The organism is Hyunsoonleella sp. 2307UL5-6, from assembly GCF_047345485.1.
Classification (GTDB): domain Bacteria; phylum Bacteroidota; class Bacteroidia; order Flavobacteriales; family Flavobacteriaceae; genus Jejuia.
Map to the genome: position 1 here is coordinate 413,186 of NZ_JBLFEN010000001.1, position 115,343 is coordinate 528,528.

104 protein-coding genes and 1 pseudogene (1 of these 105 cut by a window edge) are annotated in these 115,343 nt (G+C 31.9%); 67 read left to right on the forward strand and 38 right to left on the reverse strand.

The window, feature by feature from the left end; all coding sequences use genetic code 11:
• Nucleotides 1–590 (forward strand): gliding motility-associated C-terminal domain-containing protein (locus ACKGJY_RS01810; protein ID WP_413972132.1); only part of this gene is annotated, 590 nt, incomplete at its 5' end.
• 4 nt (nucleotides 591–594) lie between these two features.
• Nucleotides 595–1,527 carry a PorP/SprF family type IX secretion system membrane protein gene (locus ACKGJY_RS01815; RefSeq protein ID WP_413972133.1) on the forward strand — a complete coding sequence of 311 codons (933 nt, stop codon included), beginning with the start codon at nucleotides 595–597 and terminating at the stop codon, nucleotides 1,525–1,527.
• Nucleotides 1,528–1,769: 242 nt separating this feature from the next.
• Here ACKGJY_RS01815 and ACKGJY_RS01820 read toward each other — a convergent pair whose 3' ends face one another.
• The 6 genes from ACKGJY_RS01820 to ACKGJY_RS01845 form a co-directional block, all read right to left on the reverse strand.
• Nucleotides 1,770–4,034, reverse strand: coding sequence for an acyl-CoA dehydrogenase (locus tag ACKGJY_RS01820; protein WP_413972134.1), 2,265 nt, complete (start codon nucleotides 4,032–4,034; stop codon nucleotides 1,770–1,772).
• A 150-nt stretch (nucleotides 4,035–4,184) separates the two neighbouring features.
• Nucleotides 4,185–4,862, reverse strand: a complete 678-nt coding sequence (locus ACKGJY_RS01825; RefSeq protein WP_413972135.1) for a type 1 glutamine amidotransferase domain-containing protein — start codon at nucleotides 4,860–4,862, stop codon at nucleotides 4,185–4,187.
• A gap of 123 nt (nucleotides 4,863–4,985) precedes the next feature.
• Nucleotides 4,986–6,146 carry an iron-containing alcohol dehydrogenase gene (locus ACKGJY_RS01830; RefSeq protein ID WP_413972136.1) on the reverse strand — a complete coding sequence of 387 codons (1,161 nt, stop codon included), beginning with the start codon at nucleotides 6,144–6,146 and terminating at the stop codon, nucleotides 4,986–4,988.
• 35 nt (nucleotides 6,147–6,181) lie between these two features.
• A complete protein-coding gene (locus ACKGJY_RS01835; RefSeq protein WP_413972137.1) occupies nucleotides 6,182–6,814 on the reverse strand; it encodes a nitroreductase family protein in 633 nt (210 codons plus the stop codon).
• Between the two features lie 6 nt (nucleotides 6,815–6,820).
• Nucleotides 6,821–7,480 (reverse strand): NAD(P)H-binding protein, encoded by a 660-nt coding sequence (locus tag ACKGJY_RS01840; protein ID WP_413972138.1) that lies wholly within the window; start codon nucleotides 7,478–7,480, stop codon nucleotides 6,821–6,823.
• 2 nt (nucleotides 7,481–7,482) lie between these two features.
• Entirely contained in the window at nucleotides 7,483–8,061 is a 579-nt protein-coding gene (locus ACKGJY_RS01845; protein WP_413972139.1) for a TetR/AcrR family transcriptional regulator, read from the reverse strand.
• A 211-nt stretch (nucleotides 8,062–8,272) separates the two neighbouring features.
• On the opposite strand from ACKGJY_RS01845, the gene ACKGJY_RS01850 reads away from it, so the two are divergent.
• The 12 genes from ACKGJY_RS01850 to ACKGJY_RS01905 all read left to right on the forward strand — a co-directional run bounded on the left by ACKGJY_RS01850 (nucleotide 8,273) and on the right by ACKGJY_RS01905 (nucleotide 21,534).
• Entirely contained in the window at nucleotides 8,273–9,001 is a 729-nt protein-coding gene (locus ACKGJY_RS01850; RefSeq protein WP_413972140.1) for a DsbA family protein, read from the forward strand.
• A 179-nt stretch (nucleotides 9,002–9,180) separates the two neighbouring features.
• Complete coding sequence (locus ACKGJY_RS01855; RefSeq protein WP_413972141.1) at nucleotides 9,181–10,356, forward strand: BamA/TamA family outer membrane protein; 1,176 nt, start codon at nucleotides 9,181–9,183, stop codon at nucleotides 10,354–10,356.
• 499 nt (nucleotides 10,357–10,855) lie between these two features.
• Nucleotides 10,856–11,296, forward strand: coding sequence for a DM13 domain-containing protein (locus ACKGJY_RS01860; protein WP_413972142.1), 441 nt, complete (start codon nucleotides 10,856–10,858; stop codon nucleotides 11,294–11,296).
• Between the two features lie 654 nt (nucleotides 11,297–11,950).
• Entirely contained in the window at nucleotides 11,951–12,208 is a 258-nt protein-coding gene (locus tag ACKGJY_RS01865) for a type II toxin-antitoxin system ParD family antitoxin (RefSeq protein ID WP_413972143.1), read from the forward strand.
• The gene (locus ACKGJY_RS01870; RefSeq protein ID WP_413972144.1) at nucleotides 12,195–12,485 is read left to right on the forward strand and encodes a type II toxin-antitoxin system RelE/ParE family toxin; all 291 of its coding nucleotides are present in this window, start codon (nucleotides 12,195–12,197) and stop codon (nucleotides 12,483–12,485) included. The genes ACKGJY_RS01865 and ACKGJY_RS01870 overlap by 14 nt, the downstream gene beginning before the upstream one ends.
• Nucleotides 12,486–12,736: 251 nt before the next feature.
• Nucleotides 12,737–15,847 carry a metallophosphoesterase gene (locus ACKGJY_RS01875; protein WP_413972145.1) on the forward strand — a complete coding sequence of 1,037 codons (3,111 nt, stop codon included), beginning with the start codon at nucleotides 12,737–12,739 and terminating at the stop codon, nucleotides 15,845–15,847.
• A 985-nt stretch (nucleotides 15,848–16,832) separates the two neighbouring features.
• Nucleotides 16,833–17,189: a DUF2237 family protein gene (locus tag ACKGJY_RS01880; protein WP_413972146.1), complete on the forward strand. Its 357-nt coding sequence runs from the start codon at nucleotides 16,833–16,835 to the stop codon at nucleotides 17,187–17,189.
• Between the two features lie 272 nt (nucleotides 17,190–17,461).
• Complete coding sequence (gcvT, locus tag ACKGJY_RS01885) at nucleotides 17,462–18,544, forward strand: glycine cleavage system aminomethyltransferase GcvT (RefSeq protein ID WP_413972147.1); 1,083 nt, start codon at nucleotides 17,462–17,464, stop codon at nucleotides 18,542–18,544.
• Nucleotides 18,545–19,456, forward strand: a complete 912-nt coding sequence (locus tag ACKGJY_RS01890) for a glutaminase (protein ID WP_413972148.1) — start codon at nucleotides 18,545–18,547, stop codon at nucleotides 19,454–19,456.
• Nucleotides 19,457–19,482: 26 nt separating this feature from the next.
• A complete protein-coding gene (locus tag ACKGJY_RS01895) occupies nucleotides 19,483–20,316 on the forward strand; it encodes a sugar nucleotide-binding protein (protein ID WP_413972149.1) in 834 nt (277 codons plus the stop codon).
• A 58-nt stretch (nucleotides 20,317–20,374) separates the two neighbouring features.
• Complete coding sequence (locus ACKGJY_RS01900; protein ID WP_413972150.1) at nucleotides 20,375–20,668, forward strand: 4a-hydroxytetrahydrobiopterin dehydratase; 294 nt, start codon at nucleotides 20,375–20,377, stop codon at nucleotides 20,666–20,668.
• Between the two features lie 122 nt (nucleotides 20,669–20,790).
• Nucleotides 20,791–21,534, forward strand: coding sequence for a YebC/PmpR family DNA-binding transcriptional regulator (locus ACKGJY_RS01905; protein ID WP_413972151.1), 744 nt, complete (start codon nucleotides 20,791–20,793; stop codon nucleotides 21,532–21,534).
• A 54-nt stretch (nucleotides 21,535–21,588) separates the two neighbouring features.
• Here ACKGJY_RS01905 and ACKGJY_RS01910 read toward each other — a convergent pair whose 3' ends face one another.
• The 8 genes from ACKGJY_RS01910 to ACKGJY_RS01945 form a co-directional block, all read right to left on the reverse strand.
• Nucleotides 21,589–22,665, reverse strand: coding sequence for an AMP-binding protein (locus ACKGJY_RS01910; RefSeq protein WP_413972152.1), 1,077 nt, complete (start codon nucleotides 22,663–22,665; stop codon nucleotides 21,589–21,591).
• A gap of 12 nt (nucleotides 22,666–22,677) precedes the next feature.
• A complete protein-coding gene (locus tag ACKGJY_RS01915) occupies nucleotides 22,678–23,637 on the reverse strand; it encodes a lysostaphin resistance A-like protein (RefSeq protein WP_413972153.1) in 960 nt (319 codons plus the stop codon).
• Nucleotides 23,638–23,639: 2 nt separating this feature from the next.
• On the reverse strand, nucleotides 23,640–24,674 hold the full coding sequence (locus ACKGJY_RS01920) for an o-succinylbenzoate synthase (RefSeq protein WP_413972458.1): 1,035 nt from the start codon (nucleotides 24,672–24,674) through the stop codon (nucleotides 23,640–23,642).
• Between the two features lie 91 nt (nucleotides 24,675–24,765).
• On the reverse strand, nucleotides 24,766–25,527 hold the full coding sequence (locus ACKGJY_RS01925; RefSeq protein ID WP_413972154.1) for a carbonic anhydrase family protein: 762 nt from the start codon (nucleotides 25,525–25,527) through the stop codon (nucleotides 24,766–24,768).
• 24 nt (nucleotides 25,528–25,551) lie between these two features.
• The gene (locus ACKGJY_RS01930) at nucleotides 25,552–26,241 is read right to left on the reverse strand and encodes a DUF2490 domain-containing protein (RefSeq protein ID WP_413972155.1); all 690 of its coding nucleotides are present in this window, start codon (nucleotides 26,239–26,241) and stop codon (nucleotides 25,552–25,554) included.
• A 111-nt stretch (nucleotides 26,242–26,352) separates the two neighbouring features.
• The gene (locus tag ACKGJY_RS01935; RefSeq protein WP_413972156.1) at nucleotides 26,353–27,030 is read right to left on the reverse strand and encodes a metal-dependent hydrolase; all 678 of its coding nucleotides are present in this window, start codon (nucleotides 27,028–27,030) and stop codon (nucleotides 26,353–26,355) included.
• Nucleotides 27,031–27,070: 40 nt separating this feature from the next.
• Entirely contained in the window at nucleotides 27,071–27,973 is a 903-nt protein-coding gene (gene menA, locus ACKGJY_RS01940; protein WP_413972157.1) for a 1,4-dihydroxy-2-naphthoate octaprenyltransferase, read from the reverse strand.
• Nucleotides 27,973–28,812: a 1,4-dihydroxy-2-naphthoyl-CoA synthase gene (locus ACKGJY_RS01945; RefSeq protein WP_413972158.1), complete on the reverse strand. Its 840-nt coding sequence runs from the start codon at nucleotides 28,810–28,812 to the stop codon at nucleotides 27,973–27,975. The genes menA and ACKGJY_RS01945 overlap by 1 nt, the downstream gene beginning before the upstream one ends.
• A gap of 280 nt (nucleotides 28,813–29,092) precedes the next feature.
• Between ACKGJY_RS01945 and ACKGJY_RS01950 the strand changes: the two genes are divergently transcribed.
• Nucleotides 29,093–29,287 carry a hypothetical protein gene (locus ACKGJY_RS01950; RefSeq protein WP_413972159.1) on the forward strand — a complete coding sequence of 65 codons (195 nt, stop codon included), beginning with the start codon at nucleotides 29,093–29,095 and terminating at the stop codon, nucleotides 29,285–29,287.
• A gap of 6 nt (nucleotides 29,288–29,293) precedes the next feature.
• Here ACKGJY_RS01950 and ACKGJY_RS01955 read toward each other — a convergent pair whose 3' ends face one another.
• Together ACKGJY_RS01955 and holA are read right to left on the reverse strand one after the other, a co-directional pair.
• Entirely contained in the window at nucleotides 29,294–29,959 is a 666-nt protein-coding gene (locus ACKGJY_RS01955; protein WP_413972160.1) for a uracil-DNA glycosylase, read from the reverse strand.
• Nucleotides 29,959–30,963, reverse strand: coding sequence for a DNA polymerase III subunit delta (holA, locus tag ACKGJY_RS01960; protein WP_413972161.1), 1,005 nt, complete (start codon nucleotides 30,961–30,963; stop codon nucleotides 29,959–29,961). Before holA ends, ACKGJY_RS01955 begins: the two co-directional genes overlap by 1 nt.
• 62 nt (nucleotides 30,964–31,025) lie before the next feature.
• Here holA and ACKGJY_RS01965 point away from each other — a divergent pair, with 62 nt between their 5' ends.
• The 3 genes from ACKGJY_RS01965 to ACKGJY_RS01975 all read left to right on the forward strand — a co-directional run bounded on the left by ACKGJY_RS01965 (nucleotide 31,026) and on the right by ACKGJY_RS01975 (nucleotide 33,404).
• On the forward strand, nucleotides 31,026–31,472 hold the full coding sequence (locus tag ACKGJY_RS01965; RefSeq protein ID WP_413972162.1) for a type I restriction enzyme HsdR N-terminal domain-containing protein: 447 nt from the start codon (nucleotides 31,026–31,028) through the stop codon (nucleotides 31,470–31,472).
• Entirely contained in the window at nucleotides 31,469–32,458 is a 990-nt protein-coding gene (locus tag ACKGJY_RS01970; RefSeq protein WP_413972163.1) for a glycosyltransferase family 2 protein, read from the forward strand. Before ACKGJY_RS01965 ends, ACKGJY_RS01970 begins: the two co-directional genes overlap by 4 nt.
• A gap of 106 nt (nucleotides 32,459–32,564) precedes the next feature.
• A complete protein-coding gene (locus tag ACKGJY_RS01975; RefSeq protein ID WP_413972164.1) occupies nucleotides 32,565–33,404 on the forward strand; it encodes a flagellar motor protein MotB in 840 nt (279 codons plus the stop codon).
• A gap of 393 nt (nucleotides 33,405–33,797) precedes the next feature.
• Here ACKGJY_RS01975 and ACKGJY_RS01980 read toward each other — a convergent pair whose 3' ends face one another.
• Both ACKGJY_RS01980 and ACKGJY_RS01985 read right to left on the reverse strand, forming a co-directional pair.
• A complete protein-coding gene (locus ACKGJY_RS01980) occupies nucleotides 33,798–35,363 on the reverse strand; it encodes a hypothetical protein (RefSeq protein WP_413972165.1) in 1,566 nt (521 codons plus the stop codon).
• Between the two features lie 547 nt (nucleotides 35,364–35,910).
• Nucleotides 35,911–36,531 carry an L-threonylcarbamoyladenylate synthase gene (locus ACKGJY_RS01985; protein WP_413972166.1) on the reverse strand — a complete coding sequence of 207 codons (621 nt, stop codon included), beginning with the start codon at nucleotides 36,529–36,531 and terminating at the stop codon, nucleotides 35,911–35,913.
• 157 nt (nucleotides 36,532–36,688) lie between these two features.
• On the opposite strand from ACKGJY_RS01985, the gene ACKGJY_RS01990 reads away from it, so the two are divergent.
• Nucleotides 36,689–37,600 carry an alpha/beta hydrolase fold domain-containing protein gene (locus tag ACKGJY_RS01990; RefSeq protein ID WP_413972459.1) on the forward strand — a complete coding sequence of 304 codons (912 nt, stop codon included), beginning with the start codon at nucleotides 36,689–36,691 and terminating at the stop codon, nucleotides 37,598–37,600.
• Nucleotides 37,601–37,611: 11 nt separating this feature from the next.
• Here ACKGJY_RS01990 and ACKGJY_RS01995 read toward each other — a convergent pair whose 3' ends face one another.
• Nucleotides 37,612–39,963 (reverse strand): ATP-dependent helicase, encoded by a 2,352-nt coding sequence (locus ACKGJY_RS01995; protein WP_413972167.1) that lies wholly within the window; start codon nucleotides 39,961–39,963, stop codon nucleotides 37,612–37,614.
• 126 nt (nucleotides 39,964–40,089) lie between these two features.
• On the opposite strand from ACKGJY_RS01995, the gene ACKGJY_RS02000 reads away from it, so the two are divergent.
• The gene (locus ACKGJY_RS02000) at nucleotides 40,090–41,652 is read left to right on the forward strand and encodes an FMN-binding glutamate synthase family protein (protein ID WP_413972168.1); all 1,563 of its coding nucleotides are present in this window, start codon (nucleotides 40,090–40,092) and stop codon (nucleotides 41,650–41,652) included.
• A 25-nt stretch (nucleotides 41,653–41,677) separates the two neighbouring features.
• The gene (locus ACKGJY_RS02005; RefSeq protein WP_413972169.1) at nucleotides 41,678–42,199 is read left to right on the forward strand and encodes a hypothetical protein; all 522 of its coding nucleotides are present in this window, start codon (nucleotides 41,678–41,680) and stop codon (nucleotides 42,197–42,199) included.
• Nucleotides 42,200–42,201: 2 nt separating this feature from the next.
• Here ACKGJY_RS02005 and ACKGJY_RS02010 read toward each other — a convergent pair whose 3' ends face one another.
• From ACKGJY_RS02010 to ACKGJY_RS02020, 3 genes are all read right to left on the reverse strand, one after another.
• Nucleotides 42,202–43,119: a patatin-like phospholipase family protein gene (locus tag ACKGJY_RS02010; protein WP_413972170.1), complete on the reverse strand. Its 918-nt coding sequence runs from the start codon at nucleotides 43,117–43,119 to the stop codon at nucleotides 42,202–42,204.
• 133 nt (nucleotides 43,120–43,252) lie between these two features.
• On the reverse strand, nucleotides 43,253–45,205 hold the full coding sequence (locus ACKGJY_RS02015) for a M1 family metallopeptidase (protein ID WP_413972171.1): 1,953 nt from the start codon (nucleotides 45,203–45,205) through the stop codon (nucleotides 43,253–43,255).
• A gap of 98 nt (nucleotides 45,206–45,303) precedes the next feature.
• The gene (locus tag ACKGJY_RS02020) at nucleotides 45,304–46,992 is read right to left on the reverse strand and encodes a histidinol-phosphatase HisJ family protein (protein WP_413972172.1); all 1,689 of its coding nucleotides are present in this window, start codon (nucleotides 46,990–46,992) and stop codon (nucleotides 45,304–45,306) included.
• 339 nt (nucleotides 46,993–47,331) lie between these two features.
• Between ACKGJY_RS02020 and recG the strand changes: the two genes are divergently transcribed.
• On the forward strand, nucleotides 47,332–49,434 hold the full coding sequence (gene recG, locus ACKGJY_RS02025; protein ID WP_413972173.1) for an ATP-dependent DNA helicase RecG: 2,103 nt from the start codon (nucleotides 47,332–47,334) through the stop codon (nucleotides 49,432–49,434).
• A gap of 57 nt (nucleotides 49,435–49,491) precedes the next feature.
• The gene (locus ACKGJY_RS02030) at nucleotides 49,492–50,064 is read left to right on the forward strand and encodes a hypothetical protein (RefSeq protein ID WP_413972174.1); all 573 of its coding nucleotides are present in this window, start codon (nucleotides 49,492–49,494) and stop codon (nucleotides 50,062–50,064) included.
• Between the two features lie 322 nt (nucleotides 50,065–50,386).
• Here the strand turns inward: ACKGJY_RS02030 and ACKGJY_RS02035 are convergent, their stop codons facing one another.
• Together ACKGJY_RS02035 and ACKGJY_RS02040 are read right to left on the reverse strand one after the other, a co-directional pair.
• Nucleotides 50,387–50,995: a hypothetical protein gene (locus ACKGJY_RS02035; RefSeq protein WP_413972175.1), complete on the reverse strand. Its 609-nt coding sequence runs from the start codon at nucleotides 50,993–50,995 to the stop codon at nucleotides 50,387–50,389.
• A 4-nt stretch (nucleotides 50,996–50,999) separates the two neighbouring features.
• The gene (locus ACKGJY_RS02040) at nucleotides 51,000–51,485 is read right to left on the reverse strand and encodes an RNA polymerase sigma factor (protein ID WP_413972176.1); all 486 of its coding nucleotides are present in this window, start codon (nucleotides 51,483–51,485) and stop codon (nucleotides 51,000–51,002) included.
• A 640-nt stretch (nucleotides 51,486–52,125) separates the two neighbouring features.
• On the opposite strand from ACKGJY_RS02040, the gene ACKGJY_RS02045 reads away from it, so the two are divergent.
• Both ACKGJY_RS02045 and ACKGJY_RS02050 read left to right on the forward strand, forming a co-directional pair.
• Entirely contained in the window at nucleotides 52,126–53,079 is a 954-nt protein-coding gene (locus tag ACKGJY_RS02045) for a Fic family protein (protein ID WP_413972177.1), read from the forward strand.
• A gap of 779 nt (nucleotides 53,080–53,858) precedes the next feature.
• A complete protein-coding gene (locus tag ACKGJY_RS02050) occupies nucleotides 53,859–56,063 on the forward strand; it encodes a S41 family peptidase (RefSeq protein WP_413972178.1) in 2,205 nt (734 codons plus the stop codon).
• A 528-nt stretch (nucleotides 56,064–56,591) separates the two neighbouring features.
• On the opposite strand, the gene rpsA is transcribed toward ACKGJY_RS02050, so the two are convergent.
• Nucleotides 56,592–58,424: a 30S ribosomal protein S1 gene (rpsA, locus tag ACKGJY_RS02055; RefSeq protein ID WP_413972179.1), complete on the reverse strand. Its 1,833-nt coding sequence runs from the start codon at nucleotides 58,422–58,424 to the stop codon at nucleotides 56,592–56,594.
• 479 nt (nucleotides 58,425–58,903) lie between these two features.
• Between rpsA and ACKGJY_RS02060 the strand changes: the two genes are divergently transcribed.
• Nucleotides 58,904–59,281 (forward strand): LysM peptidoglycan-binding domain-containing protein, encoded by a 378-nt coding sequence (locus ACKGJY_RS02060; RefSeq protein ID WP_413972180.1) that lies wholly within the window; start codon nucleotides 58,904–58,906, stop codon nucleotides 59,279–59,281.
• A 56-nt stretch (nucleotides 59,282–59,337) separates the two neighbouring features.
• Here the strand turns inward: ACKGJY_RS02060 and cmk are convergent, their stop codons facing one another.
• From cmk to ACKGJY_RS02085, 5 genes are all read right to left on the reverse strand, one after another.
• Nucleotides 59,338–60,033: a (d)CMP kinase gene (cmk, locus tag ACKGJY_RS02065; protein WP_413972181.1), complete on the reverse strand. Its 696-nt coding sequence runs from the start codon at nucleotides 60,031–60,033 to the stop codon at nucleotides 59,338–59,340.
• A gap of 107 nt (nucleotides 60,034–60,140) precedes the next feature.
• Entirely contained in the window at nucleotides 60,141–61,160 is a 1,020-nt protein-coding gene (gene porQ, locus ACKGJY_RS02070) for a type IX secretion system protein PorQ (protein WP_413972182.1), read from the reverse strand.
• Between the two features lie 74 nt (nucleotides 61,161–61,234).
• Nucleotides 61,235–61,822, reverse strand: coding sequence for a LysM peptidoglycan-binding domain-containing protein (locus tag ACKGJY_RS02075; protein WP_413972183.1), 588 nt, complete (start codon nucleotides 61,820–61,822; stop codon nucleotides 61,235–61,237).
• On the reverse strand, nucleotides 61,806–64,256 hold the full coding sequence (gene lon, locus ACKGJY_RS02080) for an endopeptidase La (protein WP_413972184.1): 2,451 nt from the start codon (nucleotides 64,254–64,256) through the stop codon (nucleotides 61,806–61,808). Before lon ends, ACKGJY_RS02075 begins: the two co-directional genes overlap by 17 nt.
• Nucleotides 64,257–64,415: 159 nt before the next feature.
• The gene (locus tag ACKGJY_RS02085) at nucleotides 64,416–65,051 is read right to left on the reverse strand and encodes a rhomboid family intramembrane serine protease (RefSeq protein ID WP_413972185.1); all 636 of its coding nucleotides are present in this window, start codon (nucleotides 65,049–65,051) and stop codon (nucleotides 64,416–64,418) included.
• 63 nt (nucleotides 65,052–65,114) lie between these two features.
• Here ACKGJY_RS02085 and ACKGJY_RS02090 point away from each other — a divergent pair, with 63 nt between their 5' ends.
• Nucleotides 65,115–65,996, forward strand: a complete 882-nt coding sequence (locus ACKGJY_RS02090) for a lysophospholipid acyltransferase family protein (protein ID WP_413972186.1) — start codon at nucleotides 65,115–65,117, stop codon at nucleotides 65,994–65,996.
• A 220-nt stretch (nucleotides 65,997–66,216) separates the two neighbouring features.
• Here the strand turns inward: ACKGJY_RS02090 and glmM are convergent, their stop codons facing one another.
• On the reverse strand, nucleotides 66,217–67,605 hold the full coding sequence (gene glmM, locus ACKGJY_RS02095) for a phosphoglucosamine mutase (RefSeq protein WP_413972187.1): 1,389 nt from the start codon (nucleotides 67,603–67,605) through the stop codon (nucleotides 66,217–66,219).
• Between the two features lie 80 nt (nucleotides 67,606–67,685).
• Here glmM and ACKGJY_RS02100 point away from each other — a divergent pair, with 80 nt between their 5' ends.
• The 13 genes and pseudogenes from ACKGJY_RS02100 (at nucleotide 67,686) to ACKGJY_RS02160 (ending at nucleotide 88,697) form a co-directional block, all read left to right on the forward strand.
• On the forward strand, nucleotides 67,686–68,285 hold the full coding sequence (locus tag ACKGJY_RS02100) for an ACP phosphodiesterase (RefSeq protein ID WP_413972188.1): 600 nt from the start codon (nucleotides 67,686–67,688) through the stop codon (nucleotides 68,283–68,285).
• Nucleotides 68,282–69,976, forward strand: a pseudogene (gene ggt / locus ACKGJY_RS02105) (gamma-glutamyltransferase). Before ACKGJY_RS02100 ends, ggt begins: the two are co-directional and overlap by 4 nt.
• A 61-nt stretch (nucleotides 69,977–70,037) precedes the next feature.
• Complete coding sequence (locus ACKGJY_RS02110; protein ID WP_413972189.1) at nucleotides 70,038–70,736, forward strand: hypothetical protein; 699 nt, start codon at nucleotides 70,038–70,040, stop codon at nucleotides 70,734–70,736.
• 86 nt (nucleotides 70,737–70,822) lie between these two features.
• On the forward strand, nucleotides 70,823–73,654 hold the full coding sequence (uvrA, locus tag ACKGJY_RS02115) for an excinuclease ABC subunit UvrA (RefSeq protein ID WP_413972190.1): 2,832 nt from the start codon (nucleotides 70,823–70,825) through the stop codon (nucleotides 73,652–73,654).
• 39 nt (nucleotides 73,655–73,693) lie between these two features.
• On the forward strand, nucleotides 73,694–74,383 hold the full coding sequence (locus ACKGJY_RS02120; RefSeq protein ID WP_413972191.1) for a TIGR00730 family Rossman fold protein: 690 nt from the start codon (nucleotides 73,694–73,696) through the stop codon (nucleotides 74,381–74,383).
• Between the two features lie 93 nt (nucleotides 74,384–74,476).
• On the forward strand, nucleotides 74,477–77,308 hold the full coding sequence (locus ACKGJY_RS02125) for a metalloprotease (protein WP_413972192.1): 2,832 nt from the start codon (nucleotides 74,477–74,479) through the stop codon (nucleotides 77,306–77,308).
• A gap of 156 nt (nucleotides 77,309–77,464) precedes the next feature.
• Nucleotides 77,465–79,876: a thiamine pyrophosphate-dependent enzyme gene (locus ACKGJY_RS02130; RefSeq protein ID WP_413972193.1), complete on the forward strand. Its 2,412-nt coding sequence runs from the start codon at nucleotides 77,465–77,467 to the stop codon at nucleotides 79,874–79,876.
• A gap of 724 nt (nucleotides 79,877–80,600) precedes the next feature.
• Nucleotides 80,601–81,590, forward strand: coding sequence for a hypothetical protein (locus tag ACKGJY_RS02135; RefSeq protein WP_413972194.1), 990 nt, complete (start codon nucleotides 80,601–80,603; stop codon nucleotides 81,588–81,590).
• 135 nt (nucleotides 81,591–81,725) lie between these two features.
• Nucleotides 81,726–82,565, forward strand: a complete 840-nt coding sequence (locus tag ACKGJY_RS02140) for a hypothetical protein (protein WP_413972195.1) — start codon at nucleotides 81,726–81,728, stop codon at nucleotides 82,563–82,565.
• Nucleotides 82,566–82,729: 164 nt separating this feature from the next.
• On the forward strand, nucleotides 82,730–83,203 hold the full coding sequence (locus tag ACKGJY_RS02145; protein WP_413972196.1) for a hypothetical protein: 474 nt from the start codon (nucleotides 82,730–82,732) through the stop codon (nucleotides 83,201–83,203).
• A 175-nt stretch (nucleotides 83,204–83,378) separates the two neighbouring features.
• A complete protein-coding gene (locus ACKGJY_RS02150; RefSeq protein ID WP_413972197.1) occupies nucleotides 83,379–85,904 on the forward strand; it encodes a PIG-L family deacetylase in 2,526 nt (841 codons plus the stop codon).
• A 113-nt stretch (nucleotides 85,905–86,017) separates the two neighbouring features.
• Nucleotides 86,018–87,730 (forward strand): sodium:solute symporter, encoded by a 1,713-nt coding sequence (locus tag ACKGJY_RS02155; RefSeq protein WP_413972198.1) that lies wholly within the window; start codon nucleotides 86,018–86,020, stop codon nucleotides 87,728–87,730.
• Entirely contained in the window at nucleotides 87,708–88,697 is a 990-nt protein-coding gene (locus tag ACKGJY_RS02160) for a Gfo/Idh/MocA family protein (protein WP_413972199.1), read from the forward strand. Before ACKGJY_RS02155 ends, ACKGJY_RS02160 begins: the two co-directional genes overlap by 23 nt.
• Nucleotides 88,698–88,909: 212 nt before the next feature.
• On the opposite strand, the gene ACKGJY_RS02165 is transcribed toward ACKGJY_RS02160, so the two are convergent.
• Nucleotides 88,910–89,758, reverse strand: coding sequence for a DUF2911 domain-containing protein (locus ACKGJY_RS02165; RefSeq protein ID WP_413972200.1), 849 nt, complete (start codon nucleotides 89,756–89,758; stop codon nucleotides 88,910–88,912).
• Nucleotides 89,759–89,980: 222 nt separating this feature from the next.
• Between ACKGJY_RS02165 and ACKGJY_RS02170 the strand changes: the two genes are divergently transcribed.
• Nucleotides 89,981–90,637, forward strand: a complete 657-nt coding sequence (locus ACKGJY_RS02170; protein ID WP_413972201.1) for an MIP/aquaporin family protein — start codon at nucleotides 89,981–89,983, stop codon at nucleotides 90,635–90,637.
• A gap of 39 nt (nucleotides 90,638–90,676) precedes the next feature.
• On the opposite strand, the gene ACKGJY_RS02175 is transcribed toward ACKGJY_RS02170, so the two are convergent.
• A complete protein-coding gene (locus tag ACKGJY_RS02175) occupies nucleotides 90,677–92,122 on the reverse strand; it encodes a BLUF domain-containing protein (RefSeq protein ID WP_413972202.1) in 1,446 nt (481 codons plus the stop codon).
• Nucleotides 92,123–92,794: 672 nt separating this feature from the next.
• On the opposite strand from ACKGJY_RS02175, the gene ACKGJY_RS02180 reads away from it, so the two are divergent.
• The 22 genes from ACKGJY_RS02180 to ACKGJY_RS02285 all read left to right on the forward strand — a co-directional run bounded on the left by ACKGJY_RS02180 (nucleotide 92,795) and on the right by ACKGJY_RS02285 (nucleotide 109,186).
• The gene (locus ACKGJY_RS02180; protein WP_413972203.1) at nucleotides 92,795–93,451 is read left to right on the forward strand and encodes a TetR family transcriptional regulator C-terminal domain-containing protein; all 657 of its coding nucleotides are present in this window, start codon (nucleotides 92,795–92,797) and stop codon (nucleotides 93,449–93,451) included.
• Between the two features lie 3 nt (nucleotides 93,452–93,454).
• Nucleotides 93,455–94,768: an ABC1 kinase family protein gene (locus ACKGJY_RS02185; RefSeq protein ID WP_413972204.1), complete on the forward strand. Its 1,314-nt coding sequence runs from the start codon at nucleotides 93,455–93,457 to the stop codon at nucleotides 94,766–94,768.
• 1 nt (nucleotide 94,769) lies between these two features.
• Nucleotides 94,770–95,402 carry a flavin reductase family protein gene (locus ACKGJY_RS02190; protein ID WP_413972205.1) on the forward strand — a complete coding sequence of 211 codons (633 nt, stop codon included), beginning with the start codon at nucleotides 94,770–94,772 and terminating at the stop codon, nucleotides 95,400–95,402.
• On the forward strand, nucleotides 95,399–96,868 hold the full coding sequence (locus tag ACKGJY_RS02195) for an SDR family oxidoreductase (RefSeq protein WP_413972206.1): 1,470 nt from the start codon (nucleotides 95,399–95,401) through the stop codon (nucleotides 96,866–96,868). Before ACKGJY_RS02190 ends, ACKGJY_RS02195 begins: the two co-directional genes overlap by 4 nt.
• Nucleotides 96,819–96,965, forward strand: a complete 147-nt coding sequence (locus tag ACKGJY_RS02200) for a DUF2256 domain-containing protein (protein WP_413972207.1) — start codon at nucleotides 96,819–96,821, stop codon at nucleotides 96,963–96,965. The genes ACKGJY_RS02195 and ACKGJY_RS02200 overlap by 50 nt, the downstream gene beginning before the upstream one ends.
• A complete protein-coding gene (locus ACKGJY_RS02205; protein ID WP_413972208.1) occupies nucleotides 96,935–98,245 on the forward strand; it encodes a DASH family cryptochrome in 1,311 nt (436 codons plus the stop codon). Before ACKGJY_RS02200 ends, ACKGJY_RS02205 begins: the two co-directional genes overlap by 31 nt.
• 121 nt (nucleotides 98,246–98,366) lie before the next feature.
• Nucleotides 98,367–99,899 carry a cryptochrome/photolyase family protein gene (locus ACKGJY_RS02210; RefSeq protein ID WP_413972209.1) on the forward strand — a complete coding sequence of 511 codons (1,533 nt, stop codon included), beginning with the start codon at nucleotides 98,367–98,369 and terminating at the stop codon, nucleotides 99,897–99,899.
• A complete protein-coding gene (locus tag ACKGJY_RS02215) occupies nucleotides 99,889–101,370 on the forward strand; it encodes a deoxyribodipyrimidine photo-lyase/cryptochrome family protein (RefSeq protein WP_413972210.1) in 1,482 nt (493 codons plus the stop codon). Before ACKGJY_RS02210 ends, ACKGJY_RS02215 begins: the two co-directional genes overlap by 11 nt.
• 121 nt (nucleotides 101,371–101,491) lie before the next feature.
• The gene (locus ACKGJY_RS02220; RefSeq protein WP_413972211.1) at nucleotides 101,492–101,920 is read left to right on the forward strand and encodes a hypothetical protein; all 429 of its coding nucleotides are present in this window, start codon (nucleotides 101,492–101,494) and stop codon (nucleotides 101,918–101,920) included.
• Complete coding sequence (locus ACKGJY_RS02225; RefSeq protein ID WP_413972212.1) at nucleotides 101,917–102,189, forward strand: TIGR03643 family protein; 273 nt, start codon at nucleotides 101,917–101,919, stop codon at nucleotides 102,187–102,189. The genes ACKGJY_RS02220 and ACKGJY_RS02225 overlap by 4 nt, the downstream gene beginning before the upstream one ends.
• A 114-nt stretch (nucleotides 102,190–102,303) precedes the next feature.
• Nucleotides 102,304–102,993 (forward strand): GTP cyclohydrolase I FolE, encoded by a 690-nt coding sequence (gene folE, locus ACKGJY_RS02230; RefSeq protein ID WP_413972460.1) that lies wholly within the window; start codon nucleotides 102,304–102,306, stop codon nucleotides 102,991–102,993.
• A 10-nt stretch (nucleotides 102,994–103,003) separates the two neighbouring features.
• Nucleotides 103,004–103,222 carry a hypothetical protein gene (locus ACKGJY_RS02235; protein ID WP_413972461.1) on the forward strand — a complete coding sequence of 73 codons (219 nt, stop codon included), beginning with the start codon at nucleotides 103,004–103,006 and terminating at the stop codon, nucleotides 103,220–103,222.
• Between the two features lie 152 nt (nucleotides 103,223–103,374).
• Entirely contained in the window at nucleotides 103,375–103,590 is a 216-nt protein-coding gene (locus ACKGJY_RS02240; RefSeq protein ID WP_109353114.1) for a hypothetical protein, read from the forward strand.
• 19 nt (nucleotides 103,591–103,609) lie between these two features.
• A complete protein-coding gene (locus ACKGJY_RS02245; RefSeq protein ID WP_413972213.1) occupies nucleotides 103,610–104,293 on the forward strand; it encodes an SDR family NAD(P)-dependent oxidoreductase in 684 nt (227 codons plus the stop codon).
• 4 nt (nucleotides 104,294–104,297) lie between these two features.
• On the forward strand, nucleotides 104,298–104,834 hold the full coding sequence (locus ACKGJY_RS02250) for a glutathione peroxidase (RefSeq protein ID WP_413972214.1): 537 nt from the start codon (nucleotides 104,298–104,300) through the stop codon (nucleotides 104,832–104,834).
• A 6-nt stretch (nucleotides 104,835–104,840) separates the two neighbouring features.
• Nucleotides 104,841–105,017 carry a Lacal_2735 family protein gene (locus ACKGJY_RS02255; protein WP_413972215.1) on the forward strand — a complete coding sequence of 59 codons (177 nt, stop codon included), beginning with the start codon at nucleotides 104,841–104,843 and terminating at the stop codon, nucleotides 105,015–105,017.
• Entirely contained in the window at nucleotides 105,004–105,465 is a 462-nt protein-coding gene (locus tag ACKGJY_RS02260) for a TspO/MBR family protein (RefSeq protein ID WP_413972216.1), read from the forward strand. Before ACKGJY_RS02255 ends, ACKGJY_RS02260 begins: the two co-directional genes overlap by 14 nt.
• 15 nt (nucleotides 105,466–105,480) lie before the next feature.
• Nucleotides 105,481–105,948, forward strand: coding sequence for an SRPBCC family protein (locus ACKGJY_RS02265; RefSeq protein ID WP_413972217.1), 468 nt, complete (start codon nucleotides 105,481–105,483; stop codon nucleotides 105,946–105,948).
• A 73-nt stretch (nucleotides 105,949–106,021) separates the two neighbouring features.
• Nucleotides 106,022–107,326, forward strand: coding sequence for a cryptochrome/photolyase family protein (locus ACKGJY_RS02270; RefSeq protein WP_413972218.1), 1,305 nt, complete (start codon nucleotides 106,022–106,024; stop codon nucleotides 107,324–107,326).
• A 383-nt stretch (nucleotides 107,327–107,709) separates the two neighbouring features.
• Complete coding sequence (locus ACKGJY_RS02275; RefSeq protein WP_413972219.1) at nucleotides 107,710–108,276, forward strand: hypothetical protein; 567 nt, start codon at nucleotides 107,710–107,712, stop codon at nucleotides 108,274–108,276.
• A 1-nt stretch (nucleotide 108,277) separates the two neighbouring features.
• Nucleotides 108,278–108,745 (forward strand): helix-turn-helix domain-containing protein, encoded by a 468-nt coding sequence (locus ACKGJY_RS02280; protein ID WP_413972220.1) that lies wholly within the window; start codon nucleotides 108,278–108,280, stop codon nucleotides 108,743–108,745.
• A 6-nt stretch (nucleotides 108,746–108,751) separates the two neighbouring features.
• Nucleotides 108,752–109,186 (forward strand): hypothetical protein, encoded by a 435-nt coding sequence (locus tag ACKGJY_RS02285; RefSeq protein WP_413972221.1) that lies wholly within the window; start codon nucleotides 108,752–108,754, stop codon nucleotides 109,184–109,186.
• A 221-nt stretch (nucleotides 109,187–109,407) separates the two neighbouring features.
• Here ACKGJY_RS02285 and ACKGJY_RS02290 read toward each other — a convergent pair whose 3' ends face one another.
• Together ACKGJY_RS02290 and ACKGJY_RS02295 are read right to left on the reverse strand one after the other, a co-directional pair.
• The gene (locus ACKGJY_RS02290) at nucleotides 109,408–110,067 is read right to left on the reverse strand and encodes a DUF1684 domain-containing protein (protein ID WP_413972222.1); all 660 of its coding nucleotides are present in this window, start codon (nucleotides 110,065–110,067) and stop codon (nucleotides 109,408–109,410) included.
• A 107-nt stretch (nucleotides 110,068–110,174) separates the two neighbouring features.
• Nucleotides 110,175–110,696, reverse strand: coding sequence for a DUF4252 domain-containing protein (locus ACKGJY_RS02295; RefSeq protein ID WP_413972223.1), 522 nt, complete (start codon nucleotides 110,694–110,696; stop codon nucleotides 110,175–110,177).
• A gap of 360 nt (nucleotides 110,697–111,056) precedes the next feature.
• Here ACKGJY_RS02295 and ACKGJY_RS02300 point away from each other — a divergent pair, with 360 nt between their 5' ends.
• From ACKGJY_RS02300 to ACKGJY_RS02310, 3 genes are read left to right on the forward strand one after another with little or no spacing between them, the layout of a single operon-like run.
• A complete protein-coding gene (locus ACKGJY_RS02300; protein WP_413972224.1) occupies nucleotides 111,057–112,259 on the forward strand; it encodes an MDR family MFS transporter in 1,203 nt (400 codons plus the stop codon).
• An 11-nt stretch (nucleotides 112,260–112,270) separates the two neighbouring features.
• Nucleotides 112,271–113,236 carry a YpdA family putative bacillithiol disulfide reductase gene (locus tag ACKGJY_RS02305; RefSeq protein ID WP_413972225.1) on the forward strand — a complete coding sequence of 322 codons (966 nt, stop codon included), beginning with the start codon at nucleotides 112,271–112,273 and terminating at the stop codon, nucleotides 113,234–113,236.
• A gap of 3 nt (nucleotides 113,237–113,239) precedes the next feature.
• Nucleotides 113,240–113,614: a VOC family protein gene (locus ACKGJY_RS02310; RefSeq protein ID WP_413972226.1), complete on the forward strand. Its 375-nt coding sequence runs from the start codon at nucleotides 113,240–113,242 to the stop codon at nucleotides 113,612–113,614.
• A 6-nt stretch (nucleotides 113,615–113,620) separates the two neighbouring features.
• Here the strand turns inward: ACKGJY_RS02310 and ACKGJY_RS02315 are convergent, their stop codons facing one another.
• On the reverse strand, nucleotides 113,621–114,064 hold the full coding sequence (locus tag ACKGJY_RS02315) for an Lrp/AsnC family transcriptional regulator (protein WP_413972227.1): 444 nt from the start codon (nucleotides 114,062–114,064) through the stop codon (nucleotides 113,621–113,623).
• A gap of 125 nt (nucleotides 114,065–114,189) precedes the next feature.
• On the opposite strand from ACKGJY_RS02315, the gene ACKGJY_RS02320 reads away from it, so the two are divergent.
• Nucleotides 114,190–114,582: a hypothetical protein gene (locus ACKGJY_RS02320; protein ID WP_413972228.1), complete on the forward strand. Its 393-nt coding sequence runs from the start codon at nucleotides 114,190–114,192 to the stop codon at nucleotides 114,580–114,582.
• Here the strand turns inward: ACKGJY_RS02320 and ACKGJY_RS02325 are convergent.
• Entirely contained in the window at nucleotides 114,579–115,010 is a 432-nt protein-coding gene (locus ACKGJY_RS02325) for a hypothetical protein (protein WP_413972229.1), read from the reverse strand. The two genes, ACKGJY_RS02320 and ACKGJY_RS02325, sit on opposite strands and share 4 nt — an antisense overlap.
• 200 nt (nucleotides 115,011–115,210) lie before the next feature.
• A protein-coding gene (locus ACKGJY_RS02330) for a methylmalonyl-CoA mutase family protein (protein WP_413972230.1) crosses the window boundary here: on the reverse strand, nucleotides 115,211–115,343 show its 3' portion. Its footprint extends 3,305 nt past the window's final position; 133 of the gene's 3,438 nt are visible here — the last part of the coding sequence; the start codon falls outside the window, past its right edge; its stop codon occupies nucleotides 115,211–115,213.

The following is a 115,343-nucleotide window of genomic DNA, read 5'->3' on the forward strand; positions in this document are numbered from 1 at the left end:
GTACAGCATTAACATCACCACTGAACGGAAGTACAGATGTTTCCATTGCATCGGATTTAACTTGGACGGCCCTAACCAATGCAGATGGTTATTTTGTAACCGTAGGCACAACATCAGGAGGCAGTGATATTTTAGATAATGAAAATGTCACAGGAACAACATTTGATTTACCAACGGACTTACCTGAAAACACAGAAATATTCGTTACAATAATTCCATATAATGGCGTAGGTAATGCCACAGGATGTGCAGAAGAAAGTTTTACTACAGAAACCTTAGCGATAGCCTTAGCGCCTGATAATACTAAGTACGGCTTTTCACCAGACGGAGACGGTGTTAATGAATATTGGGAAATTGATACAATAGAAAATTATCCAGATAACACTGTAACTATCTATAACCGCTGGGGAGATATAGTGTTTACAATTAAAGGTTATAATAATTCTACTAATGTTTTTAGAGGTGAAGCAAATAAAAAAACAAAAATGGGAGCTGGCACCTTACCGTCTGGAACTTACTTTTTTGATATTCAGATAAACGGAAATCATAATTTAAAGAAAACGAAAGGCTTCGTTGTATTAAAGCGCTAATCCTATGACATTAAAATACCTACACAAAACTAGTGCATTACTCATACTATTTATTTGCTTTTTAACTTGCAACGTGGTGTATAGTCAACAATCTGCATTATTTCCAGAATATAATTATAACCCTTTAATTATAAATCCGGCATATGCGGGACTTTTATCAACAACAGAGGTTACATTATCCAACACGGGGTTTAGTAATTTTGAAGGTGCACCAAGAAACCTTAATCTAAGTTTTCATACCCCATTACAAGATGGCAAAATGGGGCTTGGAGCTGCCATTATTAGAGATCAAATAGGCGTAACAAATTCTACAAACGCTTTTTTAGCGTATTCTTATAAAATATTTTTTGATTTTAAAAGTGATCGTCCGTATTGGCAAGATTATCAAGCAGGGTCTTTATCTTTTGCTATAACAGCAGGAGTTCAGCAGTTTCAAGATAATCTATTAAACCTTGGCATTACTGATGATGTTAGATTTAGCGAAAATGTTAACGCCTCTATTCCTAATATAGGCGCAGGTATATTATTTAATCATGCTAGATTTTATGCGGGTATATCTGCACCAAATCTTATTGGCTTAAAATTAGCGTCAGAAGATAACGTTAATATAGAATTTCCAATATATGGATATTTAGGGTATCGCTTTTTTAGCAATCGCTTTGAAGATATTATGGTAAAACCAAGTATATTATTGAGACATGAAAAAGGTGCGCCACTTCTAGCAGATTTAAATGTTTCTATTAGTTATAGAAATAAGTTTGAGTTAGGTGCTGGTTATAGATCAACATCATCTGTAAACCTATTAGCAGGTGTTTATTTAGCAGATACTTTTAGAATTATTTATCATTATAATATGGAAACAAATAATTCTCCACTAGGTAATACACATGGTATAATACTTAGTTTTAGATTTAATAACGGGTACCAAGCGAATTAATAAGTATTTTAGTAATATCTTTGTTTTGGCATATAATAACTTCATTTATGGTAATATGACAACTAAAGATTATATCTTTTATGCACTTGTTTTTTTAAATGTCGCATTCGTAGTTTTTGTATTTGTAAGCCGATATTTAACGAGACATAATCAACACCACCACGAGGATGTAGATGATACAGACAATGACACATAAAACCTCCTGAAATTTGAAAATTAATGACTGTATTTCACGTGTAATATCATTTCGCAATAGGCGCAGCCATACAATGGTCTGGTATTCCAAAGCCATCAATTAAAGCTCCAATATGCGGTCTTAATTCAGTAGATAATCGTTCTACACGATTACGAATCGCTTTAGATTTTGAACCGCTGATATACCCTTGCTCTAAAAACCAAGACGCATCTTTTCGTAGTTCGTTTAGCGCAAATAGAGTTCCTAATTTTTCAAATAATGCCTTATTTTTTTCGTCTTTAATGTTAGCTGTAAAGTCTACAAAAGTTGTGTAGGCTAACTCTATACTATAGGCTTTTCCTAAAGCCAATAAGTGAGTTTGCACCTTTAAAAAGGCTTGATAAGATGGTATGCCTTTTTTTACATAATCACGAATACGCATGGCGATAGTGTAGGTAAGGCGCCTTGTACGATAATCAAAAGCATCTTTATGAAATTTAGAACTGTATAAATGGTCTTTATCTACATTATTAGTATACACAGGATTAAACGTGCTTAATGTATCGCCAAGTCTAGAGCTTAATAATTTAAGAACAGCCGAAAATCCTGCGCTATTAAATTCCGATTTAAAATCGGATAAAACACCCTTGGCTGCTAATTGTAATAACACGTGATTATCACCTTCAAAAGTTGTAAAAATATCCACATCACTTTTAAGATCTGCAATTTGATTTTCTAATAAATAGCCTTTACCGCCGCAAGCCTCTCTACATTCCTGTATAGTGTCATTGGCAAACCATGTGACGATAGATTTAAGTCCTGCTGCCTGTGTTTCTATTTTTCGTTTGTCTGTTATAGTTTTATCACTGTACACCTTCATCATGTGCGTAAGTGTCACGTCATACACATAGCAACTCGCAATTGCAGGTGTTAGGCGCAATTGGTGAGATGGATAATCCATTAACAAATCTTCCTGTATCTTAATGCTATCATTAAATTGTCGTCGTTTTAATGCATGTTTTACAGCAATGGCTAGAGCTTTTTTAGCGCCACCAAGTCCAGCACGTGCCACACATATTCTACCGCCAACTAAAGTCCCTAACATGGTAAAAAAACGTTTACTCGGGTTTTCTATATCAGAATGATAGGTGCCTTCAGGTGTAATATCACCATATTTATTCAATAAATTGGCTCTTGGTACACGCACTTGGTTAAACCAAATTTTACCATTATCTACGCCGTTAAGTCCCAATTTATAACCATTATCTTCAATAGTAACTCCAGGCGTAAGCTTATGATTTGCATCACGAATAGTGACTAATATGGCATGAACACCATGGTTTTTGCCATCTACAATAAGTTGCGCAAACACCGAAGCCTTGGTGGAATGTAAGGCATTCCCAATATACTCTTTATTGTCATTTTTCCCTGGCGTATGAATAATAATACTGTCGGTTTCAGCATCATAAGTTGCAGTGGTTTTTATACCTCTCACATTAGAGCCATGTCCTGTTTCTGTCATCGCAAAACAGCCTAAAAGTTTAGCCTTACCAGTGTCAGATAAATAGGCATCATGATGAATTTTAGTGCCTAATTTTTGAATACTACCGCCAAAAAGTCCAAACTGCACGCCAAATTTTATCGCCATACTACCATCCACATACATCATATTTTCAAAAACAGCTGCATATGCAGGCATATCATCAATACCACCATAAGCTTCTGAAAACGCCATTGCACCATAACCTTTTTCACCTAAAAATTCAACTTGTTTTAAAACATGTGCCCTAAACTCTTCTTTATCTCTTTTAATATCCCATTTAAAAATAGGGTGACGCAACACCTCTCTAAACGTATCAACCACCACAGCATGCTCACCTTTTAAAAGAGTGTCTAATTCCGTAGCATTATAAAAATCAGAGGTAGTTTCCTTAACAATCTCAATGTCAAATAAATGGTTGTAATGGTTGGGTTGAATCCCTAAATTAATTTCAATATCCTTTAAGTATGGGTTAAACGGACAGTCTTCAAAATGATGACAAATCATTTTTTGACTAAATGTTGCTAGGGGATAGGTATCACTTTCTATTAACTTTATTTTTGAATTAGAAATAACATTTTTCCAATGCTTAAGTTCCTCATAAGCTGGAGGTGTATTTCTATCTAAGAATTTTATAAGATAATTGTAATCTTGCTTTGTAAGTGTATCGTCCTGTTTTATAGCCTTTTTAACTACCGAAATTTCAGAATATGATAATAAATCATCAGACCACATCACATAAAAAAACGGGATATATTGTAAAACACCCGAAGTATATTTTTCTTTTTCCATGACATGAATTTACGATAAAATTTATAATAATTGAAATTACACTATTTGTATCAAAATACTAAATAATACATCCTTAAAAGTTGTGTGCTAATTTTAAGCATAAAAAAGGTTATCTGAACGGATAACCTTTTTTATAAGTAGCTCATTAAATTATTTCAAACTTTCTAACAATTTCTCAGCTACTAACTCTGATGATGCAGGGTTTTGTCCTGTAATTAAATTTCCATCTTTTATAGCGTAAGCAGCCCAATCTTCTTTTTTAGAATAGAGGCCTTCATTATTTTTCAGCATATCTTCAACTAAAAATGGCACTACATCTGTTAGCCCAACAGCTGCTTCTTCACTATTTGTAAATCCTGTTACTTTTTTACCTTTTACTAAAGGAGTACCATCTGTATTTTTTACATTTTTTAATGCTGCTGGTGCGTGACATACAAATCCTATTGGCTTATCTTGAGCATTAAATGTTTCAATCAAAGTTATAGAAATAGCATCGGTTGCTAAATCCCATAATGGTCCGTGGCCTCCAGGATAAAATACAGCATCAAAATCATCTGGATTCATAGCTGATAGTACCTGTGTGTTTGCAATTCTACTTTTAGCTTCTTCGTCTTTATCAAAACGTTTTGTAGCTTCAGTTGCTGCGTCTGGTGTATCACTACTCGGGTCAATTGGTGCAGCTCCTCCTTTTGGGGTTGCAATTGTAATATCTGCACCTTTATCTATTAATGTGTAATATGGGTTAGCAAACTCTTCTACCCAAAACCCTGTTTTTTTTCCTGTATCTCCCAATTTGTCGTGAGATGTTAATACAAATAATATCTTCATTTTTTATTCTTTTTTAAATTCATTTTTTTACTTCTGAAACCTTTTCAAAAAGATGTTTCCTATTTTGTATTTATAAAGCTTGTAGCTACAGTAATGATAGTAGTATTGTTTTTATAATTACTTTTAATAGGCCATTTTAACAATTTTCTCAACCTTTTCTGGTGCTAACGATTGGTGTTCTCCTAAACCTAACCAACCACGGTTTGTAAAACGTTTAGCAATTTCTTCTGCTGTCCCTTCATAATCGTCAGTATAATCAGATAATTTTGTATCTATATCTAAAGATTTAAAAAAAACAGTTGTTTTTTTAATAGCTGCATAAGCTTTATCATCTATATTGCCTTCTGTAATACCCCAAACACGCTCGCCATATTGCGCTAGTTTTTCTTTTTTGTCCTCAAAATTATAGTTGTAATGACTTTCGGTGATAATGGCCAATGTTCTAGCATGATCTATACCATACAGCGCCGTTAATTCGTGTCCCATGGCATGAATAGCCCAATCTGTTGGCACTCCTTTTTGAATTAATCCGTTTAATGCCATGGTGCAACTCCACATAAAATTCGAAGCTGCTTTATAATCAAATTTCTCTTTTAATATGGTTGGTGCAATTTCAATTAAAGTTTGTAAGATACTTTCAGCAAAACGATCTTGTAATTTAGCGTCAATAGGATACGTCATGTATTGTTCTAGAACATGTGTAAAAGCATCGGCTAAACCATTTGCCAATTGCCGTTGCGGAATAGATTTTATCACTGTAGGGTCTAGAATAGAAAACTGCGGAAACAAACCAGGCCCGCCCATAGCAAACTTTTCTTTTCGCTCTGCTCTTGTTATTACAGCTCCAGAGTTCATTTCAGAGCCTGTTGCTGGTAATGTTAGTACTGTGCCAAAAGGCATTCCTTTTTCTGTTCTAATATTATCCTTTAAAATAGTCCAAGGTTCATGACCTTCATACAATGCTGCTGCAGCTAAAAATTTGGTACCATCTATTACAGAACCACCACCAACAGCTAACAAATAGCTAACATTTTCAGTTTTAATTATTTTTAAAGCTTTCATTAATGTATCGTAGTCAGGATTGGCAGGTATACCTCCAAACTCTGTTACATCAACATTGGTTAAAGCTGTTTTTACTTGATTGTAAATACCGTTTTTTTTAATACTGCCGCCTCCATAAAGTAATAATACTTTAGCATCAGCAGGAATTTCGTTTTTTAGTTGTGCTATGGTATCCTTTCCAAAAATAATTTTAGTCGGATTTTTAAATTCAAAATTGTTCATCTTCTTCTTCGTTTTTAATTTAATTTTTATAAAATTTATGCAATAACTGTAACCAAATCTGTAGTGCTTTTTCTAACCTTAACAAGGTCTACTAACCAATCATTACCAGCATCTCTATACCCAATTGGCAGCATTACTGCACTGCGTAAACCTTTGGCTCTTAAACCTAATATGTCGTCTAACTTATTTGGATCAAAACCTTCTAAAGGTGTAGCATCTATACCCTCAAAAGCTGCAGCTGTAATAGCTTGCGCAAACGCAATATAAGCTTGTTTTGCAGCATGATTAAAGTTGACTTCTGCATCTTTTTGCGGGTATGTACTCAATAACTGTTGGCGGTAATTTTCCCAACCTTCATTTTTAAAACTTCTAATCTCGTTTGTTAAGTCAAACATATAGTTAATCCTATCTGCGGTATACGTATCCCAAGCTGCAAAAACGAGTAAGTGAGAGCAATCTGTAATCACTGACTGATTCCAAGCTATTGGTCTAATTTTTTCTTTAACTTCTTTATTTTTAATCACAAATATCTCAAAAGGTTGTAAACCACTTGATGTGGGTGCTAAACGAGCAGCTTCTATAATACGATCAATTTTTTCTTCTGCTACCTCTTCACCATTCATTGCTTTTGCTGCATAGCGCCAGTTTAATTTATCTAGTAATTCCATATTTTTCTAATTATTTTTAATGTTTGTTATTTCATTTGATGTTATAATTGTTTTTGTTGAATTTGAATTCGCTAATACAATCATAGTTTGTGCAATAGCATCAGCTTCTGTAATACTATATTTTTTCAATTTTCCAAAGAATAAAGGTTGAATACATTTAATTACAGCCAGCCCAATGTTTTCTCCAATACGATTTTCCTGTCTATCACCGCCAATTATAGAAGGCTGTAATATATGTGTCTTTTCTATTTTTTCAGAAAGTACAGCAGCTTCCATTTCACCTTTAATTTTAGTGTAAAATATACTGCTATTTGCATTCGCACCTAATGCCGATACTACCAAAAATGTTGATATACCGTTTGCTTTAGCAAGTTTTGCAGCAGTTACGGGAATACCAAAATCTATTTTTTTATATTGTGTTTTGTCTGGTGTTTTTTTTGCAGTTGTACCAATACAGCAATAAACTTCATCTGCAGTAAAATCTTTCTTAAAGTGCTCCAATTCTAAAAGATCACCTATAAACTGCTTAACTCTGTTAGGAAGTCCATCAATTTTTGTTCTGGAAAAAAGTTTAATTGTAGCGTAACGCTCGTCTTTTAACAATTGCTTTAAAACAAGAGAGCCTGTTAATCCTGTTGCGCCTAAAATAAGTGCTGTTTTTTTCATAATTATATTTTAATACTGTCCCAAGCAGTTACAAATGCCGCGTCAATATGTACACCTGTCAATTCAAATTCGTTTTGCTTTTGTGCCATCATTAAAAATGATAAAGGATTAATGGAATAGGCATATAAAATATAATCAGAGATTGGCTTAATCACACCTTCCTGTTTACCACGCTCCCAAAGGTCGAGTAGGGGCTGTAGGTGTTTAATACCCTCTTTCCTGCTAGGTTCATCAATTATTGGTGTGTTATTACACTGGTTTAAAAAAAAGGCATATTCGCTTTCATTACTATTAAAAACAGCAATACGTTTCCAAATTAATTCAAAACCCTTTATAACAGATGTATTTGTGGTATAGGTTTCAAAAACAAAATCTGTGTATTTAGATTTTACTTCCAAATAGGTTTGGTTTACCAAGTCTTGTTTATTTTCAAAATACAAATAAATTGTGGCAGGCGAAACATTTGCCATTTTAGCAATTTTACTCATAGGCGTAGCATGAAATCCATTATTGTTTACTAATGTTATGGTTGCTTTTACAAGTGCGTTACGCTTATCTATACTTTTTTGAAGTTTAGCCATATTATAATCTTTATGGTACAAAAGTATAAATAAAAATGAATGTTCATTCTTTTTTTAGAAAACTTTAGTATTTAAAGCCTAAAAACGTTACACTTAAAACCAAAAACGGAGAGTTGGGTTCAAAAAATATTATAATTTTAAAAAAAATTAATTTATAATAATGCGATACGAACTTATCATATTACTAACCCTTTGTTATAATTTAAATACTATGAGCCAGAATAAACAAATAGAAGTGCAGTGCGATCCAATAACTGGCCTTTGTAAAATTCCTGATTTTGAAATTAATGATACAGCAATAGTATGGAATAACGATGAGGAACTATTTTATATAGGTGATCCCATGTGCAGTTGGTGTTGGGGAATATCTCCACAAATAAATGCTTTACAACGTTACGCAACTAAAGAGCATATAAAATTTAATTTAATTATGGGCGGATTAAGACCTGGTGGTGGTCAAGAATGGGATGAATCTTTTAAGCAGTATCTTAAACATCATTGGCAACAAGTCAGTAAAAGAAGTGGTCAGCCTTTTAGTTTTTCCTTATTTGAAAAAGACGCTTTTAACTATGATACTGAGCCTGCCTGTAGAGCCGTAGTAACCGCTAGAACATTAGCGCCAGAAAAAACTTTAACATTTTATGAACTTATACAATACTATTTTTATGCAACATCTAAAGACCCTAAACAATTAGAGTTTTACAAACCTATTTGCGAAACGCTAGATATTGATTTTAAGGTATTTAGTGATAACTTTAATTCTAAATCCATAAAAGCTGCTACCAAAGCAGATTTCATTAAAAGCAGAGATTTGGGGATTCAAGGGTTTCCCTCAGTAGTATTTAGGCAAAAAGATAAATTATATGTAATAGCTAGAGGTTATACGGAATTTGATGCACTCAAAACATCGATTTTAAAATTGAAACGTAAAAACGACTAATATCTCAAGCAGTTTTACACATCTCATATTGTTTTACATCACAACAACAATTACTCTCGCTTGTTTTTAAGTTCATTTTTTAATCATAAAAAGAACACAAAAAATAACAATGTATTTGAAATTGACTAATTTCGCTCCATAATTTTCAAAGCTTTATTTACCTAAATCTACAGTTTTAAATGTCAAAATATATTCATGCTAACATAGCCATAAAGTGGTGTATGGTTTTAGTCATTAGCTTGTCATCCATAATAACAGAGGCACAAACTATTGATAAAGTCAAGAAGTTTTTCACCTTTTACCCAAATAAAAAAGCGGCAGAACGCGATTCTACAATTTACAAACAAAAGTTTATTGCAGCACCTGTGTTTACCTATTCCCCAGAAACTAATTTTGCCTTTGGCACTGGTGCAAAATATCTTTTTAAATTTAATGGTAGTGGTGACGAAACAAGAGTCTCTAACATGCCCATGACTTTGCAGTACACACTTAATAGCCAGTTTTTTCTTTTCTCAGGATTTGAAGTTTTTACAAATCAGGAAAAATGGGTTATTGAAGGTAATTTGTTATTTCAAAATTACCCACGATTGTATTATGGTATAGGTAGCCAAACACCAAGTAGGGCAGAAGAGCAGTACGATTACTATCAGTTTCTTGTAGAACCTATATTTCTAAAGCGAATGTTCTTAAAATACCTGTTTGTTGGAGCAGGATTTAGATACAATAAAATTTATAATACCGAATTCGAAGCTAACGGTCTTATCGCTCAAAACCAACCCAATGGATTTAATGGTTCTATATCAGTAGGAGCAGAGGTTGCCATGCTTTATGATAGTAGAAGTAATATTTTAAACGCGCAGGACGGCTGGTATTTTGAATTTACACACGGTAAGTACGATAAGGTTTTGGGCGGTACAGATATATTTAATTTAACACGTTTTGATTTAAGAGGATTTTTTGATATTTCTAAACAAAACAAAGATGTTTTAGCCTTTCAATTTCTTGGTCAATTTTCACGTGGTGATTTACCATTTTCAGAATTTTCATTTTTTGGTGGTAGCGAAATTATGCGTGGCTATCAAGAAGGACGCTTTGTAGATCGCGATTTGCTTGCAACTCAAATTGAATACCGAAAGAATTTTAAGAACTCCAGATGGGGTTTGGTTGGGTTTGCTGGTACAGGCGATGTATATCGTAATGTGAGTGATTTCCAAATTAAAAATCTGAAACCAAATTTTGGAGCTGGTGCGCGATTCTCAATAGATAAAACTGAAAACCTAAATCTCCGTTTCGATATTGGTTTTGGAGAATCTGGTAACAGTGGTTTTTATTTTGGCATTGCTGAAGCGTTTTAGCTGTGGTGTGATTTTATTAATTTTATGATTTAAGTATAATTTTTATTTAACTATTCTGTATTACAACTTGTCTTCGAAGGTTATTAAGGATAACCTGAGCTTTGGTTACATTCTAACGATAAAGGTCTAGGTAAACCTTTTAAAGTAGGAGCGAGGTAGAGCGTTAGTAAGAAACTTTAATATAACCGTTGTGCATTTTGAAAAAATCATGTCAATTCGAGTAAATTTCACGAGTGAAATGTGTATATAGAATAAGAATTTTTAATATGAATTGGTGCTCCATACGATTTTTATCAAAAAAATTACTCGAACTGACATTACACTGTTTATTTCAACTCAAAATGCACAACGGGTTTACTATTTATGTTTTTACCCATTTGATAAATTATTTATTTTAAACTCAAAGCGTAGATTTTTAATCAATAATCCAATTACCTGTGTAATGAATAGCATTGTATAGCGACTACTGTTTTTTTGTATTACTCATAAAATAAATGTCATGAAAAATGTTCTTAAATATTGTTTTGTTTTAATCTTTGCATTGGTTAGTTGTAGTGATGAATCTGAAAATCAACAACAGGCAAATTCAGTACCCCAGCCAAGAAATTGTGAATCAACAAGTCTTTTAGTAGGTCAATCTCGTGAGCTTAGTGTGAGTAATACCTATGGGATTAGTGGTTCAGTCACAATTGTATCGGATTGTGAAATTGAAATTACAAATTTCTTTTACGATGGATCAGGTCCAAATGTTAGTGTATATGCAGGTATAGATGGTGATTTTAGGGGCGGTGTCAATATGAGCGAGCCAATTAACGGAACAAGGTTTCAAGGAGAAACTTTAAATCTATTCTTACCCGAAGGCTCCAGCTTTAACGAATTCAATGGTATCAGTATTTGGTGTTTTGAGTTTGATATAAGTTTCAGTTCTGCATCTTTTTAAAGTGTTTTTCTTTCTTAAAATGATAGTTAAATATTGAAGTGTACTGTAATTTCCAAAATGTACGAATATGGCATTGAAACATTTGGATTAAAACAGGCGCAAGCATATGTATTAGGAATATACGATATCTTTCAAGTTTAATCCGATAATAGTAACCTTGGACGCGATGCCTCAGAATTTGTATTTTCATTAAAACGGTTTTCTTATAAATCTCATACTGTTTTTTTATTTAGCTACAGCTATTGATATTTTTATTGTTCGCATATTGAATCAAAGTATGGATTATGAAAACAATTTATAGCTATAAATTTTTCTCTGCACAATTACAATAAAACTCATGTTTTTAATGTTACAAAGACAATTTATATAATGTCTGATTATAATTTCAAAATGAATTATAATGTTCTGCGTTATCTAACTTTGCTTTGGTAAAAAGCTTTACCATTACTAATCTTCTTTATTTTTTTCTTTCTAAAAGTTTCTTTGGCAACTGTAATGGAATACGCTTTGCCCGAAGCGACGATCGGAGCGAAGTGGCAATGTGTATGGAATGGGAATAGTCGTTAAATGTATGAAATTGACTTCTATAATTTTGTAATATACAATTAAATACATTATATTGCACCAATAGTATGATTATTTAAACATTCAGTTATGTCGACAATTCGAAAAACGATTACATTTACAGCAAAACAAGATCAGTGGATAAAATCTCAAATTAAGGCAGGAGAATTCACAAATGATAGTGAATATCTTCGTGATTTAGTAAGACGTGACCAAGCTAAAAAAGCAAAGTTCTCAGCACTTAAAGCAGCTATAACTGAAGGTATGGAAAGTGGTGTTAGTGATAAATCCGTTCCAGATATTATGAAGGAAGTCGAAGAACGCATGCGAGCAGATGGGCGTTTATAAATTATCAAGAAAAGCCGAAATTGATCTTGCCAAAATGTATGAATATGGCATTGAAACTTTTGGATTAAAACAAGCCAAGGCATATTTATCAGGAATGCATACACTTTTTCAAGTACTAGTTGATAATGCTACACTTGGTCGTGATGCATCTGAATTTATGCTATCTCTAAAAAGATTTTCGTATAAATCTCATACTATTTTTTATTTAGTCACGGATATAGATATTCTAATTGTTCGTGTATTGAACCAAAGTATGGATTATGAAAAGAATTTATAACCATATATTTTTCTTTTCATGATTACAATAAAACTTACATTTTTATGTAACTTGAGCTTCGGTTAAAAGCGAAAGTTGCTACTACAGTTTCTTCTACAATGTTAATGAAACACTTTTTATGCGACGACGTAGGAGGGAAGCGTAATATGTGTGGAATAGCAATAAATGTCAGAAAATGTTCATAAGTATTGATGTAATTGAATGAATATTAAGTCAAAACTTCCTTATTTTAGTTTCTTAAAATCTAATGAATGAAAATTTTACATATAACCGATTTACATTACACAAACAGAATAGGAGGAAGGACTAAGCAACAAAAATTAATTGAAAAGTTTTTAGTTGACATAAAAGAAAAAGCATTAAACATTGATTATGTAATATTTTCTGGCGATTTAGTAAATGATGGTTCCAATAAAAAAGATTTTGATATTGCTTGTAATGAGTTTCTTGTAAAAACATTAAGTGTTTTAAATGTTGATAAGTCAAATTTATTCATCTGCCCAGGGAATCACGATGTGGAAAGAGATGTTGTTTCTAACTCAGTTATTAAATATCTTGATGAAGAAATAAATGATAATTATAAACTAAACAATTTTTTTAGAAAAAACAATCCTGACTTAGAAACTAGTCATAAACCTTTAAGAAATTATAGAGAATTTATTAATAAATATTTTAATAAAGACAATGACGATTACAGTGAAGAAATGTACTCAACCCATATTAGAAATTCTGAAAATGGAAAAATTGGGTTTGTTTGTTTTAATACAGCATGGAGGTCAATAGGTCAGAATGATGATAATAATCTACTATTTCCACTATCTAAAATTGATGAAGCTCTAGATAGAATATTTAACTGTGAAATAAAAATTGCAATCCATCATCATCCATTAAATGACATTAAGCCTTACAACTTATATGATTTAGAAGATTTACTTCATAAAAGGTTCGATTTTATGTTTAGTGGTCATTTACATAAAAATAATGTGACAATGGATATAACGCCAAATGATGGTGTTGTAAAATTTGGTTCATCAGCAAGTCTATGTTTTGATGAAAATTCACAAATTGGTTATTCATTAATTGACATTGATTATGATGATCTAAAATTTCATGTGAGTTTCAGAATGTATGATCAAAAGAATGAGATATTTTATGCTTTGCCTATTAAAACGGATAAAATTCCAACTACAGAAATAAAAAAAGAGCAAAATAAACTAAGGAAAAATATAAGAAAAAGATATTTAGAAGAACTTGAAAATTCAAAAAGCTTATTAGTTGAAAGTGGTAATAGTAGTGAAGGGAAAAATTTATTAGAGTTAAGCACTAATCCTGTTCTTAAAAACAAATCTTTATCAGAAATTTTAAATAATGAAGAACAATCCCATCCTGATTTTGCTTGGTCAAGTTTTTTTGAATTTAAAAAAGACTTTATAATTTTTGGAAAGGATAAATGTGGAAAAACTATTTTACTAAAGAAAATCGAATTAGAGTTATTAAAAGATTTTTCTTTGCATGATTATATCCCGTTTTTTATTGATATTAAATCATGGAGTAGTTCAAATCAAATTTTTAATTTCGAAAGAGAGTTTGCTAAATATTACTATATAAATACGAATGTTGCAAGACACCTTCTTCATGACAAGAAAATTGTATTGCTAATTGATAATTTTCATATAAACAGTAAGGTTATTGATCATATAAAAGATAAGATAGAAGAATATGTTACTAATTATGATAACTTTAAATTAGTACTATGTTCAGTTAGTGGCTCCTTAAGTTCATTTGATAGTTCAAGATTTGATGGGAGAGTGCTTACTAAGCTATATTTTCACAGATTAAGGAAAATACATATTAAAGCTTTAACTAAAAAAAATTATAATCTATCTCAAGAAAAAGAAGAACAAATTGTAGAAAAAATTAATACTATTTTCAAAAAGCTTTCTATTCCTTTTAACTATTGGACAGTATCAATATTTTTATGGGTATTTAATAAAGATTCAAATAATAACTTGCATAATGATGTAGATTTAATCAACCTGTATATTGAAAAACTTTTAGAAAAAGAACAATTAACTGTATCGGCTTCAACATTTACTTATAATAATTATAAAAAGTTATTGGCAAACCTTGCTTATTTTTTACTTAAAAAACACCATTTAAATTCACACTACGCCAAGTATTCTGAAATTATCGAATTTATCCAGAAACAACTCGACAAAAACCCAAGAAAAAGCACTAATCCAAAGGAAATATTTGAATACTTAGATTCAAAAGGTCTATTGCGTAAAAAAGAACCCGACATTTATTCATTTAGACTAAATGGTGTATTTGAATATTTTATAGCCTATTATATGACTTTGGATGAGGACTTCTTAAGTAGTGCTCTAGAGGATAAAAGTTATTATCTATCATTTGCTAATGAATTTGAATTATATGCAGGATTCAAAAGAGATAACATTAATTTTTTAAATAGAATATATGGTAAAACTAAAGAGAATTTTTCACAGCTAAATTTATTATATGATTTAAATGAAAGCAACTTAGATAGTTTGTTAATAAGTAAAGTTAAGGAGGCTGATCATTTAGGTAAAGTTCTGGAAAAGTATTCTAAAAAATTTCAAGAAGGTTTAACGGAAATACAGCAGGATGAAATAGAAGAACAAATGATTAATGAGATGAAAATAGATGAATCTCATAGTGAAGTAAAACAGAAAATTATTAAGTCATTTAATGATACTGCTGAAACTTTAGAAGATAGTTTAAAAATTTTAGGTAAAGTATTTAGAAATATTGATGATATAGATGATTCAAATTTGGTATATGAAATATTTGATTATATAATTGACAATGCCTGTTTATGGAGTTATAAATTGTTAGATGAATTTGGAGAAATGGATTTATCTAAAATAATAAAGGAAGATGTAAAAGGAGAAGCTCAAGGACTTCTTAAACTAATATCTAGTGTTATCCCAACATTAGTTCAAGTAAGGTTATATGATATGATTGGGCATGTAAATTTGGAAGCTATTATTTTAGATAGATTAAAAACAGCAAAAGAAAATTTTAAAAAAAATCAGTTCAAAATCTTTATTTATACCTTTCTTCTTTTAGATATAAATTATAATTCACATAAAAGAATTGTAGATGATGTCATGCCACTTATTAGAATACCCATTATAAAGTACTCTTTTATTTTAAAACTAAATTATTATTTAGGTTTTAAAAACACATTATCCAAAGAAGATAAAAAATTTCTAAATAATAGAATTCAAAGTCAGTATCTAAAATTTAATAATAAAGTTGATATCGGAGATGTACAGAGAAATCTCTCTAAAAAGAATCAAAAATATCAAAATGAATAGCTTTTAATTCGACCTCATAAAGTTTTGGCTAAAACAATAGTAGAGTGGAGCGTCCATATTTTAGACTATACAAATGCAATAATCCAGTGGATGATTGCATTTGGATACATCATATCTAGAGCTAAATAGCATTTATGTGTAATTAACTAAAAATGTCTACTAGACATTTTATTAACGTTAAATAGTCTAAAATATAGCGTAACGAGCCGTTAATTGTTTCCAAAATTATATGCAGCCTTGAATTTTTGTTTTAGGTATTTAACTTTCGCTAAATAGTGTTTCAAGACACTATTTTAAAGAATTGATTGAGTAGCAATTTTTAAAATACCTAATAATGAAATACGAAAAAAAAGGATTAATTGAAGCTCTACATATAACAAGTGCATAGAATTTTATTTTTCTTAAAATTTATGCTCTTGTGGCAAACTTACGAGAATCGTCTAAAATTTTTTATTAAGTACATTTTGTCAAATACGCGATTTTTGATAATAGCAAAAAGGTTAGCTTTTATTTTGGCGTTAGCAAGCGATGGAGAGTTATTCGCAAGGTTTATATTTTTTTAGAGGAGCTCATGAATGCTGCGCATTTGTGTGTAAAATAAATTGCCAATGCAATTTGATTTTATAAAACAATCGAGCGCTTGGTAGCGGCTATTTTACATAACGAACAACTATGTCACAATTAGCTTGTACATAATTACTATCGATATAAGCCTAAAGGCGTTATATCTGTAATTATGTCAAATAGCCCAAAAATGGGCTATTACGCTAATTGTTGTAAAATGTACTATAATTTATATTATGTAAAATAGAATATTTAATACCGATATACCTACTTCACTATTTAAATAATAAATCTTGTATTTCTACAAATACTAAATAATACATCAAGAAACTAAGAAATTTAAATAATAGAAATAGAAACCTTATAAAATTCAGTAATTTTAAGGTCAATACTAAAATACCTTTTAAATCTTATAAAAACGATGCCTAAAAATATATACGGTGACCCCTTAATACCATGTTGTACAAACCCTATGACGGGTTATTTTAGAGACAGTTTATGTCGTACCATGCCCGAAGATACTGGCACGCATGTAGTTTGCGCCTTAATTACTGACGATTTTTTAAAGTACACAAAATCTAAAGGCAACGATTTAAGCACACCAAAACCACAATGGCAATTTCCTGGGTTAAAAGCTGGTGATAAATGGTGTTTATGCGTATCGCGCTGGCTAGAAGCCGAAAAAGCTGGTGTTGCTCCTAAAATTGACTTAAAAGCAACACATATTAAAGCCTTAGATTTTGCACCTTTAGAACGTTTTGAGGCGTATGCTATCTAATCAAAAGCTACCTGTCATTTTTAAAGTAACAATCCGTACACCATCATAAAATTAAGGTGCTATCCGTTTTATTGGATTCTAAACTTAGAGTTTAAAATCCTTATGTTGTAGTATATTCAAGCGTATTCAAGTTGTAATATATTTTATGAAACATCATCTTTATTTTATGCATAATTCGGTACTTTTGCTAAGCTTAAATTCAAATTATAGCTTATAAAAATTGCTATAAACTGTGCAGATAAAATTTTTATTTAGCTTTAAAACTACTGAGAATGAAACAGACTGCTTTATCAAACATACACGAAGCCCTTGGTGCTAAAATGGTGCCTTTTGCTGGATACAATATGCCTGTACAATACGAAGGCGTAACCATTGAACATGAAACTGTTAGAAATGAGGTTGGCGTGTTTGATGTATCCCACATGGGCGAATTTTTGATTGAAGGGCCGCAAGCCTTAGCACTCATTCAGAGTGTATCTAGTAATGATGCTTCAAAATTAACTGTTGGAAAAGCACAATATAGCTGCTTGCCTAACGATACTGGTGGTATTGTAGACGATTTAATTATTTATCGCATTAAGGAAGAGACTTATCTGTTAGTGGTAAATGCCAGTAATATTGAAAAAGATTGGAACTGGATAATGTCTAAAAACACTATGAACGCTACCATGCGCGATTTAAGTGAGGCCTATTCCCTACTCGCTATACAAGGTCCAAAAGCTGTGGAAGCAATGCAGTCTTTAACAAGTCACGATTTATCGGCCATTACATTTTACAATTTTATTGTTGGCGATTTTGCAGGAATAGACCATGTGATTATTTCGGCTACAGGATACACGGGAAGCGGTGGTTTCGAAATTTATTGTAAAAACACTGAGGTGGAACAAATTTGGACTAAAGTTTTAGAAGCTGGAGCCGATTTTGGTATAAAACCTATAGGACTTGCAGCACGTGATACTTTACGTTTAGAAATGGGCTATTGCTTATATGGTAACGATATTGATGATACTACCTCGCCTATTGAGGCTGGTTTAGGTTGGGTTACGAAATTCACTAAAACCTTTACAAATTCCGAAGCGCTAAAAGCTGAAAAAGAACGTGGTGCAGACCGAAAATTAATTGGTTTTGAATTGGACGATCGCGGTATTCCAAGACATGGTTACGATATTGTAGATGGCAACGGAAATGTCATTGGAAACGTAACATCAGGTACTATGGCGCCTTCATTAGGCAAAGGTATTGGCTTGGGCTACGTCCCTCCTGTTTTTGCAGCTGCTGGTAGTAAAATCAATATTCAAATTAGAAAAAAAACAATTCCTGCAACAGTGGTTAAATTACCATTTTATAAACAATAGATGGATTATCAAGATATTTTAAATGAAATTTACGAGAAAGTCATGTCTTTTAAAGACAGAGGCATTCCTGCTTCGTACATTCCAGAATTAGCACATGTAAATCCAGAAAATTTCGGATTGCATTTAAGATTCAATACTGGTGAAACCTATGGCGTAGGCGCATATCACACTAAATTCTCAATTCAAAGTATATCAAAAGCACTATCCTTAGCTTTAGCTTCCTCTTTTAAAAATAATGAGATTTTAAAACGTTTAGATGTTGAGCCTTCTGGCCATCCTTTTAATCAATTGGCATTATTAGAAATTGAACATGGTATACCAAGAAATCCGTTTATTAATTCTGGTGCTATTGTAATTGCTGATATTTTAGTTTCAAAATTAAAAAACCCCAAACAAGATTTTTTAGACTATGTTAGAGACATCACAGGTGATGATACTATAGATTACGACTATAAAGTAGCACAATCTGAAAAAGATACAGGGCATAAAAATTATGCTGCTGCACATTTACTTGAATCCTTTGGGAATTTAAAAAATGATGTTAATGAGGTTTTAGATTTTTATTTTCACCAATGTTCGTTACACATGTCTTGCACCCAAATAACAAAAGCATTCTATATGTTTGCAAACCGCGGTAAATGTGTTTTAAACAAAACAAGACTTACCGAGCAACGTGTAAAACGTATTAATGCCATAATGTTAACCTGCGGATTTTATGATGAAGCTGGAGAGTTTGCCTTTGAAGTGGGTTTACCAGGAAAAAGCGGCGTTGGTGGTGGTATTGCAGCACTCCTTCCCGAGCAATTTGTAATTTCGGTATGGTCACCAGGGCTTAATAAACGCGGTAATTCTAAATTAGGCATGCTAGCTTTAGAACAATTTACTTCAAAAACACAGTTATCTATATTTTAATTTTTGGTATTGACGTTTGATTAGAGATGAAGGGTATTAGCGAAAAACATAAAATATTAGTGCTTGGTGGTAGCGGTTTTTTAGGTGGTGCAATTTATAAGGAACTCTGCTCCTATTTTAGAACTTTTGCGACTTACAATACAAACAACAGTCAGTTTGAGAAAAACCATCATTTTTTTCAATATAATTTTGAAGAAGATGATATTTTTGAGATTCTTGATATAGTAAAACCAACTATAATAATTTCTGCATTACGCGGCGATTTTTCAAAACAAGTGTTGTTACATCAGCATTTAGCAGAATATGTGGTGAGTCAAAATGTAAAATTACTATTTCTATCCTCTGCCAATGTGTTTGATGCGTATAGCAAATACCCGAGTTACGAAGAAGATAAAACCTTGAGTAATAGTATTTACGGCCATTTTAAGATAAAAATTGAAAACATGTTATTGCGCTTACCAAAACGGCAAATAGCAATTTTAAGACTGCCTATGGTTTTTGGAAATCAATCACCTAGAATAAACGAAATACTGCAACATATAAAAGATGAAACACCTATAGAGATTTTTCCTAATTTAATAATGAATGTTACAACAGATTCTAAACTTACGCAACAAATTCATTACATCATTAACAGAAATAAATATGGAGTGTTTCACTTAGGCAGTAACGATTTGGTGCATCATGATGATTTTATTAAAGAAATAATATCCACATTAAATATAAATAAAAAAGAACATTATAAAAGGGTATATACTACCAACGATGATAGATATTTAGCAGTATTACCTAAAGTGAATAAACTACCAAAGCACCTTCAATTGTATAGTCAAAACATATTAGAAGAATTAAGCCTTTAAGTTGAATGTTTTGTATTAAAAACTTATATTAGGTATATGTAACTTATAAAAATAAATTATGAAAAAACTCTCTGAACAAGAAATAGAAGCTAAATTACTAAGATTTCCAGATTGGGAGTATTATGATAATGCCATACATGCAGAATTTGAGTTTGAAAACTTTAAAGATTGCTTTAGTGCTATGAGCCGTATTGCTTTTGAGTGTGAAGCCTTAAGTCATCATCCTAACTGGTCTAACGTGTATAATGTGTTAACCATTTCTTTATCTACGCATGATGCTGATGGTGTAACTTCTAAAGATTTTAAATTGGCAGAAGCTATTGAAACTATTGTGGAGCCAGAAGATGAATAACACAATTTTTGCGCTTAGTTTATAGTACTGCCAGAAACTATTATTTTTTTAAATTTGCGAAACGTCTAAATAATAATAAACTTTAGGCACTATAATGACTTATAACTTTTTAACTTAAAACTATGGGAAGAGCTTTTGAATTTAGAAAAGCAAGAAAAATGAAACGTTGGTCTGCCATGAGTAAAGCCTTTACGCGTATAGGTAAAGATATTGTAATGGCTGTAAAAGAAGGTGGTCCAGATCCTGATAGTAATTCCCGATTACGTGCGGTGATACAGAATGCGAAGTCTGTAAATATGCCAAAGGATAATGTAGAACGTGCTATTAAACGTGCATCTGACAAAAGCCAAGGCGATTATAAAGAAGTAGTTTTTGAAGGTTATGCACAACACGGTATTGCTATTTTAGTAGAAACAGCGACTGATAATAATACAAGAACCGTAGCTAATGTGCGTAGTTATTTTAATAAATGTGATGGTAGTTTGGGTACATCAGGTTCTGTGGTATTTATGTTTGACCATACTTGTAATTTTAAAATTAAAGGTGAAACTTTAGATTTAGAAGAGCTGGAATTGGAATTAATTGATTTTGGGGTTGAAGAAATTTTTGAAGATACCGATCAAGATGCAGATGGGAACCAAATTAATAGTGTGATGATTTATGCGCCTTTTGAAAGTTTTGGAAAAATTCAATCGTATTTGGAAGAAAACAATATTGAAATTTTATCCTCTGGTTTTGAGCGTATACCACAAGTCACCAAATCTATATCTGCTGAACAAGCTGCTGATGTTGTAAAGCTACTTGAAAAACTAGAAGAAGATGATGATGTGCAAAACGTATATCATACGATGCAGGAAACAGATTAGCCATTTACCAAAAAAATATAAAACCTGAACCAAATAATATTGATTCGGTTTTTTTTAAGCGTTTAGAACAGATGCAATAGTATTTGCTCTATGTATTTTACCAGACGCTGTTTCTTTAAACTTTCTTGTAAAATAGATGTGTTTTGGCTTTTCATATTTATCTAAACCATCTAATAAAGTGTCATCTACATCATTTTCAGTCCCTTCTACTACCATAATTACTTTTTCACCTAAAGTATCATCCTCAATACCATAGATAAAAAATTGACGTCCTTTCATTTTATCTTGAAGCTTCTCCTCTATTTGCTCCGGAAATACTTTAATACCGCCCGTATTAATAACATTATCATAGCGTCCAATCCATTCAAATTGGTTTTCAGAATAAATTTCTACTAAATCGTTTGTAACAATAATTTCATCCGAAAGGTTTGGTGCTTCAATAACTAAACATCCTCTATCGTCTTTAGATATGTTAATATTGGGTAATGTTGTAAAATAGTTATCAGTTTCAGATCCAGAGAAGTTATTAAGTTTTTTAACGGCTATATGAGATACGGTTTCCGTCATCCCATACGTTTCATAAACTTGTGGTTTTTTGTCTTTAATTAGTGCTTTAATCGTATTAGATACTCGACCACCACCAACAATCACAGTTTTTATAGACTTTAAATATTTAGCAAAGTTTTTTAACTGCATTGGCGTAAATGCACAAAAATCGTAATCTTTATCATAGTCAATTCTAGGTAAAGATGATGGCACAACCATATCTACTTCTAGCCCTAAAACTATAGCCCTTACCATCATCATTTTTCCTGCTATAAAGTTAGAAGGCAAACAATTTAACACTTTTTTACCAGGTGTTAAATTAAAAAAATCACCTGTAGTAATGGCTGAATTAACCATGGCTTGCTTGCTTATTTTCAACATCTTAGGCTTTCCTGTAGACCCTGAAGTTTTAACCTCTATATATTGTTTGTTATCTAACCAGTCCAATAAAAACAAGCCTAATTGTTGTTGATAAGGGTAACCTTCTTTTACAAAACTATAGGCCACTTCCATTAAACTTTCATAATCATAATGATAGCCTTCTAACTTAAATCTATTGTGAACTTTGGTGTAATCTGGAGTCATATTTTTATATATCTATTCTTCTAAAATTTTATAATCTTCTTTTGGTGGTTCAATCACAGGACCTAGTAACTTATCTTTCCAATTAGTCCATTTGTATTTTTTAGATAAAATGAACAATAGAATAGGAAATATGACAAACACAGGCACAAAAATTTCCATGATTCCCATTTTCTCAGGATCACTGATATCCTTTAGAATACTGTTGGTTTGTAAAGCAGTCCAATCTGCAGTAACTAATAACGCAGTAAATAAGTTGTTTGCAAAATGAAATCCTAAAGCTAGTTCTAAGCCATCATCCATAAGGGTTATAATACCTAAAAATAAGCCTGTACCTATATAATACACCATAATGATATATCCCAGTTGTTCTACTTCTGGATTTAGTATGTGCATTAAGCCAAAAGTGACAGAAGTAATAATTAATGGCAACCATCTATTTTTAAAAAGGGTACCTAAAAACTGCATACCATAACCCCTAAATGCATATTCTTCAAAACTAGTTTGTAATGGTAAAAGAATAACACCTATTGCTAATAGAACTAAAAAAGGTTGCAACTTAAAATTCCAAACATAATTTTCTGGAGCAAAATAAAAATACTCTAACAATACAAAACTACTTGATGTAACACCCCAAACTATAAATATGAACCAAAACCGTTTCCAATCAATTTTAGACCTTGTTGTAGTAAATTGAGTAATGGACAAGTTATGCAAGTATTTAGAACTTATCAAAACACCTAAAAGCCCAATGGCAAAAGATAAGAGCATTAAAAATAAAAATAAATTTTCACCTAATAACGTGGCCATTCCAGCAATATCAGTAGGAAAATCTTTAAAACTCTCTACTTTTAGCGCTAACCCAATTAACAATGGCATAGAACCTATAATTTGCCACATAATAAATATGATAACACAACCTATAATATAACGCCATGCATCTGTTAATCCTTTATAAGCTTGTTCTATATACATATCTATAACTTAATTTTCCATTTTGCAGCCTCTCCATAATTCAGTTGTCCTTTATCCACATATAGTGGCGACTCAAAATTATTAGTAAACAATCCGCCAGTACCTAAACCTTGTGGCATTTTATTTTTGGTGGTGTAAGTATATTGGGCAATAGCGTTTAAACCAACATTACTTTCTAAGGCACTAGTTATCCACCATCCAATACCTTCTTTTTCTGCTGCATCTATCCAAGTATTACTCCCTGCAAATCCGCCAACCAAAGTGGGTTTCAATATAATGTATTGTGGACGAATAGCTTGTAGTAATTCTGTTTTTTTTGCAACATTAAAGACCCCAATCAATTCTTCATCTAAAGCAATAGGTAATGGTGTTTTTTCGCAAAGTAAAGCCATATCATCAATTTGGCCTTGTTTTATAGGTTGTTCTATAGAATGCAAATCGTGATCTGATAGTATTTTAAGTTTTTCCAAAGCATCATTAACAGCAAATGCACCATTAGCATCCACACGTAATTGTATGTCTTTAGAAGTGAATTCTTTTCGTAGGGCTTTCAACACCCCTATTTCTTTTTTAAAATCAATAGCTCCTATTTTCATTTTAATACAATCAAAACCAGCAGCAATTTTATCTTTTATCTGCTGTTTCATAAAGGTTTCGCTACCCATCCATATTAAACCATTAATTGCAATAGAGGCCTTACCTGTTGTAAAATCAGAAGGAAATAGTATGAATTGAGTATTACTTTTTAGAGATTTAAATGCTATTTCTAAACCAAATTGAATACTTGGGTATGCGGCTAGTTTATCAAGAAGCGTATCTAAACCAAGAGTAATATTATCACAAGTCCATTGTAATTTAGATTCAAAATTTGGAACATCATCAATAGATAAGCCTTTAAACATACCACATTCACCAATACCTTGTTTACCTTCAGAATTAATAATTATAACCCACGTTTCTTTGGTGTTTAATATACCCCGAGAAGTACCGCTTGGTGTTTTAAAATTTAAAATATGTTTTTTAAAAGCTGCATTCATACTTGTACTACAAAAATACACATCAAAATACAAAAGGCACAACTTTAGCATTTAAAGTTGTGCCTTTTTTTAAGTAATTTTACTTAAGAGTTTATATAAAATCTACTTTACCTGTTTCCATATTATAAAGTGCTGCAACTATTTTAATTTTTCCCTTGTTTTCAAGTTCAGCCATTTTAGGCGATGCTTTACGGATATCTTCAACAGTTTTTATCGCATTATTTTTTATAACACTAGTAGTAAATGCTGTGTTTTTAGAAGATACTTCTCCATTTTTTTCTGTCATCGCTACAGAAGGTTTTATTTCATTTAGCAAATCATTTAAAGCAGTCATATTCATAGAGGCAGCATCGGTGTTATCTATAGCATGTTTTACTGCACCGCATGAGGTATGCCCTAATACGATAACTAGTTTAGACCCAGCCACTGCTGATGCAAATTCCATAGAACCTACAATATCTCTATTTTCAATATTCCCAGCTACTCTTGCTACAAAAATATCACCAATTCCTAAATCAAAAACATCTTCAACTGGCACTCTACTATCTACACAAGATAATACTATAGCTTTAGGATATTGTCCTATTGCAGCTTTACGACGTTGTTCTGAGTGGTCGCGTTGCGTTAAATTATTGTTTACGAAATTTTCATTCCCTTTTTTTAATCTACCAATAATTTCATCTGGTGTCATACTTGCTTGCTCTTCTGCAGTAAGCACACTTTTTATTGGTGTTGCCATATCTACCGTAGCTGTTTTTACTTCAGAAACTACTGTCTTTTTTTCAGAATTATCACAAGACATGATTAAACTCGCAAAAACTGAAATACCTAAAAATTTTAATGACTTTTTCATAATGTTAATTTTAATTTAATATTATTAAAAATTGTGGTGAAAACTAAATTGTAATTGCCCTTTACCCCAGTTTACAGTTTTTTGATTCATCCATCCAAATTGGATGCGTTGCTCTGGTTTTAAAACATAACCTAAACCTAGATATGTTCTATTTCTATCAAAAAGTTGTACTGTGTTATTATTGCCAATATTAGTTTGTCCATTAATAAATATTTCATTGTAAAATGCTGTATATATAGCATTTTTAACCAATGCTTTTTTATTTAAAGGGATGTTTAAAAATAAGTTGTAGCGGTATCTTGTTCTAAAATCTTGATTTTCCACAAAGCGTTGTTCGTACCTAAATCTATGAGCTAAGTAAAAGCGACTCCCTAATTTTTGAGAAAAAAGTGCTTCTTGATATATCCTGTTTTCGCCAGTAGTATCGTTACGATCACCAAAAGTCCCTGTTGTAATATTTGCAAAACCTAATGTAAATAATACTCCAGAATCTTTTGGTGTATAAGTAACTCCAGTTCTAACCAATAATTGTTCTAAATCTCCTATAGTATTCCAATTTCTATATTGCAAATCTCCTTGAATACCAAAATTACTAGTATCAAATTGTTTATTAAAAAAATACATATACCAAGCGCCCGTTTGTGATTGCTCTGGTTGTGAATAAGCAAAGAAAGTTGAAAGCAAAATAACTAATAAAGAAAGTTTTGATTTCATAATAAATAGTTTTAATTTCAATTGTAAAAGCAATACTATTAATTTGATTTAAGTCAATAAATTATTAGTATTTCTTATAATACAATAGGAAATGTAAATATTGAGTTGTTTTTATAAATCTATAGCATCGCCAATTTCTAGAAGTATTAAGTTCTTATTATGCTCTAAGAACTTCTTTTTAGCCATTTGATGATCAATTTCAATATATCCAAAAGTGTCGTAGTGGTATCCTAAAATTGTATCACAAGCTAGAAAATTACTAGCTAAAACGGCATCATCAATACCCATAGTAAAATTATCACCAATTGGTAAAATAGCTAAGTCTAGTTTTGTATGCATTGGTATTAACTTCATATCAAAAGTTAACGCTGTATCACCAGCTATATAAATATTTTCATCTTCACCTTCTATTACAAAACCCCCAGGTTGACCACCATAGCTACCATCTGGAAATGAAGACGTATGTATTGCATTAACATATTTTACCATACCAAACTCGAAAGACCATTTGCCACCATGATTCATAGGATGACATTCTATACCAAAGTTGCTAAAATAATTTGCAATTTCATAATTCGTAACTACAGTAGCTCTTGTACGTTTTGCAATAGCCTCTACATCTAGTATATGATCTTGATGTGCATGTGTAACTAAAATATAATCAGCTTTTATTTCATGAATATCTATATGTTCAGCTTTAGGATTACCGGTTATAAAAGGATCTACAACAATATGTATGTCTTTAATTTGTATACCAAGGGAAGCGTGACCGTAAAATGTAATTTTCATAAAAAAAGTTTTTACTAAAATACTGAAATTACAAGTAAAATTACAGTAAATGCCCGATTGCCATTAATAGCGACAAGAAGAAAGCCGATAGTGCTACTTTTTTTAATTCAAAATCCAATTCTGCTACATTACTGTTGTTTTTAACTAATATCACATGTTTAATTAAAGGAATGTAAGCGATAAAATATATCAAATTAAAAGGTGACACATAATATAATATACCAAATAATGCAGAAACAATTATGGCAGAAATAATTAGAAAGAAGTGGTATTTTTTTGCTTTTTCTATGCCTAATTTAGCAGCTAACGTCATTTTATCGGATGCTAAATCTGACTTAATGTCCCTCATGTTATTTAGATTTAGAACTGCCACAGATAACAAACCTATGGTAATTGCTGGCAGAAAAACTACATGATCTATAGTTTTAGCATATAAAACATAACAACCAATAACACTAACTAGTCCAAAAAAAACAAACACAAAAACATCTCCCAAACCTCTGTATCCATAAGCTTTACCACCAACAGTATATTTAATAGCTGCAACAACTGAGGCTATACCTAAACCTAAAAAAAGTAGCGTAAGTAAAAAATGTTGAGAACCGAACGCTGTAAAAATCAAGAAAAAGGATAATACAATACATATTAAGATGTTTAGCTTTATGGCTTCAAACATTGTTTCAGGTGTAATTGCACCACTTTGTAAGGCACGCTCTGGTCCTATCCTGTTTTGGTTGTCGGTGCCTTTTATACCATCACCATAATCATTAGCTAAATTAGATAGTATCTGTAAACTAATCGTGGTGAAAATAGCGAGAATAAAAATTTTAATATCAAAAAAACCGTTGTAAGCCGCTAAACTAGAGGCTATAATAATACCCGATAATGATAATGGTAGTGTGCGCAGTCGCATTGCAGAAATCCATATTGAAATGTTTTTCATTATGGAATCCATTTTTTGACAAAGTTAGGTTTACGTTTTTCTAAAAATGCATCACGTCCCTCTTTTGCCTCATCTGTCATATAAGCTAATCGTGTAGCTTCTCCTGCAAATACTTGTTGCCCTACCATACCGTCATCGGTTAAATTCATAGCAAATTTAAGCATTTTGATGGATGTAGGCGATTTTGCTAATATTTCTTGAGCCCACTCATAAGCTGTACTTTCCAATTCGGCGTGTGGTATTACTGCGTTTACCATACCCATTTCGTATGCCTCTTGAGCTGAATAGTTTCTACCTAAGAAAAATATTTCTCTGGCTTTTTTTTGTCCTACCATTTTCGCTAAATAAGCTGATCCGTAACCGCCATCAAAACTAGTAACATCTGCATCCGTTTGTTTAAAAATAGCGTGTTCTTTACTGGCCAAAGTTAAATCGCAAACCACATGTAAACTATGGCCACCACCTACAGCCCAACCAGGAACTACAGCTATTACAGCTTTAGGCATAAACCGAATTAATCGTTGTACTTCAAGTATGTTTAACCTATGATACCCATCTTCTCCAACATAACCTTGATGACCTCTAGCTTTTTGATCGCCACCACTACAAAACGAATAAACACCGTCTTTACTTGATGGTCCTTCTGCAGATAATAAAACTACACCTATAGACGTATCTTCATTAGCGTCATAAAATGCATCATACAATTCACTAGTCGTTTTTGGTCTAAATGCATTCCTAATATCTGGTCTATTAAAAGCAATACGGGCAACACCATTGCATTTATTATATGTTATATCCTCATATTCTTTGACACACTCCCATTTAATACCACTCATATGCTTAAATTTTAGTCAAAAATATATTATATTTTACAAAGTGTTATATTCTTATTAAAATAATAATTAAGAATATCAATTTATAATGAATTCTCATTAATGTAAGAAAATAAATTAAAGATTGGTAAAAATCAAAATAAGTAGCTCTACTTATTTTTTTGTAGTACTTTATTTGCTAAATTTGGATCATATTAACAAATAAATTAACGTTTCATCTTATTTATTAGCATTTTATCGAAAAATTTAATACTTTTACCGAAATATCAATCCCCAACTATTTATGATATATAACATTACTTTAACAATAATAAGTTTACTAATCTTAAATGGATTAGCCTTTGCGGTAACTTATTTAGCAACTAAAAAGAAGCAAACTTTACAAAAAGATTTAAGTACAGATAGTACTTTAATTACCTTAAACAGTAATAAAAGTGATACATCTAAAACACAAGAACTAGCACCTACAGGAAGTTAATACCTACTACCAATTTATCTGGTTTTTATTTATTTTCCTAAGATAAGCGTTGGTTAAACTAAAATGTTTATTACCAAACCAATAACCTCTATTGGCACTTAATGGTGATGGATGCCCTGTTGTTAATATTAGATGTTTACTCGTATCTATTAATTTTGATTTTTTTTTCGCATAACCGCCCCAAAGTAAAAAAACAACACGCTCTTTTTGAGTGCTAACAGTTTTAATAACAGCATCGGTAAAAACTTCCCAACCCTTTTTTTGATGGCTCCCTGCTTGATGCGCACGAACTGTTAAGGTTGCATTTAATAGTAATACACCTTGCTTAGCCCATCTTGATAAATCGCCACTTTTGGGATAAGGATTCCCTAAATCTGTTTCTATTTCTTTAAAAATATTAACTAGAGAAGGCGGATGTTTCATATTTTCACTTACTGAAAAACACAAGCCATTTGCTTGTCCATTACCATGATATGGGTCCTGACCGATAATAACGACTTTAACCTCATTGAAATGGCAATAATTAAAAGCATTAAATATATCTATACTAGCAGGAAAACACTGGTAACTTTTATACTCTTTTCTAACAAACTCAGCTAAATTTTTAAAATACGATTTTTCAAATTCAGCGTTTAAGTAGGATTTCCAACTTTCATGAATAGTTACTTCCATCAATTTAAAATTCTAAATAATAGCTCTTTTAATAAATCACCTTGTGAAACTGCATTAGCACCAACCCCTTTACTCTTTACATCAAAATCTCTTAAAACTGAGATTACAGCACTCACGTTTCGCATAGGATAGTTTCTTGCCGCTAAAACATATTCATTTACAAAATAAGGATTGATTCTTAAAGCTGATGCCACATTTCGTGGAGATTTATCTTTTAAACCATGGAAATGTAATAGATGAGAAAAAAAGTTAAATAGCAACGCAACAGTAACTACAATAGGGTTGTCTTTAGGATTATCGGCAAAATAATTCGCTATTTTATGAGCTTTTTTAGCATTTCGTTCTCCAACAGCTTTACGCAATTCAAAATTATTATAATCCTTACTTATACCAATATTTTCTTCAATCACTTCAGGTGTAATCTGGCTATCTTTTGGTAAAATAATTTGTAACTTCTCTAATTCGTTGTTTATTTTACTTAAATCTGTACCTAAAAACTCTACAAGCATTTGCGCCGCCTTGGGCGTTATAGTATAGCTTTTTGGGGATAATGTGCGTCTAATCCAATCTGCAACTTGGTTTTCATATAGCGTTTTACTTTCGTAAATAACTCCAGTTTTTTTTATTGATTTGTATAAGGCTTTACGTTTATCAATTTTTTTATACTTATAATTAACAACCAAAATTGTAGTAGGCTGTGGGTTTTTAGCATAAGATGCTAATTTCTCAATGGTACGAGACAAGTCTTGCGCCTCTTTAATAATTACCACTTGGTACTCTGCCATCATAGGATAGCGTTTTGCATTACTTATAATATCTTCAATTGATACATCTCTACCGTACAATGTCATTTGGTTAAAACCTCGCTCTTCTTGCGATAAAATACTATTTTCAATAAAATCAGAAATTTTATCAATGTAGTATGGCTCCTCACCCATTAAAAAATAAATTGGCTTTAAGTTTTTATTTTTAATATCTGTAACTAATTGCTTAACCTCGTCCAAAACTTAATAAAATTTTTTATTTAAAAACATTCAAAATACTATTATAGTGATAAATTTGTGACATGCATAAGCTAAACTTTCCAACATACCCCTTTCGATTCAAAAATAGCGAAAATAAAGTTTTAATTTTTGACATCATTCGTAAAAAGTTTATGGTGTTACAGCCAGAAGAATGGGTGCGTCAAAATTGTATTCATTATTTAATTGAAGATAAAAAATACCCAAAATCGTTAATAAATGTTGAGAAAGCACTTAAAGTTAATGATCTTAAAAAACGCTACGATATTGTAGTTTTTAAATCTAACGGAGACATTAAACTTATTGTTGAATGTAAAGCGCCCAACGTACCGATAAATCAAACTACTTTTGATCAAATTGCGAGATATAATTTAACTTTGAATGCCGATTATCTTATGGTAACTAACGGATTAAATCATTATTATTGTCAGATGGATTTTGAGCATTCACAATACCAATTCCTAAAAGATATACCTGAATATAAACAATGAAAATAGCGGTTGTAATATTAAATTGGAACGGAATACACCTATTAAAACAGTTTTTACCCGCTGTTATAAAGCACTCAGAAAATGCTGATATTTATGTTGCTGATAATGCCTCTACAGATGATTCTATTAAATATTTAAAAACCAACTTCCCAACAGTACATATAATTAAAAACGAATCTAATGGTGGTTTTGCAAAAGGCTATAATGAAGCACTAAAGCATGTAAAAGCTGATGTGTTTTGTCTTTTAAATAGTGATGTTGAAGTTACCGAAAATTGGTTATTACCTATTAAAAAAAGCTTTAATGAAAATCCTGAAACAGCCATTATACAGCCTAAAATTTTAGATTATAACCAAAAAGATTACTTTGAGTACGCTGGAGCTGCTGGTGGTTTTATTGATAAATTTGGGTATCCGTATTGTAGAGGTAGAATTTTTAATACTATTGAAAAAGATATAGGGCAATATAACGATGAGACTCCAATATTTTGGGCCTCTGGTGCTTGCTTATTTATCCGCTCTAAAATATTTAAAGAATTACATGGTTTTGATGAAACCTTTTTTGCACACATGGAAGAAATTGATTTGTGCTGGCGTGCGCAACACAACAACTATAACGTTTTTTATAATGGTAAAGCTGTGGTATACCATGTTGGTGGCGCCACATTAAGTAACTCTAACCCTAAAAAAACCTATTTAAATTTTAGAAATAGCTTATTTACTTTAGTAAAAAACGCTGAAGGAAATATTCTTATTATAGTATTTTTAAGGTTAGTATTAGATGGTATAGCTGGTATTAAATTTTTAGTAGAGTTTAAATTTGCGCATTTTATAGCTATTATAAAAGCACATTTTAGTTTTTATGCATCAATTAATTACCTATTAAGAAAGCGAAAAATTAATAAACCTCAATTTAAATACTATCAAACAACATCGATAGTTTGGGACTATTTTATAAATAAAAAAAGAAAATATAAAAGTTTATAACTTGGTTAGTAAAAGTTTTGTTAACAGTTCTTAATTCAACCGTTTTTTATATATTTTTGTCAATATCATTTGGTAATTATTTAATTCAAAAATCTAACTATTTATTATGAAAAAAGTATTGTTACTTAGCTTATCTGCACTATTTGCATTAAGTTCTTGTGTGTCTAAAAAAGAATTTTTAGCACTTGAAGAAAAGCAAAAAGAAACTCAAGATTTATTAAACTCTGCTACGGTAAAATTAAACTCTTGTTTAGAAGAAAGAGCTTCTGCAACAGCTAAGGTTTCTGTTTTACAAGATAGAGTTAATGATTTAAAAGATGCCAATGATAACCTAGGAATAATTTCTGCTAAAGGTGCAAGTAATGTCGAAAAAACCTTAGAGAGTTTAAAAGAAAAAGATTTAAAAATTACACGTTTACAAGATGCGTTAACACAAAAAGATAGTGTTACGTTAGCATTAGTTACTAGCTTTAAGCGCGAAGTTGGTATTAATGATCCAGATATTGAGGTGAATGTTGAAAAGGGTGTTGTATTTATATCAATATCAGACAAATTATTATTTAAAAGTGGTAGCTACAATGTAACTTCTAAAGCTAAAGAAGTATTAGCTAAAGTTGCTAAAGTTGTTAATGCTAAACCAGATTTTGAGTGTATGGTTGAAGGCCATACAGATAGCAGATCTTTCTCTAGCGGTGTTTTAATAGATAATTGGGATTTAAGTGTAAAGCGTGCTACATCTATTATTCGTGTTTTAGAAGATTTAGAAGTAAATCCAGGACGATTAATTGCTGCAGGTCGTAGCTCTTATGTGCCATTAGTTGATAACGAAACTGCTGAAAATAGAGCAACTAACAGACGTACAAGAATAGTAGTACTGCCTAAACTAGATCAATTTTACGAATTGGTTGAGAAAGAGATGAAAAATCTTGAAGCTGGAGGACAATAGCATTTAAAAAACATATTTACGTGTTAAAGCTCAACTTTAAAAGTTGAGCTTTTTCTTTTTTATACTATTTTAGGGTAACCCTAAATGTGTTTTTTTAGTTATTTAAATTTGATAAATTTAAACCTATAACTATTTAAGCAGTCGCTCTCCACGTAAATTATTTGTAAAATAGATGATGTAATAAAACGCATATGTCACCTCGGTTATCTGGCATAACGTATTTTAACGGCTGCTTGTTACAAGCATAAAAAAATTATTAGCTCGTGGTTTAGTCCATATGTAATCTATAAAATCAATAGCATTTTTTACAAAAAAAAGCCATAGAAGCAAAAGCTTCTATGGCTTAATTTTTAGTTGTAAATTCACTTTTTAATTAAATAAAACAACTAAAAATTAATATAAATCTAATATTACAAAAGCAATACCATATTTACGCCATGAGTTTAGTTTAACACCTATTCCTGTAGTACTTCTCCACCAATCGTTATAATAATGTCCCATTGGTTGTGGTTGGTCTCCATTATAAGTAGACGGATAGTAAATTGTAGACCATACGCTTCTTACACTACGTCCTGGGAAATCAATCCAAACATCGGTATCACCTACATCAAAACCAGAAATCCATAAGGCTACTTGTTTTCCACTAATTCTAGAAGCCATTTTAATAATCCCCTGTCGTTGAGAGCCAAAATCTTCACTATTATAAATAGCTTGACCTGAAAAAGAATCAGACATACTTTTGAATATTTGAGCCTGCGGATAATTGACATTAGAAGCTGTAGAATTAAAAAGCCCTAAACCAGGTAAAGTGCTATTTTCTGGAGCCCAATAAGCTGCAGCATTAGAGTTTGTTCTAGCAAATTTATGAAACATATCTACCATAATATTTGCAGCCTGAGCATATACTCTATTATTGTTATAAGCTTTTGAAGGTGCCCATTCTGATTGTGTTACATAATTTCTACCTAGATAATATTTACAATCATTAATTAAATTTTCTAAATTATTTAAGTTGTGAGTAAAACTATTATATCCAGCATAAGGGTGTAAGGCACTACCATCTATATTATTTAATTCATTTCCAAAAATAGTTTTTATAGTACCAAATTCTGAAGGCACAGTATAGTCACCATTCACAAGAATTTTAAAATCGTTACCGTAGCGTTGTTTTAAGTGTCTTGCTAAAAGTTTAGCTATTTGTCCGTATTTTCTAACCTTATCAAAGCGAGAAACACCGCCACCCCACTGTAGCCACCATTCGTTTCCTATTTCTACATAATCTATTCTATAGGCTCCTACTCTATCTATAATTGTATTCGCTTTAGTTTTTAAGGTTTGTATTGCTGCCCACCAAGTTGGGTCCCACAATGGACGGTTCATAGCATCAACAGTAGGTATCACTATCGATAATACACCAATATCATTATTAATAAGAGAATTTACAGAAGCTCCTGCTTGGGCTGGTGTGTTATTCCAACCTGGAGTAGTATTAGTATTAGCATCGTAGTATTCAGACTCCCATCCGCCTGGGTAACGCAATCCGTTACCACTAATATTTCGCATTGAAGGAATAAAATTACGATTAAAATCGCTATCTGGAATAAAACGCCAATCGTTATTTGCCCCAAAAAGACCATAATTTATATTCCTCCTATCGTTAGTATTTACCCTAAATACAGTCCATTGAGGCGCAGCATTTGATTTTGATGTGATACTAGTAGCATCTTTAGTTGGCTTCTCTCCTGGTGCTTCAACAGGTGGTCTAGGCTCATATTTGTTTTCTAATATATTAAAACTGTTCTCTGCAATTTTCTCAAAAGGAATATCGTCTTCAGCAGTTTCAATACCTACATTAGGATCTGTATTGTCTGCAATTTCATTTTCACAAGCTGTTATACTCACAAAAAAAGCAATTAATAATAAGCGCCCTACTGTGGGCAAAAATTTTAAAGATTTCATAATTTAATTTTGTTTAGTTAAAATAATAGTTCCAAATATAATTGCCGTTTGAATTAAAAATATAGACAAAAACACCTAATATATTAACAAAATACTTTTTTGTTAAAAATTTGTTAATTTTTGTTTAACGTTTTTGATAAATAGTTAAATAAAACGTTATGATTTTAAGAATATCATAAAATTTTATACTAATTTTTAAAGTTCTATCTGTATTTGTGGATGGTGGCAAATTTATTTTTGTCGCCTTTTTTTGTGATACATTTTAAACATATCCTAGTTCTAAAAAAATTAAGAAATTAACATGGTTTGAGGAGGACTTTAAAGTAGGAAAATAAAATATAAACACCTCATTTTTCCTAAAAAAAAGACTAAGGTTTCTTCTGCGCTAAGGATTGAAGTGGCATCCTTTATGCGAAGCTTTACCATTAACAATATAGTCCCTTTTAAAGTTAATAGCCTTAAATAGCTAGGTTTTACAGATTATAGAATAGCTTCGCAGAAAGATATAACGGAAAGCCTGACCCCTTGTGGGTAGCGCCCAAAAAAATTAAAAAATATCTGAATCGCCCTTACCTTGCCTGATGATTTCTGGTTTGCCTTCTGATAAATCGATAACTGTTGAAGGCTCGTTATCGCCGTAACCGCCATCTATGACTAAGTCTACGAGGTTATTCCATTTTTCAAGAATTAATTCTGGATCGGTAGTGTATTCCAAAATTTCATCTTCATCATGGATAGAGGTTGAAATAATAGGGTTACCCAATTGTTTTACAATATCTAAAGCAATAGTATTATTTGGCACCCTAATACCTACCGTTTTACGTTTTTTGAAAGGGTTTGGTAGTGTTTTAGACCCAGGAAGTATAAACGTATATGGCCCAGGAAGGGCGCGTTTAAGTATTTTAAAAGTTGTGGTATCTATTTGTTTAACGTAATCGCTTAAATTACTAAGATCATGGCATACGAATGAAAAGTTTGATTTTTCGAGCTTTAGGCCTTTAATTCGTGCTACTTTTTCTAAAGCTTTAATATTAGTAATATCGCAGCCTAAACCGTATACGGTATCGGTAGGATAAATAATGAGTCCGCCCTTTTTTAAAACCTTTACTACAGTATCAATTGCTTTAGGGTTAGGATTTTCTTCGTATATTTTAATAAATTGAGCCATAATATTTACCTTGCACTTATAATTACAAAGTAATTAAAAAAAAGTTTGCAACAAATTATAAAACAGTATAACGCAACAAACAGTATGCAATAGCGTTAAAATTATAAAATCTTTAAAAAAAGTATTTGTTTAATACTTTTTAAAAATTGAACTAAAGATACACTTAAAGACTTGTAAGTGTTTACAAAACAATAGATTTATGAGTAAATTAAAATTATTTTTTATTGGTATTTTATGTGGTATTATACACACCTCTTGCACAAACGACACTACAATTGATCCTGTAATTCCTAGCGCTATTATTGATACCAGCAAAGCGTATGAAGCGTTTGGTGTGTCTTATGGTGATGATGACAAACAAGAGTTTGATTTGTACCTTCCAGCTAATAGAACTGTAGCTACAAAAACTATAATACTAGTGCATGGTGGCGGATGGAGAGCTGGCGATAAAAGCGATATGGAGCCTATTAAACTTCTTATTTCTAACGAGATACCTGATGTTGCTATAGTAAACATGAATTATAAGCTTGCAGATGACGACAACCCGCCATACCCCATGCAAATTAATGATATAACGCGTGTAGTGGATTTTTTAAAGGATAACCAAACCAAATATTCTATTTCTGAAGACATAGGTTTTATTGGCACTAGTGCTGGCGCACACTTAGCACTATTATGGAGTTATGCTTTTGACAGTAACCGTAAAGTAGATATGGTTTGTAGTATTGTTGGGCCTACTAATTTTACAGATCCGTCGTATTTAAACAATACAGACCCTACAGTCCAAGGGTTATTGGATTTGTTTGAAATTGGCACAGATACAGGTTTTTTAGAAGAGGTAAGTCCGTTTCATCAAGTAACAGCTTCTGCGCCTCCTACTATTTTATTTTATGGCGGACAAGATCCATTAATTCCTACCTCACAAGGGATAGACCTAAGAGATAAATTACAAAATTTAGGCGTAACGCATGAGTTTACCTTATATGAAAATGAAGGCCATGGTTGGGATGGTTTAGCATTATTAGATACATGGACAAAATTAGATGCTTTTATAAAGCTTTATCTCTAATTTTGTAGCACCTACCCAATAACCTCTAACTTCGCAAAGCGCAATAACAATTTTTTGTTTCCACCAGTTTCAAACTTAATTTCTGCTTTTGTATCTGCACCTTTACCTTCTATCTTAAGCACTTCGCCTTTACCAAAACGGATATGCTTTACAATATTACCAGCAGCGAGTTTACTATCAAACAGATTAGAATTTCCACTAGTTGTTTTAGAAACAGGTTTTAAATTTTTAGGTGTTGATACTTGAAATTTTTCGGCTTCTTTTTTAGTAGCCCCTTTTTTAGGCTGGTAGTGTTTTGCTGGTTTAAATCGGATTCTATTTGGAGATGCCACTTTATTAGGTTCTACATCACCAAAAATACTAGCATCTAACATGGGATTATAACGGCGCTCCTCTATTGGGGTTACAATATCTAAATACTGTTCGTCTATTTCTTCAATAAACCGACTTGGTTCTGCATCAATTAATTTTCCCCAACGGTATCTAGATAAGGCATACGTTAAATAGGCCTGTTTTTCAGCTCTAGTTAATGCCACATAAAATAAGCGACGCTCCTCCTCTAGTTCACTACGCGTATTCATACTCATAGCACTTGGAAATAAATCTTCTTCTAAACCAACTACAAATACATAGGGAAACTCTAGACCTTTAGCTAAGTGAATTGTCATTAACGCCACATGGTCACTATCGCCTTTATCTTTATCCATATCTGTAGCGAGTGCCACATCTTCTAAAAATTCTGCTAAGGATCCTGTAGCATCAGCTATTTCTATTTGCCCTTCTACAAAATCCTTCATACCATTAAGGAGTTCCTCAATGTTTTCCATTTTAATAACACCTTCTGGTGTACCATCTTTATTAAATTCGCGAATTAAACCGCTACTTTTAGTCACATGGTCTGCCAATTCAAAAACATCAGCAGTTTGGTTCATAACTTGGTAACTCTCTATAAGTGTTGCAAAATTCTCAAGTTTTGTTTTAGTGCCAGAATTTATTTTAATATCTACTTTATCGATGTTTTTAATCACATCAAAAATAGTGCGCCCATACCCATTTGCAGCCACTATTAACTTATCAATAGTAGTTTGCCCTATACCACGAGGCGGAAAGTTTATAATACGCTTAAGGGCCTCTTCGTCTGCTGGGTTTATCACCAAACGCAAATAAGATAATACATCTTTAATTTCTTTACGTTGGTAAAAAGATAAGCCACCATAAATACGGTATTTTATATCTCGTTTTCTAAGCGCATCCTCAATAGCACGCGATTGCGCATTGGTGCGGTACAACACTGCAAAATCGCTATTGGGCACGTGAGCCTCCATTTTAGTCTCAAAAATAGTACTTGCCACATAACGCCCTTCGTCTCCATCAGTTAAAGACCGGTTTACTTTTATTTTTTCGCCTTCATCATTAGCTGTCCAAACTATTTTATCAAGCTTAGTTTGGTTTTTATCTATAATAGAATTTGCTGCATTTACTATGTTTTTTGTAGAGCGGTAATTTTGTTCTAAACGAAACACTTTTACATCATCATAATCCTTCTGAAAGTTTAAAATATTATTAATATTCGCGCCACGGAAAGCATAAATACTTTGCGCATCATCACCTACAACACATATATTTTGGAATTTATCAGATAATGCTCTCACAATTAAGTATTGAGAATGGTTGGTATCTTGATACTCGTCCACCAAAATATACTTAAACCGGTTTTGATATTTTGCTAAAACCTCTGGAAAACGTGTTAAAAGCTCATTAGTTTTTAATAACAGATCGTCAAAATCCATAGCACCCGCTTTAAAACAACGCTCTACATAGGCTTTGTAAATATCGCCCATTCTTGGGCGACGCGCCATAGCATCGGCTTCAATTAATTCTGGGTTCTGAAAATAAGCCCTAACAGTGATTAAACTGTTTTTATAAGAAGAAATTCGGGAGCGAATTTGTTTGTATTTGTAAATATCCTTATCCAAATTCATTTCCTTGATAATGGCAGAAATTAATTTATTAGAATCTTGCGTGTCATAAATGGTGAAATTGCTAGGATACCCTAACCTATCTGCTTCAATACGTAAAATTTTTGCAAATACAGAGTGAAACGTTCCCATCCATAGGTTTTTTGCTTCACTAGCACCTACAATAGATGCAATACGCTCTTTCATTTCGCGTGCTGCTTTATTGGTAAAGGTTAAGGATAAAATATTAAAAGGATCTATACCTTTACTCATCATGTAAGCAATACGAAATGTAAGTACACGCGTTTTTCCAGATCCTGCACCCGCAATGACTATCATTGGGCCTTCAATCTGTATGGTTGGCTCTAATTGTGCGCTATTTAATTGCTCTAAATATTCTTTCAAGATATCTTCTTTTTCAACACGTGAAAATAACCAATGTTTATGGCATATTTAATTTGAATTGTCAATAATTATAAACAATTCTTTTTAATATATTTTTTGAATATCTTTAAGGCTTTAAAAAAATATATGGAAACAGTTTTTGACGTTATTAAGGATTTACCGTGGTGGTTATGGATTATAGTTGTTTTAGCCATAATCACACTTAGAGATATCTTACAACGAAGACATACTATTATTCATAATTTTCCTTTAGTAGGCCATATTCGCTATATGCTAGAAAGTATTGGCCCAGAGATGCGTCAATATTTTGTGGCTAATAATAGAGAAGAACTCCCTTTTAATAGAATTGAACGTGGTTGGGTATACGCCTCTGCTAAAAAAGAAAATAATTATGAAGGATTTGGAACAGACAGAGACATACATGCGCACCAACACATTTTTATAAATAATGCTATGATGCCTTTTAAAGTTAAAGATGAGCACCCGCACAAAACAGATAACACATTTCTACCATGTGCTAAAGTAATTGGAGCTTATAACAAACGAAAAAGACCGTACAGGCCAGCATCAGTAATCAACATATCAGCAATGAGTTATGGATCGTTATCTGCAAAAGCTATAGATTCTTTAAACAAAGGTGCCGCCTTAGCCGATGCGTATCATAATACAGGAGAAGGAGGTTTATCACCTTATCACAGTAATGGTGGTGATGTAATGTTCCATTTTGGAACAGGCTATTTTGGTGTGCGTACTAAAGAAGGTGGTTTTTCTATGGAAAAAATGATAAAACTAGTTGAGGAAAATAGATTTATAAGAGCTATAGAAGTAAAATTATCTCAAGGTGCAAAACCAGGAAAAGGTGGTGTACTTCCTGGAAAAAAAATATCAAAAGAAATAGCAGAAATACGCGGTGTTGATATTGGAAAAACAGTACTCTCACCGCCTACTCACAAAGCATTTTCTAATGTTCCAGAAATGCTTGATTTTATTGAAGCTATAGCTGAAAATACAGGTTTACCCGTAGGGATTAAAGCCGCTATTGGAAAATTAGACCAGTGGGAAGAATTAGCAGATTTTATGCTAAAAACGGGTAAAGGCCCAGATTTTATTACAATAGATGGTGGCGAAGGCGGTACAGGTGCAGCACCACCGAGTTTTGCAGACCATGTATCCCTACCATGGGTATATGGGTTTGCCAAAATTTACAAACTATTTAAATCTAAAGGATTAATACATCGTGTTGTATTTATTGGTAGTGGGAAATTAGGGTTTCCTGCTAAAGCCGCTATGGCATTTGCGATGGGTATTGACTGTATTAACGTAGCACGCGAAGCCATGATGAGTATTGGTTGTATACAGGCCCAAATTTGCCATACTAATCGGTGTCCTGCTGGTGTTGCAACACAAAACAAATGGTTGCAAAATGGAATTGACCCAACTTTAAAATCTATACGTTTAGCGCAGTATTTTAAGACATTTAAAAAAGAATTGATAGAAATAACCCATGCTGCTGGATACGAACACCCTTGTGAGTTTAAAATGAATGATATTTCAATGAATGTAGATGATCAAAATTTGTCTAAAACATTAGATAAAGCTTACATGTATACAAAACAAACAGTACCGTTTGATGGTATGCAACATCTTAAAGATTGTGAGCATTTAGGTGGCATAAAAAAACAACCATAAAATAACATTAAAACAGTTCTACACTATGGATTCTAGCAGAATTATAGATTTATTTTTATTTACACTTCCCACCTTAATTACTGGAGGTATTGCTTACTATTTTTTTAAAACACATACAGAAAATGAAGATGGGCGACGTAGATTTTTATTAAAGAAAGATTTACAAGCTACATCTGTACCACTACGTCTTCAAGCCTATGAAAGACTAACACTTTTTTTAGAACGCATTTCTCCAAATAAATTACTGCTTAGAGTTACTCCAACATCTTCAGATAAAGATGCTTACGAATCTTTATTAATAGAAAGCATTCAACAAGAAATGGAACATAATCTAACCCAACAAATTTACGTAAGCGAGAAATGTTGGAGTGTAATAAGCACTGCCAAAAGCGCTACAGTTCAACTAATAAGAAAAGCCAATTTATCTGAAAAAACGGATTCAGCTAATAAATTAAGGGAAGTGCTTTTAACAGAAATGATGGAGCGTCACTCCCCTAGCGATGCAGCTATTTCTATATTAAAAGAAGAAGTTAGAGATATGTGGTAAGACTATTTATCCTCAAGACGTAATTCGTTTGATTTGGCATTCTCACTTTTAAGTTTAGCATATTCCCAACCTTGCTCCCACCATGATGTCATTAGTTTTTTATTAAAAATCAATGAGTTTTCGGTAAGTTTAGAAGGCGTATAAAATAAATTAAGCTGTACATTTCGATGTTTTGCTGCTAACTTACCAATAGTAATATCGTTTCGCTCTAACTGATCGGTTAGGTGTCCAAATAAATTAATCATTAACGAAAATGGATTTTTACCTAACACCTTATTATACTCCATAGTTTCAGATTCTAACACTATAGCATCAACTTCAGTAGCACCTCGTAAAATAGCTTCACGTATGGGTATTACACAACCCAAACCACCATCGGCATATTCAAAATCATTTTTTTTAACTAGTGACATAAAAGGAATATAGTTACAGGAAATCCAAATCCATTCGCAAAACTCTTCATAACTATAATCTTTTATAGACTTATACTCTACTCTATTTTTAGACAAATTAGACACTGTAACAACTACATCTTCCTTAGTGCTTATAATTTTATCAAAATCTGTTTTAGAAAAGTTTTTTTTAATGTGCCGTTTTAACGATTTGCTTTCACCAAACGTACGTTTCATTTTAATAAATTGCCAAAGCGTATTTATAAAATCAATAGATACAAATTCTCTATTTCCTTTTCTTCGTATCGTAAAAGGGTTTACACTAAAAATATCTTTTTGGTTTACATTAGTGTAAATATGATATAGTTTATCAATTTCTCCAGCGGCCAAGTGTGGCACTAACAGACTCCCTGTAGAAGTGCCTAAAAACATGTCGTATTCTCGTTTTTCAACCTCCATTAAGTATTGCGCAACACCACCAGCGTATGCGCCTTTACTTCCTCCTCCTGATATTACTAGAGCTTTCATAAAAATTATTAATGGATAAATATAATCAATAAGTCTTCATATTGAAGTCGTCATTACATAAATATTAATTTATAAGCTCAAAACATATACTTTTTTGAGGATTATGTATCAATACATTACTGAAGAACATAAGTTATTTCTGTGCTAAAAGCGATTTAGAAAACTGTTTAAATCGCCAATTGTGATGTGTTGTAGCTTGCTTTAAATTACTTGTACACTCATCATTACACGCTTTAATTTGATGTAAATATTGAAATGCTTTTTGGCGGACTTCAAAACCGTATTTCGGACTTGTATACTCTGTAAGTTCTTGAAAATATCGCGATTTATTCTCTGGCTGAAAACCTTCTGTGACCAAAGCCAAAGTTAACCAAAGTGTTCTCACATTTTTATCATTAAAGCCTATAATATCTTTAGTTTGATTCAAATATTTAAATCTATCTTCTGGAAAATTAACCCATAAATTGAATAAAGCCGTTTCTATAGTGATATACGATTTGTCATTTAAGAGTGATTCGTAATCTTCTTTTAATTCTGAAGGAATATCCACAAGACTACTTGCAATAGCTTGACGGACTTTTAAATCTTTAGAATTAAATATACTTTTGGGAATATTCCCTTTAAGGTTTTTTATGACTTCAGATTTTAAAAAAGAATTATCAAAAGATTTTAAATACTTAAAACAAGCAGCTTCATTTGTATCACATTCCAATTGTATATATCCTTTATAGGGAATTGATGTTAAAAAGAAAAAACCTTCCATGTCGTGATATTCAAGTTCTGAAGATGTTAACCATTTTGCAACAAACTCATCCAAACTCTCCCCACTAGCCTGCTCCACTTCACTAATAAAATCATCAGTCTCAACATTTTTAAACCGATGCTTTTTTAGATAATTTTTCACAGCTTTCCTAAAAGCATTATCACCTACTTGCTCTCGCAACAAATGTAATACCCACGCTCCTTTTTTGTAAAACGTAGTACTGCTCGATTTTGAATCTAATAAGGATGTGCTTTGTCCTGCTTTATCTTGCGCTTTTAACTCTTGTGCGTATTCATAGAGTTGCCAATAGTAATAATCGTCTCCAAAAATTTCTTTTTCAGCTAATAAGGCGTAATACGTTGCAAATCCTTCTTGCAACCAATGGTGTGTTCCAGAAGTGGCAGTTACCATATCACCAAACCATTGATGTGCAAGCTCATGCGCATTAATGTTTACAAAATTTTTATCTATAAACGCAATAGAATCCACCACAAAACTGTCGGAATAAATATTTAGACTTGTGTTTTCCATTCCAGCATACAAAAAATCTTTAACCGGCACCATTTTATAATTTTGCCAAGGATATGGCACCCCTATTTCTTTTTCTAAAACATCAAATAGCTGTTTGGTGTAGCGGTAGGTAGGTTCAAATTTTAGAGTATCCTCTGGATAATAATACATTTCTAAAGGCACACCACTTTTTGAATATTCTACGTTTTTATTGTATTTACCAATGGCTAAAGCGACTAAATAACTGGGCATTGGGTGTTTCATGTCGTAATGCCATGTTATTGTGGAATCGTTGATATGTTTATTTGTTAAATCGCCATTGGCAATAACTTCATAATTGTTATCAAAAGTAACAGACAAATCAAACTCAACCTTCTCATTCATATCATCAATAGATGGCAGCCAATTACTGGTGTATTTCCCTTGACCTTGAGTCCAAATTTGTTTATTTCCGTTTTGGTGTTCCCAATCAATAAAATAAAGTGCTTTTTTAGGTTGCGTAACAAAACTAATAACAACCTGATGCTGTTCTCCTTTTTTAAATGTTTTTTTTATAACAAGTTGCTTGCCATTATAGTTATGGTATATCTTTTCATCAAGCAAACCTTCAATATGTTTAAAATTTTGAGCATCTAAATAAATAGAATCTACATCTTTTAAAATATCAAAAGTATAAGTAATAAAACCTTCAACTTGTTTTACTTCAGAAGATAGACTAATACTTGCCTTGGCTTTCTTAAAATCAACATATTCAGTTTGTTGTGCGAATAAAACATTTACGCAACAACATAATAAAAGAAGAATTTGCTTCATACGGATAAAACTATCAAAGATTACTCCAAAAAACAAAAATTAGACACTCAATGTATCGAGCATCTAATTTTATACGTTTCGTAAAAATATTTTGCTGTTTAAAAACTATGAAACTCAATTAAATTAGCCTCATAATATTGGTCGCCTAGTTTAGTAAGTAGTGTTCTAATAATATTACTATCACCATTTACAGCAATAGCAGAATACCCTACATTATTAAGCTTGCCTAAACGCAAATCTTTAATATTAATATTTCTCGAAGCCAATGCCGATAATAAAATCAACAAAATACCGGGTGCATTTTGATGCTTAGTCAATATAATTTTTTTACTTAAAGCCAAATTTAACTGCACACCATCCATTTCTAATAAATACACGCCTTTATTGTAGTAATTAGGCAGCACTTCATTTTCCTTATACGTTAAATCCTTAAAAAGTCCACCATCGGTACCTTTAATAAATTCAATAGCACTTTCTACACGTCTGTTTTCGTTATCAATAGACAAAAAAGCAACAGCAGTACCGTCATTATTAGATTTTAGGCGAGCAGACTCAACATTAATACCTTCGGACGCTAACGTATTAAAGAGCGAAGAGATAACTCCTGGCTTATCCAAATGCTCAGAAAACAAGCCATTTACAATACGTTTGGTGTTTTTAGGTATTTCATCAGTAACAGTGATAGATTTACCCCATTTACGGATTCTAATAGCGTTATAATCGCCCATTCCAGTAGCGCTTCTATACAAGTCTACAAATTCTGAAAACGAACCTCCAAACGAAAAATCGGGAATAATACGGCGTTGTGTGTCATCTAAACGCTGATTTAACAACTCTATACCTTTATTTAAAACGGTATATTTTACTTTTAAATCATGATCGTCATAAATTGTACGATTCTCAGGAATTAATTTAGAATAACTCACATAACTCTCATATCCAGCTTCTTGTATGTACTCTAAACTCTCTTTATAATTTAGCCCATAATATTTTACGTGGTGCGTGTCTGTGCCAACACAAACAGGTATTTGCAACTCGTTGGCTCGCCTTAGTATGCTTTTTACAGGATATACACCAACACCTTTAAATTTACCCGCCATATTTACATCTAACGATAAATTTCTATCTGCTATTAGCTCTAAAAGCGTTCTAAATTTATTAGCCAAAGGGTGAGAACTCGTTTCAAAATCCACCAAAGCTTCTGGCATATCTACGTTTAATTTTGGCAAATCAATATGACCGATAATCTGTATCATGTCCCCAAAACACTCAATCATCTGTATCATTTCATTAAAATACCCATCCCAATACGCCTCTAAACTTCCTCTAAGCTTCAGTAACTGTTCTGCCTCTTCTTTAGAGCCATCATACGGCAAACCTTCTGGCGCAAAATGTACAGAACCTATTACATAATCCGCATCTTCTGCTTGAAAAATCTTAGATCTACTCCACTGCAATCCTAAACCAGGACCCATCCATTCTAACTCAACACCATATTTTATATTAATACGCCCTTCGTATTTTTGCCTTAAATTTGCAATACGCTTTGGGTAATTTAAATATGAGCGATTACCACGAATAAACTTTACATTCGTTTCACGCTCTGCGATATACCTAAAACTAGTTAGTCTGGGCGAATGAATAATAAACGTAATACTCGGGTTACCAGCCTCAATAGCCTTGTCAATAATATCCTCTAGTTTATCAATACCATGTTTTACGTGGTCTTGCTCAGTACCTGCATGTATCCCATGGGTTTCCCAAATAAAATCGTTAAGCTTTTTCATCAACTAAGTGCGTTTGTTTAAAAGAATCCAAATTTAACCATAATTAAGAAATACATACATAAAAGTTAAACTATTTGATAAATTAAAATAGCTTTTAGGGCGTTACCCAAGATGTTATATAGTGCTGTTTCATTACGTACACAACCTTGGGTCAGGCTATCCGTTATATCTTTTTTGTGCGGCATTACATTTAATGTGCTGTTAGATTTTTACAAATAGGATAACAAAATGCAAGTGTATAAAATCTTTGGCTACCACAAAAAAGGATGCCACTACTATCCTTAACGCAAAACCATGTTAAAACTTCCAATTTATCGCGTATTTATGTAAATTCGCTCTATGTCTGTAAATCTGCAAACTCCCATAGATTATCTAAAAGGCGTAGGACCTAATCGTGCCGATTTACTGCGAAAGGAGCTCGATATACATACCTATCAAGATATTTTAAATCTATTCCCAAATCGGTATATAGACAAAACGCGGTTTTACAAAGTCAATCAACTTATTGATAACAGCGCCGAAATTCAAATTATTGGCAAAATAACCAGCTTTAAAGAGGTTGCTCAAAAACGTGGTAAGCGCTTAGTTGCTTCATTTCAAGACGATACAGGTACTATGGAGTTGGTATGGTTTAGAGGGCAAAAATGGATACGTGATAGCCTTAAACTAAATATACCCTATGTAATATTTGGTAAAGCAAATAGGTTTGGCAATAAATTTAGTATGCCGCATCCTGATATTGAAACTATAAACGACCATAAAAAAAGCTTAAGCTCAGGTATTCATCCTATTTATCCTTCTACCGAAAAATTGAGTAATAAAGGGATTAGTAATCGCGTGGTTAGTAAAATTGTACAACAACTATTTTTAGAAACAAAAGGTAAGTTTGTTGAAACACTTTCTAAACCTGTACTTTCAGAATTAAAATTAATACCAAAGGCCGAAGCCTTATTAAATATTCACTTTCCAAAATCGCAAGAGCTCCTAGCAAAAGCGCAATATCGATTAAAATTCGAGGAGTTGTTTTACATACAACTACAACTCATTTTAAAAAATCTCATCCATAAATCAAAAATAAAAGGCTTTCAGTTCGATACTGTGGGCAACTATTTTAATACGTTTTTCAAACAGCATTTACCTTTCCAACTAACCAATGCGCAAAAACGCGTTTTAAAAGAAATAAGAGCAGATTTGGGAAGTAATGCACAAATGAATCGTTTATTACAAGGCGATGTAGGTTCTGGAAAAACCATAGTAGCCTTCATGTCAATGCTCATGGCACTTGATAATGGTTTTCAAGCCTGTTTAATGGCACCGACTGAAATTTTGTCAGTCCAACACTATAACGGCTTAAAAGAATGGTGTAATAGATTGAATATCAATATTTCATTGCTTACTGGTTCAAGTAAAACTTCAGAAAGAAAAATAATTCATGAAGCATTAGAAAATGGCGATTTACACATACTTGTTGGTACGCATGCTTTACTAGAAGATAAAGTAAAATTTAAAAATTTAGGGCTAGCAGTTATTGATGAACAACACCGATTTGGTGTAAAACAAAGAAGTAAATTGTGGCATAAAAACACGTTTCCGCCGAATGTGCTTGTTATGACCGCCACACCCATTCCGCGAACACTAGCCATGTCCGTTTATGGCGATTTAGATATCTCTGTGATTGATGAATTACCACCAGGACGTAAATCTATTAAAACCGTACATCGGTATGACGCCAACCGCTTAAATGTTTTTAAGTTTATGCGAGATGAAATTGCAAAAGGACGACAAGTATACATTGTATATCCGTTAATTCAAGAAAGTCAAGCTATGGATTATAAAGATTTAATGGAAGGTTATGAAAGTATTTCTAGAGATTTCCCACTACCCGACTACCAAATTTCTATTGTTCATGGTAAAATGAAACCTGCAGATAAAGAGTTTGAAATGCAACGTTTCATTAAAGGAGAAACGCAAATTATGGTAGCTACTACTGTAATAGAGGTTGGTGTAAATGTGCCTAATGCCTCTGTAATGATTATTGAAAGTGCAGAACGTTTTGGATTATCGCAACTACACCAATTACGCGGGCGTGTAGGGCGTGGCGCAGAACAGAGTTATTGTATATTAATGACAAGCCATAAATTAAGTAACGATAGCAAAACCCGATTAGAAACCATGGTACGCACCAATGATGGTTTTGAAATTGCTGAAGTAGATTTAAAACTCCGAGGTCCTGGAGATATTATGGGCACGCAACAAAGTGGTATTTTAAATTTAAGAATTGCAGATATTGTAAAGGATAAAGCTATCTTACAGCAGGCCAGATATTATGCTAAAAAGGTGTTACACGAAGACCCGTCGTTATCCAAAGCAGCACATGAGGTAATTTTAAACACCTACAAAGCCATGGGGAAATACAAGAATATTTGGAATTATATAAGTTAATTATAATTTCTAACGCAACCAATTCTTTAAATTCACATCTAACTATAAAATTTTTATATGAAAATATATTTGATTGCCTTTACAGTTTCAATATCATTATGTGCAAGCTTCTGTTGTCCTGAAGAAGATGACTTTTTCCCTCTTAAAGAAATAGCAAACAATACAATTATTAGCATTAATGATAACAAAAAGGTTTTTGATTTAGGCGAACAAATTTTTATTAATACCACTTTCTCCAACGAGCAGACCACTCTAGATGGGGAAACTATTCTTTTAAGTGACTATAATAACAATAATGATAACATTAGGTGCACTTTTGCACTTTATAAAGAAACCAATTTTGGGACACTCGTAAAAATATCAGTTACCGATAACAATATAGAAGTTATTAATGGTAATACATACACCGATAGACACTGGATTAATGCAGAAAATACATTTAAAGATAATAAATTTTCTAGCGTATTCGGGATAACACTTTTAGAGTCTGGCACCTATTATATTACTGGTACAAATTATGATTTTGATAATGATGGCATAGTTTGGTTTTATATAAGTGACGTAAACTTAGCATCCAAAATAATTAATTCTGAAGATGATGGCGCCTATAAATTTACAGTAAATCCTTAGTTGATAACCTGTATTAATCAAATCATTTAAATCATCATGTAGGTTGTATAATACAAGAATATTTGGAATTATATTAGTTAAATTTTAATGTATTTGAGACCTCGCAGGTTTCTTAAAACCTGGTGAGGTCGCATCACATCTACTATAAGCTTCTTAAGATATTTAACGTTTCGAACTATTGGTTCCCAAAAAACAGGAAAGTTTCTATGTGTCTTATTTTCAAAGTTTTAAATTTTAAAAATCAATATAGGAATGTCTTGCTGAAATTTTATAGCGTAAATTTATAGTTGATTTTTTTAAGAAAATTCTTATTAACTGATGTTTAAGAAGATGTGTTTTCAAGCTCTTCTAAAATATGAGAAGCAGAAGACGTTACATTTTTGTATTTACAATATCCCCAGATAGAAAATAGAATTAAAAAAACTGCCATTACAGGAATGTACCAGTATATTAAATTTATGTTTGTAATAAATATGTCCTTTCCTTTAAATACTTTAATAATAACGGGTAAACTAACCACCAAAAGAATAAAATTAAGGTAGATACCAACTTTTTGTGTCAGTAGAAATTGTTTTTTCTTTTGAGTATAAGCTATTAAGGTTTCTTTATAATTGTTATTGGTTAAATCTATACTTTTCATACTTCTAATAGAACGCAACACGATTAGTGGAAGTACAATCAAATAGCACACAGTAAAAATACCAGAAACCGTTAAATACCATGTATTCAGCTCAGAAAATCGTGATATGAGTAGAATAGCCATTATAAAACAGATAATAGCACCTATTCCTTCATATTTTGACAATACATCTATTTTGTTTTTGTAACGCTCTTTAGTCATTTCCATAATTAATTTGTTAGTTAATTTTTTTTGATTTTCTAGTTGGTCACTCATTTGAGACCAAGTCGTTTGCATTTCTTCGAGTTCCATAATTTTATTTTTTTATTATTTGTTTGTTTAATTTTTCTTTAATCCTTGCCATACGTGTTCCAATATTACTAGTGGACATACCTGTTATGTCTGATATTTCCTGATACTTCTTCCCTTCTAAAAAAAGAAACACAATGCCTTTATCAATCTCACCAAGTTCTCTAATATGAGCATATAATATTTTAAGACGCTCTTCAAGAACTGGGTCATAAAATTCATCTGCTAGAACAATTCCATCGAGTGGTGTTTTATAACCTTTACGTTTCTTTTTCTTTAGATACAAAAGAGCAGTATTTAGTGCAATGCGATATACCCAAGTACTTAACTTTGCATTACCTCTAAATGTGTGAAAAGATTTCCATAATTGATATACAACATCTTGATATAAGTCCTTTTGATCTTCTTTATTATCGGCATATAATCTTGTCATTTTATAAAGAATACCTTCATTCTCCTGAATTACCTCTACAAACTGTTTTTCTTGCTTCATAAATTATTCTTTATAAGCCGTTGTGTATTTTGAAAAAATTCTGTCAATTCAAGTGAATTTCACGATTGAAATGAGTGAAATTTGTATTGAGAATAAGAATTTTTATATGAATTGGTTCTAGATACGATTTTTTATCAAAAAAATCACTCGAACTGATATTACACTGTTTATTTCAACTCAAAATGCACAAGGGTTCTTTATACTCTATTAGTATACGCTTACTTGAAAAAAGCACAAAATATTTTATTTTTTTTAGTGGCTTAACATGCGTAATGAGAAAGAGTAAACAAAATTGATATGTTTTATTTACAGAACATTAAAATATTTGGAAATATATTAGTTAAATTAGTAATAGTTGAGACCTCACAGGTTTTAAAAACCTGTGAGGTCTATCACATCTATTGTAAGCTTCTTAAGGCATTTAACTTTTTACTATAATTGCTAAAAGATGAAGCATCTAATTTAGGATTTACTTACTTGACTTTGTCAGAAAAAATATCGAACTTCGTTTAACGTTGGATATAAGTCATTGAGACGGACGTATATCCAGAAAAGTTAGCCACAATTAAAAAATTCAAATACATAAGATAATTCAGATTAATGATTGTACCTTTGATAGTATCAAATGATAGTATCACGAATGAAACCACTATACGAAATAACAACTTCTGTTTTAAAGTTAATAACTTCTATTTCGGAAAAAATAGGAGAAGTAAATGCTAATTTACTAAATAAACCTTCTCCTAAATTAAGAAAGCAGAATAGAATCAAAACTATTCATTCATCTTTAAAAATTGAAGGAAACACACTTACAGAAGAACAAATAACAGCGCTTTTAGAAAACAAAAGAGTTATTGGTCCTAAAAAAGATGTTCTTGAAGTTTTAAACGCAATTAAAATCTATGAGAATTTAGAAGAATACAAACCATCTAATGAAAAATCCTTTTTAAAAGCACATAAAAACTTAATGGAAGGATTAATTGAAAATTCTGGAAAATACAGAAAGCAAGGTGTCGGAATTGTAAAAGGCTCTAAAATTGAGCATTTAGCACCACCTTTTGAAAATGTGCCATATTTAATGAAAGACCTTTTTGATTATTTAAAAAAGTCTGACGAAATTGGATTAATTAAAAGTTGTGTATTTCATTACGAAATGGAATTTATTCATCCATTTTTAGATGGAAATGGCAGAATGGGAAGATTATGGCAAACTTTAATACTAATGGAAAAATATCCAATCTTTGAGTTTTTGCCTTTTGAAACTTTAATTAGTAAAGACCAAGAGAAATATTATAAAGCTTTGGCGGAGTCTGATAAATTAGGGAAATCGACTAAGTTTATTGAATATATGCTAAATGTAATTGACATTTCAATTGGTGAATTATTAGATTATAATAATAGAACATTGAATGAAAAAGACAGATTAGAATATTATATTTCCTTAAATAAAAAAGAATTCACAAGGAAAGATTATATGGGTATTTTTAAAGATATATCTTCTGCAACTGCAAGCAGAGATTTGAAAAAAGGAGCTGAACTAGGTTTATTTGAAAAAATAGGAGAAAAAAACAAAACAATGTATCAATTAAAATAACTGGGCACAGCACCATGTATAATTAGTTGCTAGTTCCTAGCCTACTTACGAAAGTCCTATCGGATTTTGAACTACTCCCAAAAAGTTAGACACTGTTTACGGGTATTTTTATGGAAAGAAAAGTTAAGTACGATTACGATTTCAAACTTAGTTGTGTAAAAGAAGTTTTAAAAAATCACAAGACCTCACATCTATTATAAGCTTCTTAAGGTATTTAACTTTACTACACTTGCTAAAAGAAGAAACACATAATTTAAGATTTATCTACTTGACTTTGTCAGAAAAAATATCGAACTTCGTTTAACATTGGATATAAGTCATTAAAACGGACGTATATCCAGAAAAGTTAAACGAACCTCTGCAATAACACACATCCGCTTCTACTAGATGTCAGTTAGTAAGTACACCCGCGTTAGGGATTGAAGTGGCATCCTTTTTAAAGCTTTTTTACAAATTCGCCGTCATTACGAGGAGGTACGACGATGTAATCTGCTTCGATTATGGAGATTGCTTCACTCCGTTCGCAATGACGTTAGCGCAAAGGTGTTTTAAAAAATCACAAAACCTCACAGGTTTTTAAAACCTGTGAGGTCTCATCACATCTATTATAAGCTTCTTAAGGTATTTAACTTTACTACACTTGCTAAAAGAAGAAACACATAATTTGAGATTTATCTACTTGACTTTGTCAGAAAAAATGTCGAACTTCGTTTAACGTTGGATATAAGTCATTAAAACGGACGTATATCCAAAAACGTTCTCTACAAGTTAAAACAACAATGAAACAAACGATTTTAATTATACTATCACTTTTTTGGATAAGCTGTTATTCTCAAACAAAAAAGAAATTCAATTTAGATTTTGAAGAATACAATGAGAACAATGAACTTCCCAAAGGTTGGTTTAAGTGGGGGGATTACGAAGTAGAAGTCGATACAGTTCATGCGAAACTAGGAAAGGCCTCAGGGAAAATTATTTCTAAAAAAACGCATAACTCCTTTGGAGGTATAGCATATTCAATTCCCGCTAATTATGAAGGAAAGTCTATTCGTTTAGAGGGTTTTATGAAAATTGAAAATATCCGAAATGGTTTTAGTGGATTATTGCTTAGAATAGATGATAAAAATAATCAAGTATTGGCATTTGAAAATATGCAAAGCCAAAAAATTCATGGTACTAAAGACTGGCAGAAATACTCCATTTCATTACCATACCCTAAGAGTGCTGAAACAATTTTTGTTGCAGGACTAATTACAGGTTCTGGAGAAGCATGGTTTGATAACTTTGTTTTAACAATAGATGGAAAGGATATTCAAACACTTAAAGAAAAAGAGAAACCCATTTTTAATGCAAACTTAGATAAAGAATTTGATTTGGGATCTAAGATTGAATTTCCAGAACTTAACAACAACATAATTGTAAACTTAGATTTATTGGGGAAAGTATGGGGTTTTTTAAAATATCACCATCCAGAAATTGCAAAGGGAAATTATAATTGGGATTACGAATTGTTTCGTTTTCTTCCGATATATTTAGAGGGTAAAACTACCCTAGAGAGGGATAATTTACTTTTAGAATGGATAAAAAAAATAGGAGTTATTGAGAAATGTTTACAATGCGAAAGTACAGCTGAAGAAGCTTTCATAAAACCTGATATGTCTTGGTTTGATAGTTTCAACATAAGTTTGAAATTAAAAAATGAGTTAAAAAATATTTATCAAAATAGAAGACAAGGTGAATCCTTCTATATTGGCTATAATAATTCCAATCGTTTAGCTTTTTTAAATGAAAACAGGTACATAATGATGTCTTATCCAGATAAAGGCTTTAGGTTGTTAGCTCTTTACAGGTATTGGAATATGATTCATTATTTTTTTCCATATAAATATTTAATAGACAAAAACTGGAATGATATTTTAAGAGAGTATATACCCAAGATTATAAATGCTAAAAATGAATTAGAGTATGAATTAACTTTTATTCAATTAATGGGAGATATAAACGACACCCATGTGTCTTATTCAATCGGCTTTAATAAAGTTAATGATAAAAGAGGAGTTTTTTTTCCATCTTTTCGAGTTAAGTTTATTGAGGATAAATTAGTAGTTATAGACCATTACAACCCTGAATTAAAGAATGCATCTAAAGTTGAATCTGGAGATATAATCACATATATTAATAAAAAATCTGTCGAATCAATATTAGATAGCATAAAACCATATTACCCAGCTTCTAACGAAACAACGAGATTAAGGGATATTTCTCGAGATATTCTGCGCTCACCAAAAAAAGAAATTACGATAGAATTTATTTCAGCAGGTAAAAAAGAAGAACACTCAATACCTCTATATAAAAAAGATAGTTTAAATATGTATTGGCATAATTGGGAGGGAAAATCTTATAAATTTTTAAAAAATGATGTTGGGTATGTGACTTTAAAGTTTATTAAAAAAGAAGATATTCCCATTATTAAAGAAACTTTCAAAAACACAAAAGGAATTATTATTGACATAAGAAACTATCCTTCAACATTTGTTCCATTTTTGTTAGGCTCTTATTTTGTGTCAGATAACACGCCTTTTGTGAAATTCTCAACTGGAAATATTAATAACCCTGGAGAATTCATTTTTAAAAATGGCGATGAGATTCCTAAACCAACAAAAACATATAAAGGGAAATTAGTTGTTTTAGTTAATGAATTTTCGCAAAGTCAATCTGAATTTACTGCCATGGCATTTAGAGCAGGAAACAATACAACTATCATTGGTAGCACAACAGCTGGAGCAGATGGTAATGTTACGACAATATTATTACCCGGAGGATTAAGAACTCGTTTCTCTGGAATGGGAGTTTATTACCCTGATGGAACTGAAACTCAAAGAGTAGGTATAGTTCCAGATATTGAAATTAAACCTACTGTTAAAGGGGTAAAAGAAGGTAGAGATGAATTATTAGAAAAAGCGATTGAAATAATAAATGAATAAAAACCTGTAGAGAACAACGTATAAAATTAATTGCTAGTTCAAGCCTACTTACGAAAATCCTCTTGGATTTTCTATTCGGTTTGTATTTGCTAAATTAGGTGCTTAAACAACGCAACTAATCTTATACAGCAACGTTAAACGAACCTCTCCAAAAATACACATCTTCTTCTAATAGACTTCAGTTAGTAAGCACACCCGCGTTAGGGATTGAAGTGGCATCCTTTTTTTGTTGCTTATAAATAGGCCGCTATTACGAGAAGTGAGGCACGAACGACAAAGTAATCTCTTTGTGTTAGTAGATTGCTTTACTTAATAGCAATAACACTAGGTGAAGTAAAAAAAAGATATAACGGAAAGCCCGACCGGAGCCTAAGCGGAGGTAACGCCCAAAAAAAATTAGTATTACTATTACTAAAAAACATATTTTATTAAGCTGATTAGGATTATCGCGTCCATAATTCTCACTTTTACGCATAAAAAAAGGCAACCAAATTGGTTGCCTTTTTTAATAGTTACATGTTCAAGAAATTATTTCTTCCCGTCCATTTTATCTTTAAGCGCTTGTAAAGCATCATTAGCATCACCTAATGTTGGTTTTGCTTCAGCAGCTTGTGCAGCTTGCTTTTTAGCAGCAGCTTTTACATTTGCTACTTCTTCAGCTTTATGAATTGCAGCATGAGAGGCTACAACACGTTTAAACTCTTTGTTAAATTCAATAATTTTGAATTCAGCAGCTTCACCTTTCTTCAATTTGCTACCATCTTCTTTTTCTAGGTGACGTTGTGGTACAAATGCAGTAATATCATCATTAAATACAATTGTAGCACCTTTATCAACTATTTCGAAGATTTCAGCGTTGTGAGTGGTATTTAAAGCAAATTCAGTTTCATACTTATCCCAAGGATTATCTGTAGTTTGTTTGTGTCCTAAACTTAATTTACGACCTTCTACATCTAACTCAAGTACAATAACCTCTAGCTTGTCACCAACGGCACAAAACTCAGATGGATGCTTCACTTTCTTAGTCCAAGATAAATCAGAAATATAAATTAATCCGTCGATACCTTCTTCTAATTCAACAAAAACACCAAAGTTTGTAAAGTTACGTACAATACCACTATGCTTAGAACCTAATGGGTATTTTGTAGTAATATCTGTCCATGGATCTGGCGTTAATTGCTTAATACCAAGAGACATTTTACGATCTTCTCTATCTAAAGTTAAAATAACCGCATCTACCTCATCACCAACGGTAACGAAATCTTGAGCCGAACGTAAGTGTGTAGACCAAGACATTTCAGAAACGTGTATTAATCCTTCAACACCATCAGCAACTTCAATAAACGCACCGTAATCTGCAATAACAACTACTTTACCTTTTACTTTATCACCAACTTTAACCTCTTCTCCAAGAGCTTCCCATGGGTGTTTGCTTAATTGCTTAAGACCTAATTGGATTCTAGACTTATCTTCATCAAAATCAAGAATTACAACGTTTAATTTCTGATCTAATTCTACAATTTCGTTTGGATGATTAATTCTAGACCACGATAAATCTGTGATATGAACTAATCCGTCAACACCACCAAGATCAATAAACACACCGTAAGATGTAATATTTTTAACAATACCTTCTAGTACTTGACCTTTTTCTAATTGACCAATAATTTCTTTCTTCTGTTCCTCAATATCAGCCTCAATAAGTGCTTTATGAGATACTACTACGTTTTTAAACTCGTGATTAATTTTCACAACTTTAAATTCCATAGTTTTATTAACGTACTGATCGTAATCTCTAATTGGCTTAACGTCAATTTGAGATCCTGGTAAGAATGCTTCAATGCCAAAAACATCTACAATCATACCACCTTTAGTTCTGCATTTTACAAAACCATTAACAATTTCACCAGTTTCGTGTGCTTTATTTACTCTGTCCCAAGCCTTAATTACACGAGCTTTACGGTGAGATAATATTAATTGTCCTGTAGCATCTTCACGCACGTCAATTAATACTTCTACCTTGTCTCCTTCTTTTAAGTCTGGATTGTAACGAAATTCGTTTAAAGAAATTACACCTTCAGATTTTGCGTTGATGTCTATAATAGCATCTCTATCAGTGATGTGTATTACAGTACCTTCAACCACTTCGTCGTCTAATGTATCAACAAAATTTTCTGCTACTAATTTTTCAAATTCTTCAAGTTGCTTATCATCAACCTCATCAATACCTTCTTGGTAATTGTGCCAGTTAAACTCTTTTAAGAATTTTTCAGGATTTGCTTGTGCTTCAGTTACTACTGGAGCTTCTGCAGTTGTTGCTTCTGTTGCTTCAACTTCTGCTTGTTTTGCTTTTTCAGCCATTTAATTAAATATGCGAATTATTAAATAGATTTTCACCAGTGTGAAAACGCCATTTTATCGCGTTTGTATCCTGTATGTTTCAAAAAGTTAAACGCTTAACACACAGAAGTGTTATAAAAATAGTTTTCTAAATCCTTTTCATCTTTTTGATACTGCGTTAAAAAGGAGTGCAAAAATATAAATTTTCAAGGAATTAGCCTAATATTATTCTTTTTTTGGGCGTTCCCCTTCGGGTCAGGCTTTCCGCTAATAGTTTTGGCTCAAAGCGTAGCTCGCCAAAAGCTACCGCTGCAATCCTTAACGCGGGTTTACCCGCCAATATATTACAAAAACGAAAGCTACTTTTTACGTGCTATTTTTTACACAAAAAAGAGTAGCAAAATAATAATTTGTCTGTTAGTTTGATTGCATAATTAAATTATAGTAAAAAAAATCAGTATATTGTTCAACCAAAAATTAACTATTAAAACTAAAAAATTATGGTAAAAGCAAAATATCAAGCGGTACTTGAACTAGGAGAAGCGCTAAACATTCAAAACGGAGATGTTAAAGAAGAAAACGGACAATTGCAAATACACGGTACAGCAAATACACCGTATGAAAAAGACTTATTATGGAATAAGATAAAAGAACTTGGTGGCGAAAACCCATCTGATCTTATGGCCGATATTAAAGTAGCAGATGCTAGTGTTTACCATCGCCACATTGTAAAAAGCGGAGAAACTTTAGGTAAAATTGCTAAACAATATTATGGTAGTCCATCAAAATATCAAGCAATTTTTAAAGCTAATTCTGACATACTAAAGAATCCAGATGTTATACATCCAGATCAAGAATTAATTATCCCTAATCTATAGGAATTTCAGAATACAGTATACACAAAGGTTGTCCTATTTATAGTGACAACCTTTTTTTATTCACCATCTTCAATGGTCATTTTAGCTAATCGAAGTATTTTCTCAAATTGCGCTTCTAATGTTAAATTAGAATTATCAACCTCTATAGCATCCTTAGCCTTAACCAAAGGAGATTCTTTTCGATGCGTATCAATATAATCGCGCTCTGTAACATTTTTTAATACATCAGCATACGAAACGTTATCCCCGCGTGCTTTTAGCTCTTGATAACGGCGTTCTGCCCGTGTTGCGGCAGATGCTGTCATAAATAACTTTAGTTCTGCATTTGGAAACACCACTGTACCAATGTCGCGCCCATCCATTACCACGCCTTTGTCCTCTCCTATTCTTTTTTGAATGGCAACTAATTTTTGACGTACCTCTGCAATGGCAGCAACTTTACTTACGTAACTGGATACCTCTAGAGTTCTAATCTTATGTTCAATATTTTCACCATTAAGGTATACTTCAGCATATCCTAAACTTTCATTAAACTTAAAACTAAGTACTATAGTATCAAGTTGATATATAAGTGCTTCTTTGTTAAAATCATCTTTAGATATTAATCCATTTTGGATAGCATATAATGTAACCGCCCTATACATCGCACCAGAATCTACATATACATAGCCCAAAGTTTTAGCAATTTGTTTAGCTACAGTACTTTTCCCTGTAGATGAGTACCCGTCTATGGCAATGGTAATTTTATCCATGTATTATTAAAGTTTCTAGGTGTCTAAAGTACTTAAAATGCCTAAAGTGTAAAAATATAGGTTCCATTTTATGCACTAAAAAACTTTAGTTCGTTTAAGATACGTATTTACTGTAAATCTATCTGTAAACCAAAGAAGTTAGAATTAGCTGCACTGGTATATTTGGCATGTGTATAGCTAAACCTCATACTATTCATTTTAATAGAAAAGCCAGCTGAAAGTCCAGAAAAATTACGCTGATCTACAATTCGTAACTCCTCGCCTCTTCTAAAATTATAACCAAAACGAATATTGAATCCGCCTTCAGGAAATAATTCTGCACCTAGTATAGTGTGACGAATAAGTTGCCCTACAAAGCCAATATCCTCAGACGTTTGATTACCCGATAAATCGCTTGTAGCTCTTGCAGGATTTGGTCTTGCAATTGGCCATTGTTGTAAATTTTCTAAAGTAACATGCCATCTAATAGGTACATGCTCTAGGGTTTGAGACAGCCCTATACCAACTTCAAAAGGTAACCGCTCATTTAATCCGGCGTATGTTGTTATTTGAGACCCTAAATTTCTAACCACTAAAGCAGCATGAAAATCTATATCTTCATTGATGTAAAGCAATCCTAGATCTAATGCTGCACCAAAAGAGTCGTACTGCTCTAATTTGGAAGTGATTAGTTTTAAATTTGTACCAAAATAAAAATCAGAATACCCAATTTGCAGTGCGTAACCAACAGACAGCGCAGTTTCGCTACCTGTAAATTCTCCTGTAGATACACCGTTTTCATCATAACCATCAAAAGATCCATAATTAATATATGTGATACCACCATGGATAGTTTGTGTACGCCTATCGATAGTGTAGGCATAAGATGCTGTACCAAAACTAATACCGCCTAAGTAGCTAGAATAATTTAACGCCAGTTGGTTATCCATTTCAACATTTATAGTTGCAGGATTAAACAGTGCTTGTGTTACATCATAATCTACATTTGTAAATACCTTACCGCCTAGAGCAGCTTGCCTTGGAGAAGATACTAAGTTTAAAAACTGATACGTAGTTTCACCACCCACTTGAGCCATTACAAGGGTAGTTAGTGAGAGACACAGAATAGTAATAATTTTTCTTAGCATATTTACTGGACAAAGTAAATGAATCTATCTTAGAACGATAGCATCTAGCATTTATTTTTTTTAAGTAAATATTTCTACTTTAAACGCAATTCTTGACCAATAAAAATAGTGTTGGTTTTTAACCCATTTATCTGCTTTAATGCTTTAACAGTAATGCCATAGGTTTTAGAAATACTGTATAATGTGTTACCCTTAGCGACTTTTATAGTATCTGGAATTTCATTTACTTTATCAAAGTCTTTTATTCTAAGTTTTTGCCCAACACTTACCAATGTTGTTTCTAAATTATTAGCCTTTTTTAATTCTTTTAAAGTAACACCATACTTTTTTGCTAGAGCAAATAGTGTTTCTCCTGCTTTTACAGTATGAAACGCTGATGAATTATCAACTGCATCAAAACTAGCTTTAGTAGTAGTTTGTTTTGCCTTAGCAATACTTGCATTGCGTTTGTTAATAGTCTCTTTATCATCAAACTCTAAAGATTTAACAGTGTCTATTTGTTTGCCATTAACAAGAATAAATTCGCCAGTTGCAATATTTAATTTAGCTGGTTTACCATTAAGTAATACATCTTTATAAATGGGTTTACTTTGCCCTAACACTAGATTGGAACAAAGTAAAACCACAACTATAAACCATACATTTTTAAAGTTTTTTCGCATTTTTTACTTTTTGATTAGTGATTGCCAAATCTATCACATCGCTCATATCTGTAACGTAATGAAACGTTAAACCTTTTAAATAATCTGGTTTAATTTCAGCAATATCTCTTCTATTGTCTTCACAAAGTAATATTTCTTTTATTCTAGCGCGTTTAGCAGCTAAAATCTTTTCTTTAATACCGCCTACAGGCAGCACTTTGCCTCTAAGGGTAATCTCTCCAGTCATTGCTAAACTTTTCTTCACCTTCTTTTGCGTAAACAAAGATACTAAAGATGTTAACATGGTTACACCTGCGCTTGGACCATCTTTTGGAGTTGCACCTTCAGGCACATGAATATGCACGTTATAACTGCTAAATACCGATGCATCTATACCAAATGTTTCAGCATTAGATTTTATATATTCCATCGCAATAGTAGCAGATTCTTTCATTACTTTACCCAAGTTTCCAGTAATTGTCATGGTGCCTTTTCCTTTAGATAATATAGATTCAATAAACAAAATATCGCCACCTACACTAGTCCACGCTAAACCTGTAACAACACCAGCAACGTTATTATTCTCGTATTTATCGCGCTCTAGCTTAGGACCGCCCAATACCTCAACAATATCATCATTAGATACTTTTACGTTATAATCTTCTTCCATAGCAATATTTTTAGCACCATAACGTACCATTTTTGCTATTTGTTTTTCTAAACCACGAACACCAGATTCTCTAGTATAACCTTCCACAATTTTTTCTAGCTGCGGCTTTCCAATTTTTAAGTGAGAATTATCTAAACCATGTTCTGTTAGCTGTTTTGGTAATAAATGACGTTTTGCTATTTCTACCTTTTCTTCAATAGTATACCCTGTTACATTTATAATTTCCATACGGTCTCTTAACGCAGGTTGTATGGTTGCTAAACTATTAGAGGTAGCAATAAACATCACTTTAGAAAGGTCGTAGCCCATTTCTAAAAAGTTATCATAAAACTCATTATTCTGCTCAGGGTCTAAAACCTCTAACATTGCAGAAGATGGATCGCCTTGATGCGAGTTTGATAGTTTATCAATTTCATCTAAAACAAAAACAGGATTTGAGGTTCCAGCCTTTTTTAAGCTTTGTATAATACGCCCTGGCATTGCTCCAATATATGTCTTCCTGTGTCCTCTAATCTCTGCCTCATCACGTAAACCACCAAGAGACATACGCACATATTCTCTACCTAAAGCCTCGGCTATAGATTTACCTAAAGATGTTTTACCAACCCCTGGAGGCCCGTACAAACAAAGAATTGGCGATTTCATGTCATTACGTAACTTTAAAACAGCTAAGTATTCTATAATTCTTCGTTTTACATCATCTAAACCATAATGATCTCTATCTAATATTTTTTTAGCACGCTTTAAATCGAATTTATCTTTACTAAATTCATTCCAAGGTAAATCTAAAAACAATTCTAAATAGTTACGTTGTATCGAATATTCTGATACTTGCGGATTCATGCGTTGTAATTTACCTACTTCTTTTTCAAAATGTTTGGCTACTTTTTCGTCCCAAATTTTTTCTTTAGATTTTGCAATCATTTCATCAATCTCCTCATCATGACTTACGCCACCCAATTCCTCTTGAATGGTTTTCATTTGTTGATGTAAAAAATATTCACGTTGTTGTTGGCTCATATCCATTTGAACCTTAGACTGAATATCATTTTTAAGTGCTAATTTTTGAAATTCTACATTCATAAATTTCAAGGTAGCTAACGCACGACTTTTTAGGTCGTTATTTTCTAAAAGTTCCTGCTTTTCAGATACCGAAAGATTCATGTTTGAAGACACAAAATTTACTAAAAACGAGTTACTTTCTATGTTTTTAATAGCGAAAGACGCTTCACTAGGAATATTAGGGCTTTCCTTAATAATTTCTAGTGCTAAGTCCTTTATAGAATCTATTATTGCTGTAAACTCTTTATTCTTTTTTGCAGGTTTAGCTTCTGGCAAATCTTCTATTGTAGCTGTAATGTATGGCGTTTCAGAAACTACCTCCTTCACCTTAAAACGCTTTTTCCCTTGTATAATAACAGTAACGTTACCATCTGGCATTTTTAAAACCCTTAAAATACGAGCTACAGTTCCTGTATTAAAAATATCTTTTCCAGAAGGTGTTTCAATCGTTTCATCTTTTTGTGCTACAACACCTATAACTTTACCACCTTTATTAGCATCGTTAATCAGTTTTATAGATTGATCTCTTCCTGCAGTTATTGGTATTACTACGCCTGGGAATAATACCGTGTTACGTAATGCTAAAATTGGTAAAGATGCTGGGAGTTCTTCTTTATTTATGGCCTCTTCATCTTCTGGTGTCATTAATGGGATTAACTCTGAATTTTCATCAAACTCCTGCAATGACAAACTGTCAAATGTTATAAAATTAGATTTCTTCATATAGTAGTTTAGGTCATTCTGTCATTAAAACAAAATATGCCTTATTTCAAATTTATTTAAATACAAAACAAACACCTGTAAATCAATTTATTACTAAATATGCAGATGTTCTTCTATACTCTTAAATTCAATAGTTGTGCCAACTAGAAAATTATTTATTTAAATCTTTCCCATTTTCTGCAACACAAAAAGTATTACAATAGGAATAGCTAGAAGCAACACAAAAAGAAGACTTGTTTGAAATAAAGAAGGCGATAGCAAAAGTGTAAATAAATAACCACCTACTGCACCACCAAAATGCGCATCATGACCAATATTGCCAATACGTTTTTTCATACCATAAATAGAATACAACAAATAGCCAATACCAAAAGCAAAACCTGGTATAAAAAAATTAATTTTCATCATGGGTTCGAATAGAATAGCAGAATATATGATTCCCATTACAGCGCCACTAGCACCAACAGCACTATAATGATATTCATCTTTATGAAAATAATAGGATAAAAAATTACCAACTAGTAAACTCCCAATATAAACAGTTAAAAAGCCAATACTACCAAGTTTTAAGATTACTAAACCAGAAAAGAAATAAAGTGTAACCATATTAAAAAGTAGGTGTTGCATGTCTACATGCAAAAAACCAGCGCTAAATAGTCTTATTCTTTCGCCCCGTTTTAAACCTCCAACATTAAATTTGTACTTCTCAAAAAAGCTAAAATCATTAAACCCTTTATAAGAAATCAATACATTTGCTGCTATAATAACAACTGTAATAATATCTAATTTGCCCATTGTGTAGTAAACATTTAAAATCTAATTAACATATATTTGCTCCTACAAATCTAAAACTAATAAATGCATTTTTTAGCTTATATACTACTTTATCCTTTATTATATCTAATTTCTATATTACCGTTTAGGATATTATACTTTGTTTCGGATGTTTTATATGTTTTAATATATCGCATTTTTGGCTATCGCAAAAAAGTAGTATATAGCAATTTAAACCTAGTGTTCCCTGATAAATCAGATAAAGAAATTAAACGTATTACTAAGGTGTTTTACCACCATTTGTGTGATATGATTGTAGAAGCCATAAAATCGCTTTCTATTTCTAAAAGTGAAATGCAAAAACGCTATAAATTTACTAATGTAGAAGTAGTACAAAATATAGAGGCACAGCATAAAAGTACTATTTTAATGTGTGCACATTATGGCAGTTGGGAATGGATTTTTATACTTCAAACCTACGTGAAATCTACTGGAACTGCGGTATATAAACCTTTAGCTAATAAGTATTTTGACAGACTAGTAAAACGTATTAGAGCTAAATACAACAGTTATTTGATTTCAACCAGAGAGATTATTCCAACCTTAATTAAACTAAAAAGAGATGGTATTATTTCTATTAATGGTTTTGTGTCCGACCAATCACCAAAACTAGATAAAGCCTACCATTGGCAAAATTTTATGGGTGTAAAAGTACCTGTACATACTGGCGCAGAAATGTTAGCCAAAAAACTAGATATGGCCGTTGTATTTTTTAAGGTTAAAAAAGTAAAACGTGGATTTTATGAAACTACGTTTGAAACTATAACACTAACACCAAAAGCATTTGAAGATTATCAAATTACAGATACGTTTTTAAAACTAGTTGAAAACCAAATACATGAAGCGCCAGAGTATTATTTATGGACCCATAAACGCTGGAAACATAAAGACAAAGCTCCTAAATAAATTTAGGAGGTTTTGTTTAATAAAATAATTTCTTGAAACGAACTATCCTCGAGGCAGAGTCATAGAGGTATTTCGATCGTTTCATTTTTGACTTTTTGGTCAAAAAACCGAAATTATGTTATTTAGATCCCGAAACAAGTTCGGGATGACAATTTCAACGGAAACCACGACGCAGAGTGTCGAGGAATTCTTTTCGATTAAATTATTAGTAATTAAAAAACTAGCTAGCTGCAATAGCACCTATTTCTTCAATAAACTTATCTGCTAAACCATCGGCTTCTTCCTGAGATTTTGCTTCGGTATAAATTCTAATTATTGGCTCTGTATTACTTTTACGTAGATGCGCCCAACTTTCAGAGAAATCTATTTTAACACCATCAATGGTAGTTAATTTTTCATTTTGGTAAAGCTCTTCCATGGTTTTTAAAATACCATCAACATCCAAATCTGGTGTTAATTGTATTTTCTTCTTACTCATAAAATAATTAGGATAGGTTTTTCGTAATTCACTTACTTTCATGCCTTTTTCAGCTAATAAACTCAAAAATAATGCAATCCCTACTAAGGCATCACGCCCATAGTGTATTTCAGGATAAATAATACCACCATTACCCTCACCACCAATAACTACATTGTTTTTCTTCATCAGTTTTACCACATTTACTTCGCCTACTGCTGAGGCTTCATAAGTGCCACCATGTTTCTCAGTTACATCACGTAATGCGCGTGTAGAACTCATATTGCTTACTGTGTTTCCTGGATTATGCCCCAATACATAATCTGCACATGCTACTAATGTATATTCTTCGCCAAACATATCACCGTTTTCATCCATAAACGCTAAACGATCTACATCAGGATCTACCACAATACCAAAATCTGCATTGTGCTTTTTAACAGCGTCAGACAAATCAGTTAAGTGTTCTTTTAAAGGTTCTGGGTTATGAGGAAAATGTCCGTTTGGCTCACAATACAGCTCAACAACATCAACACCTAAACGCTCTAATAATAAAGGAATAACTATACCTCCTGTAGAATTCACACCATCAACTACTACTTTAAAACGTTCTGCCTCTATAGCTTTAACATTTACCAGCGGCAAATCTAAAACCTCAATAATATGTAAATCGAAGTAGGCTTTATTTTTGGTAATCTTTCCTAAGCTATCTACATCGGCAAACTCTATAGTATTTCCTTCAGCTAATTCTAAAATCTTAGCACCTTCATCAGCATCTAAAAACTCACCTTTTTCGTTTAAAAGTTTAAGCGCATTCCATTGTTTCGGGTTATGGCTAGCTGTTAAAATAATACCCCCATCGGCATGTTCCATAGGTACTGCAACCTCTACGGTAGGTGTTGTAGATAATCCTAAATCAATAACATGAATACCTTGCCCTACTAAGGTTTGCATAACTAAACTCTGAATCATCTTTCCAGAAATTCTAGCATCTCTACCAACTACAACTTTGTAATTTTCTTTTTTGCGGTGTTGCTTTAACCAAGCACCATAAGCAGCCGCAAATTTAACAGCATCAATTGGTGTAAGGTTTTCGCCTACAGTACCACCAATGGTACCTCTAATTCCTGAAATAGATTTTATAAGTGTCATACTATAACATATTAAATTTAAAACGCAAATATACAGTTTCAAAATTGTATTTGTTATCCTCTTATTTGTAAATTACCACAATGAACTATTTAGCGCATATTTATCTATCGGGTAACAATCATTTAGTAACTATAGGAAACTTTATAGCTGATGGTGTTAAAGGCAAACAGTATAAAATTTACGATAGAGACATCCAAATTGGGATACTCCTACATCGCCATATTGATACTTATACCGATGCACATAAAACCGTAAGATTAAGTACGAAACGATTGCATAAAAAATATGGGCACTTTTCTGGTATTATTGTAGATATTTTATACGATCATTTTTTAGCAAAAAATTGGAATACTTACAGTAATATACCATTAGAGAATTATGTTGATGATTTTTACAAGTCTTTAAAAGACAACTATGAAGTATTACCAACTCGCATACAAAAAATGATGCCATATATGATTACAGACAATTGGCTTTTAAACTACGCTTCTATTGAAGGTATAGCAAAGGTATTGTATGGTATGAACAAAAGAACTAAAAACATATCTGGCATGGACAAAGCTGTAAAAGAGCTAGAAGAATTTTATAGTGAATTTGAAAAAGAGTTTACTAGTTTTTTTGAAGAACTTACTTTATTTTCAAAAGAAAAAATCATTGAATTAAACCATACTGTACAATGAAACTATATTACACATTTTTAATGGTATTAATTTGTATTTGCTCTTGTAAAAACAAAAAAAATACTATAGATGATAATAGAGGTGTTACAGCAAAAAACGGTATGATAGTTTCAGCTAGAGCTGAGGCTTCTAAAATAGGTGTAGATATTTTAAAACTTGGCGGTAATGCCTTTGATGCTATGATAGCTACTGAATTAGCACTAGCCGTATCCTACCCTATGGCTGGCAATTTAGGTGGTGGCGGTTTTATGGTGTTTCGAAAAGCAAACGGAGATATTGGGTCTTTAGACTACAGAGAAAAAGCACCACTGGCAGCAACTAAAAACATGTTTTTAAACAAAAATGGTACTGTAATAAAAAACAAAAGTACTTTAGGAGCTATGTCTGTAGCTGTACCGGGAACTATAGCAGGTATTTTTGAAGTGCATAAAAAATTTGGAACACTACCAATAGAAACGCTGCTACAACCTGCTATAGACTTAGCAAAAAAGGGTGTTATTGTTACTACTAAGCAAGAACACCGCATAAAACGGCACCAACCACTTATTGATAGTGTAAACACAGAACAGATAGTTTTTGATAAAAACTGGAAGGCTGGTGATTATATCATACAAAATGCCCTAGCCGAAACTTTAATAAAAATTTAAAAAAACGGAAAAGATGAATTTTACAAAGGAGACACAGCAAAAAAAATAGCAAGTTTCATTCAAAAAAATGGAGGTATTATTACTGAAGAAGATTTAAGAATGTACAAACCAAAATGGAGAAAACCCATCACTTTTAATTATGATGATTTAAAAATTATATCTATGGGGCCACCATCTAGCGGAGGTATATGCTTAGGGCAAATTATGACCATGATTGCACCTTTTCATCTAGATACTTACGGGCATAATACTTTAAAAACCATACAGATAATAACTGAAGCTGAAAAACGCGCCTATGCAGATAGGAGTTTTTATTTGGGTGATCCTGATTTTGTAAAAATACCCACTAGTATTCTTTTAAACATATCGTATTTAAATGGAAGAATGCGAAATTTTTCTTTTGAAAAAGCAACAGATTCTAAAACGTTATCGCATGGTAATATAGAAATTAATGAAAGTATGGAAACCACTCATTATTCCATTATTGATCAATTTGGAAATGCTGTTGCCGTAACAACTACTTTAAATGGTGCTTATGGCTCAAAATTATATGCTCAAGAATTAGGGTTCTTTTTTAATAACCAAATGGATGATTTTAGTAGTAAACCAGGAATACCTAACATGTTTGGTTTAACTGGTGGCGCTGCAAATAGTATTGCTCCAGAAAAACGCATGTTAAGTTCTATGACACCAACAATTATAGAAAAAAACGGAGCATTATTTATGGTTATTGGTACACCAGGAGGCTCAACAATTATAACATCGGTTTTACAAACTATTTTAAATGTTCATGAGTTTAAAATGACTATGCAAGACGCCGTAAATGCACCAAGATTTCATCACCAATGGCTTCCAGAACCTATATTTATGGAACCAAATGCATTTGATGACCCCTTAATAAATAAGCTGAAGAAATTAGGATACACAGTTGCTATACGAGAATCTAAAATAATAGGCAAGGTCGATGCAATACTCGTTTTAGAGGATAACACGTTAGAGGGTGGTGCAGATTATCGAGGAGATGATACAGCCATCGGTTTTTGATATTTATATTTCTGTAAATCAATGACATTTGGTAATTTAGAGGCTTAAACTTAGCCCTAAAATGAAACTAAAAAAACCATTAAAAATTAGTCTTGGTGTTATTACCTTTATAACACTTCCAAGCCTTCTCTTTTTTGGTTTCCTATATTTTAAACATCATCAAGACTTACCGCTTGGAACAGAAGGTAAACCTGCCGACGATTTAGCCACAAAAATGCTTTTAGCTTTAAACTATGAGGCATATACTAGTACAGATTACATAGAATGGACGTTTAAAAATAGGCGGCATTACGAGTGGGATAAAACTAAAAATATTTGTGAGGTATTTTGGAAGGAATATAAAATTAGATTAGACTTAAAAGAGCATTCTCAAAGTAAAGCTTTTGTACACGGGTTTACTATTGAAGGTGATATGGGTAAGGAATTGGTTGAAGAAGCTAAAGATTATTTTAATAATGATATATTTTGGCTAATAGCACCGTTTCAAGTATTTGATGTTGGTGTAACCAGAAAACTAGTTACGCTACCTAATACTAAAAAAGGATTACTGGTAACATATAATAATAACGCTTCGTATTTATGGCATTTTAGTGATACGGGCATGCCAAAAAGCTTTAACATGTGGGATTCTAACACACCAATAGACGGTTTAGAAGCCTCTTGGAACGATTGGCAAATAACTGAAACTGGTGTAAAACTACCTACCTTTCACAAAATACTCTTTTTTAGCTCAGAAATATCTGATGTAAAAACAGATTAACTACTCCTGGTTTTTAACGCTTTTATAACATCAACCCTACTTCATTTTTAACCTCAAAAAACGTAACTTCGCAACTTTGCGTTGCTATGACTGAATTTGAAGAAAAAATTGAAGTAAAAGGTGCCCGTGTGCACAATTTAAAAAATATTGATGTTTCTATACCTAGAGAAAAACTAGTTGTTATTACTGGATTATCTGGTAGTGGAAAATCCTCTTTAGCATTTGATACTATTTATGCTGAAGGACAACGTCGTTACATAGAAACATTTTCTGCTTATGCACGTCAGTTCCTAGGTGGTTTAGAACGCCCTGATGTTGACAAAATCGATGGTTTATCGCCCGTTATCGCCATAGAACAAAAAACAACAAGTAAATCTCCTCGCTCTACAGTAGGTACAATTACTGAGATTTATGATTTTTTGCGCTTATTGTATGCGCGCGCTAGTGATGCTTACAGTTACAACACGGGTGACAAAATGGTGAGTTATAGTGATGACCAAATTAAAACGCTAATTTTAAAAGATTTTAAAGGCAAACGTATCAACATTCTAGCACCAGTAGTGCGCTCTAGAAAAGGACATTATCGCGAACTATTTGAGCAAATAGCAAAACAAGGATTTGTAAAAGTAAGAGCAGATGGAGAAATTAAGGATTTAGTTAAAGGCATGAAGCTAGATCGTTATAAAACCCACGACATTGAAATTGTAATAGACCGTTTAGTTGTAAATGACGATATTGATAACGATAAGAGACTTTCAGAAAGCATAAACACAGCCATGTATCACGGTGATGATGTGTTGATGATAATAGACCAAGATACACAAAAGGCGCGCTTTTTTAGTAGAAATTTAATGTGTCCCTCTTCTGGGATATCTTACCCTAATCCAGAACCAAATAATTTTTCATTTAATTCACCCAAAGGTGCATGTGCTAATTGTAATGGTATTGGAGAGCTTTACCAGGTAAATGAAAATAAAATAATTCCAGATGATACGTTGTCCATTAAAAATGGCGCTTTAGCACCACACGGGCCAGAAAAGAAAAGCTGGATTTTCAAACAATTTGAAACCATAGCACAACGCTTTAACTTTAAGCTTACTGATGCTTATAAAGATATTCCTAAAGACGCAAAACAAGTTATTTTATATGGCGGTAGCGAAAAATTTTCTGTAGAAAGTAAAACACTGGGTGTTACACGCGATTATAAAATAGATTTTGAAGGTGTAGCCAATTTTATAGAAAACCAATATAAAACAGCCGACTCTAGATCTTTAAAACGTTGGGCTAAGGAATACATGGACAAAATTAAATGCCCTGTATGCGAAGGCGCACGCTTAAAAAAAGAATCATTGTACTTTAAAGTAAACGGTAAAAATATCGCAGAACTTGCAAATACTGATATTGTAGAATTGTCTGAATGGTTTAGTACGTTACACCAACACCTTTCTAAAACACAATTAAAAATTGCAGAGGAAATTCTAAAAGAAATAAAAACCCGTATACAATTTCTATTAGATGTTGGCTTAGATTATTTAGCACTTAACAGAAGTTCTAAAACACTGTCTGGGGGCGAAGCACAACGCATACGATTAGCAACTCAAATAGGCTCTCAATTAGTAGGTGTGCTTTATATATTAGACGAACCTAGTATTGGCTTACACCAACGCGATAACGAAAAACTCATCAATTCGTTAGTCTCCTTAAGAGACATTGGCAACTCTGTAATTGTTGTAGAACATGATAAAGATATGATAGAACGCGCCGATTACGTTATAGATATTGGCCCGAAAGCAGGGAAACATGGTGGAGAAATTATAAGTATAGGTAATCCTAAAGAATTAAAAACCCATAACACACTTACTGCAGATTATTTAAACGGTAAAAAAGAAATTGAAGTACCTAAAACGCGTAGAAAAGGCAATGGTAAGTTTTTAGAGTTAAAAGGCTGTACTGGTAATAATTTAAAAAATGTTTCCATAAAACTACCATTAGGAAAAATGATAGGTGTAACAGGTGTTTCTGGCAGCGGAAAATCTACTTTAATTAATGAAACCCTATACCCTATTTTAAACGCATACTACTTTAATGGTGTTAAAAAACCAATGCCCTACAAAAGCATTAAAGGCTTAGAGCATGTTGATAAAGTTATCGATATCAACCAATCACCTATAGGAAGAACACCTAGAAGTAACCCTGCAACATACACTAAAACGTTCGACGAGATTAGAAGTTTATTTGCTAAAGTGCCAGAAGCAATGATTCGGGGTTATAAAGCAGGCCGTTTTAGTTTTAATGTAGCTAATGGACGTTGCGAAACCTGTAAAGGCGGAGGCTTAAGAGTTATAGAAATGAACTTTTTACCTGATGTTTATGTTGAATGCGAAACTTGTCAAGGCAAACGCTTTAATAGAGAAACATTAGAAATTCGCTACAAAGGGAAAAATATTAGTGATGTGTTAAATATGACAATAAATGAAGCTGTTGGCTTTTTTGAACATATTCCTAAAATATTTAAAAAATTAAAAACAATTCAAGATGTTGGTTTAGGCTATATTACTTTAGGGCAACAAAGTACAACGCTTTCGGGCGGTGAAGCCCAACGTATCAAATTAGCTACAGAGTTAAGCAAGCGGGATACAGGTAATACGTTTTATATTTTAGACGAGCCTACTACTGGTTTACATTTTGAAGATATTAGAGTATTAATGCTGGTACTCAATAAATTAGCAGACAAAGGTAATACAGTACTGATTATTGAACACAATTTAGATGTTATAAAAACCGTTGACTATATTATAGATATAGGCTACGAAGGCGGTAAAGGCGGTGGAAATGTAGTTGCAAAAGGCACCCCAGAAGACATTATTAAAGACAAAAAAAGTTATACTGCTAAGTTTCTAAAAAAAGAATTACTTTAACGCGCTTATTTAGCACTATAAAAAGATAATACACATATAATGAGAAAAGAACAAAGACATAAAAGCTGGAATGAAATTAAAACTAACGACTCTTGGGCCATATTTAAAATTATGGGTGAGTTTGTTACCGGTTTTGAGAAAATGAGTAAAATAGGGCCATGTATATCCATTTTCGGGTCTGCAAGAACAAAACCAGGTGATGATTATTATGAATTGACTGTTAAGGTGGCTGAAAAAATAGTAGAATCTGGGTATGGTGTTATTACAGGTGGCGGCCCAGGTATTATGGAAGCTGGTAATAAAGGAGCGCATTTAGGTGGTGGTACGTCCGTAGGATTAAATATTGATTTGCCTTTTGAACAACACGATAATCCATATATAGATTCTGATAAAAGCTTAGATTTTGACTATTTCTTTGTCCGTAAAGTGATGTTCGTTAAATATTCTCAAGGTTTTGTAGTTATGCCAGGTGGTTTTGGTACGCTTGATGAGTTGTTTGAAGCAATGACGTTAATACAAACTAATAAAATTGAAAAATTTCCGATTATTCTTGTAGGGAAATCATTTTGGCAAGGACTAATAGATTGGATAAAATCTACCCTTTTAGAAAAAAATGGAAACATCAGTCCTAAAGACATGGATTTAATTCATATTGTTGATACTGAAGATGAGGTTATATCAATTCTAGATAATTTTCACCAAAAATCAAGATTTACACCTAACTTCTAAATAAACTACGTACATCTAATAATTAAGGCATGATTAATATGTTTTACTATATTATCACGCTTTTAATAAATCTTAAAAAAATTATTGTTTAATTTGAAGCTCCAATTTTTAACTTACTTATTTATAGTAGCCTACTGTTTTAGTAGTTTTGGTCAAAATAGTATTAGCATCAAAGCAGATGTTAATGTTGACAAGAAACTAATAGCTATAGACCAGGTTATCAGTTATACAAATACTTCAAAAGACACCCTAAATTCTATATATCTTAACGATTGGAGTAATAGTTTTTCTTCAAAGAAAAGTGATTTAGCAATACGACTAGCCGATGAATATATAAATAGATTTCACTTAGCAAAAGACGAAGTTCGTGGCTATTCAAAAATAAATGCTATACTTCAAGATGCCGACAGTTTAACATTTAATCGTTTAGAAAATAAAGTAGATGTTATTAAGGTTAGATTACCTAAACCTTTAGCTCCAAATGTCTCCTACACTATTCAACTTAAATACGTTGTTAAAATTCCTAGTGACCAATTTACAGGCTACGGATATACTAAAGACAATGATTTAAATTTAAGGTATTGGTACATTACCCCAGCAATATATAATTCTGAATGGCAGTATTTTAGCAACAAAAACTTAAACGATTTATTTATACCCAAATCAGATATAAATATAGAACTAAGTTATCCTGAAAATTATGAACTAGTTTCAGAATTAAATACTAAAACCACAACACAACATACTGCCAAAACTACTACAGTTTTAAGCGGTAAAAATAGGGTAAGCACTAAATTATATTTAAGTAAAAACTCAAAATTTAAATCCATTAAAAATGATGAGATTGAGCTCGTTTCAGATCTATATGACAATGATTTAGAAGTAGTAGATAAAGTAATGGTTAACGATAAGGTTATGACTTATATAACCCAACAATTAGGTTCGTATCCACACGATAAATTGTTACTTACTGAAATTGATAATGCAAACGATCCCGTTTATGGCTTATCTTCATTACCAAAATTTTTACAACCTTTTTCAAATACTTTTGAGTATGAGCTGCGGTTATTAAAAGTAGCATTACATAATTATTTAGAAAACACATTACTTGTAAACCCTAGAAAAGACCATTGGTTATTAGATGGTGTTCAAATATATTACTTAATGAAATATATTGAAACCTATTATCCAGACATGAAGTTTTTAGGGAAATTAGCAAACTTTTGGGGTGTAAGATCATTTCATGCTGCAGATCTACTTTACAATGAAAAGTATACGCTAGGATTTATGAATATGGCCAGAACCAACAGAGATCAGCCACTTACAATGCAAAAAGATTCGCTGTTAAAATTCAACAGTAATGTTGCAAATAAGTATAAGGCGGGACTAGGTTTAAAATATTTAGATGACTTTATTAATAATGACGTTTTAGAACATGCTATAAAGCCCTTTTTAAAGGAAAATAGATTACAACAAACATCCTCTAACGCATTTGAAAACTACTTAAAATCAAAGACAGATAAAAATATCGATTGGTTTTTTGAAGATTATTTAAAAACTAGAACAAAAATAGATTTTAAAATAAAAAAAGTTGTAAAAACGGAGGACTCCATCACTGTAACAATCAAAAACAAGAGGCAAAATAACATGCCTATAGCATTGTATACTTTAAACAACGACAGTATTGTTTCAAAATACTGGGTAGAAAATATTGGAGAACAAAAAACTATTACAGTTCCAAAAAATGATGCTAATAAACTTGTTTTAAACTACAATAAAGTAGCGCCAGAAATTAATTTAAGAGATAACTGGAAATCATTAAAAGGATTTTTCTTTAATAACAAGCCGCTACAATTTAGGCTATTTCAAGATGTTGAAGACCCTTATTACAATCAAGTATTTTTTATGCCTATTGTAGAATTTAATAATATATATGATGGTCTTAATTTAGGCGCAAAAGTATATAATGGCACTTTATTGCGTAGAAATTTGAAATACAAAATACAACCACAATATTCATTAGGTTCAAAATCATTAACAGGCGGTGCTTCGGTTGCTAAAACACATTTTTTTGAAAACAGAAACTTATTTGCATTAACCTACGGTGCAAGTTATACCTATAGAAGTTATGCCGAGGACTTATTTGTAAGACGCATAATACCTTCTATCTCTTTTTCATTTAGAGAAGATGACGATTTTAGATCAAATAAAAGAAGACTGTTACGCCTTAGGTTTTTAGATTTTAATCAAGATAGAGACCCTACAAATCCAAATAGTAGTGATGAGCCAAACTATAGCATATTTAATGCACGTTATTTACATTCTAACGATAATTTAATAAACTTTAGTAAGTGGTACGCAGATTTTCAGGTATCTAAAACCTTTAGTAAAGTGTCGTTTAACTATGAGTTTAGAAAACTATTTCCGAGTAACAGACAATTAAATGTGAGGTTCTTTTCGGGACTTTTCTTAGATAATAGTAATGATATCAATTCTATTTTTTTCAGTTTTGCGTTAGACAGACCTACAGATTATTTATTTGAATACAATTACCTTGGACGTTCTGAAGATTCAGGAATATTTAGACAACAATTCATAGAAGCCGAAGGTGGTTTTAAATCTCAATTAGAGGTTCCTTTCGCCAACCAATGGATTGCTACAACCAACGTAAGCACAACATTATGGAAATATATTTTGGGGTACGGAGATTTTGGTTTTGTAAAAAACAAGTTTAATGCGCCAAAGTTTGTTTATGACTCTGGTGTGCGTGTTAATTTAGTTACCGATTATTTTGAATTATACTTTCCAATATATTCTAACCTGGGTTGGGAAATAGCACAACCGAATTATGATCAAAAAATAAGATTTAAATTTACGGTAGATCCAGAATCACTTTTAGGATTATTTAGAAGACGCTGGTATTAAATTATTCTTATTATTTACACTAATTCGGTGATAATATTATAAAATTCATACTGTTTTTCAAAATTAATTATATTTTTAACGTGGTTTTATGATGAGTTATCATTGCATAAACCATCTCTTTTTAGTAGTTTTGCATGCGCTTATAACCCTATTAGCATGCAACCACTCACAGAATTGAAAAACGACATATCATTTGACGATTTTAAAGCAGAAGTTTTAAACGACTATAAAATGGCTGTTAAAAGTCGTGAATGTAGTGTTTTGGGGCGTCGTGAAGTACTTACAGGCAAAGCTAAATTCGGTATTTTTGGTGATGGTAAAGAAGTGCCACAACTAGCTATGGCAAAAGCATTTCGTGTTGGAGATTGGCGTTCGGGGTATTATCGCGATCAAACTTTTATGATGGCTATAGGTGCTTTAACCGTAGAACAATTTTTTGCAGGTTTGTATGCAAATACCAATCTAGAACTAGAGCCTATGTCTGCTGGTCGCCAAATGGGTGGCCATTTTGTAACCCATAGTCTTGATGAAAACGGAAATTGGAAAAATCTTGTAAACCAATATAATTCTAGCGCAGATATTTCGCCAACAGCAGGACAAATGCCGCGTTTATTAGGATTAGCGCAAGCTTCTAAAGTTTACAAACAACTAAAAGATATAAATTCTACTAAATTTTCAGAAGACGGAAACGAAGTCGCTTGGGGTACTATTGGAAACGCAAGTACTAGCGAAGGCTTGTTTTTTGAAACTATTAATGCTGCTGGGGTATTACAAGTACCAATGGTTATTAGTATTTGGGATGATGAATATGGTATTTCTGTACATGCTAAACATCAAACTACGAAGGAAAATATTTCAGAAATTTTAAAAGGGTTTCAAAGAGATAAAGACCATAAAGGTTTTGAAATTTTACGTGTTAAAGGTTGGGATTACGCTAATTTAATTGAAACCTACCAAGAAGCTAGCGCCATAGCTAGAGAAGAACATGTTCCCGTTTTAATACATGTTACAGAATTAACACAACCTCAAGGTCACTCTACTTCAGGATCTCATGAACGTTATAAAAGCGGGGAACGTTTAAATTGGGAAGCAGAACGCGATTGCAACAAAGTACTACGCGAATGGATTATAGAAAGTGGTATTGCAACCAATGAGACTTTGACAGATATTGAACGTATTATAAAACGCGAAGTAAAACAAAGTAAAACCAAAGCGTGGAACACATTTATGAGTCCTATTAAAAAGGAACAAAACGAAATGGTTTCCCTATTGGATAAATTATCCAAATCTAGCGCAAACGGTGTTTTTATTTCTAAATTAAAAGATACGCTTTCTTCTATAAGCGAGCCAACACGCAAAGATATATTGTCAAACGGAAGAAAAGCTTTAAGATATTCTATAACTGAAGATACAGAAGAGGTTACAAAACTTAAAAATTTTGTAAATAACAGCTTCAATAAAATTCAACCTAAATTTAGTTCTCATTTATATTCTGAAACAGACAAATCTGCAATGCACGTTACAGAAGTGAAACCAGTATTTGATGACACTTCTGAATTGGTTGATGGTAGAATAATTATTCGTGATAATTTTGATGCCATTTTTAGTAAATATCCTCAAACTTTAGTTTTTGGAGAAGATACTGGCAACATAGGAGATGTAAATCAAGGTTTGGAAGGTTTACAAGAAAAATATGGCGAGTTACGTGTTGCTGATACTGGTATAAGAGAAGCTACAATTATCGGTCAAGGCATTGGTATGGCATTAAGGGGTTTAAGACCTATTGCCGAAATTCAGTACTTAGACTATATGTTGTATGCGTTAAATGTAATAAGTGACGATTTAGCTTCCCTACATTATAGAACAAAAGGGAGACAAAAAGCACCATTGATTATTAGAACTCGTGGTCACAGGCTTGAAGGTATATGGCACTCTGGTTCTCAAATGGGTGGTCTATTAAATTTGATGCGAGGTGTTTTGGTTTTAGTACCTAGAAATATGACCAAAGCTGCTGGCTTTTATAATACACTATTAGAAGGAGATGATCCTGCACTAGTTGTTGAATGCCTTAATGGTTATCGCTTAAAGGAAAGACGTCCAAATAACATAGGTAATTTAAAAACACCAATTGGAGTTGTTGAAACTATCAGAGAAGGCAGTGATATTACCATAGTATCCTACGGCTCAACATTACGATTAGTAGAACAAGCTTCAAAAGAATTACTTGCTGTTGGCATTGATGTTGAAATAATTGATGTGCAATCCTTAGTACCTTTCGATATTCATAAAGATATTGTAAAGAGTATAGCCAAAACTAATCGCTTAATGGTTATAGACGAAGATGTACCAGGTGGAGCCTCAGCTTATATTTTAGATAATATTTTAAATAAGCAAGATGCTTTTCAATATTTAGATAGCACACCTAAAACATTATCAGCTATGGCCCATAGGCCTGCTTATGGTAACGATGGTGATTATTTCTCAAAACCTTCGACTGAAGATATATTTGAAGCTATTTATGATGTAATGCATGAATTGAGTCCTTCAGATTTTCCAAAGTTTAGATAACAATTCCTTACCTAAAAAGCTTCGATAATTTGCAACTATTTTAAAATTAAAATAATAGTCTAAAGCTGTTATAGAGATATTTTACTTTTGAGTTTTTAAATTACAACTTTAATTTAGTTTAGTACTAAAAACAACTACTCAATAAACCTCTAATCTAGTTTTAATGCTATAAATTTATTTATACAATTACTGTAGCACATCCTCAGTGTTATCTTAAAAATTACAACATAATTTCAATTCTGCTTCTTACAAAAAATGAAGTTATAATCTTATAGCGGTTTAAAAAAATAGAAAAACTACACATATTTTGATATTTGACTATAGTGGTTTTCAATAAAAATCCATAAATAAAGTATTTTAATCCATAAATGATAACAGATATATAAACAAATTTGTGAAAGGCGTTTTATTCGAATTTGTTATTTGCTTTTTGTAAGAACACTTAAAATTTAATCTTTTTTAGTATTTAATACATTTTTATAGCCTTATTTCAATAACTAAACCAAACTAATATAATAATGACCAATATTAATCAAATTTATTACCTCCTAGTAGAAGTATAAACCTAACTACATTCAATTTTTACAGTATTTATATATTATTTCTAAATAGTTAGAACAGACTTTTTGTAATCTAAAACGACTCTTCTACCTTTTTTTTAAGAAACTTTAAATTGGTGTTTTTTATTATACCAATCAATTATTTTAATCTAAACTAAATTATTATGAGAAAATCAAAATCGATTATTTTGGCTATGTCAGTCTTAGCCCTTTTCAGTTGTCAAACTGAAGATTTAACCATTGACGAAAACACTAGTGTCGTCAATATTTCGGATACTGAAGAACATGCTTGGAAAAACTACAAAGTAGATCCAACATCACCGAAGAATGCACAACCAACAATTAAAAAGGGCGAATTCGTGTCTAAAGAAGGTAAAACAGCAGCACAATGGAATTTCTTATGGTCTGACGAATTTAGTGGTAGCAACTATTCTAATCCAAGTTCAAACTATTGGACAGAACAATACACGCCTTGGGGTAACAATGGAAGTGGCACAAGAGGTTTAAATGGACGCGATTTGAATATTAAATGGTGGGGATGGCGCCCAGAGCAAACCTTCTTGTATGGTGGAGCACTAATATTACAATCTGAAAAAACAGCTAATAATATATTAGTTTGTGGCTCTGCAAATACCGCTGGCAAAATATCTATTAAATATGGTTGGTTAGAGGCTAGTATATCTGCTCAAAACCCAGCCTATGGATCGCACACAGCATTTTGGTTACAAAGCCCTAATCAAATTTCTGGCGCTGGTGGAGGAAACAACACTGCATCTGATGGTGCTGAAATAGATATATTTGAATCTGTTTATGTTAATACTAGAGTACAATCTGTAGTACATTATGATGGTTATGGATCTAATGCTGATCGCAAAACTCTATATTGGTTTGCAGAAGGACAAGATGGTGCTACATATCGTAAGTATGCTTTACACTGGTGGGCTTCTGGAATGGACGTGTATTACGAAGGCACTCTAAAGGCACAGTTTAGAGGAAACCATGTATCTAATACTTATGAATACCTTTGGTTATCAAACGGTGCTGCTTTTGATAGAAATCATCCTAATAGTGGTGCAAATGGATTTACCAGCAGACCTGTTGGATCTAGACATTGGTCGTGGGTTGACTATGTTAGAGTATGGCAATATTATTAAAATAATAAAACCTTAATCAAATAAATAAAGAGGATTACTTGAAAGTAATCCTCTTTAATATATATTAGATTAAAAAATTAAAGTTAATTTATATCCAACTTATACGTTAAACGTTTCTAACCTAACATAAACTAAATGAAATCTAAATTTTACCTATTATCATTTATTATTTTAATTTTTCATACTGCTTGTAAAGACACACCAGGTAAGCCAATTCCCTTAGAAGAAAATGCATTTAATAATGCAACAGATACATTGGTAGATGATTACAAAAGGCGGCATAACTATACGTTATCTCAAATTAAACAAAAAAGCGATAGCCTTATCGAGGCAAAAAGCGAACAAATAAAACTACAGCTACAAAAAAGAGATTTTAAAGTTTTGTACAAAAATGCAGACAGCAGCTTAACAAGTGCAATATTAGAATCTGATATTAAAAATCATTTTGATTTTGTCGAAAAGTTTTATGGTAAAATAAAAACGATAAAAGATTATGGTAGTATAATGACTGCAGAATATAGAACTAATGATTATACGGCTACTTTGATAGATGGAGATAGTTTAAGGTTAAGAGCTATTTTAGCTTTAGATATAGACGATGCAAAACTATCATATTTATCTTTTTTACCTTATGAAAATAAGGGTAATCAGGAAAAATTTAGAATTATTAATGATATAATGAATCATATAATACATAAAGATATTGATGAAATCTACACAAAAACAAATACGTTTTTTAAAGAACAATTAAATAAAGATCAACTTAAATCTCACATCAATAAATATGTAACTAATGAAGATAGTTTTAAAATTCAATCTAACCAACCCTTAATTTTTACACATAATAAAATTGGCTTAGTATCAAATGTTGATTTGTATAAGGATACAATACCAACATATAAAGTTAAAATTGCTATGGTTTACGAATCTGAGGAATTAAAATTAGAAGATATTCAGTTTAAATCTATAAGATAAATTAGATTTTATCCAAAAGAGATAATTATAAATAACATTATTTAAAATAATATAACGGTTTATGAAAATCACTTATACATTTTATATACCTATTTAACTTGCGGTTTAAATCGATTTTGCAAACACATTTTTACTTACTACTTTTATCTTTTTAATTTAAATAGATGAAAGCCGTTAATCTTCCTGAAATAAAAAAAGAATTAAATACGCTTTCAAGCACCGAGTTACAACAACTGTGTCTTCGCTTAGCGCGTTTTAAAAAGGAAAACAAAGAACTTTTAACATATTTACTATTTGAGTCTCATGACGAAGGTGGCTACATTAGTGTAGTAAAAGGTTTTATTGATGAAGAATTTAATTTGATAAATACCAACAACTTTTATTATATAAAAAAGAGTATTCGTAAAATATTAAGAAATGTAAAAAAGTTTATCCGCTATTCTCAACAAAAGGAAACTGAGGTAGAACTCCTCCTCTATTTTTGTGAAAAACTAAAAGAATTTACACCTAGTATTCATGGAAGTATACAATTGGTTAATATGTACAATAGGCAACTACTATTAGCAAAAAAAACAATAGCTAAATTACACGAAGATTTACAGTACGACTATAATTTAATGTTAGAAGAGCTAGAATAGAACATTAAACCGCTAGGTTTTAAAACAACTTAAGTTTCTCTTACATTAAAATTTCATAGATTAAAAGCAATATTCGCTAGTTATCAATGAATAAAAATATACTGTTAAACAAAAACTAAAACCAACACCCGCACTAGTTTCTTTAATTATATTTGGCGCTTAATAACCTTTAGTTATGCAAAAACACATACGTTTTGTGCTTATAGCACTATTCTCGCTATCTATTACCCAAGCACAAAAACCAAAAACACCCTCATCATCAGAAATTTACGAATCTATTCAAAAGTTAAACTTTTTGGGTTCTGTCCTATACGTAGCTGCACACCCAGATGATGAAAATACACGTTTAATTGCCTATATGGCTAACCAAGTAAAAGCACGCACTGCATATTTATCATTAACACGTGGTGATGGTGGACAAAACCTTATAGGTCCAGAAATTAGAGAACTACTAGGCGTAATACGTACACAAGAACTTTTAGCAGCAAGACGTATTGATGGCGGGGAACAACTATTTACAAGAGCAAATGATTTTGGATACTCCAAACACCCCGATGAAACTTTAGAAATTTGGGATAAAAATCAAGTATTAAGCGATGTTGTATTGGCTATAAGGCAGTTTAAACCAGATATTATAATCAATAGATTTGACCACAGAACACCTGGCACTACACACGGCCACCATACGACATCTGCAATGTTGAGTATGGAAGCTTTTGATCTAGCAAATGATAACTCTGCATATCCTAATCAACTAAAACAAACTAGCACATGGAAACCAAAACGTTTATTTTATAATACAAGTTGGTGGCGTTATGGTAGTAAAGAAGCCTTTGATAAAATAGATAAAAGTAATATGCTAAATTTTGATATTGGCACCTACTACCCTGTAAAAGGAATGTCTAATAATGAACTGGCATCTTTGGCAAGTAGTCAACATTTATGTCAAGGTTTTGGGCGTGTTTCTACGCGTGGATCGCAAACTGAATATATAGAATTTTTAAAAGGAGCCCCATTAGAAAATAATGCACACATATTTGCTGGTATCGATACCTCATGGAATCGCGTTAAAGGTGGAAAAGCTATTGGTGATATATTAAATAATGTTGAAAAAGAATTCAATTTTCAAAATCCTTCGGTTCATGTTTCAGAGTTATTAAAAGCTTATCAATTACTTCAAAATATTGACAATGAGCATTGGAAAACTCAAAAATCAAAAGAATTAAAAGCTATTATTGAAATGTGTGCTGGTTTATATTTAGAAGCTTCTGCAGAAACTAACTGGACCACTGCTGGAGATATGGTAAACTTAAATTTAGAGGTTTTAAATAGAAGTAAAACACCCATAACGCTTATAAGCATTGGTAATATAAGTAGTACTAGTATTTCAAAAAATATAAATCTTGATAGTAATACCCGATTCAGATTTAAAGAAGTCTTAAAAATCAATACTAACGCTACACTTACTACACCGTATTGGTTAGATAAAAAAGGAACCTTAGGCATGTATCAAGTAGATGACAAAAGTCTTATTGGAAAACCAGAAACACCTAGAGTTTACAATGTAGATTTTAATGTTTTAATTGAAAACACACCCATCACTTTCACTAAATCAGTAATTCAGCGTTTTTCTAAACCTGATAAAGGTGAATTGTATCGTCCGTTTGAGGTAGTTCCGGAAGCATCAGCTAAGATAAAAGAAAAAGTTATTATTTTTAATGATAACCAACAACAAGATATAACGGTAATTGTAAAAGCAGGTCGCGATAATTTAGAAGGTAATGTAGAAATAAAGCACCCAAATAACTGGAATGTGTATCCTAAAAAACAAAAAATAGCCATTACACATAAGGGAGAAACACAAACGCTTATTTTTACTGTAATACCACCAAGCACTAAAAGTGAAGGCCTTATTAATCCAATAATACATATTGAAGGAAAAGAATATTCAAAAGAACTTATAGGAATAGATTACGAACATATCCCTTTTCAAACTGTAGTATTACCTAGCGAAAGTAAAGTAGTTCGCTTAGATATTAAGAAAAGAGGCGAAAACATTGGCTATATTCAAGGTGCAGGTGATGTTGTTCCTGAAAGTTTAGAGCAAATAGGTTACAACGTTCGTATAATAACACCAAATGATATTACTCCAGAAACCCTAAGTGCTTTTGATGCAGTAGTTGTTGGTATAAGAGCTTACAACACCCTAGAGGATTTACAATTTAAACAACAACAATTGTTTGATTTTGTAGCCAATGGTGGTAATATGATTGTGCAATACAATACATCGTATAGATTAAAAATAGATAATTTGGCACCTTACGACTTAACACTATCTAGAGATCGTGTAACAGATGAAAATGCTGATGTACGCTTTTTAAAACCAGAACACGAGGTGTTAAATTTCCCAAATAAAATTACACAAAACGATTTTAAAGGATGGACGCAAGAACGTGGACTATATTTTGCAAATAGTTGGGGTAATGAATTTACTCCAATACTATCCATGAATGATAAAGGCGAAACAGCCAAAGATGGTAGTTTACTTATTGCAAAACACGGTAACGGTTATTACATATATACCGGTTTGAGCTTTTTTAGAGAATTTCCTGCTGGCGTTTCTGGTGCTTATCGTCTATTTGCTAATATGCTATCTCTAGGAAAAGATGAAATAAAAGCATCCTTAAAACTTAAAGATTGATTATGGAAGAAGAAGTACCAAAACAAAAATGGAGTAAACTGTATACCTTAGTTTTAATAGCTAACGCACTTTACTTTATTATTTTTTACATCTTAACACAAGTATTTTAAATTATGCAGATGTTAAACTGGGTAGACTGGACGGTTCTAGCAATTACATTAGTTGCTATAGTTGCCTATGGTACACTTCAAACACGTGGCAGTAAAAACGTAAAAGACTATTTACGTGGTGGTAATACTTCAAAATGGTGGACTATAGGTTTATCAGTTATGGCAACACAAGCAAGTGCCATTACTTTTTTATCTACACCTGGGCAAGCCTTTAATGATGGTATGGGCTTTGTGCAATTTTATTTTGGATTACCAATAGCTATGATTGTGATTTGCTTGGTATTTATTCCGCTCTACCATCGCTTAAAAGTATACACAGCTTATGAGTTTTTAGAGAATCGTTTTGATTTAAAAACAAGAACTTTAGCAGCTATTTTATTTTTAATTCAGCGTGGTTTAGCAGCAGGAATTACCATTTTTGCACCTGCTATAATCTTATCGGTTGTTTTAGGCTGGGATTTACTAACGCTTAATATTGCTATTGGCCTCTTAGTAATTATTTATACAGTTTCTGGCGGTACGCGTGCTGTTAATGTAACTCAAAAACACCAAATGGTAGTTATTTTTATTGGTATGTTGGTTGCATTTTTTATCATAGTTAGCAAACTCCCCGAAGATATTACCTTTACAAAAGCTCTCGAAATTGCAGGTGCTAGTGGTAAAATGGAGGTATTAGATTTTTCCTTTAGTTTAGATAATAGGTATACTTTTTGGAGCGGTATTATTGGTGGTACCTTTTTAATGCTCTCTTATTTTGGTACAGATCAAAGTCAAGTACAGCGCTATCTTTCTGGTAAATCGGTTAGAGAAATGCAATTGGGGCTTATTTTTAATGGCTTACTAAAAATACCAATGCAGTTCTTTATCTTATTAGTTGGTGTAATGGTTTTTGTATTCTATCAATTTAATGAAGCACCTGTCAACTTTAATCCTACAGCTACTGAAATGATGTTACAGTCTGATTATGCAGAAGACTATAAAAAACTTCAAGAAGAACAATCACAAATATTTAGAGACAAACAAAAAATTATTGAAGCCTATAATACATCGGGTAAACCAGAAACAGCAGCATTTATTACAGCCGCTAATGCTGCTAATGATGATATACGAAAAGAAGCTAGAGTACTTATAGATAAAGCTAGCTTAAAAATGGATATGAAAATTGAAAGCAACGATAAGGATTATGTATTTATACATTTTATTTTGAATAATCTTCCTCGTGGACTTATTGGATTACTTCTAGCTGTTATTTTAAGTGCAGCCATGTCTAGTACCGCAAGTGAACTGAATGCTTTAGGCTCTACAACAACCATGGACTTATACAAAAGGAATGTTTCTGAAAAAACTGAACAGCAAATGGTAAAAACCTCTAGATGGTTTACATTTTTATGGGGTATTATTGCTATAGGTGTAGCCTGTATTGCTAATCTTTTTGAAAATTTAATTCAGTTAGTAAATATTATCGGATCTATTTTTTATGGAAATATCTTAGGTATTTTCCTATTAGCATTTTTCTTTAAATTTGTAAAAGGTAATGCTGTATTTATTGCAGCTTTAATTACTCAAGTATTAATTATTGCCTTATATTTTTTAAATGAATACGAGTATATTAACCTTCCATTTTTATGGCTAAATTTTGTTGGCTGTACTATTGTTATTTGTATAGCGTGTTTATTACAATCACTATTAAAAAATGAAAAACCAACAGCTACCTAAAACCATAAACTGGGGCATTATTGGCCTAGGCAATATTGCTCATAAATTTGCAACTGATTTATTGACAATTAAAGGCACTAAATTATATGCGGTTGCCTCAAGACATCAAGAAAAAGCAGATGCGTTTGCTACAAAATATAAAGCAGTAACAGCCTATGACACCTACGAAGCTTTAGCTAAAGACCCAAATGTAGATGCTGTTTACATTGCAACACCTCATGCGTTACACAAAAAAAACACGCTATTGTGTTTAGAACATGGTAAACCAGTACTATGCGAAAAACCATTTGCCATAGATGCAAATGAAGTTGAAAATATGATAGCTAAAGCTGAAGAAAAAAACACCCTTTTAATGGAGGCATTGTGGACCTATTTTTTACCACATTATCAACATGTATTAAAACTTCTTAAAAACGAATCGTACGGTCAGGTTTTAAAAATTGAAGCTGACTTTGGATTTAGTAGACCATTTGATGATTCTCACAGGTTATTTAATAAATCGCTTGGTGGTGGTAGTTTATTAGATATTGGTATATACCCTATTTTTACTGCATTATCTACTTTAGGAATTCCTAAAAACATTGAAGCAAAAGCGACTTATTTTGACAACGGAGCAGATGCGTCTTGTGATATGGTTTTTGACTATGATAACAATGTAAAAGCGGTTTTAAAAAGTTCATTGATTGAAGATACACCTACTGAGGCTGTTTTTTATTGTGAAAAAGGTACTATAAAAATAAACAGTATGTTTCATGCTCCTACAACAGTAACGCTTACGCCAAATGAAGGCTCGCAAGAAATTTTAGATTTTAATTACAACACCATAGGCTACAACTACGAAGCTATACATTTTACGGAGCTTATTCGTAAAGGAAAAACAGAAAGTGATGTTATGACTTTTAAGTTTAGCAAACAGCTTATTAAAACTCTAGATTCAGTAAGACAACTGATAAACTTAAACTACTAGATTTTACATAACAATAGCAAATAAGTGTGTTAAAATAGAGCTGACACTTTTGGTTTATTCTGTAAAAAAGATGTACCTATATAAGGTATCATAAGCAGGTATAGCTAATAGCAAGACCAGTACTTAATTAGATATTTTCCAAACAAAAAGCGCAACCAAGAAAGTTGCGCTCATTTAAAACATTCAATATTCTGAAATTTAAGACCTATAAATTACATAGCTCCCCACTCTTTTAAAGAGTCTTGGTTCATTTTAATATATCCTTTATTTCCTGCTTTTTCTGCAAGCTCTAAAGATTTTTTAGCTGCAGCGATTGCTGTGGTTTTCTCACCAGCTTTTGCATGTATTAAAGATTGTTGTCTTAGCACCCAAAAACGAGGCTTATCGTTAGTCATTTCTACCGCTTTATCTATCCAAATTTTAGCTTTCTTAATATCTTTATTTTCCTCTAAATAGTACACAGCAGCAGAAAAATAATCATTTACACCAGGACCACTCATCGTTTTATTAATGCTAGATAGTACTGCATTATCAGTTGGTACTGTAAAAGGTACGGCAGCATACGTTTTTTCCCAGATAAACTCTAAATGTCCACCACTGTTGGAGATATTATTAATATCCATAGCGTAAGTTTCTACATCAAAAGGAACAGTATACGATTTTACATTAGTTTTAGCAGCTACCTTACTATCATCCCAATTTTTTGGAGTTCCCCAGTTTTCTGTATCAGTATAAAAATACACGTCCCAACTTTCTTTACCTGGTTTTGTAAAAATAGCATAAGACCCTGCTTTTAATGTTTGTCCATCTACAGTAGCATCTGTACTAAATGTTATTATTGTATTTTTATTAGCACCAGTTCTCCATATTTCACCGTAAGGCACTAAACCACCAAAAATTTTACGTCCTTTAACGCCTGGTCTAGAATATTCAATAGTAACATCCGTTAACCCCACTTTTTGCTCCAGTTTAGCACTTGGGCTTGGTTGTGGCGTTTCTATTTGCGCTTGCACAGTGTATACAGTAACACATGTCATTAGTAATAATAGTAATTTTTTCATTTTTTTTTAGTTATTATTATTTAAATTTTAAACACCTCAAAATTAACCAAACAAAAATCGCTTATTGTTAACAAAAGCTTAAAATAAGACGTTGTATCTTTGTCAAAAATAATTTGGGCGTTACCACAAGGGTCGGGCTTTCGGCAGTCTCCCGATTATAATCGGGATTCAACAAATGCCGCAATCCCTAACGCAAATTCGTCTAAATACTTAAAATAAGTTATGAAACAATACATCTCTGAGTTTTTGGGTACATTCGCTATGATATTTTGCGGTTGTGGTGCTATGACTATTAACGAAATAACTAGTGGAAGCATCTCGCACGTAGGTGTTGCAGCTACATGGGGACTTATAGTAATGGCTATGATTTATGCATTTGGCGAAATATCTGGTGCACATTTTAATCCTGCGGTTACCATAGGCTTTGCATTTGCTAAAAAATTCGATTGGAACAAAGTTCCTAAATATATTTTAGCACAAGCTATTGGTGCAACTCTTGCCATATTCTTACTCTGGTTTCTATTTCCAGAAAGTCAATTTTTAGGAGAAACAACGCCTGCAGAAGGGTTTCCTGCGTACAAAGCTGCTATTTTAGAGTTTCTACTAACGTTTTTCTTAATGGTAGTAATTATCAACGTATCTACAGGTAGTAAAGAAATTGGCACCATGGCTGCCATAGCTGTTGGCGGTATAATTTTACTCGAAGCCATGTTTGCAGGCCCAATTACAAAAGCATCTATGAATCCTATACGCTCTATAGCTCCTGCTCTTTTTACAGGTAACTTTCAATATTTATGGCTCTATATTATTGCTCCAATTTTAGGAGCTATAACTGCAGTTTCTAGTTGTAAGTTAGTTAAAGAGCAACAGTGTTGCTAGCGTATATAAGTCAGGCTTGTGTACCTAATTGTAAGTGAGTTACCCTGTAATTTTAATAATATTTCGTACTTTATTCCAGAGGCTTTTAGATACTAAAGATTCCTCATCTATGTTGCCCATCATATTTTCAAGCTTTAAGTTTTTTGTGCTGCCTTGACGTTTTAAACTACTTACGCCATCATCTGTAACTAATGCCATACTCCAATCCTCAAATTCTCTAAAAGGTTTAGGTCCTTCCCATATTGTAGTAACGTCAAAATGCCTATCATCCTTTTTTATAGATTCGTATAACTCAAGAATATCTTTTTTAGACCCCTCAATTAATTGAAAGAAAACTTTTCTATGATATATTAAACTTCCTGTAATATTTAGAGACTTATTATGTGCTCTTGCTGTTTTAATTATAGCTTTAATATCGGCATCTGTAGTGTCAGTATTTGCCATAGAGCGATAACTCACTTCGTAGAGTAAATCTCCGCTCACAAAACGTTTTTTATAGTCGCTTGGGGTTTTACCATAACGTTCAAAAAACAACTTAGAAAAAAAACTTCTACTATTGTAACCTACTGAATAGCAAATTTCAGATATACTCTTATCTGTAGTATTAAGTAGCTCCATTGCTGTATCTAGCCTAATATTACTAATAAATTGCCCAAGAGAATAACCATATAAAAAGCGAATACCAGATTGTACTTTTTTGGAGTTCATACCCAAATGCTGACTAACTTCTTTTACTAAAATTTTTTTGTGAACATTTGCCTTTATAAAATCACCCAGTTTAGTGAGTTTTGATAATTCTGCCTTTTGCAAATTTGGTAAAAAGCTATTCTCATTCTCATCATAATCATGCGCTTCTATTTGAGAGGCCAACATGTTTAATATAGCACCTTCTGTAAGTAATCTACCTACTAAATCTGTACGTTTGTTTTCAATAACTATTTTTGCAAATGCACCAGTTCTAACATCAATATTACCAAAATACCTGTATGGTCGTTCCGTGATATTTAGATCAAAAATTTCTTCCAAGTTTAATTCTAAATAACGCTTGGTATTTACATTAGAATTTTTTAAATCAAAAAGAGAAAGTATTAAATAACAACATTGATATTTAATATTTCCAGGTATTTTAAATTCTGAATTGGTTCCAGGTTCACTAATTAAAATAAAATTTTGCCCTTGTTCTACTTTTTTAAATTCACTCTCACTTTGAAATTTTTGATACTGGTAGCCAGAAATATGATAACCAAAATAATAAGGTCTTTGATCAGAAAACTCCAAATCTAACTCTAAATCTGATGTAAATTCTACGTCGTAAACCCAAGCTGTTAACCCAGGGAAAAGACCGTATAACTGGATGGTTCCTTTTCCCTTATCGTTATCTAATATTAGCTTAGAAGCACCGTAATTCTCAATTAAATCTGCATCTAAACTAACGGCAAATTGGCGTAACATATCTAAAGGCGAACTCTCACGTAAATCAATCATAATTCAATAATTGTAATTATTTCATCAGTAATACCTTTCTACTTAAACTTTTTTTAAAAGCGAAAAAGAATTTCTATAAAAATATTGAATTAAGTTAAAGATGCAAATACAATTCTTTAAATATTATGAGTATTTGTAACTTATATGAAACTAAATGTATCATTATTTAGTTTGAATAAGAAAATTCTTGGTTTAAAACATGAATTTTAAATTTAGTTTATCATAATATAAAATTATACAGAGATTCTACTTGAAGAAACATGACATTATTTAAATTTAGACCTGTAAGACTTTTTATTATTTTGTGTATATAAGTTTATAATAATAACTGCAACACAACCTATTGAAAACCCAATACCGCCACCTAAAAAAAAAATCAATTGTAAACACCATCTAATAATTATCACATTTTATTGCAAAATTATAATCTTACTTTAATAATATGTATACCAAAACCTATTTAAAAGTACTCAATAACAATTTAAGAGGTTAAAACGTACTTATTCATATTTTTACTTGTATATAAAGTTGAATTTTGCTGAATATTAAAAAGTTACTAAAGTTTTATCATTTATAAATTACATCAGTATAAATATATTAACATTTTATTTTGTTTAACTTATTTAATTAATAGTTAAACATTTTGTATATTTACGCTAAATATTAAAAATTATGGCTAAGAAAAAATCTGTCTCAAAAGATGATATAATAACATGGTATATGGATTATGTATTAGAACATGACGCTAATCCAAAAACGGTATTCGCTTTCGCTAAAATGAATAATTTTGATGAAGCTAAATTTTATGAATACTTTACTTCATTTGAAACTATAGAGAAGGGCATTTTTGAAGCCTTCTTCTCAAACTCTATACATGCTTTAGAAAAAAGCGAAGATTATAAAATTTTTGATGCTAGAAATAAACTTTTAAGTTTTTACTACACCTTTTTTGAAAATCTTACTGCAAACAGAAGCTATGTAAAACATGTATTAGACAAATACAAAAAAGACTTTAAAGGTTTAAAAATACTTTCTGGTTTAAAAAAGCACTACACAAATTACGTAAGCGAATTGGGTATACAAATGTTAGATGTAAAGCAGGAACAATTAGAGAAAATACAAGACAACGCGCTTAAAGAATCTGCTTGGTTTCAACTACTATTAACTATGAAGTTCTGGCTAGATGATACATCGGCCTCGTTTGAGAAAACTGATATTTATATAGAAAAATCGGTAAACACCACATTTGATGTTTTAGATATTGCACCTCTTAAAAGTGTTATCGATTTGGGTAAATTTTTATTTAAAGAACGATTTCATTCCAATTAACATATGAAGACCATAGACAATATACCTACATCAAAAATACGACGTGCATCAAAATTAGTGTCTACTGGCGCTAAAGTGGGCGTAAATTATTTAAAATATTACGGTGACAAATTAGTAAGTAAAGAGGTTGACGCCAAAGAGCGTTTGAACAAAAATAACGCCTCTGATATTTACGATGGGTTAAAGCAACTTAAAGGTAGTGCGCTTAAAGTAGCGCAAATGCTAAGCATGGAAAAAAGTATTTTACCACAAGCTTATGTGGAAAAATTTTCTTTAGCGCAGTTTTCAGTACCGCCATTATCACCGCCTTTAGTAATAAAAACCTTTAAAAAATATTTTGGAAAACATCCAGATGAACTGTTTGATACTTTTAATGCAACTTCTGTAAACGCTGCAAGCATCGGTCAGGTGCACATTGCAACTAAGAATGGGAAAAAACTTGCTGTGAAAATCCAATATCCAGGAGTTGCTGAGAGTATCGCATCAGACTTAGCTATGGTTAAACCTATAGCTATGAGTATGTTCAACATTAAAGGGAAAGATTCTGACAAATATTTTAAGGAAGTAGAACATAAGTTGGTTGAAGAGACTAATTATGTTTTAGAAGTTAAGCAGAGTAAGGAAATTTCTAATGCCTGTGGACACATAGCAAATTTAAAGTTTCCTAAATATTATGAAGCACTCTCTTCTGAGCGTATCATTACTATGGATTTCATGGAAGGTGAGCATTTATCAGAATTTACAGCTTATAATACCGATCAAAATAAAGCAAATAAATTAGGGCAAGCACTTTGGGATTTTTACATGTATCAAATTCATAATTTGAAAAAAGTACATGCAGATCCTCATCCTGGGAACTTCTTAATCACTAAAAAAGGAGAATTAATAGCTCTTGATTTTGGGTGTATGAAATCTATCCCTCAGGAATTTTATACACCTTATTTCGAGTTAGCAAAACCAGAAAATATTACCAATAGAGATAATTTTGTATCCAAATTATATGAGCTTGAAATATTAAAGGAAGAGGATTCTAAAAAAGAATTAGCCTTTTTTACAGAAATGTTTCACGACATGTTGAGTTTATTTACGCAACCATTTCATCAAGAAACTTTTGATTTTTCTGATGCTGGATTCTTTGGAAAAATTGCTGAATTAGGCGAACGTTACTCAAAAAGTACAGATTTAAAGAAAATGAATGGAAATCGTGGTTCTAAACATTTTATCTATATAAACAGAACATTTTTTGGCCTTTATAATTTAATGTTTGATTTAAAAGCTCAAAACATAAAAATTAATAACTACTTAAGATTATCTTAATATGAAATATTTTAGTGAAACAGATATAAAAAATTTAGATCATATCTACAAAATTAACTTGATTAATAGTTGCTCTGGCTATAAATCGGCTAATTTAATTGGTTCTGTTTCAGAAGATGGTGTACAGAATGTAGCGGTATTTAGTTCTATTACGCATATTGGTTCTAGTCCTGCTATTTTTGGTTTTTTTTTGAGACCAACTACCGTAATACGTAATACTTACGATAACTTAAAAACTACAGGGGTATATACTATAAATCATATATATGAAGGCATTAAAGAAGATGCGCACCATACATCAGCAAAATACGATAGCGATATCTCAGAATTTGATATGACAAATTTAAAGGCTGAATTTAAAGATGATTTTAAAGCTCCATTTGTAAAAGGCGCTCCTGTACAACTAGCTATGGAATTTTTAGAAGAATATCCAATAAAAGCCAATAATACCATTTTAGTTATTGGTAAAGTAATTGGCTTGTATGTAGACAATGAACTTATTGAAGACGACGGATTTATAAATCTATCAAAAGCAGGAGTTGCTGCTATAAATGGTTTAGACGGTTATGCTGTACCACAAAATAATGAGAGATTTGGATACCAAAGACCTAAAGAAATAACAGAAAGTTTATGAAAATTCTTGTAACAGGAGCAACAGGTTATATTGGCAAACGCCTTATCCCCTTTTTATTAAATGAGGGCCATACCGTTGTTTGTGTTGTAAGAGATAGATTAAGAGCAGATAAAAGTTATACTGAAGATGAAAATATATATGTGATTGAAGCAGACTTTTTAAAACCTGAAACTCTTAAAAACATTCCAAAAGAGATTGATGCAGCTTACTATCTTATACACTCTATGTCTAACTCTTCAAAAGATTTTGAAACTTTAGAAGAAAAGTGTGCCATAAATTTTAAACGTCATATTGAAACCACTAACGTTAAACAAGTGCTTTATTTAAGTGGCATTACAAATGAGGATCAGCTGTCTAAACATCTTAGATCGAGAAAAAATGTTGAAGGTATTTTAAAATCAGAACAATATGCACTTACCATATTTAAAGCAGGAATAATAGTTGGTTCTGGCAGTTCTTCATTCGAAATTATTAGAGATTTAGTTGAAAAACTACCTTTTATGATTGCGCCTAAATGGTTAAATACAAAAACTCAACCATTGGCTGTTAGAGACGTTTTATCATTTTTAACTCGTGCTGTAGGCAAGGAAGCTGTTTACAATAATAGTTATGATGTTTTTGGTCCTGAAATTATTACTTATAGAGAAATGTTACTTCAATTTGCTGAAGTTCGTGGACTTAAACGTTATATATTAACTGTACCAGTGATGACGCCTAAGTTATCATCATATTGGTTATATTTTGTAACGTCTACATCTTACAAATTGGCTACATCGCTAGTTGATAGTATGGGCGTGCAAATTATTGGTAAACCAAGCAATATTAATAAAATACTAGATGTAAACCCTATTACTTACAGAGAAGCAGTATCACTAGCATTCGAAAAAATTGAACAAAACAGTATTGTTTCTAGCTGGAAAGATTCCATGGTAAGCAGCGGACGTTTAGGCAACCAATTACATAAATATGTAAACGTACCTAAGTTTGGGTGTTTTAAAGATTATAAAGAACGTAATATCATTAACACAGATGCAACCATTGAAAAAATTTGGAGTATTGGTGGGAAAAATGGTTGGTATTATGGCACCATACTTTGGCGTATTAGGGGCTATATAGATAAACTTTTTGGCGGTATCGGCTTAAGGCGTGGACGTACCAGTCCAACGGAGTTAGATGCTGGTGATGCCTTAGATTTTTGGCGTGTAATTTTTGCTGATAAAGAAAAACAAAAACTATTATTATACGCAGAGATGCGTTTACCTGGTGAAGCTTGGTTAGAATTTAAAATTGAAGATGATAAATTAAAACAAACTGCAACATTTAGACCTCGAGGTCTTTGGGGTAGATTATACTGGTATGCTGTACTACCGTTTCATGGTTTTATATTTTCAGGTATGATAAATAAATTAGTAAAAGTTGAGCCACAAAAAACAACACTTACCACAGAAAACGTGCAAAACCTGTAGTTTACCTTTTACTTGGAGGAAAAAATGGGAAAAAAATTGGGACAACGTTAAATATTGTAGTGAACGATGCAGGAGAAACAAAACAACACCGGCTTAGTTTGGTTTAGAAACGATTTACGAGTTAATGATAATATCGTTTTAAACGAAGCTTTACAAAAACACAAACATCTTATTGCAGTTTACTGTTTTGATCCTAGACATTTTGAGGTAAATAGCTTTGGATTTAAAAAAACTGAAAAATATAGAACTCAGTTTTTAATAGAAACCATTACAGATTTAAAGGAAAACCTAGAGGATATAAATATTGAGTTATTTGTATACCACAACAACCCAGAGCATGCCATTCCTAAACTAATTGAGCAGTTTGACATTAAAGATATTTATCTTCAAAAAGAATGGACGAGTGAAGAAGTTGAAGTTTTAGAATATGTAAAAACTAATGTTTCAGAAAATATTTCTTTTCACGAACATTACAACCAATTCCTATTTCATCCAGAGGATATTGTTATGTCTTTTAAACAAATTCCTCAGGTTTTTACTAGTTTTAGAAAAAAGGTAGAAAAGTATAGTTGCGTAAAGCCTTCAAATAATTCAGAAGTTTTACTGCCTATTAAATCTATTTCTAATACAACTACTATTCCATCACTAAAAGCGTTGGGGTTTGATGGTTTTGTGCCACACCCAAATACAGCTTTTCCTTTTAAAGGGGGAGAAAATGCCGCATTACATCGTTTGGATGATTATTTTTTTCAGACTAAAAAATTAGGGTTTTACAAAAAAACAAGAAATGGGCTTGTTGGTAAAGATTATAGCTCTAAGTTTTCGCCGTGGTTGGCAAATGGTAGTATTTCTGCAAGAACAATATATTGGTTTGTGAAGGAATTTGAAAAAGAACATTATAAGAACCAATCGACTTATTGGTTGATCTTTGAATTGATTTGGAGAGATTATTTCAAATATATGTCGCTAAAACACGATAACGATATATTTAAAAAAGATGGAATTCTCAAAAAAAAGTATCAATGGAAAACTGATAAAAGTTTAGTAGATTCTTGGATAAATGGCGAAACCAGTTCAGCTTTTATAAACGCAAATATGTTAGAACTTAAACATACAGGCTGGATGAGTAATAGAGGTAGGCAAAACGTAGCTTCATTTTTTTCAAAAGAACTATTGCTAGATTGGAGAATTGGTGCAGCGTATTTTGAGTCATTACTTCTAGACTACGACGTACATAGTAATTATGGTAACTGGATGTATGTTTCGGGCGTTGGTAACGATCCTCGCAATAGAAAGTTTAATGTAGACTTACAAGCAGAACGTTATGATAGCAATGGTAAATTTCAGAATTTATGGTTGCAAAAAACATTATTTTAAATAATTACATGTTCGCTTAATTTATTAGGCACAAGCGAATTATATAAAGCGCTAATTACACACTTAAGTATTGTTGTGACAAAAAAGACATAACTAATCGGTGTAACAAAAATAAAAAAGATTGAAAACATTAAGACTGATATTAGGCGATCAACTCAACATAAAACACTCATGGTTTAAAGATACCGATGATGAAGTTTTGTATTGTATGTTTGAAATGCGCCAAGAAACGGACTATGTAAAACATCACATTCAAAAAGTAATTGGTTTTTTTTCTGCAATGCGTCAATTTCATTTGGATTTAACCTCCAACGGTCATGATGTAATTTATTTCAAAATTAATGATGATAAAAATACACAAAGCTTAATAGATAATCTTTCAAAATTAATTGACAGCCATCAAATTTCAAATTTTGAATATTTATTTCCGGATGAATACCGTTTAGACGAACAATTAAAATCCTTCTGCAGTACTATTAAAATTTCATCAAAAGCAGTATCAACTGAACATTTTTACACAAATCGAGAAGATTTAAAAACTTTCTTTAAGGGCAAAAAACAATATCTCATGGAAAACTTCTACAGAGATATGCGCAAAAAACATGACATTTTAATGGTTAGCGACCAACCCGAAGGTGGTAAATGGAATTACGACAAAAGCAATAGAAACAAGTGGAAAGGTGAAGTTGAAATCCCAAATTATAAGTTATTTAAAAATGATGTTACAGAAATTGTAGAGAACATAAAAAATACCGACATTAAAACTATTGGTAAGTTTGAAACTAAAACCTTCTCCTACCCTATTTCTAGAATTCAAGCATTAGAACAACTTAAATATTTTTGCGAACATTTATTAATTCATTTTGGCGATTATCAAGATGCTATGCATACAGATGAGGACTATTTGTTTCACTCACGGTTATCATTCGCTATGAATTTAAAGTTGATATCTCCAAAAGACATTGTAAAAACTGTAATGAATTATTACAGAAAACATGGAGACACCATTGCTATTTCGCAAGTAGAAGGCTTTGTACGACAAGTTATAGGTTGGCGAGAATATATGCGTGGTATGTATTGGGCATTTATGCCAGAATATAAAAGTCTAAACGAACTAAACAATCAAAATAATTTACCAGAATTTTTCTGGACAGGTAATACAAAAATGAATTGTTTAAAACATGCCATAGCAAACTCGCTAAATAATAGTTACGCCCACCACATACAACGCTTAATGATAACGGGGAACTATGCGTTATTAACACAAACTAACCCAGATGAAGTTGACGCTTGGTATTTAGGCGTTTACATAGACGCAGTAGAATGGGTACAACTTACAAACACAAGAGGTATGAGCCAATTTGCAGATGGTGGAAAAATTGCAACCAAACCTTATGTGTCTTCTGGCTCTTACATTAATAAAATGAGCAATTACTGTTCTAATTGTCATTACAACAAAAGCAAAAAAACGGAAGACGATGCTTGCCCTTTCAACAGTTTATACTGGAATTTTTTAGATGAGAAACGTGAGTATTTAAGAAATAATTTTAGAATGGGTATGATGTATAGCCTACTAGATAAAATGGATAATAATCAACTAAAAAAAATTAAAGATAAAGCACAACATATAATTGCACATCAAGATGAATACTAAGCCCCATGTAAACATTGTTTGGTTAAAACGAGATTTAAGACTGCATGATAACGAAGCTATTTATAATGCACTTAACACTGGTAAACTAACACTTTTACTCTATAGTTTTGAGCCTTTATTAATAAACGATAAACATTACAGCGAGCGCCATTGGAATTTTATTAAAGAGTCAATTATAGACCTTAATAATGAATTAGAGCATTACAACTCAAAAATACTTGCAGTACAATCTGATATTATCGCGGTAATTAATCAATTACAATCGCATTATCAAATATCAAATATTTACTCGCACCAAGAAACAGGAGTACTAGTAACTTATGAGCGTGATAAAAATTTTAAAAGGTATTGCAAAAACAATTTAATTAATTGGCACGAAAACATCAATAATGGTATACAGCGCGGTTTAAAAAATAGAGACAACTGGACTGCTTTAGTTGATGCTTACTATGCTATTGAGCCTCTAATGTTTTTACCAAAACAACAACAACTTGTAACCAAAGAAGATGTTGAAACGCTAGAGCAAAATTTTAATATTCCAGATTTAACAACACCAGAAACTTCACCTTTCCAAAAAGGTGGCCGTACAATTGGGCTTAAATACTTGGAGTCGTTTTATAAAGACCGGTATTCTAATTACATGTTTAATATTTCTAAACCAGAATTATCTCGAAAAAGCTGTAGTAGGATTTCACCATATATATCTTGGGGAAACTTATCGGTTAGAGAGGTGTATCATAAAGCATATCATCTTAAGAAAACATCAACAAATAAAAAAGCGTTAGAAGCCTACATGTCGCGCTTACGTTGGCAAACCCATTTTATTCAAAAATTTGAAATGGAGCACACTATGGAAGAGGCTAGTGTAAATAAAGGGTTTCATAAATTAAAAAAAAGTGTTTCAGAGGTATACCAAATTGCTTGGGAAACCGGACAAACAGGATACCCGCTTGTAGACGCTTGTATGCGCTGTTTAAATGAAACAGGTTATCTTAATTTTAGAATGCGCGCATTGGTAGTATCATTTTATACGCACAATCTTTGGCAACCTTGGCAAGGTGCTACAACTCACCTGTCGCAGATGTTTTTAGATTTTGAACCTGGTATTCATTTCCCTCAATTACAAATGCAAGCGGGAGAAACAGGAATAAATATGCTACGTATTTATAATCCTGTGAAAAATAGTTTAGAACATGATCCTGAAGCCGCTTTTATAAAAAAATGGATTCCAGAACTTAAGGCTCTAGATATCCCTTTTGCACATCAGCCTTACCTTATGACAGAAATGGAACAACAATTCTATAACTTTCAACTGGGTAAAGATTATCCAAAACCAATAGTAGACTTAGAAACTACAAGAACTAAAGCAAGTAATGCGCTTTGGAAACTCCGTAAAGACAAAATAGTAATAGAAGAAAGTAAAAGAATATTAAAAAAGCACACACTTAAAAATCGCTTCAAAAACTCTTAACTTCTAAAAATCAGATACATATAATTTATCATAACTAAAACTTATTATTTGATTGAAATTTTGTTTAACTAATTTGTAAAAAGGTTAAACAATTTTGTATCTTTGAGTATCAATAAGAATAATGATACTAAATTCAACACATAATAATAAAGAACACAAACAAATCATTACTGATTTGGTAGGTAAACCATTCTCTTTTTTAGAAGCTTTAAAAATAAAAGGTGTTGGCTCTAAACGTTTAATTATTGAAGATGTAAGTCCTAATTTAAAAACATATATCAATAAAGTATCAGATATTAATTATGCCAACATTGAACTTAGAAAAGGTGGTATAATACTGTACATAAATAAAGGACTTCAAAATTTTACTTGGGTAATTCCTTATTACCAATTGGTTATATATAAAACAAATGGAGCTAGTATACATGCCCAAGGAAAATTTATCAGATTTAAAAATAACAAAACATTTAAGGAGAATAAAAAGTTTTTTCTAAAAATGTTAGATGAAAAAATAAAATACGACGAACACTATAACTTTCAAAATATATGACATTATCAGAACACGAAATAGATAGAGTTATAGAAATGGCCTGGGAAGATCGTACAACTTTTGAAGCCATAGAATATCAATTTGGTTTAAAAGAACAAGATGTTATTGAATTGATGCGAAGAGAAATGAAACCAAGTAGTTTCAGAATGTGGAGACAACGCGTTCAAGGGAGGTCAACAAAACATGAAAAATTAAGAGGATTTGAAAAAGGACGCTTTAAATGTAGCAGACAAAAACAAATAACACATAATAAAATTTCTAAACGTTAACGTGCTTTGATTGAATTATATGCCTAATTGCTTTTGAGTTAATTTAACAATTAAAATTGTTATTAAATGATATGTTATTAGATTATGTTTGAGACAGCACATAAAAAAGATGCTATGCAACTAGAAAAAGTAAAAACAAATGGACACAAATTAAATGGATTTTCAACCGAAGATATAGGAGACGACCATCTGTACACTGGGTTGGAAACACCAATGAAACCTGATGCCTTTAAACTAACAGATGCGGAAAAAAAAGAACGTATCGGCATTCTATTTGAAGAAATAATGGATGTTATGGGCTTAGATTTAAAAGATGACTCTTTACAAGGTACGCCAAAGCGTGTTGCTAAAATGTATATAGATGAAATTTTTTCAGGTTTAAATCCTGAAAATAAACCTAAGGTTGCTTTGTTTGATAACAAATATCAATACAACCAAATGTTAGTTGAAAAAAATATAACATTTTACTCTAATTGCGAACACCATTTTGTACCAATTATAGGGAAAGCACACGTGGCTTACATTTCATCTGGTAAAGTAATCGGACTTTCAAAATTGAATAGAATTGTGCAATATTATGCTAAACGTCCTCAAGTTCAAGAACGTTTAACTAATCAAATTGCAAACGAATTAAAAACAATTTTAGATACAGAAGATGTAGCTGTTATAATTGATGCTAAACACCTATGTGTATCTTCAAGAGGCATAAAAGATGATACGTCATCTACAGTTACCGCATACTATGGCGGACAATTTAATACTTCAGAAAAAATTGCAGAATTACAAAATTATTTAAATAATTAATACTATGGAATTGGAATTAATAAACAGAGCTTTAGAGTTTGAACAAAGAAAAATGAGGTCTTTATCTACAAGTGATCGTGTTAAACTTTCAAGAGAAGCAAAAGCCTTAATTTTAGATTTAAATCAAATCTACAAGCAAAAAAAGGATGAAAACATCATGGATATCATGAAGCGTTTAACTGTAATAAAAAGAAAAGTTGAAAAGCGATTAAAAGGACGCTTATTGTAATAGTAAAACTTTCATAATAAGTAACTAAATGCTTGAAATATCAAAATTCATCTAATATTTCTTCATAAAAATAGGTAATCTTCTATATTTTATTATATTGCGAGAATGTGCGTATTATAATGCACTATTCAAAAAATATAGTAAAATTAATTATGGAGATTATTGACAAAGCTTTAGAGTTCGAACAACGCAGACACACTTTTAAAACTACAAGTGAGCGTATAGAATCATCTAGAGAAGTAAAAAGTTTAATATTAGGTTTAAACGATATCTACAAGGTAGAAAAAGATCCTGAAATAATGGATTTAATGAAACGGCTAACAGTTATTAAACAAAAAATAGAAAAACGGCTAAAGGGCAGGCCATAAAAAAAATGCCCTGAAACCTATGAGAACAATAATAGTAGTTGGTGGAAGTAAGGGCATTGGTAAAGCATTAGTTGAAAAACTATTAGCAAACTGCAATGTTATAAACATTAGTAGAAGTAAACCAGAGATATCGCACTCTAATCTTACCCATCACCAAAGCGATATTACAAAAGACGAATTACCTGAAATTGATACTGCAGATGGACTTGTATATTGCCCTGGTAGCATCAATCTAAAACCCATAGGACGCCTTAGTATAGACGATTTTAAAAATGATTTTGAAATTAACGTACTTGGTGCTGTTAAGGTAATTCAAAAATATCTTACAATTCTAAAAAAAGGGAGTAAGCCATCTATTGTTTTATTTAGTACAGTAGCATCTAAACTTGGTATGCCGTATCATGCAAGTGTTGCCGTTTCTAAATCTGGTGTTGAAGGTTTGGTAAAATCTTTAGGAGCAGAGTTAGCACCTACGCTTCGCATAAATGCCATAGCGCCAACTGTAACAAATACTGATTTGGCGTCCAAATTACTGCGCAACGACAAGATGATTGAAAATATCACAGAACGTCATCCGCTAAAAAAGTTTTTATCCCCTGAGGAAGTAGCTGGTATGGCAGAATTTTTACTTTCAGAAAACGCATCGTCAATTTCTGGTCAAGTCTATCAAATGGATTGTGGTATCGTAAGTTTTAAAATATAAATTCATGAATCCTTTTAAAACATTTATTGCAACCCTAGGCTCTAATAATACCAAAACAAAACTGGAAGTAAATTCGGTTTATGATATAGAAATTAATTCTTTGCAAGGTAAACTTATTGATTTATCTAAATTCAAAGGGAAACACATTCTTTTTGTAAATGTAGCCACAAAATGTGGTTTCACTCCCCAATATAAAAAGTTACAACAACTACACGAAGAGTATGGTGACAAGCTACAGGTTATTGGTTTACCATGTAATCAATTTGGAGGACAAGAACCTGGTGACACCAACGATATCGAAAATTTTTGTCAAGTAAATTATGGCGTAAGCTTTCTAATTACCGAAAAACTTCATGTAAAAGGCAAACAGCAACATCCACTTTACAGTTGGTTAACTCAAAAAATAAACAACGGTGTTAAAGATTCTTCTGTAAAATGGAATTTTCAAAAATACTTAGTTGATAGAGAAGGTCTTTTGGTAGATTATTATTTTTCTGCGACTAGCCCAATGAGTTCAAAGATTTTAAAATATTTAAAATAAAAGCAAATGTTTACTATTTTTATCAAAAAAACTAAAAGAGCCCGATTGGAAGAAAAATTTAAAAAGTTAATGAAAGAGTGGCATAGATTGTCTTCTACAAACAAAGCAGCCAGTGATCAAAAATTTAGTGAAGCCCAAAAAATTGCTAAACAATTGAACATGATGAATAATGAAGCTGCTTAAATACATCTTTATTTTTTTAATAATTAACTTTGCCACTTTAGCTATTGGCGGCTATCTAATGTCTAATGGTCCTCAAACAGATTGGTATACTAATCTAGAAAAGGCACCATGGACTCCTCCAGGATGGGTTTTTGGTGCCGCTTGGTTTTCTATAATGTTATGTTTTTCAATATATATGGGGTTTTTATACAAAACCTTAGGAGGTGTAACCACATTGATTATTTTCGGTATACAAGTAGTACTCAACACCATATGGAATTTTATTTTTTTTAATTTACATTTAATAGGTCTTGCTTTAACCGTAATTATTTTACTCACATTTACAATAAGCGTTTTTATGTTTTTTTATAAAAAGCAAATGAAACTAAAAACGCTCTTAATTTTACCATACTTTATTTGGCTTTGCATTGCAACATCGCTCAATGGATACATATTACTATACAATTAAGCATAAAAAAAGTTCATGAAAATATATACACTTCATAAAAAACAAAAGCTACCTATTTCTATAGATCAAGCTTGGGAGTTTTTATCAAATCCTAGAAATTTAAAAACTATTACACCAGAATATATGGGGTTTCATATTTTATCTGGTGCTGATAGACCGATGTATGCTGGACAAATTATTCAATATATAGTAACTCCTATATTGGGCATAAAAACCAAATGGGTTACTGAAATTACACATAGTGTAGACAAGCATTATTTTGTAGACGAACAACGTTTTGGCCCCTATGCATTATGGCATCATAAACATTTTATAAAGGAAATAGATGGTGGTGTAGAAATGGAAGATATTATAGATTATAAAGTACCGCTTGGTATTCTTGGGCAACTAGTACACCCCTTTTTAGTGAAACCTAAACTTGAAGAAATTTTTAACTATAGAACTACGAAGCTAGAAGCACTTTTTGGTAAGTATCCGGTTTAAAATTCTGCTTAATTAATGTGTAAAATAGATTATAAGATTTTTTAACCCTATTATCCATTGTAACTCCATTAACATGAAGAAAAAAGTAAATATATTTTGGTTTAGACGTGATTTACGATTAGACGATAATCTTGGTTTTTTTAAGGCGTTACAAGGTGATTTTCCTGTATTACCAATTTTTATTTTTGATGCTGAAATTTTAGATAAACTCCCTGAAGATGACGCAAGGGTTACATTTATTTATGAAACTTTGCAAAGTATGCGTAATACGTTACAAAACGAACATGATAGTAGTATTGCGATGTTCCATGGGAAACCGTTAGATATTTTTAATACTTTAATAGAAGATTATACCATTAATGCAGTATACACAAACCATGATTATGAGCCTTATGCTAAAACGCGTGATATAGCCATAAAAAATCTATTAGAATCTCAAAATATTGAATTTAAGACCTATAAAGATCAGGTTATTTTTGAAAAAGATGAGGTAGTAAAAAAAGATGGCAACCCATATGTAGTATACACGCCATATATGAAAGTTTGGAAAGAAACATTTAAATCTCATAATTTAGACATTTATTATACAAATAACTTTCTTAATAATTTAATTGAACATACACGATTACCCAATTTAAGTTTAGCCGATATTGGATTTAAAACATCTACCCAAAAGATAAAACCCTACACGGTAACCCCAACCTTAATACAACGCTACGAAGACACACGTAATTTTCCCGCTAAAGATGCTACATCAAAGCTAGGACCACATTTGCGCTTTGGCACCGTAAGTATCAGGAAAATGGTAAAAAAAGCTATTGCCGAAAACAATGAAATATTTTGGCAAGAATTAATTTGGCGTGAGTTTTTTATGCAAATTCTTTGGCATTTCCCCCATACAGCAGAACGCAGTTTTAAATCTAAATACGACCGTATACAGTGGCGTAATAATGAAGAAGAATTTAAAGTATGGTGTGAAGGTAAAACAGGATATCCGCTTGTAGATGCAGGTATGAGACAACTAAACGAAACAGGTTTTATGCACAACCGTGTACGCATGCTGGTGGGTAGTTTTTTATGTAAACATTTACTCATCGATTGGCGCTGGGGAGAAGCCTATTTTGCCGAAAAATTACACGATTACGAAATGGCAAGTAATATTGGTAATTGGCAATGGGTTGCAGGCAGTGGTGTTGACGCTGCACCCTATTTTAGAATTTTTAACCCCACATCGCAAATACAAAAGTTTGATAAAGAACTAAATTATATTAAAACTTGGGTGCGAGATTTTCAAGAGTTAACCTACCCGCAACCCATGGTAGACCATAAAATGGCTAGAGCACGTTGTTTAGAAACTTATAAGAGTGCTTTAAATTAAGTATTAAGACTTCATTTGTACTGACTTTATCTATACAGCACACATAATAGCAAGTTGAATTTTCGTGTATAATCCAAAAGTTAGGACAAAAAACTGATCTATTTGTTTTTTATCACCTACACTACAACTAAGAGTATTACACTTGGCTTTGTGAAAAAAATCACCTAACTTCGTTTAACTTTGGATATACGTCACCTGTGCTGAACTAGTTTCAGTATTAAAACGGAAGTATATCCGATTGACCGTTGTACACAAGCTTAAAACATCATAATGATTCGTAAAATAAAATTCACTTTATTGTTAATAAGTTTTAATTATTCAATTGTATATAAAAATGCATATTTGTTAATTTTACGCAAAAAATAAACCTACAGGTTGATTTTATGGAAATTTTTAGTACATTTGACGAACAATATCAAGGGGTTTATTTAGCGAACTTCGATAATTGTCCATTTTACCAAACACCCACAGAGTATGAAACAGAACTGGATAAGATACAGGATCAACTTCAAAACCCATTGTTTGTACGAAATTTTATTAAATCCTCGAAATCAGGTTGGAAACAAGGAGCATATAAAAATCATAGCTTATTATTTTTAACAACTGAAATTCTTCAAGAAGCAGGTGATTTGTTTGATAAATTAGATGAAATAAGCGAAGAGTCTCAAAATGGTGATTGTTTTGAAACATTATTTGATGAATTTGTCGAGTTGTCAAAATCTGAAAGATATCATGATCCTGGAAGAAGAAAAATGTACACCTATGATTACGGTTCTTTATTGAGACTATATGGAGTGCGTGTCGGTAACTATGCAATTGTAATAACAGGAGCTGGAATTAAATTAGTCGATAAAATGGATACAGAACCTTTGAAATTAGAACTAGATAAAATGACTTATTTAAAGTCTTGGCTAAAACAAGAAAACATTACAGATTCTACTGAATTATAACATGGAAAAAAACCTAAACAAAGTAGTTACAAGAACAGCAACTAAATGGAAAGAACGAGCTAAAAGAGACCGTTCTAACAGGAGGAATATAACTAGATCTCAAGCATTTGCACTAGAGTTGTTGGATTATATGGATTTACATAAAATCAAGCAAATAGACCTAGCAAATAAAATGGGTGTAAGTGCTCAACAAGTAAATAAAATATTAAGCGCTAAAGCGAATTTAACATTCGAAACAATAGACAAAATTGCCGAGGCTTTAGGCGTTGATATTACATCACCAAAAATAAAGTCTAATAAAAGTACTAATTCAGCTGTCATTCTTCAATCGATGCAAGTTGTACATAAACGCAAGTACAAAACTATAGAGGAAGAATTGACGTCTGAAAGAATTACACAAAGAAATCCTGTTTTACAAACTAATATGGAAAACTTGGATTCATATACTTACACAGCTAATCAAATTTAAAAAGCGATGACGTACAATAAATTAGGTTTTGCTTTTACAGGTTTACGAACTATATCGTTTGCAATAATTGATAAAGCTTACAAAAAAACTGGCGAAACGAACTTAATGACTGGATTAGGATTTGGTTTAGATATTGACGACCAAGTAGTAACTTGTAACACTCGTTTTTCTTTTGAGAGAAAAAAGGATCAGCCATTTTTAATTCTTGAAGTTCAAGGACTATTTGAAATAGAAAAAAATGACTTCTTGAATAAAATGAAACAAGATGATAAATCCTATTTAGTAGCAAAAGGTCTTGCAGTACATTTTGCTGTACTGACTGTAGGTTCTGCCAGAGGAATATTACATGCTAAAACCGAGGGAACACCATTTAATGAGTATCTCTTACCAACCATTGATGTTAAAAACATGTTACGAGAGGATGTTATTTTTAATTTCTAAAACGCCAGTGTACAACAATGGCTATAAGTAATCGCTTGTTCTCGCCTACTTCTGAAAATTCTCGCGAATTTTCAGTTTGGTGTGTACTTGCAAAGTTACGTACTAAACCACGCAACTACTCATAGCCGAGACCGTTAAACGAAACACCAGAAAAAACCTTGAAAATAAATTGTTTGTCAATACTAATAGTTTTATAAATCATCGTCTCATAACACTTAAATTCAATCCTTTTTAAAACGCTTTACCCCTGCTTCTACTCTAGTTTTTAAGTAGTTTTCTCTTGGTACTATTGGACAAGAATATTTAGAATTGTAAGCACAATAAGGGTTGTAAGCGGTATTAAAATCAAGTATTAGTGTATTTCCTTTGGGTATGTTACTATCTATATATCTACCACCGCCATAACTTTCTAGTCCGTTAGTTTCATCCAAAAAAGGTAAAAACAAGTAATCATCACCTTCTTCCACTGCTTCTTTGCCTTGGTATATATTTAGTTGATGTTGTTTTCCGTTGAGTTCAAAATACAAAACACCATAAATGCGTTCTTCTGAGACGCGCTTTGTCGTAGTTTTCATATTAAACCATTCGTTATTTGGTGTGCGTTTTAGTTTTGCGTTTACGATATATGTAGAATCAAACTCAAAAAAATCTAAACCTTCAAAAGTTTTAAGATCTTTCTTTTTTAATGGTGATGTAGAAGCATCTTTAAAAAAAGCATTTTGTTTTTTTTGATATGTTGTATCACCTTTTATAGGTCGCTTTTTTTTTGCGCAGCTTGTAGATACTAAAAACGTAGCAAGTACTACTAATGTTAGGATTTTGTATAGTACTAGCGGATACGCCCGCGTTAGGGATTGTAGCGGCATCCTTTTTTGAAGCATGAGAAAACATATGTTAGAAAGCCCAACTTTATAGGGTAACCTGCCTGCAATACCGCAGGTAGGCAGGCGCCCAAATAATTTAGTTTTTTTTAAAACGCACATCACTTTTAGGGATTAAATGATGGATTAAGATTGGTATTGTAATTCTGCAATAAATCATTTGAAAAAGCATTAAATGTATCTTCATCGGCAAAGGCTTTAATTTTTTCTGGATCAAAATTACCTTGTAAATAATAAGCCGCAACGTCTGCCCCTTTTTGTATAAAAATAATAGCATCGGTTACTACAACACCAGCTTCTTTTACAGATATAATTCGTGTGTTTTCCAACTCGTTTTTTCTAAAAACATCTAAGTAACCGCTGTTGGTTACCGCATTCATTTCAGTAATGAGAGTTTGACGTTTTAGTGCCGAAACATTTTCGAACTTAATATATTTAAAGTCTGAAATATTACCAATAGCGTTTTTTACCTGTGGTGAAATAGTACTTAATACGGCTTTCATAAAATTAGGGACTTGAAAGGATGTTGTACCCAAATCTGCCTTATGCTTATTATAAAACCCTTGAAAACTACTACCGCAAGACACTAGCAAAAAAGTAATAGAAATAACTAATATTGATTTCTTCATATTAAAAATTAACATTGTAAAAATACAACTTCCAAGTTATTTACCTAGATTTGTACTTTATAAAGATAAAAAATGCGTAGTAACGTCACAATTTGCAGAACACAATGGACCGTTTCCTTAAAGCAGGAAAGACGGACTTGTAATGTATTGTGATGTTATAAACTAAACGTTTACAGATATATTTTAAAGTCCGACTTCGCAGTCGGACTTTTTTTTGTGCATTACTTAAAATTTAAAACAATGATTATGAAATTACCAATGAAACACAGTACCTCGTTAACAACACAAATGGCACCTTATATGACACACAACATATTTTTTCCTCCAGAGGAATGATTAAAATTAGAATACCTAGAACACATGAAAACACTTTTTAACACTTACTTAAACACATTTAAAGGCCTTTCTACCGAAGTATGGTGGCTAGCTTTAATAACATTAATAAATAGAGCTGGTACAATGGTTATACCATTTTTATCATTGTATTTAACCGAAGACTTAAAATTTACATTAAGTAATGTTGGTACAATTATGATGTGTTTTGGCTTAGGTTCTGTAATAGGATCATGGCTTGGTGGAAAATTAACAGATACCATTGGTTACTATAAAGTAATGGTAGGAAGCCTTTTAAGTACAGGAATATTGTTTATTGCTTTACAGTTTTTAACTACGTTTTATACATTGTGTTTAGGCGTATTTTTAGTAATGCTAGTGGCTGATATGTTTCGTCCTGCAATGTTTGTGGCATTAAGTGCTTACAGTAAACCAAAAAATAAAACAAGAAGTGTTACCTTAATTCGTTTAGCTATTAATCTTGGGTTTTCTGCAGGACCTGCTATTGGGGGTGTTATAATTACAACCTTAGGTTATGGTGGTTTGTTTTGGGTGGATGGTATTACCTGTATGCTGGCTACTATTGTATTATTTAGAGTTTTACACCCTAAAAAATCTAAGGTTACAGACGATATAGTGGTTACCAATCCGCAATCGGCTTATAAAGATAAAGCGTTTGTTACGTTTTTGATAGCCATGTTTTTATTTGGAGTTATTTTTTTACAATACTTCTCTACAATGCCTATTTATTATAGAGAAGCACACGTATTATCAGAATTTGAGATTGGGTTACTTTTAGGTGCCAATGGTTTTATAATTTTTCTGTTAGAAATGCCTTTGATAAAATGGTTAGAAAACACTGGGATTTCTAAAGTAAAGTTGATGATTGTAGGAGCTATACTAACTGCTATAAGCTTTATTATTTTAAATATTACCTCATGGTCGGGTATTTTAATTATAGGCCTATTTTTTATGACTATTGGAGAAATGATAGCATTTCCGTTTTCAAATGCATTTGCTATGGAGCGTGCAGAAAAGGGAAACCAAGGCGAGTATATGGCATTATATGCTATTTCATTTTCTATGGCGCATATATTTGGACATAAAGCTGGCATGCAAATGGTAGACGGTTTTGGTTTTGACAAAACTTGGTATACCATAACACTAATAGGTGGCTTTTGCGTACTTTTATTACTTATTTTAAAGGCTCAATTAAAACAAAAAATATAAGCGAATTTTAAATGAAAGATGTAATAATTATCGGCGGTGGCCCTATTGGGATTGCTTGTGCTTTAGAATGTAAAAAGCATAACTGGAATTATTTGATAATTGAAAAGGGAGCACTAACCAACTCTCTTTTTAATTATCCTAAAAACATGACTTTTTTTTCTACTTCTGAAAAATTAGAAATTGATGCTATTCCGTTTATAAGTAAAAACCCAAAACCCAACCGAGACGAAGCTTTAGAGTATTACAGGCGCGTGGCAACTTCTAACACGTTATATGTTAACTTATTTGAAACAGTAAAAACGATTACAAAAGAAGCTATTGGTTTTTCTGTTACAACAGATAAAGAGACTTACAAAACAAAAAACATCGTTTTAGCTACTGGATTTTACGATATACCAAACTTACTAAATGTACCAGGTGAAGATTTACCAAAGGTAACGCATTATTATAAAGAAGCACACCCCTACGCTATGCAAAATATTGTAATAGTTGGCGCAAGTAATTCATCAGTTGATGCTGCTTTAGAAATTTATAGAAAAGGCGGCAATGTGACTATGATTATTCGTGGAGAAACCATCGGGAAGCGTGTAAAATATTGGGTGCGTCCAGATATTATTAACCGTATTGAAGAAGGCAGTATTAAAGCCTATTTTAATGCTGAAATAACAGAAATAAAAGAAACTGAATTAACATTTATAACGCTAGAAGGATCCAAAACTATTCCTAATGATTTTGTTGTTGCATTAACAGGATACAAACCAAATTTTGATGTATTACATCAACTAGGTGTAACCTTAACTAATGATGCTAAAAAACAGCCTACATATAACAAAGATACTATGGAAACTAATATTAAAGGCGTGTATTTAGCAGGCGTAATTTGTGGGGGCATGGAAACCCACAAATGGTTTATAGAAAATAGCCGCATACATGCCAAACAAATTGCAAACCATATTAAAACTACGTTAACTATTTAGAATATGGATTTAAATCAAATTACAATACCCTCACAAAATGTAGAAAAAGCTATTGGTTTTTATAAAACATTAGGCTTAAAATTAATTGTTGAGGCATTACCCAAATATGCGCGTTTTGAATGTACTAGTGGCAATAGCACGTTTTCAATTCATAAAGTTGAAGAATTACCAAAAGGAAATGGTATTACTGTGTATTTTGAAGATGAGAATTTAGATGCATTGGTATTACAATTACAACAAAAAGGTATCTCTTTTGAAACATTACCGGAAGATAAGTCTTGGTTATGGAGAGAAGCGCATTTAAAAGATTTAGATGGTAATCATATTATTTTATACCATGCAGGAACTAACAGGAAAAATCCGCCGTGGCGTATTTAAAAGGCTTTATTTAATTGGGATAATTTCTTTTTGTTTAATCACTCGAGACAGTACAATTTGGGTTTTCGATTCACCATAAATAATTAAATCATCAATAAAAGCCTCTAAATGTTTATGGTCTTTAAGTACAACTTCCATTACAATATTTTCATCACCTGTTATACGATAACAATTTACCACTTCATCAAGCGATTTTACTTTATTTAAAAATGGCTTTAATTTTCCCATAAATGCCCGTAACGTAATAATAGCTTTTAGTTGATACCCAATTTCAAAAGGAGACACAAGTGCCTTAAAGCCTTCAATAACACCCAAATCTTCCATTTTTTTAATACGTTCTGAAACAGCAGGAGAACTTATCCCTACTTTTCTGCCAATTTCAGCATTAGATTGTCTCGCGTTTTCCTGTAAACACTTCAAAATCTTTGCATTAAGGGTGTCGATTTGCATTTAAAGATATTTTATTAATAAAACATTGAATTTAAAGCAAAAATAGTAATTTACTTTAGATATTAAAGTTGAATGTAAGTTTTAGTGACTAATTTTGACTAAAATGCTAATGAAAATACGTAATAATGCATAATACCCCAGTAAATCTATCGGAATTACCGATTTATCAAAAAGCTATAGAGATTTTTGCATTATCTCAGAGTATTTCTTTGTATTTAAATGAAGATTTATCTGCGCTAAAAGAAGATGGTTCAGAAGATATTAATATTTACTTTTCAGGTGATATTATTCAACATTCAGTGTCATTAGCTCCTGAAATAGAAAATGCAGAACGTGAGCGGTATTCAGACAGAAAACATAGACATGTTGCGTCTTTAAAAAGGCTTACAAACCTGCTTTATAAAAACGCTTACCGTTTAGAAAAAAGCAATAGTAATGGTAAAGACTTTTTACCTGTTTTACGTCGTGAATTAAAGAAATTTAAGAAGCTGCAACATTCTTGGATGTTAACACTCTAGTTTATTTTTTCAAATTTTTGTCCGCACCCTTCAATACATTGATACCACAAGATTAAATTTCCGTTTACTGGTAAATCAAAAAATACTCTTGCTGATCTAGAAGTACATATGTTTGGTATAATTTCGCCATCAAATTGATTATCGGTATTCGTATCTGTAGTCAAAAAAAACATTCCAGATTCTTTATCACCAACTTCTGAAGACATAAAGCATAAAATCCCATTACTAATAATTGTGCCATCACTAAAAAACTCAATAGTGCGATCGCTAGTTATAGGTTGAAATGTACCACTACCATCTCCCGGATCTGATAATTGTTCGATAAGTTGCCATTTACCAATTAAAGTATTATCATCTGAAGGTTTTTCATCATCAGAAGCACAACTTGAGATTGTAACTAATAACAGCATAAAAAGTAAAGTTCTCATTTTAGTTGTTTAATTTAAGATGGTGAAATTTCAAAAGGGTTGCGTAAAAATTTTGATAATTATTTAGATTCTGTGGCAATATAAGCTATTAAAACAAAGGAATTTACACAACTTTTCTGCGTAAAGTTGATGCTCTTAGATCCCGCATGCCACGGGATAAGCGATTCACACAACTTTACTGTGTAAAGTTGGTGCTCTGCTTACATATTCCTTCTATACTGCCCTCCTACTTCAAACAAAGCTTTTGTAATTTGCCCTAAGGAGCATACTTTGCAAACTTCCATCAATGCTTCAAAAATATTTTTATTATGAATTGCAGTTTCTTGAAGTTTC

What these genes read in the sequence shown, in the direction of transcription:
- ACKGJY_RS01815 (WP_413972133.1), top strand. Translation starts at nt 595, where the DNA reads ATGACATTAAAATACCTACACAAAACTAGTGCATTACTCATACTATTT.
- ACKGJY_RS01820 (WP_413972134.1), bottom strand. Translation starts at nt 4,034, where the DNA reads ATGGAAAAAGAAAAATATACTTCGGGTGTTTTACAATATATCCCGTTT.
- ACKGJY_RS01825 (WP_413972135.1), bottom strand. Translation starts at nt 4,862, where the DNA reads ATGAAGATATTATTTGTATTAACATCTCACGACAAATTGGGAGATACA.
- ACKGJY_RS01830 (WP_413972136.1), bottom strand. Translation starts at nt 6,146, where the DNA reads ATGAACAATTTTGAATTTAAAAATCCGACTAAAATTATTTTTGGAAAG.
- ACKGJY_RS01835 (WP_413972137.1), bottom strand. Translation starts at nt 6,814, where the DNA reads ATGGAATTACTAGATAAATTAAACTGGCGCTATGCAGCAAAAGCAATG.
- ACKGJY_RS01840 (WP_413972138.1), bottom strand. Translation starts at nt 7,480, where the DNA reads ATGAAAAAAACAGCACTTATTTTAGGCGCAACAGGATTAACAGGCTCT.
- ACKGJY_RS01845 (WP_413972139.1), bottom strand. Translation starts at nt 8,061, where the DNA reads ATGGCTAAACTTCAAAAAAGTATAGATAAGCGTAACGCACTTGTAAAA.
- ACKGJY_RS01850 (WP_413972140.1), top strand. Translation starts at nt 8,273, where the DNA reads ATGAGCCAGAATAAACAAATAGAAGTGCAGTGCGATCCAATAACTGGC.
- ACKGJY_RS01855 (WP_413972141.1), top strand. Translation starts at nt 9,181, where the DNA reads ATGTCAAAATATATTCATGCTAACATAGCCATAAAGTGGTGTATGGTT.
- ACKGJY_RS01860 (WP_413972142.1), top strand. Translation starts at nt 10,856, where the DNA reads ATGAAAAATGTTCTTAAATATTGTTTTGTTTTAATCTTTGCATTGGTT.
- ACKGJY_RS01865 (WP_413972143.1), top strand. Translation starts at nt 11,951, where the DNA reads ATGTCGACAATTCGAAAAACGATTACATTTACAGCAAAACAAGATCAG.
- ACKGJY_RS01870 (WP_413972144.1), top strand. Translation starts at nt 12,195, where the DNA reads ATGGGCGTTTATAAATTATCAAGAAAAGCCGAAATTGATCTTGCCAAA.
- ACKGJY_RS01875 (WP_413972145.1), top strand. Translation starts at nt 12,737, where the DNA reads ATGAAAATTTTACATATAACCGATTTACATTACACAAACAGAATAGGA.
- ACKGJY_RS01880 (WP_413972146.1), top strand. Translation starts at nt 16,833, where the DNA reads ATGCCTAAAAATATATACGGTGACCCCTTAATACCATGTTGTACAAAC.
- gcvT (WP_413972147.1), top strand. Translation starts at nt 17,462, where the DNA reads ATGAAACAGACTGCTTTATCAAACATACACGAAGCCCTTGGTGCTAAA.
- ACKGJY_RS01890 (WP_413972148.1), top strand. Translation starts at nt 18,545, where the DNA reads ATGGATTATCAAGATATTTTAAATGAAATTTACGAGAAAGTCATGTCT.
- ACKGJY_RS01895 (WP_413972149.1), top strand. Translation starts at nt 19,483, where the DNA reads ATGAAGGGTATTAGCGAAAAACATAAAATATTAGTGCTTGGTGGTAGC.
- ACKGJY_RS01900 (WP_413972150.1), top strand. Translation starts at nt 20,375, where the DNA reads ATGAAAAAACTCTCTGAACAAGAAATAGAAGCTAAATTACTAAGATTT.
- ACKGJY_RS01905 (WP_413972151.1), top strand. Translation starts at nt 20,791, where the DNA reads ATGGGAAGAGCTTTTGAATTTAGAAAAGCAAGAAAAATGAAACGTTGG.
- ACKGJY_RS01910 (WP_413972152.1), bottom strand. Translation starts at nt 22,665, where the DNA reads ATGACTCCAGATTACACCAAAGTTCACAATAGATTTAAGTTAGAAGGC.
- ACKGJY_RS01915 (WP_413972153.1), bottom strand. Translation starts at nt 23,637, where the DNA reads ATGTATATAGAACAAGCTTATAAAGGATTAACAGATGCATGGCGTTAT.
- ACKGJY_RS01920 (WP_413972458.1), bottom strand. Translation starts at nt 24,674, where the DNA reads ATGAATGCAGCTTTTAAAAAACATATTTTAAATTTTAAAACACCAAGC.
- ACKGJY_RS01925 (WP_413972154.1), bottom strand. Translation starts at nt 25,527, where the DNA reads ATGAAAAAGTCATTAAAATTTTTAGGTATTTCAGTTTTTGCGAGTTTA.
- ACKGJY_RS01930 (WP_413972155.1), bottom strand. Translation starts at nt 26,241, where the DNA reads ATGAAATCAAAACTTTCTTTATTAGTTATTTTGCTTTCAACTTTCTTT.
- ACKGJY_RS01935 (WP_413972156.1), bottom strand. Translation starts at nt 27,030, where the DNA reads ATGAAAATTACATTTTACGGTCACGCTTCCCTTGGTATACAAATTAAA.
- menA (WP_413972157.1), bottom strand. Translation starts at nt 27,973, where the DNA reads ATGAAAAACATTTCAATATGGATTTCTGCAATGCGACTGCGCACACTA.
- ACKGJY_RS01945 (WP_413972158.1), bottom strand. Translation starts at nt 28,812, where the DNA reads ATGAGTGGTATTAAATGGGAGTGTGTCAAAGAATATGAGGATATAACA.
- ACKGJY_RS01950 (WP_413972159.1), top strand. Translation starts at nt 29,093, where the DNA reads ATGATATATAACATTACTTTAACAATAATAAGTTTACTAATCTTAAAT.
- ACKGJY_RS01955 (WP_413972160.1), bottom strand. Translation starts at nt 29,959, where the DNA reads ATGGAAGTAACTATTCATGAAAGTTGGAAATCCTACTTAAACGCTGAA.
- ACKGJY_RS01965 (WP_413972162.1), top strand. Translation starts at nt 31,026, where the DNA reads ATGCATAAGCTAAACTTTCCAACATACCCCTTTCGATTCAAAAATAGC.
- ACKGJY_RS01970 (WP_413972163.1), top strand. Translation starts at nt 31,469, where the DNA reads ATGAAAATAGCGGTTGTAATATTAAATTGGAACGGAATACACCTATTA.
- ACKGJY_RS01975 (WP_413972164.1), top strand. Translation starts at nt 32,565, where the DNA reads ATGAAAAAAGTATTGTTACTTAGCTTATCTGCACTATTTGCATTAAGT.
- ACKGJY_RS01980 (WP_413972165.1), bottom strand. Translation starts at nt 35,363, where the DNA reads ATGAAATCTTTAAAATTTTTGCCCACAGTAGGGCGCTTATTATTAATT.
- ACKGJY_RS01985 (WP_413972166.1), bottom strand. Translation starts at nt 36,531, where the DNA reads ATGGCTCAATTTATTAAAATATACGAAGAAAATCCTAACCCTAAAGCA.
- ACKGJY_RS02000 (WP_413972168.1), top strand. Translation starts at nt 40,090, where the DNA reads ATGGAAACAGTTTTTGACGTTATTAAGGATTTACCGTGGTGGTTATGG.
- ACKGJY_RS02005 (WP_413972169.1), top strand. Translation starts at nt 41,678, where the DNA reads ATGGATTCTAGCAGAATTATAGATTTATTTTTATTTACACTTCCCACC.
- ACKGJY_RS02010 (WP_413972170.1), bottom strand. Translation starts at nt 43,119, where the DNA reads ATGAAAGCTCTAGTAATATCAGGAGGAGGAAGTAAAGGCGCATACGCT.
- ACKGJY_RS02015 (WP_413972171.1), bottom strand. Translation starts at nt 45,205, where the DNA reads ATGAAGCAAATTCTTCTTTTATTATGTTGTTGCGTAAATGTTTTATTC.
- ACKGJY_RS02020 (WP_413972172.1), bottom strand. Translation starts at nt 46,992, where the DNA reads ATGAAAAAGCTTAACGATTTTATTTGGGAAACCCATGGGATACATGCA.
- recG (WP_413972173.1), top strand. Translation starts at nt 47,332, where the DNA reads ATGTCTGTAAATCTGCAAACTCCCATAGATTATCTAAAAGGCGTAGGA.
- ACKGJY_RS02030 (WP_413972174.1), top strand. Translation starts at nt 49,492, where the DNA reads ATGAAAATATATTTGATTGCCTTTACAGTTTCAATATCATTATGTGCA.
- ACKGJY_RS02035 (WP_413972175.1), bottom strand. Translation starts at nt 50,995, where the DNA reads ATGGAACTCGAAGAAATGCAAACGACTTGGTCTCAAATGAGTGACCAA.
- ACKGJY_RS02040 (WP_413972176.1), bottom strand. Translation starts at nt 51,485, where the DNA reads ATGAAGCAAGAAAAACAGTTTGTAGAGGTAATTCAGGAGAATGAAGGT.
- ACKGJY_RS02045 (WP_413972177.1), top strand. Translation starts at nt 52,126, where the DNA reads ATGAAACCACTATACGAAATAACAACTTCTGTTTTAAAGTTAATAACT.
- ACKGJY_RS02050 (WP_413972178.1), top strand. Translation starts at nt 53,859, where the DNA reads ATGAAACAAACGATTTTAATTATACTATCACTTTTTTGGATAAGCTGT.
- rpsA (WP_413972179.1), bottom strand. Translation starts at nt 58,424, where the DNA reads ATGGCTGAAAAAGCAAAACAAGCAGAAGTTGAAGCAACAGAAGCAACA.
- ACKGJY_RS02060 (WP_413972180.1), top strand. Translation starts at nt 58,904, where the DNA reads ATGGTAAAAGCAAAATATCAAGCGGTACTTGAACTAGGAGAAGCGCTA.
- cmk (WP_413972181.1), bottom strand. Translation starts at nt 60,033, where the DNA reads ATGGATAAAATTACCATTGCCATAGACGGGTACTCATCTACAGGGAAA.
- porQ (WP_413972182.1), bottom strand. Translation starts at nt 61,160, where the DNA reads ATGCTAAGAAAAATTATTACTATTCTGTGTCTCTCACTAACTACCCTT.
- ACKGJY_RS02075 (WP_413972183.1), bottom strand. Translation starts at nt 61,822, where the DNA reads ATGCGAAAAAACTTTAAAAATGTATGGTTTATAGTTGTGGTTTTACTT.
- lon (WP_413972184.1), bottom strand. Translation starts at nt 64,256, where the DNA reads ATGAAGAAATCTAATTTTATAACATTTGACAGTTTGTCATTGCAGGAG.
- ACKGJY_RS02085 (WP_413972185.1), bottom strand. Translation starts at nt 65,051, where the DNA reads ATGGGCAAATTAGATATTATTACAGTTGTTATTATAGCAGCAAATGTA.
- ACKGJY_RS02090 (WP_413972186.1), top strand. Translation starts at nt 65,115, where the DNA reads ATGCATTTTTTAGCTTATATACTACTTTATCCTTTATTATATCTAATT.
- glmM (WP_413972187.1), bottom strand. Translation starts at nt 67,605, where the DNA reads ATGACACTTATAAAATCTATTTCAGGAATTAGAGGTACCATTGGTGGT.
- ACKGJY_RS02100 (WP_413972188.1), top strand. Translation starts at nt 67,686, where the DNA reads ATGAACTATTTAGCGCATATTTATCTATCGGGTAACAATCATTTAGTA.
- ACKGJY_RS02110 (WP_413972189.1), top strand. Translation starts at nt 70,038, where the DNA reads ATGAAACTAAAAAAACCATTAAAAATTAGTCTTGGTGTTATTACCTTT.
- uvrA (WP_413972190.1), top strand. Translation starts at nt 70,823, where the DNA reads ATGACTGAATTTGAAGAAAAAATTGAAGTAAAAGGTGCCCGTGTGCAC.
- ACKGJY_RS02120 (WP_413972191.1), top strand. Translation starts at nt 73,694, where the DNA reads ATGAGAAAAGAACAAAGACATAAAAGCTGGAATGAAATTAAAACTAAC.
- ACKGJY_RS02130 (WP_413972193.1), top strand. Translation starts at nt 77,465, where the DNA reads ATGCAACCACTCACAGAATTGAAAAACGACATATCATTTGACGATTTT.
- ACKGJY_RS02135 (WP_413972194.1), top strand. Translation starts at nt 80,601, where the DNA reads ATGAGAAAATCAAAATCGATTATTTTGGCTATGTCAGTCTTAGCCCTT.
- ACKGJY_RS02140 (WP_413972195.1), top strand. Translation starts at nt 81,726, where the DNA reads ATGAAATCTAAATTTTACCTATTATCATTTATTATTTTAATTTTTCAT.
- ACKGJY_RS02145 (WP_413972196.1), top strand. Translation starts at nt 82,730, where the DNA reads ATGAAAGCCGTTAATCTTCCTGAAATAAAAAAAGAATTAAATACGCTT.
- ACKGJY_RS02150 (WP_413972197.1), top strand. Translation starts at nt 83,379, where the DNA reads ATGCAAAAACACATACGTTTTGTGCTTATAGCACTATTCTCGCTATCT.
- ACKGJY_RS02155 (WP_413972198.1), top strand. Translation starts at nt 86,018, where the DNA reads ATGCAGATGTTAAACTGGGTAGACTGGACGGTTCTAGCAATTACATTA.
- ACKGJY_RS02160 (WP_413972199.1), top strand. Translation starts at nt 87,708, where the DNA reads ATGAAAAACCAACAGCTACCTAAAACCATAAACTGGGGCATTATTGGC.
- ACKGJY_RS02165 (WP_413972200.1), bottom strand. Translation starts at nt 89,758, where the DNA reads ATGAAAAAATTACTATTATTACTAATGACATGTGTTACTGTATACACT.
- ACKGJY_RS02170 (WP_413972201.1), top strand. Translation starts at nt 89,981, where the DNA reads ATGAAACAATACATCTCTGAGTTTTTGGGTACATTCGCTATGATATTT.
- ACKGJY_RS02175 (WP_413972202.1), bottom strand. Translation starts at nt 92,122, where the DNA reads ATGATTGATTTACGTGAGAGTTCGCCTTTAGATATGTTACGCCAATTT.
- ACKGJY_RS02180 (WP_413972203.1), top strand. Translation starts at nt 92,795, where the DNA reads ATGGCTAAGAAAAAATCTGTCTCAAAAGATGATATAATAACATGGTAT.
- ACKGJY_RS02185 (WP_413972204.1), top strand. Translation starts at nt 93,455, where the DNA reads ATGAAGACCATAGACAATATACCTACATCAAAAATACGACGTGCATCA.
- ACKGJY_RS02190 (WP_413972205.1), top strand. Translation starts at nt 94,770, where the DNA reads ATGAAATATTTTAGTGAAACAGATATAAAAAATTTAGATCATATCTAC.
- ACKGJY_RS02195 (WP_413972206.1), top strand. Translation starts at nt 95,399, where the DNA reads ATGAAAATTCTTGTAACAGGAGCAACAGGTTATATTGGCAAACGCCTT.
- ACKGJY_RS02205 (WP_413972208.1), top strand. Translation starts at nt 96,935, where the DNA reads ATGCAGGAGAAACAAAACAACACCGGCTTAGTTTGGTTTAGAAACGAT.
- ACKGJY_RS02215 (WP_413972210.1), top strand. Translation starts at nt 99,889, where the DNA reads ATGAATACTAAGCCCCATGTAAACATTGTTTGGTTAAAACGAGATTTA.
- ACKGJY_RS02220 (WP_413972211.1), top strand. Translation starts at nt 101,492, where the DNA reads ATGATACTAAATTCAACACATAATAATAAAGAACACAAACAAATCATT.
- ACKGJY_RS02225 (WP_413972212.1), top strand. Translation starts at nt 101,917, where the DNA reads ATGACATTATCAGAACACGAAATAGATAGAGTTATAGAAATGGCCTGG.
- folE (WP_413972460.1), top strand. Translation starts at nt 102,304, where the DNA reads ATGCAACTAGAAAAAGTAAAAACAAATGGACACAAATTAAATGGATTT.
- ACKGJY_RS02240 (WP_109353114.1), top strand. Translation starts at nt 103,375, where the DNA reads ATGGAGATTATTGACAAAGCTTTAGAGTTCGAACAACGCAGACACACT.
- ACKGJY_RS02245 (WP_413972213.1), top strand. Translation starts at nt 103,610, where the DNA reads ATGAGAACAATAATAGTAGTTGGTGGAAGTAAGGGCATTGGTAAAGCA.
- ACKGJY_RS02250 (WP_413972214.1), top strand. Translation starts at nt 104,298, where the DNA reads ATGAATCCTTTTAAAACATTTATTGCAACCCTAGGCTCTAATAATACC.
- ACKGJY_RS02255 (WP_413972215.1), top strand. Translation starts at nt 104,841, where the DNA reads ATGTTTACTATTTTTATCAAAAAAACTAAAAGAGCCCGATTGGAAGAA.
- ACKGJY_RS02260 (WP_413972216.1), top strand. Translation starts at nt 105,004, where the DNA reads ATGAAGCTGCTTAAATACATCTTTATTTTTTTAATAATTAACTTTGCC.
- ACKGJY_RS02265 (WP_413972217.1), top strand. Translation starts at nt 105,481, where the DNA reads ATGAAAATATATACACTTCATAAAAAACAAAAGCTACCTATTTCTATA.
- ACKGJY_RS02270 (WP_413972218.1), top strand. Translation starts at nt 106,022, where the DNA reads ATGAAGAAAAAAGTAAATATATTTTGGTTTAGACGTGATTTACGATTA.
- ACKGJY_RS02275 (WP_413972219.1), top strand. Translation starts at nt 107,710, where the DNA reads ATGGAAATTTTTAGTACATTTGACGAACAATATCAAGGGGTTTATTTA.
- ACKGJY_RS02280 (WP_413972220.1), top strand. Translation starts at nt 108,278, where the DNA reads ATGGAAAAAAACCTAAACAAAGTAGTTACAAGAACAGCAACTAAATGG.
- ACKGJY_RS02285 (WP_413972221.1), top strand. Translation starts at nt 108,752, where the DNA reads ATGACGTACAATAAATTAGGTTTTGCTTTTACAGGTTTACGAACTATA.
- ACKGJY_RS02290 (WP_413972222.1), bottom strand. Translation starts at nt 110,067, where the DNA reads ATGCTTCAAAAAAGGATGCCGCTACAATCCCTAACGCGGGCGTATCCG.
- ACKGJY_RS02295 (WP_413972223.1), bottom strand. Translation starts at nt 110,696, where the DNA reads ATGAAGAAATCAATATTAGTTATTTCTATTACTTTTTTGCTAGTGTCT.
- ACKGJY_RS02300 (WP_413972224.1), top strand. Translation starts at nt 111,057, where the DNA reads ATGAAAACACTTTTTAACACTTACTTAAACACATTTAAAGGCCTTTCT.
- ACKGJY_RS02305 (WP_413972225.1), top strand. Translation starts at nt 112,271, where the DNA reads ATGAAAGATGTAATAATTATCGGCGGTGGCCCTATTGGGATTGCTTGT.
- ACKGJY_RS02310 (WP_413972226.1), top strand. Translation starts at nt 113,240, where the DNA reads ATGGATTTAAATCAAATTACAATACCCTCACAAAATGTAGAAAAAGCT.
- ACKGJY_RS02315 (WP_413972227.1), bottom strand. Translation starts at nt 114,064, where the DNA reads ATGCAAATCGACACCCTTAATGCAAAGATTTTGAAGTGTTTACAGGAA.
- ACKGJY_RS02320 (WP_413972228.1), top strand. Translation starts at nt 114,190, where the DNA reads ATGCATAATACCCCAGTAAATCTATCGGAATTACCGATTTATCAAAAA.
- ACKGJY_RS02325 (WP_413972229.1), bottom strand. Translation starts at nt 115,010, where the DNA reads ATGAGAACTTTACTTTTTATGCTGTTATTAGTTACAATCTCAAGTTGT.